The sequence below is a fragment of the Shewanella maritima genome (genome assembly GCF_004295345.1).
Taxonomy (GTDB): domain Bacteria; phylum Pseudomonadota; class Gammaproteobacteria; order Enterobacterales; family Shewanellaceae; genus Shewanella; species Shewanella maritima.
Genome location: NZ_CP036200.1, coordinates 4,267,914 through 4,383,256, shown reverse-complemented (window position 1 = coordinate 4,383,256; position 115,343 = coordinate 4,267,914). Strand labels below are relative to the sequence as shown.

At 44.7% G+C, this 115,343-nt stretch carries 93 protein-coding genes, 8 tRNA genes and 5 pseudogenes (1 of these 106 only partly in view); 38 read left to right on the top strand and 68 right to left on the bottom strand.

What is annotated here, in order from left to right; translation table 11 throughout:
* Positions 1-4 precede the first annotated feature (4 nt).
* Positions 5-2,131 carry a bifunctional 2',3'-cyclic-nucleotide 2'-phosphodiesterase/3'-nucleotidase gene (locus EXU30_RS18595; protein WP_130602569.1) on the top strand — a complete coding sequence of 709 codons (2,127 nt, stop codon included), beginning with the start codon at positions 5-7 and terminating at the stop codon, positions 2,129-2,131.
* Between the two features lie 148 nt (positions 2,132-2,279).
* On the opposite strand, the gene EXU30_RS18590 is transcribed toward EXU30_RS18595, so the two are convergent.
* Together EXU30_RS18590 and cobB are read right to left on the bottom strand one after the other, a co-directional pair.
* The gene (locus EXU30_RS18590; protein WP_242620267.1) at positions 2,280-2,756 is read right to left on the bottom strand and encodes an AAA family ATPase; all 477 of its coding nucleotides are present in this window, start codon (positions 2,754-2,756) and stop codon (positions 2,280-2,282) included.
* Positions 2,756-3,499, bottom strand: a complete 744-nt coding sequence (gene cobB, locus EXU30_RS18585) for a Sir2 family NAD+-dependent deacetylase (protein WP_130602567.1) — start codon at positions 3,497-3,499, stop codon at positions 2,756-2,758. Before cobB ends, EXU30_RS18590 begins: the two co-directional genes overlap by 1 nt.
* 391 nt (positions 3,500-3,890) lie before the next feature.
* Here cobB and fur point away from each other — a divergent pair, with 391 nt between their 5' ends.
* Positions 3,891-4,322: a ferric iron uptake transcriptional regulator gene (fur, locus tag EXU30_RS18580; protein WP_130602565.1), complete on the top strand. Its 432-nt coding sequence runs from the start codon at positions 3,891-3,893 to the stop codon at positions 4,320-4,322.
* A gap of 63 nt (positions 4,323-4,385) precedes the next feature.
* Here fur and EXU30_RS18575 read toward each other — a convergent pair whose 3' ends face one another.
* The 3 genes from EXU30_RS18575 to EXU30_RS18565 all read right to left on the bottom strand — a co-directional run bounded on the left by EXU30_RS18575 (position 4,386) and on the right by EXU30_RS18565 (position 8,828).
* Positions 4,386-4,901: a GNAT family N-acetyltransferase gene (locus tag EXU30_RS18575; protein ID WP_130602563.1), complete on the bottom strand. Its 516-nt coding sequence runs from the start codon at positions 4,899-4,901 to the stop codon at positions 4,386-4,388.
* A gap of 443 nt (positions 4,902-5,344) precedes the next feature.
* Entirely contained in the window at positions 5,345-6,307 is a 963-nt protein-coding gene (locus EXU30_RS18570; RefSeq protein WP_130602561.1) for a dihydroorotate oxidase, read from the bottom strand.
* 265 nt (positions 6,308-6,572) lie between these two features.
* A complete protein-coding gene (locus EXU30_RS18565; protein ID WP_242620266.1) occupies positions 6,573-8,828 on the bottom strand; it encodes a TonB-dependent hemoglobin/transferrin/lactoferrin family receptor in 2,256 nt (751 codons plus the stop codon).
* A 568-nt stretch (positions 8,829-9,396) separates the two neighbouring features.
* Here EXU30_RS18565 and EXU30_RS18560 point away from each other — a divergent pair.
* Both EXU30_RS18560 and EXU30_RS18555 read left to right on the top strand, forming a co-directional pair.
* Positions 9,397-10,188 (top strand): substrate-binding periplasmic protein, encoded by a 792-nt coding sequence (locus EXU30_RS18560; protein WP_165399050.1) that lies wholly within the window; start codon positions 9,397-9,399, stop codon positions 10,186-10,188.
* 157 nt (positions 10,189-10,345) lie between these two features.
* On the top strand, positions 10,346-10,957 hold the full coding sequence (locus EXU30_RS18555; protein ID WP_130602557.1) for a TetR/AcrR family transcriptional regulator: 612 nt from the start codon (positions 10,346-10,348) through the stop codon (positions 10,955-10,957).
* A gap of 75 nt (positions 10,958-11,032) precedes the next feature.
* Here the strand turns inward: EXU30_RS18555 and EXU30_RS18550 are convergent, their stop codons facing one another.
* From EXU30_RS18550 to EXU30_RS18520, 7 genes and pseudogenes are all read right to left on the bottom strand, one after another.
* The gene (locus EXU30_RS18550) at positions 11,033-12,055 is read right to left on the bottom strand and encodes an alpha/beta hydrolase (protein ID WP_130602555.1); all 1,023 of its coding nucleotides are present in this window, start codon (positions 12,053-12,055) and stop codon (positions 11,033-11,035) included.
* A 160-nt stretch (positions 12,056-12,215) separates the two neighbouring features.
* Positions 12,216-12,434, bottom strand: coding sequence for a DUF6500 family protein (locus tag EXU30_RS18545; RefSeq protein ID WP_130602553.1), 219 nt, complete (start codon positions 12,432-12,434; stop codon positions 12,216-12,218).
* A gap of 96 nt (positions 12,435-12,530) precedes the next feature.
* Positions 12,531-12,779 carry a hypothetical protein gene (locus EXU30_RS18540; RefSeq protein ID WP_207234082.1) on the bottom strand — a complete coding sequence of 83 codons (249 nt, stop codon included), beginning with the start codon at positions 12,777-12,779 and terminating at the stop codon, positions 12,531-12,533.
* Positions 12,780-12,972: 193 nt separating this feature from the next.
* Positions 12,973-13,179, bottom strand: a pseudogene (locus EXU30_RS20745) (transposase); the annotation flags it as partial.
* Between the two features lie 133 nt (positions 13,180-13,312).
* Entirely contained in the window at positions 13,313-14,092 is a 780-nt protein-coding gene (locus EXU30_RS18530) for a hypothetical protein (protein WP_130602551.1), read from the bottom strand.
* A gap of 768 nt (positions 14,093-14,860) precedes the next feature.
* Positions 14,861-15,319, bottom strand: a complete 459-nt coding sequence (locus tag EXU30_RS18525; protein WP_130602549.1) for a hypothetical protein — start codon at positions 15,317-15,319, stop codon at positions 14,861-14,863.
* Between the two features lie 487 nt (positions 15,320-15,806).
* Positions 15,807-16,025, bottom strand: coding sequence for a DUF6500 family protein (locus tag EXU30_RS18520; RefSeq protein ID WP_130602547.1), 219 nt, complete (start codon positions 16,023-16,025; stop codon positions 15,807-15,809).
* A gap of 259 nt (positions 16,026-16,284) precedes the next feature.
* Between EXU30_RS18520 and EXU30_RS18515 the strand changes: the two genes are divergently transcribed.
* The gene (locus tag EXU30_RS18515) at positions 16,285-17,367 is read left to right on the top strand and encodes an OmpP1/FadL family transporter (protein WP_165399049.1); all 1,083 of its coding nucleotides are present in this window, start codon (positions 16,285-16,287) and stop codon (positions 17,365-17,367) included.
* Between the two features lie 107 nt (positions 17,368-17,474).
* Here the strand turns inward: EXU30_RS18515 and EXU30_RS18510 are convergent, their stop codons facing one another.
* The 7 genes from EXU30_RS18510 to EXU30_RS18480 form a co-directional block, all read right to left on the bottom strand.
* Positions 17,475-18,083, bottom strand: coding sequence for a HEAT repeat domain-containing protein (locus EXU30_RS18510; protein ID WP_130602543.1), 609 nt, complete (start codon positions 18,081-18,083; stop codon positions 17,475-17,477).
* Between the two features lie 88 nt (positions 18,084-18,171).
* Positions 18,172-18,381, bottom strand: a complete 210-nt coding sequence (locus EXU30_RS18505; RefSeq protein WP_130602541.1) for a hypothetical protein — start codon at positions 18,379-18,381, stop codon at positions 18,172-18,174.
* Positions 18,382-18,588: 207 nt separating this feature from the next.
* A complete protein-coding gene (locus EXU30_RS18500; protein ID WP_130602539.1) occupies positions 18,589-19,566 on the bottom strand; it encodes a transposase in 978 nt (325 codons plus the stop codon).
* Between the two features lie 101 nt (positions 19,567-19,667).
* On the bottom strand, positions 19,668-20,450 hold the full coding sequence (locus tag EXU30_RS20935) for a TRADD-N-associated membrane domain-containing protein (protein ID WP_242620265.1): 783 nt from the start codon (positions 20,448-20,450) through the stop codon (positions 19,668-19,670).
* A gap of 286 nt (positions 20,451-20,736) precedes the next feature.
* Positions 20,737-21,048, bottom strand: a complete 312-nt coding sequence (locus tag EXU30_RS18490; protein ID WP_130602537.1) for a hypothetical protein — start codon at positions 21,046-21,048, stop codon at positions 20,737-20,739.
* A gap of 378 nt (positions 21,049-21,426) precedes the next feature.
* The gene (locus tag EXU30_RS18485; RefSeq protein ID WP_130602535.1) at positions 21,427-22,635 is read right to left on the bottom strand and encodes an FAD-binding oxidoreductase; all 1,209 of its coding nucleotides are present in this window, start codon (positions 22,633-22,635) and stop codon (positions 21,427-21,429) included.
* Positions 22,628-24,238: a phytoene desaturase family protein gene (locus EXU30_RS18480; protein ID WP_242620264.1), complete on the bottom strand. Its 1,611-nt coding sequence runs from the start codon at positions 24,236-24,238 to the stop codon at positions 22,628-22,630. The genes EXU30_RS18485 and EXU30_RS18480 overlap by 8 nt, the downstream gene beginning before the upstream one ends.
* Before the next feature lie 236 nt (positions 24,239-24,474).
* Between EXU30_RS18480 and EXU30_RS18475 the strand changes: the two genes are divergently transcribed.
* From EXU30_RS18475 to EXU30_RS18450, 6 genes are all read left to right on the top strand, one after another.
* A complete protein-coding gene (locus tag EXU30_RS18475; protein ID WP_130602533.1) occupies positions 24,475-24,657 on the top strand; it encodes a hypothetical protein in 183 nt (60 codons plus the stop codon).
* A 368-nt stretch (positions 24,658-25,025) separates the two neighbouring features.
* Positions 25,026-26,138, top strand: a complete 1,113-nt coding sequence (locus EXU30_RS18470) for an efflux RND transporter periplasmic adaptor subunit (protein ID WP_130602531.1) — start codon at positions 25,026-25,028, stop codon at positions 26,136-26,138.
* Between the two features lie 14 nt (positions 26,139-26,152).
* The gene (locus EXU30_RS18465; protein WP_130602529.1) at positions 26,153-29,566 is read left to right on the top strand and encodes an efflux RND transporter permease subunit; all 3,414 of its coding nucleotides are present in this window, start codon (positions 26,153-26,155) and stop codon (positions 29,564-29,566) included.
* Positions 29,563-32,673, top strand: a complete 3,111-nt coding sequence (locus tag EXU30_RS18460) for an efflux RND transporter permease subunit (protein ID WP_130602527.1) — start codon at positions 29,563-29,565, stop codon at positions 32,671-32,673. The genes EXU30_RS18465 and EXU30_RS18460 overlap by 4 nt, the downstream gene beginning before the upstream one ends.
* A 443-nt stretch (positions 32,674-33,116) precedes the next feature.
* A complete protein-coding gene (locus EXU30_RS18455; protein ID WP_130602525.1) occupies positions 33,117-34,091 on the top strand; it encodes an MBL fold metallo-hydrolase in 975 nt (324 codons plus the stop codon).
* Between the two features lie 58 nt (positions 34,092-34,149).
* The gene (locus tag EXU30_RS18450) at positions 34,150-34,842 is read left to right on the top strand and encodes an aspartate/glutamate racemase family protein (protein WP_130602523.1); all 693 of its coding nucleotides are present in this window, start codon (positions 34,150-34,152) and stop codon (positions 34,840-34,842) included.
* A 203-nt stretch (positions 34,843-35,045) separates the two neighbouring features.
* Here EXU30_RS18450 and EXU30_RS18445 read toward each other — a convergent pair whose 3' ends face one another.
* Positions 35,046-36,017, bottom strand: a complete 972-nt coding sequence (locus EXU30_RS18445; protein ID WP_130602521.1) for an NAD(P)H-dependent flavin oxidoreductase — start codon at positions 36,015-36,017, stop codon at positions 35,046-35,048.
* 154 nt (positions 36,018-36,171) lie between these two features.
* Between EXU30_RS18445 and EXU30_RS18440 the strand changes: the two genes are divergently transcribed.
* Positions 36,172-37,221: an AraC family transcriptional regulator gene (locus tag EXU30_RS18440; protein WP_130602519.1), complete on the top strand. Its 1,050-nt coding sequence runs from the start codon at positions 36,172-36,174 to the stop codon at positions 37,219-37,221.
* A 78-nt stretch (positions 37,222-37,299) separates the two neighbouring features.
* On the opposite strand, the pseudogene topA reads toward EXU30_RS18440, so the two are convergent.
* A pseudogene (gene topA, locus EXU30_RS18435) lies at positions 37,300-39,953 on the bottom strand (type I DNA topoisomerase).
* A 424-nt stretch (positions 39,954-40,377) separates the two neighbouring features.
* On the opposite strand from topA, the gene astB reads away from it, so the two are divergent.
* On the top strand, positions 40,378-41,712 hold the full coding sequence (gene astB, locus EXU30_RS18430; RefSeq protein WP_130602517.1) for an N-succinylarginine dihydrolase: 1,335 nt from the start codon (positions 40,378-40,380) through the stop codon (positions 41,710-41,712).
* A gap of 379 nt (positions 41,713-42,091) precedes the next feature.
* Here astB and bioD read toward each other — a convergent pair whose 3' ends face one another.
* The 4 genes from bioD to bioB all read right to left on the bottom strand — a co-directional run bounded on the left by bioD (position 42,092) and on the right by bioB (position 46,039).
* Positions 42,092-42,784 (bottom strand): dethiobiotin synthase, encoded by a 693-nt coding sequence (bioD, locus tag EXU30_RS18425; protein WP_130603611.1) that lies wholly within the window; start codon positions 42,782-42,784, stop codon positions 42,092-42,094.
* 61 nt (positions 42,785-42,845) lie between these two features.
* Entirely contained in the window at positions 42,846-43,682 is an 837-nt protein-coding gene (locus EXU30_RS18420; RefSeq protein WP_130602515.1) for a methyltransferase domain-containing protein, read from the bottom strand.
* Positions 43,683-43,772: 90 nt separating this feature from the next.
* Positions 43,773-44,933 carry an aminotransferase class I/II-fold pyridoxal phosphate-dependent enzyme gene (locus EXU30_RS18415; protein ID WP_242620263.1) on the bottom strand — a complete coding sequence of 387 codons (1,161 nt, stop codon included), beginning with the start codon at positions 44,931-44,933 and terminating at the stop codon, positions 43,773-43,775.
* A 41-nt stretch (positions 44,934-44,974) separates the two neighbouring features.
* Positions 44,975-46,039 (bottom strand): biotin synthase BioB, encoded by a 1,065-nt coding sequence (gene bioB / locus EXU30_RS18410; RefSeq protein WP_130602513.1) that lies wholly within the window; start codon positions 46,037-46,039, stop codon positions 44,975-44,977.
* A 99-nt stretch (positions 46,040-46,138) separates the two neighbouring features.
* Here bioB and bioA point away from each other — a divergent pair, with 99 nt between their 5' ends.
* The 4 genes from bioA to EXU30_RS18390 all read left to right on the top strand — a co-directional run bounded on the left by bioA (position 46,139) and on the right by EXU30_RS18390 (position 53,475).
* Positions 46,139-47,530: an adenosylmethionine--8-amino-7-oxononanoate transaminase gene (bioA, locus tag EXU30_RS18405; RefSeq protein WP_130602511.1), complete on the top strand. Its 1,392-nt coding sequence runs from the start codon at positions 46,139-46,141 to the stop codon at positions 47,528-47,530.
* Positions 47,531-48,055: 525 nt separating this feature from the next.
* Positions 48,056-50,998 carry a TonB-dependent receptor gene (locus tag EXU30_RS18400; RefSeq protein WP_130602509.1) on the top strand — a complete coding sequence of 981 codons (2,943 nt, stop codon included), beginning with the start codon at positions 48,056-48,058 and terminating at the stop codon, positions 50,996-50,998.
* 318 nt (positions 50,999-51,316) lie between these two features.
* Complete coding sequence (locus tag EXU30_RS18395) at positions 51,317-52,195, top strand: NAD(P)-dependent oxidoreductase (protein WP_130602507.1); 879 nt, start codon at positions 51,317-51,319, stop codon at positions 52,193-52,195.
* Between the two features lie 638 nt (positions 52,196-52,833).
* A complete protein-coding gene (locus EXU30_RS18390; protein ID WP_130602505.1) occupies positions 52,834-53,475 on the top strand; it encodes a glutathione S-transferase family protein in 642 nt (213 codons plus the stop codon).
* Positions 53,476-53,544: 69 nt separating this feature from the next.
* Here EXU30_RS18390 and EXU30_RS18385 read toward each other — a convergent pair whose 3' ends face one another.
* Positions 53,545-56,979, bottom strand: a complete 3,435-nt coding sequence (locus tag EXU30_RS18385; RefSeq protein ID WP_130602503.1) for a hybrid sensor histidine kinase/response regulator — start codon at positions 56,977-56,979, stop codon at positions 53,545-53,547.
* Between the two features lie 313 nt (positions 56,980-57,292).
* On the opposite strand from EXU30_RS18385, the gene acs reads away from it, so the two are divergent.
* The 3 genes from acs to EXU30_RS18370 all read left to right on the top strand — a co-directional run bounded on the left by acs (position 57,293) and on the right by EXU30_RS18370 (position 61,703).
* Complete coding sequence (gene acs / locus EXU30_RS18380; RefSeq protein ID WP_130602501.1) at positions 57,293-59,245, top strand: acetate--CoA ligase; 1,953 nt, start codon at positions 57,293-57,295, stop codon at positions 59,243-59,245.
* Between the two features lie 224 nt (positions 59,246-59,469).
* Complete coding sequence (gene radD / locus EXU30_RS18375; RefSeq protein WP_242620262.1) at positions 59,470-61,281, top strand: DNA repair helicase RadD; 1,812 nt, start codon at positions 59,470-59,472, stop codon at positions 61,279-61,281.
* 161 nt (positions 61,282-61,442) lie between these two features.
* On the top strand, positions 61,443-61,703 hold the full coding sequence (locus EXU30_RS18370; RefSeq protein WP_130602499.1) for a GrxA family glutaredoxin: 261 nt from the start codon (positions 61,443-61,445) through the stop codon (positions 61,701-61,703).
* An 86-nt stretch (positions 61,704-61,789) separates the two neighbouring features.
* Here EXU30_RS18370 and EXU30_RS18365 read toward each other — a convergent pair whose 3' ends face one another.
* The 8 genes from EXU30_RS18365 to EXU30_RS18330 all read right to left on the bottom strand — a co-directional run bounded on the left by EXU30_RS18365 (position 61,790) and on the right by EXU30_RS18330 (position 69,603).
* Positions 61,790-62,119, bottom strand: coding sequence for a YbaB/EbfC family nucleoid-associated protein (locus tag EXU30_RS18365; protein WP_130602497.1), 330 nt, complete (start codon positions 62,117-62,119; stop codon positions 61,790-61,792).
* Between the two features lie 162 nt (positions 62,120-62,281).
* Complete coding sequence (dnaX, locus tag EXU30_RS18360) at positions 62,282-65,455, bottom strand: DNA polymerase III subunit gamma/tau (protein ID WP_130602495.1); 3,174 nt, start codon at positions 65,453-65,455, stop codon at positions 62,282-62,284.
* Positions 65,456-65,700: 245 nt separating this feature from the next.
* Positions 65,701-66,252 (bottom strand): adenine phosphoribosyltransferase, encoded by a 552-nt coding sequence (gene apt / locus EXU30_RS18355; RefSeq protein ID WP_207234137.1) that lies wholly within the window; start codon positions 66,250-66,252, stop codon positions 65,701-65,703.
* Positions 66,253-66,382: 130 nt separating this feature from the next.
* On the bottom strand, positions 66,383-66,751 hold the full coding sequence (locus EXU30_RS18350) for a YbaN family protein (RefSeq protein WP_130602493.1): 369 nt from the start codon (positions 66,749-66,751) through the stop codon (positions 66,383-66,385).
* A 313-nt stretch (positions 66,752-67,064) separates the two neighbouring features.
* Positions 67,065-67,190: a hypothetical protein gene (locus EXU30_RS20835; RefSeq protein ID WP_278044722.1), complete on the bottom strand. Its 126-nt coding sequence runs from the start codon at positions 67,188-67,190 to the stop codon at positions 67,065-67,067.
* A 174-nt stretch (positions 67,191-67,364) separates the two neighbouring features.
* A complete protein-coding gene (locus tag EXU30_RS18340; protein WP_130602489.1) occupies positions 67,365-68,123 on the bottom strand; it encodes an HvfC family RiPP maturation protein in 759 nt (252 codons plus the stop codon).
* A gap of 108 nt (positions 68,124-68,231) precedes the next feature.
* Positions 68,232-69,068: an HvfB family MNIO-type RiPP peptide maturase gene (locus EXU30_RS18335; protein ID WP_242620428.1), complete on the bottom strand. Its 837-nt coding sequence runs from the start codon at positions 69,066-69,068 to the stop codon at positions 68,232-68,234.
* A gap of 106 nt (positions 69,069-69,174) precedes the next feature.
* A complete protein-coding gene (locus EXU30_RS18330; protein WP_130602487.1) occupies positions 69,175-69,603 on the bottom strand; it encodes an HvfA family oxazolone/thioamide-modified RiPP metallophore in 429 nt (142 codons plus the stop codon).
* 331 nt (positions 69,604-69,934) lie between these two features.
* Between EXU30_RS18330 and EXU30_RS18325 the strand changes: the two genes are divergently transcribed.
* Both EXU30_RS18325 and EXU30_RS18320 read left to right on the top strand, forming a co-directional pair.
* Positions 69,935-70,888 carry a tRNA-dihydrouridine synthase gene (locus EXU30_RS18325; protein WP_130602485.1) on the top strand — a complete coding sequence of 318 codons (954 nt, stop codon included), beginning with the start codon at positions 69,935-69,937 and terminating at the stop codon, positions 70,886-70,888.
* A gap of 221 nt (positions 70,889-71,109) precedes the next feature.
* Entirely contained in the window at positions 71,110-71,412 is a 303-nt protein-coding gene (locus tag EXU30_RS18320; protein WP_245335406.1) for a TraR/DksA family transcriptional regulator, read from the top strand.
* 112 nt (positions 71,413-71,524) lie between these two features.
* Here EXU30_RS18320 and fdx read toward each other — a convergent pair whose 3' ends face one another.
* The 9 genes from fdx to trmJ form a co-directional block, all read right to left on the bottom strand.
* Positions 71,525-71,866, bottom strand: coding sequence for an ISC system 2Fe-2S type ferredoxin (fdx, locus tag EXU30_RS18315; protein WP_130602483.1), 342 nt, complete (start codon positions 71,864-71,866; stop codon positions 71,525-71,527).
* Between the two features lie 8 nt (positions 71,867-71,874).
* Positions 71,875-73,734, bottom strand: a complete 1,860-nt coding sequence (hscA, locus tag EXU30_RS18310) for a Fe-S protein assembly chaperone HscA (protein ID WP_130602481.1) — start codon at positions 73,732-73,734, stop codon at positions 71,875-71,877.
* Positions 73,735-73,778: 44 nt separating this feature from the next.
* Complete coding sequence (gene hscB / locus EXU30_RS18305) at positions 73,779-74,303, bottom strand: co-chaperone HscB (protein ID WP_130602479.1); 525 nt, start codon at positions 74,301-74,303, stop codon at positions 73,779-73,781.
* Positions 74,304-74,346: 43 nt separating this feature from the next.
* Entirely contained in the window at positions 74,347-74,670 is a 324-nt protein-coding gene (iscA, locus tag EXU30_RS18300; protein ID WP_130602477.1) for an iron-sulfur cluster assembly protein IscA, read from the bottom strand.
* 15 nt (positions 74,671-74,685) lie between these two features.
* On the bottom strand, positions 74,686-75,069 hold the full coding sequence (gene iscU / locus EXU30_RS18295; protein ID WP_130602475.1) for a Fe-S cluster assembly scaffold IscU: 384 nt from the start codon (positions 75,067-75,069) through the stop codon (positions 74,686-74,688).
* Between the two features lie 59 nt (positions 75,070-75,128).
* The gene (locus tag EXU30_RS18290; RefSeq protein WP_130602473.1) at positions 75,129-76,343 is read right to left on the bottom strand and encodes an IscS subfamily cysteine desulfurase; all 1,215 of its coding nucleotides are present in this window, start codon (positions 76,341-76,343) and stop codon (positions 75,129-75,131) included.
* 79 nt (positions 76,344-76,422) lie between these two features.
* Positions 76,423-76,884: a Fe-S cluster assembly transcriptional regulator IscR gene (gene iscR, locus EXU30_RS18285; protein ID WP_130602471.1), complete on the bottom strand. Its 462-nt coding sequence runs from the start codon at positions 76,882-76,884 to the stop codon at positions 76,423-76,425.
* A 365-nt stretch (positions 76,885-77,249) separates the two neighbouring features.
* Entirely contained in the window at positions 77,250-78,071 is an 822-nt protein-coding gene (gene cysE / locus EXU30_RS18280) for a serine O-acetyltransferase (protein WP_130602469.1), read from the bottom strand.
* A 24-nt stretch (positions 78,072-78,095) separates the two neighbouring features.
* Positions 78,096-78,842: a tRNA (cytosine(32)/uridine(32)-2'-O)-methyltransferase TrmJ gene (trmJ, locus tag EXU30_RS18275; protein ID WP_130602467.1), complete on the bottom strand. Its 747-nt coding sequence runs from the start codon at positions 78,840-78,842 to the stop codon at positions 78,096-78,098.
* A gap of 154 nt (positions 78,843-78,996) precedes the next feature.
* Here trmJ and suhB point away from each other — a divergent pair, with 154 nt between their 5' ends.
* The 9 genes and pseudogenes from suhB to EXU30_RS18230 all read left to right on the top strand — a co-directional run bounded on the left by suhB (position 78,997) and on the right by EXU30_RS18230 (position 86,984).
* Positions 78,997-79,800 carry an inositol-1-monophosphatase gene (suhB, locus tag EXU30_RS18270; protein WP_130602465.1) on the top strand — a complete coding sequence of 268 codons (804 nt, stop codon included), beginning with the start codon at positions 78,997-78,999 and terminating at the stop codon, positions 79,798-79,800.
* Positions 79,801-79,966: 166 nt separating this feature from the next.
* Positions 79,967-80,376, top strand: a pseudogene (locus tag EXU30_RS18265) (phosphate-starvation-inducible protein PsiE).
* A gap of 156 nt (positions 80,377-80,532) precedes the next feature.
* Positions 80,533-80,835, top strand: coding sequence for a PilZ domain-containing protein (locus tag EXU30_RS18260; protein WP_130602463.1), 303 nt, complete (start codon positions 80,533-80,535; stop codon positions 80,833-80,835).
* A 153-nt stretch (positions 80,836-80,988) separates the two neighbouring features.
* Positions 80,989-81,657 carry an AAA family ATPase gene (locus tag EXU30_RS18255; protein ID WP_130602461.1) on the top strand — a complete coding sequence of 223 codons (669 nt, stop codon included), beginning with the start codon at positions 80,989-80,991 and terminating at the stop codon, positions 81,655-81,657.
* Positions 81,644-81,997, top strand: a complete 354-nt coding sequence (locus EXU30_RS18250; protein WP_130602459.1) for a replication protein RepA — start codon at positions 81,644-81,646, stop codon at positions 81,995-81,997. The genes EXU30_RS18255 and EXU30_RS18250 overlap by 14 nt, the downstream gene beginning before the upstream one ends.
* A 124-nt stretch (positions 81,998-82,121) precedes the next feature.
* Positions 82,122-83,787 (top strand): annotated as a pseudogene (locus EXU30_RS18245) (LytS/YhcK type 5TM receptor domain-containing protein).
* Between the two features lie 6 nt (positions 83,788-83,793).
* Complete coding sequence (gene btsR, locus EXU30_RS18240) at positions 83,794-84,504, top strand: two-component system response regulator BtsR (protein ID WP_130602457.1); 711 nt, start codon at positions 83,794-83,796, stop codon at positions 84,502-84,504.
* 407 nt (positions 84,505-84,911) lie between these two features.
* Positions 84,912-86,392, top strand: a pseudogene (locus EXU30_RS18235) (carbon starvation CstA family protein).
* 235 nt (positions 86,393-86,627) lie between these two features.
* The gene (locus EXU30_RS18230; RefSeq protein WP_130602455.1) at positions 86,628-86,984 is read left to right on the top strand and encodes a VF530 family protein; all 357 of its coding nucleotides are present in this window, start codon (positions 86,628-86,630) and stop codon (positions 86,982-86,984) included.
* A gap of 24 nt (positions 86,985-87,008) precedes the next feature.
* Here the strand turns inward: EXU30_RS18230 and EXU30_RS18225 are convergent, their stop codons facing one another.
* The 7 genes from EXU30_RS18225 to EXU30_RS18195 all read right to left on the bottom strand — a co-directional run bounded on the left by EXU30_RS18225 (position 87,009) and on the right by EXU30_RS18195 (position 93,522).
* Positions 87,009-87,551: a hypothetical protein gene (locus tag EXU30_RS18225; protein ID WP_130602453.1), complete on the bottom strand. Its 543-nt coding sequence runs from the start codon at positions 87,549-87,551 to the stop codon at positions 87,009-87,011.
* A complete protein-coding gene (locus tag EXU30_RS18220; protein ID WP_165399048.1) occupies positions 87,548-87,808 on the bottom strand; it encodes a hypothetical protein in 261 nt (86 codons plus the stop codon). Before EXU30_RS18220 ends, EXU30_RS18225 begins: the two co-directional genes overlap by 4 nt.
* Before the next feature lie 132 nt (positions 87,809-87,940).
* Positions 87,941-88,114, bottom strand: coding sequence for a Trm112 family protein (locus tag EXU30_RS18215; protein WP_130602449.1), 174 nt, complete (start codon positions 88,112-88,114; stop codon positions 87,941-87,943).
* Positions 88,114-89,133, bottom strand: a complete 1,020-nt coding sequence (gene lpxK / locus EXU30_RS18210) for a tetraacyldisaccharide 4'-kinase (protein WP_130602447.1) — start codon at positions 89,131-89,133, stop codon at positions 88,114-88,116. Before lpxK ends, EXU30_RS18215 begins: the two co-directional genes overlap by 1 nt.
* Positions 89,133-90,935, bottom strand: a complete 1,803-nt coding sequence (msbA, locus tag EXU30_RS18205) for a lipid A export permease/ATP-binding protein MsbA (RefSeq protein ID WP_130602445.1) — start codon at positions 90,933-90,935, stop codon at positions 89,133-89,135. The genes lpxK and msbA overlap by 1 nt, the downstream gene beginning before the upstream one ends.
* 38 nt (positions 90,936-90,973) lie before the next feature.
* The gene (locus tag EXU30_RS18200) at positions 90,974-91,420 is read right to left on the bottom strand and encodes a ComEC/Rec2 family competence protein (RefSeq protein ID WP_130602443.1); all 447 of its coding nucleotides are present in this window, start codon (positions 91,418-91,420) and stop codon (positions 90,974-90,976) included.
* A complete protein-coding gene (locus EXU30_RS18195) occupies positions 91,420-93,522 on the bottom strand; it encodes a ComEC/Rec2 family competence protein (protein WP_165399047.1) in 2,103 nt (700 codons plus the stop codon). The genes EXU30_RS18200 and EXU30_RS18195 overlap by 1 nt, the downstream gene beginning before the upstream one ends.
* A 136-nt stretch (positions 93,523-93,658) precedes the next feature.
* On the opposite strand from EXU30_RS18195, the gene EXU30_RS18190 reads away from it, so the two are divergent.
* Positions 93,659-94,171: a DUF2062 domain-containing protein gene (locus EXU30_RS18190; protein ID WP_130602439.1), complete on the top strand. Its 513-nt coding sequence runs from the start codon at positions 93,659-93,661 to the stop codon at positions 94,169-94,171.
* Positions 94,172-94,335: 164 nt separating this feature from the next.
* On the opposite strand, the gene lolE is transcribed toward EXU30_RS18190, so the two are convergent.
* The 3 genes from lolE to EXU30_RS18175 are packed head-to-tail and all read right to left on the bottom strand — an operon-like array spanning position 94,336 to position 97,613.
* Positions 94,336-95,577: a lipoprotein-releasing ABC transporter permease subunit LolE gene (gene lolE, locus EXU30_RS18185; protein WP_130602437.1), complete on the bottom strand. Its 1,242-nt coding sequence runs from the start codon at positions 95,575-95,577 to the stop codon at positions 94,336-94,338.
* On the bottom strand, positions 95,574-96,341 hold the full coding sequence (gene lolD, locus EXU30_RS18180; RefSeq protein WP_130602435.1) for a lipoprotein-releasing ABC transporter ATP-binding protein LolD: 768 nt from the start codon (positions 96,339-96,341) through the stop codon (positions 95,574-95,576). Before lolD ends, lolE begins: the two co-directional genes overlap by 4 nt.
* Positions 96,342-97,613 (bottom strand): lipoprotein-releasing ABC transporter permease subunit, encoded by a 1,272-nt coding sequence (locus EXU30_RS18175; protein WP_130602433.1) that lies wholly within the window; start codon positions 97,611-97,613, stop codon positions 96,342-96,344.
* Positions 97,614-97,759: 146 nt separating this feature from the next.
* Here EXU30_RS18175 and EXU30_RS18170 point away from each other — a divergent pair, with 146 nt between their 5' ends.
* The 3 genes from EXU30_RS18170 to EXU30_RS18160 all read left to right on the top strand — a co-directional run bounded on the left by EXU30_RS18170 (position 97,760) and on the right by EXU30_RS18160 (position 103,152).
* A complete protein-coding gene (locus EXU30_RS18170) occupies positions 97,760-98,332 on the top strand; it encodes a hypothetical protein (RefSeq protein WP_130602431.1) in 573 nt (190 codons plus the stop codon).
* Positions 98,333-98,455: 123 nt separating this feature from the next.
* Positions 98,456-102,019, top strand: coding sequence for a transcription-repair coupling factor (mfd, locus tag EXU30_RS18165; protein ID WP_130602429.1), 3,564 nt, complete (start codon positions 98,456-98,458; stop codon positions 102,017-102,019).
* Entirely contained in the window at positions 102,019-103,152 is a 1,134-nt protein-coding gene (locus tag EXU30_RS18160) for a peptidoglycan binding protein CsiV (protein ID WP_130602427.1), read from the top strand. The genes mfd and EXU30_RS18160 overlap by 1 nt, the downstream gene beginning before the upstream one ends.
* A 408-nt stretch (positions 103,153-103,560) precedes the next feature.
* On the opposite strand, the gene nagZ is transcribed toward EXU30_RS18160, so the two are convergent.
* Positions 103,561-104,571, bottom strand: a complete 1,011-nt coding sequence (gene nagZ, locus EXU30_RS18155) for a beta-N-acetylhexosaminidase (RefSeq protein ID WP_130602425.1) — start codon at positions 104,569-104,571, stop codon at positions 103,561-103,563.
* A gap of 224 nt (positions 104,572-104,795) precedes the next feature.
* Between nagZ and EXU30_RS18150 the strand changes: the two genes are divergently transcribed.
* Positions 104,796-106,169: an L-serine ammonia-lyase gene (locus EXU30_RS18150; protein ID WP_130602423.1), complete on the top strand. Its 1,374-nt coding sequence runs from the start codon at positions 104,796-104,798 to the stop codon at positions 106,167-106,169.
* A 261-nt stretch (positions 106,170-106,430) separates the two neighbouring features.
* Positions 106,431-106,850 carry a TetR/AcrR family transcriptional regulator gene (locus EXU30_RS18145; protein WP_130602421.1) on the top strand — a complete coding sequence of 140 codons (420 nt, stop codon included), beginning with the start codon at positions 106,431-106,433 and terminating at the stop codon, positions 106,848-106,850.
* A gap of 138 nt (positions 106,851-106,988) precedes the next feature.
* On the opposite strand, the gene EXU30_RS20830 is transcribed toward EXU30_RS18145, so the two are convergent.
* Complete coding sequence (locus tag EXU30_RS20830; protein ID WP_278044721.1) at positions 106,989-107,114, bottom strand: hypothetical protein; 126 nt, start codon at positions 107,112-107,114, stop codon at positions 106,989-106,991.
* A gap of 120 nt (positions 107,115-107,234) precedes the next feature.
* Here EXU30_RS20830 and EXU30_RS18140 point away from each other — a divergent pair, with 120 nt between their 5' ends.
* Entirely contained in the window at positions 107,235-108,911 is a 1,677-nt protein-coding gene (locus EXU30_RS18140; RefSeq protein ID WP_130602419.1) for a M28 family metallopeptidase, read from the top strand.
* 116 nt (positions 108,912-109,027) lie between these two features.
* Here the strand turns inward: EXU30_RS18140 and EXU30_RS18135 are convergent, their stop codons facing one another.
* From EXU30_RS18135 to tolA, 13 genes are all read right to left on the bottom strand, one after another.
* Complete coding sequence (locus EXU30_RS18135) at positions 109,028-110,167, bottom strand: DcaP family trimeric outer membrane transporter (RefSeq protein WP_130602417.1); 1,140 nt, start codon at positions 110,165-110,167, stop codon at positions 109,028-109,030.
* A gap of 173 nt (positions 110,168-110,340) precedes the next feature.
* Positions 110,341-110,416 (bottom strand) — tRNA-Lys (locus EXU30_RS18130).
* Positions 110,417-110,467: 51 nt separating this feature from the next.
* Positions 110,468-110,543: transfer RNA gene (locus tag EXU30_RS18125), tRNA-Lys, on the bottom strand.
* Positions 110,544-110,613: 70 nt separating this feature from the next.
* Positions 110,614-110,689, bottom strand: a tRNA-Lys gene (locus EXU30_RS18120).
* A gap of 133 nt (positions 110,690-110,822) precedes the next feature.
* Positions 110,823-110,898 (bottom strand) — tRNA-Lys (locus tag EXU30_RS18115).
* 151 nt (positions 110,899-111,049) lie between these two features.
* Positions 111,050-111,125, bottom strand: a tRNA-Lys gene (locus EXU30_RS18110).
* Positions 111,126-111,274: 149 nt separating this feature from the next.
* A tRNA-Lys gene (locus EXU30_RS18105) sits at positions 111,275-111,350 on the bottom strand.
* Between the two features lie 133 nt (positions 111,351-111,483).
* Positions 111,484-111,559: transfer RNA gene (locus tag EXU30_RS18100), tRNA-Lys, on the bottom strand.
* A 52-nt stretch (positions 111,560-111,611) separates the two neighbouring features.
* Positions 111,612-111,687, bottom strand: a tRNA-Lys gene (locus EXU30_RS18095).
* Between the two features lie 305 nt (positions 111,688-111,992).
* Positions 111,993-112,724, bottom strand: a complete 732-nt coding sequence (gene ybgF, locus EXU30_RS18090; protein ID WP_130602415.1) for a tol-pal system protein YbgF — start codon at positions 112,722-112,724, stop codon at positions 111,993-111,995.
* A gap of 45 nt (positions 112,725-112,769) precedes the next feature.
* Positions 112,770-113,321, bottom strand: coding sequence for a peptidoglycan-associated lipoprotein Pal (pal, locus tag EXU30_RS18085; RefSeq protein ID WP_130602413.1), 552 nt, complete (start codon positions 113,319-113,321; stop codon positions 112,770-112,772).
* 21 nt (positions 113,322-113,342) lie between these two features.
* Positions 113,343-114,671, bottom strand: a complete 1,329-nt coding sequence (gene tolB / locus EXU30_RS18080) for a Tol-Pal system beta propeller repeat protein TolB (RefSeq protein ID WP_130602411.1) — start codon at positions 114,669-114,671, stop codon at positions 113,343-113,345.
* A gap of 44 nt (positions 114,672-114,715) precedes the next feature.
* Positions 114,716-115,343 carry the 3' portion of a cell envelope integrity protein TolA gene (gene tolA / locus EXU30_RS18075; protein WP_130602409.1) on the bottom strand. Its footprint extends 326 nt past the window's final position, so 628 of the gene's 954 nt are visible here — the last part of the coding sequence; its start codon lies off the right edge, out of view; it ends in the stop codon at positions 114,716-114,718.

The following is a 115,343-nucleotide window of genomic DNA, read 5'->3' as shown; positions in this document are numbered from 1 at the left end:
CATAATGAAAACAAAACTATCTCAAGCGCTAAGCTCGCGCATACCTAAGATTTTGCTTGTTAGCTCTACAATAGCATTCACAGGGTGCGGCCAGAATGCTCAACACGAGCATACAAGCACAGATCTTCAAACACCGATTAAGAAACAAGCACAAGTTGCACAGCAGGCAGGCAAGATTAACCTGCGGATCCTCGAAACATCCGACTTGCACACCAATATCATGGACTATGACTACTACCAGTCTAGAGTCGACCCGCGTATAGGTTTAGCCCGTACCGCGAGTTTGATTAAACAGCATTCCAATGTAGACAATGTGGTACTGGTCGACAATGGCGATTTGCTGCAAGGCAGCCCAATGGGCGACTTTATTGCCCATGGCTTTAAACATTCCAACCGCCTAACCGACACACACCCTGCCTACAAGGCGATGAACACCTTAAATTACTCAGTTGGTAACATAGGTAATCATGAATTCAATTATGGTCTGGATTTTCTAAAGCAAGCATTAAGCGGCGCAGAGTTCCCATATATTAGTGCTAACGTACTGTGTAAGTCAGACTGCTGGGATAACCTTAAGCCTGGCGATAACCTGTTTAAGCCTTACTTAATTGAGCAAAAAACCGTTACTGATGAACATGGCAATCAACACCAACTGAACATAGGTTACATTGGCTTTGTTCCACCGCAAATATTGCTGTGGGATAAACAAAACCTAGACGGCAGAGTCGACGTGTTAGGTATTGTTGAATCCGCCGAAAAATTCATTCCACAAATGAAAGCTGAAGGTGCAGATATTATTGTGGCTATCCCCCACTCTGGTGTAGGCACGCCTGAAGCGCCAACCAATGTTAACGATGAAAATGCTACCTGGGCTCTGACACTGGTTGATGACATTGATGCGATTACTTTTGGTCACAGTCACTCGGTGTTCCCATCTGCAACATTTGAAGGATTAACAGGCGCAGATCTCGACAAAGGCACCATCAACGGAGTTGCAGCGGTAATGCCCGGTCGCTGGGGTGACAATTTGGGTTTAATTGACCTAACACTAGAGCAAGATGGTGATAGCTGGAAAGTCGTTGACTCACGCGCCAAAGCCCTGCCCATTTTTGACAGCAAAGCCGCCAGCCCTGAGCTTGTCGCGGCAGATGCTAGCATTCATAAAGCTATTGCCAAAGAGCATCAGCAAACCATTGACTATGTGAGCCAACCTATCGGCCATGCAACGAGTGATATGTATAGCTATTTGTCGCTAGTACAGGATGACCCAACAGTGCAAATTGTTGCCAATGCACAGATTTGGAAACTTAAGCAAAACCTGCCGCAACAGCTTAAACATCTACCAGTATTGTCAGCCGCATCACCTTTTAAAGCAGGCGGCCGTCATAGCACTAGCGCAGACAAAGACAGTTATGTGCAAGTCGCTAAAGGAAAACTAACCTACAAGAATGCTGCCGACTTATACCTCTACCCCAACACTTTGGTAGCGGTAAAAGTCACTGGCGCGCAGGTAAAAGACTGGCTGGAATGTAGTGCTAATCAATTCAACCAAATTGACCCTAGCTCGACTGCACCACAGAGTCTGATTAACTGGAATGATCACCGCACCTACAACTTTGACGTAATAGATGGTGAGCAAGGCAGTTTGACCTACCAAATTGATGTGACTCAGCCAAATCGTTTTGATGGTAACTGCAAACTCGTCGATGCAAACGCTAATCGCATTAAAAGCCTCAGCTATATGCAGAATGGCAAGCTACTTTCGGGCGATGCATTTGCCAAACAGGAGTTTATTGTTGCCTCAAATAACTACCGCGCCTTTGGGCAAAAGTTTGCAGGTACAGGTAGTAAACATGTGGTGCTTGAGCTGCCCGATACCAATCGCGAGGCCTTAGCACAATACATCAGTGCTGAGACTGAGAAAAACGGCAGTGTTGACCCAGGTGCAGACAATAACTGGGATTTCGCCAACATTAGCACCAACACTAAGTTAGACATTCGCTTTGAAACTCAATCTAGTGAACAGGCCGAGCAGTTCATTAAGCAATATCAGCAACGCAAGATGACCAAGCTTAACGACACTGACGAGTTAGGTTTTGCTGTTTACCAGATCGATTTAACTGAGCACTAAACTCATACCACCCGTGCCAACATAGCAGGCAGTAAATACTGTCGAAGGGTGAAAAAAGGAGCGTAGATAACATCTACGCTCCTTTTTAAATTCAAAGTTTGGATTAATTTGTATGCGCCCCAGTACGTAAGCACGCTCAGTTATATAGTCAATCTAACTCAAACATTTGTCCCATTTTACGAATGCTGGCGAACGGGACATTATGGCTATTTCGCTTAGCACATAATGCTTGATGTTTACTGCTTTTAGGGTCACCAACGAGCACCATACGTACTTGATAACCAAAACCCTCTGCCGCAGTTTTATATGCTAGGTACTCCCAATGACAAACATTGGTATTGTCGCAAATCACCACGGGTTCGCTAGTCGATAAGGCACTAATAAAACGCGCAAGATTACGTTGATGATACTCAGGCAATCGTTTAGCGTTAAAGCGATACTCGCCGTCTTGTACAAAGTAATCGTCAGTCGAGAAATATCCGTGTTGCTTTATACGCACTGCTTGCTCTATGCCTTGGGACTCAATAAAGCGTGCAGCCCAATAAGACTTGCCGCTGCCGGGCAAGCCACGCATGATGATTGCTACCTTTTCCGTACTAGCTATGCTGCGCATTTCCGTTGTCATTATATCCCTAACGGCTCTAACGCTTTGGCACCAACCACTTCACCAGCAAGAATGCTGTCGACCAATTGCGGCACTATCTCACCAGCCTTACCAGTAAAGTGATACTGGAACTGGCTATGGCTGTCAGCTGGCATTAAGTTAACTTCAACGGTTTGCGCGCAGCGATGGTTAGCAATATCAACAAACCCTGCAGCCGGATAAACCGTGCCAGATGTGCCTATGGCGATAAACAAATCACACTCATCTAATGCATGGTGAATGGTGTCCATACCAAATGGCATTTCACCAAACCACACAATATGCGGGCGCAGGCGCTCGGCTGGAATACAGCAAGTGCACACGTTATCTGGGCCAAACATTTCTTTTAAATTAAAGGTTTGCTGTGACTGAGGGCAACGCCCTTTCATTAATTCACCATGCATGTGCAGTAATCGTTTGCTACCAGCAAGCTCATGTAGATTATCGACATTTTGCGTTACCAGTAGCACTTCACCATCAAATTCACGCTCTAGTTTTGCTAACGCGACATGTGCTGCGTTGGGCGCAATGTCGTCACGGTGTAAGTCTTGCCAGCGCAAATTATAAAAACGCTCAACTAGCTCACGATCACGGGCATACCCTTCTGGCGTCGCAACATCTTCAATATGGTGCTGTTCCCATAAACCATCTTGATCTCGAAAGGTTTGAATGCCTGATTCAGCAGAAATCCCCGCGCCAGTTAATATGACTATTCTGCGATACATCTTGACTCCTTGTTGGCGTAATTATTATTTTTGTGTTTACGTTTGCGGTAAGTAATTCAGTAAAGCTCATTGAATGTTAACTTATTTTTGTGACAACTCCCGACAAACAAATCATCAAAAGTTTATTTGACGCTTGTGCGCAAAACTCTAACCTCAAACTCTATTTAAACCCATCATATATTGACCGCACTCAACCGCAATAATCCCTTAGTATATGTAGGTTTACTGTCACATTTTCAGCAATTAACTGAAAAATTCCATTAAGATGTTAAATTTTATGCGCTAAGCAATTGATTAACTCGGTTAAGAGGTTTAAGTTTCTAAGCCAAGCACATATAATAATTTATTATCCACGGATGAACCTCTGGGTTCGCTAATCAAGAGATCTGACATGACTGATGGCAATCAAGCGCTGAAAAAAGCCGGATTAAAAGTAACCCTACCTCGAGTAAAAATCTTAGAGCTTATGCAAGCTCCAGAAAACCAACACATCAGTGCTGAAGACCTATACAAGAAGTTGCTAGATATGGGCGAAGAAATTGGCCTGGCAACAGTGTACCGTGTTTTAAACCAATTTGATGACGCTGGTATTTTAAACCGTCATCACTTTGAAAGCGGCAAAGCAGTATTTGAAATGTCGACACAAAAGCATCACGATCACTTAGTTTGCTTAAACTGCGACAAGGTAATCGAGTTTTCAGACGACATTATCGAGCAGCGCCAAGAAGAAATTGCAATGCGTCACAACATCAAGCTCACTCACCACAGCTTGTATCTTTATGGCCACTGCACTAACGACACTTGCGACCACAACGACGATTAATTAAGTTGCTTATTGTCTAAACTAAAAACCAGCATTCAATGCTGGTTTTTTTGTTTGTGCTGCCTACAAATTTTTATGGTACACATGCACTTTATGCTCGAAATATTCAGCCTGCTTAAGAATACTCATACCGACTTTACGAGCCACTGCTTCTGAGCCCTCATTGCCATGTAAAATAAGCGCGATAATCTCATCTAGATTATGCAGCGGTTTACAGGTTGCTAAAACCGCATCTGCCGCTTCAAAGCCAATACCTTTACGCCAATACTCAGGAAAGTAGCGGTAACCTATCTCTACTTTATCGAACTCAGGAATATATTTAGGCCCACAAAAGCCAATCACCTTATTATCCGCTTTATGATGCACTGCCCAGCGACCAAAGCCATGTTTGCGATAGTCGGCACAAATTACATCATCAAATAGCGTTTGCGCCTGTTTTAGCTCAGTAAAAGGTTTGGTAGGAATATAGGTCAGCATCTCTTGATTACTGTTCATTAAAAACAGGCTTTCGATATCATGCTGATTAAAAGGGCGAATAAGCAATCGCTCGGTTTCGCAAATAACTTTTGGTACTGGCATGTAAATTCCTTTTTATGCGTTATCACAACGGTGAGGTGAGTTAACTCAAGTGTATCAGCAAATTAGCTTGAGCTTTCGATAAACCTAAAAATCATCGAAAATGCTGACTTGTGGTGATGACGAATACTCGACAAATACTAGTTAGTTGCATAGAACAATAGAAGCTTAGAACTGTTCGCAGAAGGTACGTTAGCGCGTTAAACCTAGCTCAACCAGATGAAGCTATAGCATATCGTTGCAATGACACTTAAAGCCGTTGAAAACATGGATGTTTTCGTCGAGCCCTCTTGTTAGACAAAGAGGGGAAGTGTTCATGGCGTGCTTTAAATGTCATTGCATCATTAGCTAATCCGCAAACCTACCTATTAATGCGAGAACCAGGGTTCACTTTCAAATCTCGCTCAAATAATAACCCCGAAGCCCGTACGCGCTTTCATTCGAGTTTATAGAGGCTTGAGCTTACCCTTGGCATCTTCAAGGCTGGTATAACCTTTTTTCGCCATAAACTGTGCAAGCTCAGTTTCAATGCGCTCAAAGCACGCCGCGCCTTGCTTTTCAAAGCAAGTTGCCACTTGCACTGCATCGGCGCCAGCTAGTAAATACTCAAACGCATCAACACCAGTATTAATGCCGCCCACACCCATAATTTGTACATCGTCGCCCAGTAGCTCTCTAAAGGCGCGAACATTAGCCAAGCCAACAGGTTTAATATACTCACCACATAAGCCACCAAAGCCGCCTTTTGGTTTAATAATTGGCTGCTCAGTTTCTGGGTCAATCACTAAGGAGTTACCTATCGAATTAATGCAAGTGATAAACTTCACTGGATACTGCTTAAGAATGTCAGCCATAGCGATAAAGTGCGACATATCGAAATATGGCGCAAGCTTGATACCAATCGGCTTGTCACCCAATGCGGTAATCGCTTTTAGCGCTTGCTCAGTTTGCTCAAAGTCGTAGGCCACCTGTGCTTTACCCGGAATATTTGGGCATGAGAAGTTCACTTCAATTAAGTCAACAGCACTTTGCTGAAATGCGCTAACCATCTCAATGTTATCTTCAATACTAAAGCCAGACACGCTGACAATCACCGGCTTGCCATGTTGCTTAAGCGTTGGGATCATCTCTAAGTAAGCTTTGTAACCTAGGTTTGGTAAACCCATAGATTGAATCGAGCCTAAATCAAGGTTTTGATAACGCGGCTCAGGGTTACCTTCACGCGGTAATATGGTACATGACTTGGTCATAATCGCCGCGGAGTGTGACTCACCAACAATTTTTAACTCCTCTGCACTGGTGCATCTTGGGCCAGAAGCATTGAGTACGTAGCTGGCAAGGGGCACGCCAGCAACTTCTGTTGATAAGTTAACACCATTGATAATTGTAGATTGGGTAGCAGAGGTCATTTTTATTCCTTCTCGGGCAAGGGGCTAGGAGAAAATTTGGCCTAGTTTAGAGCCAGCTGAACAATAATCTTTGATTAAAAACAACAAATACCTACCTCAATTTAGGTAATAACCAAACTCGTGATAGCTATCATGTTTTTATTCTCAAAGCCGAACAGTCAAATCTACAATCACAATAATTAGTCGAAAAAAATGCCGTCTCCCTGAAAGGGTGACGGCATTTTTATAATCGACATAAAAATAATGCAATAAAGCCTATTTAGCCTTAAAACGTATATTGCACCTTAACACTAAAGTAGCGGCCTGGTTGACTGTAGGTTTCTTCAGTAACACCCAAGTTAGACATTAAGAACTTAGATTGCCCTGCCACATCGGCATACTCAATGTATTCTTTGTCGAACAGGTTATAAATACCGCCACGTAGCGTCCAGTTATCGGTTAGGAATACGCTGCTTGTTAGGTCAACTACGGCGTAACCTGCTGTGTTGTATACTTCGTTAAAGCTCTCAAAACCCGGAATTGGGAAGATATCTAAATCAGTGGTTCTGTCCATCTTACCGGCAAAACGCACGTTTAAGCCAAAGTCAGTTTCAGTGTCACCAAAGTAAGTAAAGTAGTTCACACCTAGGTTGCCCTTAAGCGGGCTAACTGAGTTCAGGTAATCGCCGTTTTGGTCTTCGCCATGGGTGTAAGCCACGTTACCCCAGATTTCGATCTCATCAGTGATGGCCTGGCTAAATGAAGCTTCAGCACCGTAAAGGGTCACTTTCTCGCGGTTAGTGTATTGATACTCCAACGTTTGTGGAATAACGCAACCAAACGGGCCGCCACAACCTAAAAACTCCCAATCGATATAGTCATTGGCCTGAGTGTAAAAAGTGGTTAGCTCGTACTTGGTATCACCATGATTACCACGAACACCCACTTCGATTGTGTGGCTGGTTTCAGACTCTAAGTCGTAGTTCGCTTTAATCAATACAGGGAATGGCATCTTGCCATCTTTAACTTCAAGCTCACCCCATTTTTGGTCTGGCGTTGGCATCTTGTAGCCATACGCATACTGGGCAAACATGTTTACACTGTCAGAGAAGTGGTAAACCAAACCAAGCTTTGGCGACCAGAAGCTTTCGCTCATTTCAGCGAACTTTTCTGGGTCACGGCCAGCATCTTCTGCTTGTTTAGCATCTGGCGTATTGCGGTAGTAATCATAACGTAAGCCTAAAATCGCGTTTAAGTCACCATCTAAGAAAGTGATGTCATCTTGAAAGTAGGCACCTACACGCAGACTCTTAGTGTCAGCAAACGAGAAGGTATCGGTTTCAGACGGTACCCACTCACCCTGGCGGTTTTTAGTAAGGTACTCACGTGGGCGGCTCATTTCAGACTGCTCGACATCCAAACCATAAACAATTTGATGCTCATGACCCGTTAACGACAATGCCTTACCAAAGCTGCTGGCTAAACCGATACGATACTCGTCGAACTGATAGTCACGATATTCTACTTTTTCACGGTCAGAACCTCGTTCACCCTCAAAGTAATCGCGCTTTTCAGATTGATCGGTACGGCCGTAGTACACAACAAAATCCATACTGTCATGAATGCCACGGTCCTTTGTTGAACGTAGGCGCAGCGAAGTATTTAGTGCCTTGGTATAACGGTCATAATCAATTGAGGAAGGCTCATCAGGGTCGGCATTATTCTCCCAGCGGTATAACTGCTGGTTTAGGTAATCCATGGTGAACTGCAGATTAGTGTAATCGTTAAAATGGTACTTACTCTTTAGTAATAGGCTATCGGTTACTAGCTCGCTGTCAGGTAAGGTTTCGGTGTAGTTTTGCTGCTCTTCACCGCTGCGGCGCTGGTAACTCACTAGGTTTTCAAAATCACCAATTCGATTAGCACCGGTAAAACCACCGCTGAATTCATCATTCATACCTGTGTAACCACCGTTAACACTAAAGTAGCTATCATCACTGCCTAGGTAATCTGCGGCATCTTTAGTGGTCATCACCATGACACCACCAAGTGCATCAGAGCCATACATAGTCGATGCGGCTGACTTAAGCACTTCTACTTGTTTGAGGCTATCAACTTCAGTTAAACCACGGCCTGTACCTTCAGCACCAGGCCCAAGTGGCGATGCATACTGGTTGTTTACGCGCACACCGTCTTTCACCATCATCACACGGTTGCCACCAATACCGCGAATGGTTACCGAGCTAGGCTTACCTGCGCCGCCTTTGACATCGACTGAGGCTTCATTTCTAAATAAAGTACTAAAGTCAGTATTCATGTTGCGAGCAATCGCTTCTTCATCCAGCACCACTACTGAGCTCGCTACCTTGTCGACACTTTGCTCAATACGCGCGCCTGAAACCACAATTACTTCGTGAAAATGGTTAATTGATTCCTGAGTGCTTTGCTGGGCGGCTGACTGATTTTGCTGCTGTAACTCGTCTGCGGCATGAGCCTGGGTTGCAAGCATCACTGCTAGTGCAATACTGCTGTACTTCATCATATTTCTGCCTCTTAGCCTGTTGGCCTAAATGCTATTGCTAAACTTATGTATTTTGATGATTTATTCATTACTACTTGTCTTAATTAGCCCAAACTCAACGGCAGTTTGAAGCGATTAACAATTGAAACAAATAGGAATGAATCTCATTTATAATGGCTGCGAGTCTAGCATTTTCGATAAAGCACAATGGGATCATGGTCTCATTCTCAAAGTTCAACGAGCTAATCCACAAAAAAACAAAGCAAAAATGAATTTTGGTTAATTTGGCGTTAATTAGTTAACACTAATAATTGAGATGTACGTAAATTTGCTGTCACAATCAGTGATCTAATTTGTTAACAATGGGTGGGTATTTGTTCGAGTTGTACTAATTTAGTGCTAGTTTAAATTTTCGTGATCCACATTAAGAATTGCATATGCTAACCGATTAAAATACAGTTTAACCACAACCAATTAGCGCCTAACAAAAACCAATAATTGCTAGTTAATATGGATAATTAACGCCTAAGCATAATGTTGAACCACCAAGAAATAGGTATTAAACATTAAAACCTACATGGAGCATGTATTGTTATTGAATGCGAAAGCCGTTCGTGACCTCGTTTTAGCGAGTTTATTGACGCTAGTCAGCCTTAGCGCAGCGGCGCAGCAAGTCAATCTTACTAGTGGTGAGTGGCCGCCCTACACCTCCGAAAGCATCTATCAAAATGGTTTTGCCGCAGAGGTAGTCAGACAAGCCTATCAAGCGGTTGGCATCAAGGTACACATTGGCCACTTCCCGTGGAAACGCTCTTATCATTATGCCGAGACAGGTACAGGTCTAGGCGGTGACGTGTGGCATGGCAGTATTGCCTGGGTTAAAACGCCTGAGCGCGAAACTTTGTTCCATTATTCGACACCTTTGCTTAGTGATAACATGGTGTTGTACTCATTAAAAAAAGCACCAATTGAATGGACAACCTTGACAGATCTTGCAGGCCTCACCATTGGCGCCACCGAACACACTAATTATGAGATATTGGAGTCCGCGCAAAACAAGGGATTAATTAAGCTGCAGCGCGCCGGCAACTACGACATCTTATTTCAACGATTATTAGCAGAGCGAATCGATGCCGTGCCACAACTCAAAAGCGTGGGCGAATTCTATTTAAGTAATAACGTCAAGGGCGCAGATAAAGACAAGATTACCCGTAGCGATAGCATTTTATCGACACGCGAGTTTCATCTTATTCTCAACAAAGCCAACCCCAACAACAAGCAGTTCGCGGCTGATTTTGACCGGGGTTTGGCTATCATCAAACAAAATGGTGTGTATCAAGATTTAATCAATAAGTTAAACCGTGGGCGCTACAATAACTGACCACACATTCAATATAGAGCTGTTACAGTAATCCTTCGTCGGCAATATTGAACAGGTTACCTCCAATAAGTAATAACCACAAAGTAGTGGTTATCCCACTGATATCTTTATAGTATAAAGACTTATCTAAACCACCTCACAGGCAAGCAACATCAGCATGAACGACAAGCAATATCATCACGGCGACCTAAAAGCCTCATTAATTCGTATCGCCAACGAAATACTGCAACGTGATGGTGTTGAGGGTTTATCGCTAAGGGCAATTGCAGCAGAAGCTGGCGTATCACACATGGCGCCTTACGCTCACTTTAAAAATAAGCAAGCCTTACTCAGTAGTATTGTTGAGGTTGGTTTTATTGATATGGCCGCAGCCATGCAAGCAAGCACTGGCAACCTTGATAAAACCTTGCCAGAAAACACCAAAACACTGGTGCTTGAATATGGTGCAAGTTATTTGGAATTTGCCACTAAACACCCTCAGCTTTACCGATTAATGCTGGGGCAGGCTGAGCACATAGAAATGCAAAGCCAGAGTGAGGATGAGCAAGCTAGTTACCGTTACAACCTAAACAAACCATTTAATTTGTTACGCGATGCGTTCGCCTTGCAAAGTGACGATAAAGCACAAGTTAAAGCACAAGCGTTGGGCGCATGGTCGATGGTGCACGGCATGGCAGCACTATTGGCGCAGGGGCGAATCCAGCTGCCACAAGGGGTCGACTTAAAAGCCTTTCTTGCCACTGCAAGTACAATCACCTTCGCGCTTTGATGCTTTGTGCTATCGATGCTTTCACCTTCCCACTTTCTCACTTTCTAGAATTCGCCACACGGCTAGATTAAGCGGTTAATCTAGCTGCCAGATATCCTTGTAAAGCCACATTAAGCCTTTAGATAAACCGACGGGGAATGTCGAGAAATGATCAGTCCCTTCCACCACTTCAGATTTAATGCTTAACCCTTGATAGTTGCGTGATTGCAATCGCTCTACATATTTTTGTTGCCCGGTCACCATGTGCTTCATGCCGTTTTCGGGCGTTTCTAGCGAGCCAGTAGCGTAAAACACATTCACTCTTAATGTCTTATGCTGTTTAGCATAGGCGGCTTCATCAGCAAAAATTTGATCGTCTTTAAACCAATGGGACGGGCTGGTTAAAATGTAGCTAGAAAATAATTCTGGCTTGCTCAGCATTACCCAGGAGCCAAACGAGCCACCAAGTGAGTGCCCGCTCAAGATACGTTTGCTGCTATCAACACGATAACGCTGCTCAATAAACGGTATCACTTCTTGCGCTATCAGTTTAAGGTATTCGCTAGCGCCGCCAGTTTTATACTTAACCCAACTCGGATCATGATGCGGTGTTAAGTCTCGCACTCGGCTGTATTGGCCGTTCTCGCCATGGGCAAAGCCCATCGCCACGATAATGGCTTTATCCATGCTCGGGAAGTGCGTTACACCAGTGGCAACCTTAAAAGTATGCGGCGCATCATTTAGGTATAAAACAGGATAATTAACCTTGCTATTATCTTGAGCAAAGTAACCTTTAGGTAGCTTGACTAAAATATCGTACTTACGTCCAACCACATTAGAGCTAAGGGTAAACTTTTCGGTATTGCCCACTGTATACGCTTCATCTACCGGAGTAATGTATTTAGGTAAGGCACTTTCTGTTGGGTTAGCTGTGATTGCGTTAGGTAACTCTTTAGCATTCAAACTAAACGCCAATGCTGAGTAGCTAGTTGCTGCAATAACAAAACGTACTGCTTTGAACAGGTTAGTTTTGATAGCGGTAGTTTTTCTCGGTCTATATGTAAAAGTGGTCGATTTGATTGTATCGAGTGATAGGTGAAACGCTTTTAAAACTAGCATGCAATCCATGTCCTGTAGTGAGTATATGGCTTATCCGAAAACCTAAATTGTGCATCATTGATGCAGTACTATTATCAGCACCTTTCTATGCTTTTTAGCACTTGTTGTAAAAGGCAGAACTTCAACAATTCCTCAGTTGATGTCCATTCTAAGCTCCTTCTTACTCCATTGATTGCACCATTCGTTTGATTTTTAGTGCTTTTTCGAAATGATCTAACTGATGCGTTTGAATCCACCAGGTTGCCGCTTCCATCAACACCTCAGGATCATCATTCTTGTTTTTAAAAAATGCGTAAAACGATACCCCTACACCCTCGCCCTTAGCAGCAATTTTCTTATCACAAACTTCGACTATTTTGGCACGTAAAGATTCTCTCATTTTGTAGGTTTATCCGTTATGGGTTGATGGTTGGCTTGAATGCGCTAAATGGGCTGGGATTGGGTATTGGTGTCTTAGTTGCTTGTTATCAGTTACTTACTCTTCTATTAGGCCTTGTCTTTTAAGTTCTGAGTTAATCGAGCCACTTGTACGTCCGAATTCACTGGCAAGAACCGAGATTAATTTACCATTCTTGAATTGCGTTGCCACATCATTTTTTTGCTCTTCAGTCCAAGGTAAGCCTGCATTTTTAGGTAATCCGTTTTCAAGGTTTTCGGCTTGCTTTTGCTCAAGAGTCTTTTTAACTTTGGGTTGCTTTTTAGGCGTTTGTTTAATGAGATCCAATGTACTGAATAAGGCTCAAATAATTTCAGGGCTATTGTAAGGGGACTCTTCAGGTAAAACCTCACCTGTTAGTGGATTTATTCCATTCGCTAACGCTTCAATGATTTTTATGTTTGCTTCCATGCTATTTTAAAACTCCATGATTCGAAAAGTCGGTAGATATGATGACTCGCTACTAGGGTGATGCTCAACAATTAATCGCGACATAGGCATTTATATCAATAGCAAAGATGGTTGCCAACTCAAGAGTAGGAGATTCAATCCACTCTCTGCGATGTTCATAATCATCACCTGTGGATTTATTATACCCACACAAAAATGCCTGACGTACCACTCGTGATACACAGTGGTAGTAAGGCGTATCTTCTAAACTCACCAACGTCCTTCTCGGCCTTGCCACTTATGTCAATTAGCGGAAATCCTTTTCAGTTAAAAAGCGATTTCGATAAGCGTAGTTTAGCGCTTATTAATATTCCATTATTCATGGGTGGCCATGTTATTTGCATTTGTTCTACTGGCTGTGCTTGGTGACTTTAGAAGATACCAAAAAGCAACCCCGTAACTAAACTAATAGGCCCCAACCCAATAACTTCGTCTGTTACTGCTGATGAAATAGCTTCTGTTGCAGTATCAGTGGCATCAGCGTTAGATATTAACTGCTCAAAACCAGTGGAAACGTCTTGCTCGAGGACTGAATTAGAAAAGCCAGAGCTTTCAACTCCATCAATTTTTGATGCCACTTCTTCCGTGGCTAGCACTTCGATATTTGGATATTTTTCGAGGTGTTCGTTTACATAGCTGACACTATCTGTAGCTTTCAGTTGGATTTCATTATAGACCTCACCCTCACTGCTAAAGACTACATCAGAACCAGGTGTGTTTATCTCCGAATGAATAGACGCTTCTGTTTCCAGGCCTGCACCATTTACTGCGTCAACATATAGCATTTCGTGGTATACGCCTTTTGTGTTGTTTACTACTCCTTGCAATTGTTCGTGTGATAAGAGTGACAGATGTTCGCCAACTTGGCCCGGCGTCATGTTTGCTAGCTCCGGATTAGCACGTTGCATAGCCTCAACTACCGTTCCAAACCGCTCCTGATCTAGATAATGCTGCCCACTCATTAAACCTGCGGTGACTATTGATACAACTAGCGTCGTTGCAGCCACTCCATTTAGATTGTTCTCTGGTACGACGATAATGTGCTTGTCATGATCACGCTCATGACGAGATGATGCGCGTAAATTTCGCGACAAATTTTTCCCGAAATCAGATGCACCTTTAAAACTGTCAAATTCGAACTTTAGGCTCATGTCTTAGTTCTCATGATTGAAATACGTCCACCTAGTCATCGGTTATAAAACCTAACCCTAAGTATGAAGATTGTCCTCCCTGTCTACAGTTGGTGACATGCTGCCTGTCACCGAAATTAAGGCCTTGACCCACTGTTCCTATAAGCACAGCTAAACTCTTTAACTGGTTGTCAAACTTTATTTTTTATTAAATATCCACTGATAACAGCAGTGAATTTTGTACGTAACAGTTTTGAAAAAAGAAGCACACTGAAGGCTGATGCCAGTTGAGATATAGTGCTGTTCCCTCTATATGCAGTTTTGACAAGCTTTTTGCGTGTGTCAAGAAAAGAGGCTCTAGTCATATCAACCCCGTTGTTTTGGAACGTAAATTGTCTCCACAGCTACAAGCTACAAAGGCCAGACCAGCCAAAATTGAAGCCATAATAAAGATCAAGGCCGCTTATGACGAGGCTGTGAGCGAAGGAAAAGTAACTTCTTATCACGTGTCACCAGTCCGAAGCTAAGCATCTGTAGCTGGGCTAAAGCGCCATGCGATTCCAGCAATTCTCATCAACGCCCTTCTCCATCCGCCTAAACCTCTCCATTTACCTATTAAGTCTGTGAGTGTGCTGGATACCGTTTATTGAATACTGGTTATGCCGTCTGAAGTCACCACATGACAACGCACTACCAAAATAAAAGTTAGCGTTTTCCGAGATTGGGGGAGGCACGAAGCTAGTCAATGCTATCTCTCTTTTTTATGCAGCGGTTGGTATTGCATGTTGTTCAGCAGGAGGAAATGTGAAATTTAATTTCAGCAACAAATTTGTTGTTAACGTCTACGTACTTTTGGACTAAGCCTACTTGGGAGTAACCTTTAAATAAACGCTCTCGATCTGTTTTGAAGTGCTGACATATTTCCGGTGAGGCTTCTTGTTTTAGTAATTCTTCTAAATCCTGGTAAGGAACTGCGAATGTTTCACGTGCGATATTCATTTGCAGATCCTCAACAACAAAATAAATGCCATCTTCTTTAGTAAGCTTGCGGTTTCTTAAGCTAGTGATGCTGTCAACTTTCACTGGGTAAGTAACCTCTTGATTGTTGATGACAAATTCATTGAGAAAGCGTTCGATTGCTGGTTTTTTTACAGTGTTGTCTTTAGATACTACACTGCCAAAAAAGAACATGGCTTTAACAATAAAAATAATAACTATCATTTTAACGATAGACTTAAACGTGACCATAGTGCTTACCCTTTATAGCTAAGTGGAAAATGACTCATTAGCAAAACCAATAACTTTATATTGCGACTTTGCAGGTTCGCCTGCCTTAAACGGTAGGATGTGATAAATTATCGCCAAACAAACAAGTTTCAAAAATACAGAAATATTTCACAACCACAATGGAGGTTAAGCGCCTTGGCAGTTGATGATTCAGATGTTACACAACTTTATCCACTTGAAGACTGTTGTTCTGTCCTTTAAAGAACAAAAACCTCAGTTTTGCGCAATCTATAATGAACCTTGACCATGAAATTATGTCGAAAGATGCGTTACTAGTTAGCATTACCTATATTGATAGTCTCAAGGCATTCGTTGATATAACACCTTGGAGGAAACGAGCTAGCTATCGCGATATATCTTAAGTATCAAAGGAAAATCGGTGTATCGGGCGCTTTAGAGCTAATGTAAAAACATGGCCACCCACTTTAAAAACATTCTAAGCTCCTTCTTACTCCATTGATTGCACCATTCGTTTGATTTTTAGTGCTTTTTCGAAATGATCTAACTGATGAATTTGAATCCACCAGGTTGCCGCTTCCATCAACACCTCAGGCTCATCATTCTTGTTCTTAAAAAATGCGTAAAACGATACCCCAACACCCTCGCCTTTGGTGGCAATTTTCTTATCACAAACTTCGACTATTTTGGCTCGTAAAGATTCTCTCATTTTGTAGGTTTATCCGTTATGGGTTGATGGTTGGCTTGAATGCGTTCGATGGGTTGGGATTGGGTATCGGTGTCTAGATCTTATGTTAACTGTCAATAAATATGGATGGCCATGTTATTTCTCAAAAGCGAGTTCAACAAGCGTAGATTTGAGCTATCGAATATTCAATAACCAGAATAACCATGGGTGGCTATGTTATTGAGCTATGTTATTGAGACGAGTTATCGTTATAATCAGCTTTTTATACATCGAGAGATTTATGCGCTACTTACTGTTGCTTATTGCATTTGTTACACATCAAACTAGCGCAACAGGTTTAAACTTTTGGGAGTCGTCGACGTTAAACTCCGCCTTAGCGAGTGCTAATGGAGCAAATGCAGGAGATGCGAGCGTCTTAGCGTTAGCACCATCCTCGATAACTGCGATTGAAGAGCCTACATTGACGGCCAGTGTCACTTATTATGAAGTGACAACTGATTACAATATTTTTGGCAATCAAAGCCAATACAGCGTGGCGAACCCCATTCCCATGGGCTTTTTTGTAACTCCAATCAACGAGTCTTGGTTCTTCGGTTTATCTGTTTATAGCCGCACGGCTGCTGATATTACGGTGCCAAGTATCCCCCTTGTACATCCCCGTGAAACAAGAGTACAACCCATCTTGGTATCAGCAAGCCCCTCAATTGCTTACAAAATGGGTACATTAAGTATCGCTGGCACGCTCGAATATATTCATGCTCCATATACTCTTGAGCAAACAAGTTGTTCCTTCGGGAATTGCAATACCACCACATCACAAGATACGGCTCAAGGTTGGGGCGCTGGAATTAGTGCAACATGGGATATACACGCCCGTTTTTCGATGGCTTTTATGCATCGCTTTGAAAGCCAACTTGGCAATGAGGATATTGATATTCGGTTGCCAGCAATCACCTCGCTATATGCAAGCCTAAAACTGGGGCAACATGCGCAATGGCACAATTCCTACAGTCATAGTCAATGGGATGGTAAGGGGATAACTTACAATGATTATATTGACCCGATTGGTTTGCTAACTGGGTTCCAAGATAGTCATCGCTTAGCGACAAGCATTGAGTATGAATTGGCTGATTGGACATTACATGCCGGCTTTAGTGCAGACCAAGCAGTTGATCAGTTCGGCGGTATTGATAAACGTTACCGTCTAGGGGTTGGCCATAAATTAAATGATCAAATCACCTTGAACCTCGCCGCTGTATTTGAAAGTTACTCAAAGAAACAAGCAAATGTTGAGGGCACAACTTTAGTTGAAGTTCAAAACAGTGGAGCAGCTTATAGCTTAGGGGTAACCTATAATTTTTAGGTAATGGCAACCACAACAGCGCAGCATGCTTGGCAATTTTTGTGCAGTTTCACGCGCAAAAAGTGACAAGGCTTAGGAGTTTGATTAATGGTTCTTGTTGTGCATTTTTAAAGTGGATTCCATTTCTTATACTTTTGCTGGCGAGCCAGAGCAATAGCATTAGTTATTTCCTCTCGCGAGGACTTAGCACAGTAATCTAAGTATTTTTCTACTTTTATTTCAGGCCAACCCGGCGCTGCCGCTAACACCCAAAAATGTATACCTTCGTTGACTTCAATTTTGGAGACATAGTCGATAATTTTTTCAATTTGCCTATCACTCGGTACCATTCTTAGCATTGCCATTGCTCTAAGGGCACCGTCAACGAGCATTTCGTTCCCAGTATTGAGGAGTTTCAATATCGGTGCAGCGTCACTTTCACTTTCTATAGAAAGTCTGACTATTGCATCCCCAATAGCGACGTAAACCATAGTGGCTTCGAAATCTTGATTTGCAAGCTCAGTTAGAAATGGCAGTGCTGGCTTATAATCACATTCGCCAATAGCCATGATCATCTGGTACTGAGTTTCCCACGTCCGAACGTCTTTGAGCTCAGTCTCAAGCGCAGTCATTAGTAAGGGGCCAGCGTCAACATCTTTTAGCTTGCGCAACTTTTTTGCAGCAGAACGACGCTTAGGAGATTTCTTGTCCTCTAATTGAGCCACTATTTCATTCAATGCTCATTTCTCCGTAGTACAGAACGCTTGGTTCAGGTGCGCCGTAGGCGTCACCTGGATTTACTTCTTACATGTCTGAGCCTCGATGCTAGTTGAGTCTTGAACTTATTGCATTGAACCATTCAAGCACTTCTCCATTTGTATCCACTTCTTGAAGGTAGGCATAGGTCATTCTTGCTACAGCACGTGTATTTAGTTTTTTCTTTACATTGCTTTCGTTATAGGGCGTATGCTCAACAAGTAAATTAGGGATGTCTGTTTGATCATCAATTGCTAGTTCCTTATCGCTTGAAAACATGGCCACCCACTTTAAAAACTTAATATACCTCATTACATATCGAGACGTCACTTGTCTTCAGCTTCTTACTCCATCGAGCAAAAAATTTAGTTTATGAATAGGTTTGAGCAAAAAACAGCCTATTTTCTTACTTTTCAGACACACTGAAACTGCAAACAAAAAGTTCGCATAAGGAATAGCATTATTAGTGAGTATTTGGGGTTGATTCTAAGTTGCTAACCAACGTTGGCAATTGGCTACGCTTTGTCGTCGTTTTCGCTCTGTGTGCTCGCAGTACTGAGTGAGTGCGGATAAATTGCCGACAGCACCTTTGAATAAAGCTTCAAACTCTGTGGTAATTTTTAACCAGTTTTCAGCTGAAATATTTAGCCCATCTAGAATTGGTTGATGACTCGAACATATTGCGCCACGCTTATCTTGTCTGACAACACGTCCTGTATCCTCAACGAGGCTCAAGTAATCTTTGAGGCAGAGCATTAAACCATTGGGCATATTCATTCGCTCATTGCCAACAAACACCAGTAACTCTTGAGGTTGCTCACCTTTGATTGCTGATTTTATGCGTCTTTGGATGCTGGTGAAATCTGACTTTTCTGGCGTAGCTGCCATTTTTGCTCTTACAGGATTTAGGTCTACATAAGCCATGCAAGCAAGTAAAGCGGCTTCGTCGAGCAGTGCCTGAGACTTGAACCGTCCCTCCCAAAATCTCCCAGTACAGTTATCCTCTCTATTGGCTTTGCGGGCGATAGGTTCACATAAGGAGCGCATAAACCAGCTAATATCGGTGAGTCGTTCTCGGTACTGTGTGATGCACTCTTTTACTGTTGTTAGCTCAAAGCTTTCAAGCTTATCGCCTTTGACAAACTTGCGAGTTAGCAAGGTGCCTTTAAAACCTTTGTGCCACTGCTCAAGGACTTGTTTGTCGCTCCAGCTTTTGGCTTTATCTACATCAACTTTTAGCACAACATGCAGATGATTAGACATCACGGCATAAGCACAAATATCAATGGCAAAGATGCTCGCTAGCTCAAGCATGCGAGACTCTACCCATTCTCTGCGATGTTCATAATCTTCACCAGTGGATTTATCGAACCCACACAAAAACGCCTTACGTACCACACGTGATACACAGTGGTAGTAAGGCGTATCTTCTAAACTCACCAACGTTCTTCTCGGCCTTGCCATCTTGAAATCCTTTTCAGTAAAAAAGCGAGTTCAATAAGCGTAGTTTAGTGTTTGTGAATATTCCATTAATCATGGGTGGCCATGTTATTATAATGATTATGTTATTTTTCCATGTTATTGTTGTTTAGCGCTGCGATCATTGAGTTTGTCATTTCCAATTTGGTTTTCGAGTCCTCTGTATCCTCAATGATTTTAAATGACAATAATACATTTTGGATATTTACCAAACTGTCGTGATAACCTTTAAGTTGAAGTGTGGTTTTATTATACAAGTAGAAAAACACTCCAGAAATAAACTCTACTACGACACCAGAACCCGCAGACAAATATGCTATTGACTCTGAATTTTTAAAGTCTGTAAAGCCTATGATCAAGCCTGTGATTATCAATATAAAACCTATGCAACCAGCACTTATAGAAGCTAAAAAACTCTTATCTGTGTGTTCCTTAACCATGCGATAATAATCACTTAAGTTACTTACATTAATATCTACCAGCCTATCAAAATAAGTGGGTGCCACATCATTATTGATTGGCCTTATGATATTTTTTCGAGCTTCCAAGCTAACTAACTCTTCACGAAGACTTTGTTTTCTTTGACTGTTTTTAGCTAAGATTATTGCGTAAGTAAATCCAAAATAGAAAATAGCGGCAATCCCTAAAAGGGATGAATATTCATAAAACGCACTACTGTTCATTCCTACTAAGGACAAGAAGTCTTTACCCAAAAAGGTAAAAAGGAAACTAGAAATTAAAACTACAATAAAAATGAAGTCACCAGCCTTAGTGTGTTTATAATCAATTTTAGATTGAATAACACCGATTTTTTCTTCTATCTCAGCCAAGTAACGATCAGTTTTTTCTTTTTCATTTACATCGGACAATTTTGAAACTCCATTTAAATATATAAATAACCGACGGATGCCGGTCCTCCCTGTTTGCAGGTAAACTTAATTTCCTTGTTATATCACAGCCCGAAAAGTGGCAATAGCTTTCCGAGAGATAGCGAACAGTATGCGATTAAGACTCCATAGTCTCTAATCACACTGCACCACCAAATGATATTCCCTAATTTATTTAGATCTTCCTTCCACTCAGGAAGCAGTTTTTCTAGTGCTGCAGCCTTAATCCTAGATTTCTCAGGAGTAAGTATCTCACCATTTTCCGAGTTTATTGCTTCGCCCCCTGGATTGCATTCTTCTTATATGCAGCTAGGTGCTCAGAATAATCTAAATACTTACTGTTCTTTTCAAGAAACTTGTTATAACGTTCGATTTTCTTTAAACCAAAGACCACTGAAAGTGCTAAGCAGAGTAAGCTGATAACAACTAGGGAACCTTCATTGATCCCAAATGACTCGGGCGACACATAGTCTTTTGCAAAGTATGAGAAAGTAGCTGCGCCTATACCAACAATAAAGTAATCATATTTGCTCGTACCACTGATGCTTTGTTTCGCTAACTCAACAGATCGATCTGACATTTCCCACCTGTGATATAACAGCGTGTTAGCAAAAATTCCGACTCAATCAATTGACAGTCCACCAGAACCCAAACCAACACGTGCCTTTTAATTTATAATTCCAATAATTTACCAGTATTACTTAGCAACTCTCTCTGTAGAAGCCTAAAACCGAGTTCACGAGAATTATCTTCCCTGTGACGTAAGCTACTGTTAAATAGAAACTATCAATAACTGGCAAGACTAACAGCATCCCATCCTGTTAACCTAGAATTTTGTCACAAACACAACAAAAAAGCCTATTTAGTAAACCAACTATAACTGCACAAAAAAACAAAAAAAACCATCAGCCTGGCTGATGGTTTTTATCTCAATAAAGCTAACTACGCCAGCTCGCCGTTAAATCATGATCTCAATATCTGACAACGGGAACGCCACACACGAATGGCACCAACCATAGGCTTCATCGGTTGAGCGTAGTTTGGCTTCTTTGGGGTTGAATACCTCACCTTGTAGTACCTTGACCCTGCATAAACTGCATTCACCTGAGCGGCAAGCGTTCTCTGCACTAAAACCGTGTCGCTCCATGCTATTTAGCAGTGGCTCATCTACCCTCGCCTGAAACTCGCCTTGGCCTTTGATAGTAACGGTTATCACATCTTCGGCTTTCACATTTGCTGGCCAGCCAGGTAAATTCTGTGGATTCTTCGGTGGCCCGTTACACTCAATACGTACTCGACGCGCTTTGATTTTTAGATCTCGCAGTAGCATTTCACAATGGTCATGAAACGCCGTTGGGCCACACACATAGTACATTTTGTTCTGTAATGCCGCTGAATCATCACCTAGCAGATCAGTTAACGTTTCAACCGTTAATCGTCCGGTTCTGCCCTGATAGCCTGCTTGTGGGCGAGTAATAATCCAGGTGACGGTTAAAAAGTCATGCTGCTGTTCAAGCTGTTTCACTTCATCTGCAAAGATAACGTCATCTTGATAGCTACTGGTGTATATCAAGTGCATTTTTTGCTGCGCTTTACGCTCAACAAACTTGTTTTGTGCCATGTCTTCTATCATAGCTCTAGCGGGCGCGATACCTGAGCCACCGGCAATAAACACCAGATCATCACCATGAAACAATGGGTTGTGGTAAAACGTGCCCATTGGGCCAGAGCTTTCAAAGCTATCGCCTTGCTTTACATCATCAATTAAGTAGTTAGAGACAAAACCACCCTCTACACGCTTAATGGTTAAATCGTAATAATCACGCTGCTGCGGTGCGGATGAAATCGCATAAGGCCTTGCGGTGTCGGTACCATCAATATTGACGAACAAGTTAATGTATTGCCCCGCTTGAAATGGTGGTAGCGGTTTGCCTTTGCTTACCAAACGCAAAGTCACAGTTGATGGTGTTTCTTTAATCACCTCAGACACCTGCAGCTGAATGCGCTTTGGGTGCAACTTGGCAACAGTATTTTTAACCGCCCCATTTTGCTCGTTAAAGTCACTCCCTGACTGATACAAGGCTTTTTGCTGCATCAGGGCTTTATCGTATCCCGCCACTGCATGTAGAACATTTACTGGCGCTGATTGCTTAGCAGTATTAGACATGAGCGGTCTCCTTTTGCGCATCGACTTGCTGAGTTGCACTTGATTGAGCTTGTTGAGGCTGTTGAGAGGCTTGCTGAGTTGCTGCAGCAAAAGCCTTTAACACGCCTTTTGCTGTTGTGTGCCCAGCCATATAGGTTGGTTGGAATCCACCCATGCCCATCCAACTACCCGCCATGTGTAGACCTTTGACTTGGTCAATACGGCGCCGGAAGATATTGGCATCTTGAGTGTTTTGCTGGAAGCCATATATCGCGCCGCCCGGAGTATTAAGGTAACGCATCATAGTCAGCGGTGTTGCAGCCTCAATCTCTTCGATATGGGCGCGAATGTTAGGGAATACACGCTCAGCGTGATCAAGTAAATGCTCAGCAAACTGATATTTAGCTGCGGCATAGTCTTCTGCTGCAATGTTTTGCCATGGCTCGCCATATTGCAAACAAACCAGCGAGATCGCCGACTTGCCCTCAGGTGCAAAGCTTGGGTCGTCATAGTTATAACAGGTCAGCATAGTATGCTTTGGCGGCGCGATTGTGCTCATTAAGTCGTGAGCAATATCTTCTTCTAAGTCATCGACAATAAAGCTAGATGCGGCGGTGACACCGATATCTTGCGGCGCACAATCAAGGCCGATATAAAGCACAAATGCTGACGTACCTAAGCGGCGCGACTTCATGTCTTGCGCGGCTTGCTTAGGTGTAGGAATGTCTAACAGCTCGTTGAATGTATGCTGCGGGCTAATGTTTGAGATAATTTGATGGCAACTAAAGGTTTCACCGCTCTCTGTTACTACGGCTTTAACCTGACTATTCTTGGTTAAGATTTTCTCGGCGCCGCAGTTAAATTTGACCTCGCCGCCGGCTGCGAGAAATGACTCAAGCAAGGCGCTGGAAATCGCTTGCGAGCCGCCTTTTACATGGCAAGGTTTGAATGCTGCGTAGGAGTAAAACATGATAGCAAGATCTTTAAAGGCAAAATCTTTTGGCGGCATACCAAGGTAACACCAATATGCGGCAACTAACGCTTTTAACTCACGACTTTTAAAGAAGCCATCCAATACATCTTTTGCGCTCTGCAGACCATACTGGGTAAATAACGGGCAGGTCGCGGTAAATTCTTGCTCATCGGTTATGCGCTTGGCTTTTGGTAGCACCATAAAGCACTCCATCGACAAGCCCTCACACAAGGCGAGGAACTTACTTATCGCTGGTGCTTCATCTGGGAAGTGCTCAACTAAGGTTTTCTCCAGCCCTTTCCAACTTGCTGGCAAGGTAATGTCAATCGCATGCTCGCTACCGTCCTTGGCAGGCATAACATAGCGATAGAGGTCGCGCTCAACCACCACATCTAACTTGTCCATAATGCCAAGCTCAGCAAACACCTGACGCATAATGAAAGGTTGTTTTTCAGTACCCATACCGCTGAGTTGGTGCAGCGCCACTTCAAACTCAAAATTACCGCGAACAAATGAAGTCGCGCAGCCGCCGGGAATATTATGGCGCTCAAGCAGCAAGGTTCTTGCCCCGCCTCTTTGCAAGGTGGCAGCGGCTGTTAACCCGCCGTTACCTGCGCCAATTACGATTGCATCAAAGTCTGTAATGGTCATTCGCTCTCCTTTTTTGTCGACCTCGCTGCATACCACATAACATCCTTACAGCGTAAACTTTACACTATAAAGATACATTGAGTGGCATGAGAGTCAAGGGGTAAATTGATTAGCCAGCCGAGTAAAAGTGACATTGAACACCATAAATGTGCGGCGAGATTGATCTAGATCACTTTGAGCAGCGAATGACTGAGGTAGGTTTACACAGGTCGACTCACCGGAATTAGGAGACTACGATGGAATTAAAGAAATGCCCTAAGTGTTATACCGATGTATGTGTTAACGGAAAATGGTTTCACCATGATCATTTAACCACTAACGCCTACATGCTCAATGGTTCAGATCCGGTTAATGTCGAACTCGCCAAAGTGCCTACAACCGAGACCGAGCTGATTGAAATGCTCAATGAGCAGTTTTAGTTAGCAGCTGTTTTTACCTGCTCACATCTTTGGAGCTAAATTAAAAGCTGGCGTTAATGGCCAGCTTTTTTATGCGAGTTTCCCTACTCATCCCCAACCAAACATTCATTTCACAAGCTGTTGGCACACGGTTTCAGCCTTCCGAATGAAGCTTTGTTAATTTTCGCCAACTGTTCAACATTTTCACTACATTTTGATCATCTAATTAAATTAAAGTTCGGCTGTCACAAACCAGACTTCAGAGTAAGCATCTGAATTTAAACAGGTTTAAACCTTGGCACAGAAGCTGCTAAATCATTGCTATTCAAACGGTGGTGAGTTTCACCAGTAAAATTAATTAAATCGACAAGATGTGGGCAGGTATTCCTATGGAAAGGTTCAACAAACTGACTTTGGCACTTCCTTTTGCAGCGCTACTAACTTTAACGGCTTGTGAGCAAGCACCAGCTGATACCGCAAAAGAGGAAGAAGAAAAACAATATGCAATCCCGGTTGAAACCGCAAAAGTGCAACTGGCCGATGTATCTTCCTTCTACAGCACCACTGCAACCTTAGAAGCACCAGAAGAATCCCACGTTACTACACGTATAGCAGGCTTGATTAAAGCGATTAACGTAGAAGAAGGTGACCGCGTTAAGCAAGGTCAAGTATTAGCGGTGATCAACGCTGAGCGTCAGGAATACGATTACAACCGCGCAGTGGCTGAAGTAAAAATCATTGAGCAAGAGCTAGACCGCTTAAATAAGATGAACAACAAAGAGTTTATTAGCCAAGACACCATGGCGAAACTTGAGTTCAACCTACAAGCAGCTAAAGCGCAGCGCGACCTTGCCAAGCTGCATGTTAAAGAAAGCTTTATCACCTCGCCTATCGACGGCGTGATTGCCAAACGTCACGTCAAAGTTGGCAATATGGCCAAAGAGTTCCAAGAGCTATTTTATGTCGTGAACCAAGATGAGCTGCACGGCATTGTGCACTTGCCTGAGCAACAACTGCCTAGTTTGAAACTTGGTCAACAAGCAAGCGTAATTAGCCAGCACCGCAGCAACTCACCTGTAGCAGTAGATGCAAATGTGCTGCGCATTAGCCCAATTGTCGATGCCCAAAGCGGAACCTTTAAAGTGACATTAGCTGTGCCTAATGAGGATGCGCGTTTAAAAGCCGGTATGTTTACGCGTGTAGAGATTAAATACGATACCCATGAAGACGTACTAGCCGTACCTTACAACGCCCTGATTAACCAAGATAACGTGCATGCTGTGTATGTGATTAACGACACCAAGGCTGAGCGACGCGAAGTCACCCTTGGTTACCGTGAGAACAATCTGGTTGAGGTTATCTCTGGCGTCAATGCTGACGAGCGCATCGTTATTCGCGGTCAGCAAAACCTAAAAGATCAGTCACTGGTAGAAATTGTGACGCCTTTAGGACAGCTCGCCAACAACGCGACTGAGCAAACTAGCCAAGCCGCACCTCAATAAGCACGGAGTCTCACATGTCAATTATCAATACCTCGGTAAAGCGACCAGTTACCGTGTGGATGTTCATGTTCGCCATTATGCTGTTTGGTGTTGTTGGCTTCACACGTTTGGCAGTCAAACTGCTACCAGATTTAAGTTACCCAAGCGTGACTATTCGCACCGCCTATGATGGTGCTGCGCCAGTCGAAGTTGAACAGCTTGTATCTAAGCCGATTGAAGAAGCGGTAGGCGTGGTAAAGGGCCTGCGCAAAATCAGCTCCATTTCACGCTCAGGCATGTCAGATGTAGTGCTTGAGTTTGAATGGGGCACCAACATGGATATGGCAAGCCTTGAAGTGCGTGAAAAGCTTGACACCATTGAGCTGCCACTTGATATCAACAAGCCACTGTTGCTGCGCTTTAACCCTAATCTTGACCCGATTATGCGTCTTGCATTTTCATTGCCCAATGCCACGCCTGAGCAGCTTAAATCTCAGCGCACCTTTGCTGAAGAAGAGCTAAAGCGCCGCTTGGAAGCGCTAACCGGTGTGGCTGCAGTAAGGCTTTCTGGTGGCTTAGAGCAAGAAGTACACATTTTGCTTAACCAGCAAAAGCTGACCCAACTTAACTTGAACGCCGACGATATTAAACGCCGCATTAATCAAGAGAACATCAATTTGTCGGCGGGTAAAGTTATTCAGTCAGACAAAGAATACCTGGTTCGCACCCTAAACCAGTTCCACTCTTTAGAAGAGCTTGGTCAGGTGATTGTGTTTCGCGATGGCCAAAAGCTGGTACGTTTGAATGAAATCGCCACCATTGAAGATGCTTATAAAGAGCGTAGCGATATCACCCGTATTGGTGATTACGAATCAATTGAACTCGCCATTTATAAAGAAGGTGATGCCAACACAGTTGCGGTGGCGAAAAAGCTTAAAGCTGAGTTAGCTAAAATCAACGCCATGCAAGCTGAGCAAAACCAATTAAAGGTTGCTAAAGCATCTACAGAAACGGACAGTGGCGCGGCAAAAGATGATGAGCAATCTGATGGAACAATCGTTGCCAAAGCTCATGCTGATGACGCTACAAATAAAGTAACGGCGCAAGCTGACGAGCAAAACCTGTCGATTATTTACGACCAGTCTGAGTTTATTCAAAGTGCTGTAAACGAAGTCACCTCAGCAGCCTTTATCGGTAGCTTGCTGGCGATGTTAGTTATCTATCTATTTTTGAAAGATATTATCGCTACTTTGATTATCTCAATCTCGATTCCGTTTTCAGTTATCGCCACCTTTAATATGATGTACTTTGCTGAGATCAGCCTAAACATTATGTCGTTAGGCGGTATTGCTCTAGCCATTGGTTTGTTAGTTGACAACGCCATTGTGGTACTAGAAAACATCGACCGCTACAAGGCGCAAGGCTTATCGCGCTTAGATGCGGCCGTAAAAGGCACCAAAGAAGTATCGGGCGCGATTTTCGCATCAACACTGACCACACTGGCAGTATTTATCCCACTGGTGTTTGTCGATGGCATTGCCGGGGCACTGTTTTCAGACCAAGCAATGACGGTCACCTTCGCCCTGCTTGCTTCTTTGTTTGTGGCGTTAACCGCCATTCCTATGCTGGCGTCGCGTCAGGGCTTTAAATCTCTGCCGCAAGCACAAACTGAGCAAGCAAAACCTATGCTCACAACCAAGTGGCAGAAGGTTAAGCACTACAGTGTTGCCGTGCTGACCTTCCCGGTAAAACTGCTATTTAGCTATCTACCAGCTGGGCTGCTAACTCTTGCGATGATTATTGGCCGCTTTATGCGCTGGTTATTTGCGATGATCACCAAGCCGTTTTTGGCGGCGTTTAATCTGGTGTATCGCGCAGTCGAAACTGTGTACCACTCAGTGCTAAAACAAGCGTTAAAGCATCAAGTTATTACCCTTATCATTGCCATCAGTGCAACTATGGGCTGTGCCAGTTTATTCCCACGCCTTGGCATGGAGCTTATTCCGCCGATGAATCAGGGTGAGTTTTATGTGGAGATTTTGCTGCCGCCTGGCACTTCAGTTAGCCAAACTGACCGCGCGCTGCAGCAGCTAGCTTGGTCAATTAACGACATGGAACAGGTTAAGCATGCTTATAGCCAAGCAGGTAGCGGCGGCTTGATGACCTCAGATACCGCCAGAGGCGGTGAAAACTGGGGCCGCTTGCAAGTGGTGCTAAACTCGCCTCAAGCCTATGCTCAGGTAAAACAAGTGCTGCGCAATACCGCAATGAAAATGCCTGAGCTTGAAGCAAACATTGACCACCCTGAGCTATTTAGCTTTAAAACGCCCCTTGAAATTGAGCTTGCAGGTTACGACCTTGCTCAGCTAAAAACGACTGCAGACCGTTTAGTCAGTGCACTGTCGCAATCTGAGCGCTTTATTGATATCAACACCAGCTTGCGTGATGGTCAGCCTGAGATCAGCATTCGTTTTGACCATGACCGTTTAGCCGCGCTGGGTATGGATGCACCTACTGTTGCTAATCGTGTAGCCCAGCGTGTAGGCGGCACTATTGCTAGTCAATACACGGTGCGTGATCGCAAGGTTGATATTTTGGTGCGTAGTGAGCTTGAAGAGCGTAATCACATTAGTGATATCGCCTCGATGATCATTAACCCAAACAGCAGCCAGCCAATTCCACTGAGCGCCATTGCCGATGTTGAGCTACAAACTGGCCCATCAGCCATTAACCGCGTAAGCCAGCAACGTGTGGCCATTGTGTCGTCAAACCTAGCTTATGGCGATTTAACAGAAGCGGTCGCTGAAGCGAATCAAATCCTTAAAGCTCAAGCTATTCCTAGTTCAATTCAAGCACGATTTGGTGGCCAAAATGAAGAAATGGAACACTCATTCCAATCACTTAAAATCGCGTTGGTGCTGGCCGTTTGCTTGGTATATCTAGTCATGGCCAGTCAGTTTGAGTCGCTGCTGCATCCACTATTGATTTTGGTTGCAGTGCCAATGGCGGTCAGCGGCAGCGTATTGGGCTTGTTTATCACGAACACTCACTTGAGCGTGGTGGTATTCATCGGCTTGATTATGCTGGCAGGTATTGTGGTGAATAACGCCATTGTATTGGTTGACCGTATCAATCAGCTACGCCGTCAGGGTAAAGATAAAATTGACGCCATTAGTGAAGCGGCTAAATCGCGCCTGCGTCCAATTTTAATGACCACCATGACTACCACCTTAGGCCTGTTGCCAATGGCAATCGGTGTGGGTGATGGTAGTGAAGTACGTGCGCCAATGGCCATTACCGTGATTTTTGGTTTATGTATCGCCACCGCCCTTACCTTATTGGTTATTCCGGCGCTGTATGGGCTGTTTGACCGCAAACAGTTTAAAGTTGAAACCGATAAAGCGCCTGATGAGAATGCGGCTGCGCAGTTAGTGGAGGAGCGAGTATGAACCTCACCAAACTGGCGCTAAATCGCCCTGTTACCACCAGCATGTTTTTTGTCGCCATTATGCTATTTGGCATGGCGGCAAGCAGACTGCTACCGCTGGAGATGTTCCCTGGCATTGATATACCGCAAATCATGGTAGAAGTGCCTTATAAAGGCTCGACGCCTGCTGAGGTTGAGCGCGAAATCACTAAGGTGCTTGAAGAAGCCTTAGCAACTATGGGCGGCATTGAAGAAATGCGCAGCGACTCGACCCAAGAAGGCGCGTTTATTCGCCTAAATATGAAATGGGGCGAAGCGGTTGCGACTAAAAGCTTAGAGGCGCGAGAGAAAGTCGACTCTGTGCGGCATCTGTTACCACGCGATGTTGAGCGGGTATTTATCCGTCAGTTCTCGACCTCAGATATGCCGATTTTAACCATACGAATTTCAAGTGAGCGTGAGCTTTCCAACGCTTATGACTTACTTGAAAAGCAGCTGCGTAAGCCGTTAGAGCGGGTTGAAGGCGTATCAAAGGTGACCCTTTATGGCGTCGAGCAAAAGCAAGTTGAAATCCGTATAGACGCAGACCGCCTTGCAGCGGCTGGCGTTGGCAGCCAAGCGTTGCAGCAACGTTTAATGCGCGAAAACTTCGTCTTAAGTGCAGGCACGCTGCGCGCTAACAATCAGGTTTATCAGGTATCACCTAAGGGCGAGTTCACTAATCTCGATGACATTAAGCAATTAGTGATCAAACCGGGTGTGCGTTTAGAAGACTTTGCCGATGTCAGCTTTTCACTGCCAGAGAAACGCGAAGGCCGCCGCCTAGATGGTAAGTACGCGGTGGGTTTGGATGTGTTCAAAGAATCAGGCGCTAACCTGGTAGCAGTGTCTGAGCGCGTGCTCAAGGTGATTGAGCAAACCAAACAAGATAAGCAATTTAATGGCATCAAGCTGTTTGTAATGGAAGACCAAGCCTTTGGAGTAAAGTCATCACTTAAAGACTTACTTATCTCAGGCTTGATTGGTGCCCTACTGTCATTTGGCGTGCTGTACCTGTTCTTACGTAACCTCAAGATGACTCTAGTGGTGGTGTCTTCAGTGCCTATCTCACTATGTATGACCTTAGCTGGTATGTACTTTCTAGGCTACACCTTGAACATTCTGTCGATGATGGGACTACTGCTCGCGGTTGGTATGCTGATTGATAACGCAGTGGTAGTAACAGAAAGCGTGCTGCAGGAAAAACAAAAAGCGGCACAGACATCGACTGCATCACTAGATAATCAGGGGCTTCCACTGGGCAAACAGTCACAAGCAGAACAGCCACAAGAGAAAAAAGCGCTACTTCTAGGGGTTGATAAAGTCTCCCTTGCAGTACTTGCCGGTACTTTGACTACCGCAATTGTGTTCTTGCCCAATATTTTTGGCGTTAAGGTTGAGCTCACTATCTTTTTAGAGCATGTGGCGATTTCGATTTGCATTTCGCTTGCCGCATCACTACTTGTTGCTAAAACCTTAATCCCGTTAATGCTGAATGTGTTCGACTTTGAGGTAAAGCCTGAAAAAGAGCCGGGTATGCTAGCAAGGTTTTATCAGCGCAGCTTACACTGGATATTAACCCGCCCGAAACGCTCAGGCGTTGCCGCAATCGTAATTCTGGCATCAACTGCATTGCCGCTGTCGATGGTGCAGCAAGACCAAAGTGACGGTGAAGGTAACGACAGACTGTACATTAACTATCAGCTAAAAGGTCGCCACAGCCTCAATGTCACAGAGTCAGTTATTGACCGCATGGAAACCTATCTGTATGCCAACAAAGAGAAGTTTCATATCGACTCGGTTTACAGCTATTACTCTCCAGATAGCACGCAAACCACCATCCTGCTTGAGAAAGATCTAGATGTAGATATGGCGGCATTGAAGAAAGAGATCCGCGAAGGCTTCCCTAAATACTCGATTGCCACGCCGCAATTTGGTTGGGGCGGCGACAATAATGGTGTGCGCATTACCCTAACAGGTCGCTCTACCACCGAGCTTATCCGCATTAGTGAGCAAGTCGTGCCGCTACTAAGTACCATCGAAGGTTTGGTGGATGTGCGCTCTGAGGTGAACAGTGCCCAGCAAGAAGTCATTGTGATTATTAACCGCGAAATGGCGGCAAGACTTGATTTGCCATTGCAAGAGATTGCCTCGAATGTTGCCATTGCACTGCGTGGTACGCCACTACGTTCATATCGTCATGATCCAAGTGGCGAGCTGCGTATTGAAATGAGCTTTGATAAAAGCTGGCAACAGTCGTTAGAGAACCTAAAGCAGCTGCCTATTGTGCGCCAAGGTGACCGCGTTTATACCTTAGATAGCATTGCGCAAATCAATATTCAGCCAAGGTTTGACACCATTAGGCATTACAATCGCCAAACTGCACTGTCTATTGGTGCCAACCTTGAGGACATGACCACTGAGGAAGCACAAAAGCAAATCACTAAGGTGATGGAAACGGTTAACTTCCCCTATGGTTATGACTATTCGCTGCGCGGTGGATTCCAACGCCAGGATGAAGATCAGGCAATTATGGCAGTAAACATGGTGCTGGCATTGGCAATGATTTACATCGTAATGGCGGCCTTGTTTGAGTCGCTGGTATTGCCAACAGCAATTATCACCTCAATCTTGTTCTCAATTACCGGCGTATTTTGGGGATTATGGATAACCTTTACCCCAATGTCAGTGATGGCAATGATTGGTATTCTGATCTTAATGGGTATTGTGGTAAACAACGGCATTGTGCTGGTTGACCAAATCAATCAGATGACGCCAGAGTTAGGCGAGCTCAGCGATACCATTATCAAGGTGTGTCAGACCCGTTTGCGCCCAGTGTTAATGACAGTCTCCACAACCGTGTTGGGACTGGTGCCGCTTGCTATGGGCGATACCCAAATTGGTGGCGGCGGCCCGCCATATTCACCAATGGCAATAGCAATTATTGGCGGCCTGACCTTTTCGACGGTAACCAGTTTGTACCTAGTACCACTTTGCTACCAAGGCTTGTATGTGATGCGCCATAAGAGTGCGATTAGATTGGGTATTGCAGACCAAACTGCCAAGAGACTGCTGCCTTGGGCTCGTTAATGCCTGTTAGGACTATTAATTAGGGCGATGCGTTAGAACAAGGGTTTTATCCTTCTGATTTACGATAAGTTTACCCCTTAGCGAACCACCAAACACCTAAACGAGACGCTGTGCTGATCGTTTAGGTGTTTTTTTACGTATTTGCAGCTAAGTTGTATATGCGGCCAGCTTTTAGGTTTTACGAAAGCCTAGCCTATGCATCAACAGACTCAAGAGAAAATAATAATTAAACCTGAACTTGGGGTAAGGAAGCGCCAATAACTCTCTAGCTCAGAGTTATACCTGGCATTTAGTTTCTAGCGAGCTAGCTTTGTTTAGTTCAAGGCGAAGCTACGCGTCAATAGCTAGTCTATTGCAAGTAGCTTCAACGAAGAAATGGGCAAAAATAGCCGTTAGAAACCGATTTATTATCCCTAGCTCAGGTTAACTAATAAGGAAGCCCTATGAAGCCATCCCTAGCGCCATCTTCACGCGTTCAACCATTTTCTAGCAAATCAAGATTGCCAAACAAGCTCCAAGGTAACAATCGTACGCGCCCTATTCTGGTGAGCTTTGCATTGTTGCTCACTGCTTTATCAATTTTTTCAGCAAAGGCTGATGATGACAGATTTAAAGATGTTGAGATTAGTGCAACCAAGCTTACCGACAGTGTGTATCTGCTGACTGGCTCTGGCGGCAATATAGGGGTTTCAAGTGGTGAAGATGGACTGCTAATTATTGACGATCAATTTGCGCCGCTAGCAGGTAAAATTGAGCGGGCACTACGTCACTTACATCAACAAGGCGGTGGCAAAGCTGATGCAAGACCCAAATACGTGATTAATACCCACTATCACGGCGATCATACTGGCGGCAATAGCCATTTCGGCGAGCATGGCACCATACTCGCCCATCACAACGTACTGAAACGTTTAAGTGATAACCCAAAAACACCTAAAACTGCACTGCCTGTTATCACCTATGATCAGGGCATCCATATTCATTTTAACAATGACACTTTAGACGTCATTCATCTTGGTGCGGGTCATACCGATGGCGACAGTGTTGTGCACTGGCAGCAAAGTAATGTTATCCACATGGGCGATTTGTACTTTAAAGACCGCTTCCCTTACGTAGATTTAAAAGGCGGCGGCTCTGTAATGGGCTATCGTGATAACATCGCAAAGATCCTACTTAAGATCCCAGACGACATTCAAATCATTCCAGGCCATGGCGAAATGGCCAGTAAAGCTGAGCTTCGCGAGTTTAAGCATATGCTTGATGACAGCATTAACTGGATGCGAGGACAAATTCAGGCGGGTAAATCATTGGAGCAAATCCACGCAGCAGGCGTGCCAGAGAAATACAAAAGCTGGGGCTGGCGGTTTATCACCGAGAAAAGGTGGATTGATACCTTGTATAACGACCTAAGTAAGTAGCCAATTAACAATGGTCATTATTACAATGTGACGAAGTGTCTATTGAGGTAAAAATTTAATGAAAACCATTGGCCTTATTGGCGGCATGAGTTGGCAGTCAACCATGAGTTATTATCAGCTAATTAACACCGAAGTTGGTGAGCGCCTTGGCGGATTACACAGCGCCAAGATTCTTCTTAACAGTGTCGATTTTGCACCTATAGCGCAAATGCAATCTCAAGGTGAATGGCTGCAGGCAACGCAAAGCTTAGCAGAGGCTGCGCAAGCGCTGCAGCTTGCAGGTGCTGATGCAATTGTGATTTGTACCAACACCATGCATAAAGTTGCCGCAGGTGTAGCAAAAGCGGTTACCGTGCCGCTGCTGCACATCGTAGACCCAACAGCGCAGGCCTTGCACTCACAAGGCATCAACAAGGTGGGGTTGCTTGGCACAGGCTTTACCATGCGCGAAGCGTTTTATAAACAGCGCCTTGAAGACAGGTTTGCCATTGACGTTGTAACACCTGATGACAAAGATATGCAGCTAGTGCACGACATAATTTATCAAGAGCTTTGCCATGGCGTGATTAAGACTGAGTCGAAGCAAATTTATCTTGATGTTATCAGAAAGCTCGAAGAGCAAGGCGCGCAAGGGGTAATTTTAGGTTGCACAGAAATCGGCCTTTTGGTTCAACAAGCCGATTGCCAGCTGCCATTATTTGATACCACGTCACTGCATGCCAGCGCTGCGGTTAATTTCATCCTATCGTGATTGCTGAGGCTTAGGCTTAGGCTTAGGCTTAGCTGAATCGTTAATAGAAATAGCTGAAGTTCAAACAAAAATGCCTGGGATTGACTCATGTTATAGAGCCAGCCCAGGCATTTAATTACGTCATTTCTAAAGCTAAAGGCTAGCTTTAAAGATTGATGCTAAAAGCCAGCTCTGAACATTAGCGCTAAAATTAACTCTAGAATTTAGCCCTGAAGGTTAGCGAGGCGAGCAAATGCTGCGTCATATTGCTGCTTTAAATCCGCTACCAAATCACCTGCGCTTTGTACCTTTTTAATCGCGCCGATCCCTTGCCCGCAACCCCAGATATCTTTCCAGGCTTTCTTATCGGTATTACCACCTGAGCCAAAATCCATCTTGCTTGGGTCACTTTCAGGCAAATTGTCAGGGTCCATACCAGCGTTAACAATCGATGGCTTTAGGTAGTTACCATGAATACCAGTAAATAGGTTGCTGTACACTATGTCTTCAGCGCTACTATCGACAATACACTGTTTGTAATCTTCTAGTGCGCGCGCTTCCTTGGTCGAGATAAACGCAGAGCCAATATAACCTAGGTCTGCGCCCATCGCCTGTGCAGCCAAAATAGAATCGCCGTTGGCAATTGAGCCAGATAATAATAACGGGCCATCAAACCATTCACGAATTTCTGAAATAAGTGCCAGTGGCGATTGGGTGCCTGCATGGCCACCTGCGCCTGCAGCCACTGCAATTAAACCATCTGCACCCTTGGCAATGGCCTTCTTTGCAAAGGTATTATTGATGATATCATGCAATACAATTCCGCCATATGAATGCACAGCTTCATTCACTTCGACGCGCGCGCCCAAAGAGGTGATCACAATCGGCACCTTGTACTTAACACACAGGGCTAAATCTTCTTCTAAGCGATTGTTCGAGCGGTGCACAATCTGATTAACCGCAAAAGGCGCTGCTGGCTTGTCTGGGTTTGCCTTATTGTACGTTGCTAACTCTTCGGTAATTTGAATAAGCCATTTTTCAAACTCACCCTCGCCTCTCGCGTTTAGTGACGGGAATGAGCCTACAATGCCCGCCTTACATTGGGCAATGACCAGCTCAGGGCCAGAAATAATAAATAGCGGCGCAGCGACTGCTGGCACAGATAAACCTTGTTTTAAAATTGGAGGAACAGCCATTACCAGATTTCCTTGTTATTGAGTACACCTTTATTATTCATCGTTACAAGATAAAAAGAATGACACCACATCACATAAACTTGACACTTTATAACAACATTTGCCTAAATATAGATAAATACTCCTTATAAATTGACACCAATAAACAAAACCTATGGTAAGTCATTCAAGCAACAACGTCTCAATCAATAATATCTCGATCAGCGTGGCATTCGCGCAAACCGCACTAGCCAAAGTGCCAATTAGCGATGATGAGAAATCCAACATTCTGCAGCAATGTCGTATCCCGAGCCAATTACTCATGCAGCCAAGTGCACGTATCTCACTGCGCCAGTATGGCGAGTTGATCACTCAGTTAATGCTTGCGGGTAAAGATGAGTTACTCGGACATGGCGAGCAGATTTTGCCGATTGGCAATTTCGCGATAATGAGCCACTTTATGATCACCGCTAAAAACCTTGAGCACGTGCTAAAACGCCTCAAGCAATATAATCAGGTGATGGGCAATGACTTAAGTATTGAGATTGAAATCGTTGCAGATGAATGTCAGGTATCGCTGCCAAAACTAGATTTAGCTTTGCAATCACAGCTATTTGTGTATGAGTTTGGCTTGTTCTTTATTCACCGCATGCTCAGTTGGTACAGTCAGTCGATTATACCCATCACAGCGATTGAATTGCCCTTTGCTGCGCCTGTGCACGCGAGAGACTACGCATTGGTCTTTTACGGCGCACCCATTAAGTTTAACGCACCGAGAGCTAAGCTCAGTTTCGACAAACGCTTACTCGTAAAAGAAAATAAACGCGGCTTAGCAGCACTTGAGCAGCTGCTAACAAACCCTATTGCAAACTTGTTGATGCTGCAGTTTCACAGCCAAAGTTACTCTGCCCGAGTGGGAAAAATACTGCAAAGTACGCTACAAGCGCAAATACCCGAAATACCTGAGCTCCCAAGCTTAGATAAAGTCGCAGCCAAGCTTAACCTTGCACCTTATACCTTACAAAGAAGATTGAGCGATGAGGGCAATAGCTTTATCGCGTTAAAGAATCAACTCAAGCGCGACAAGGCCATTGAGCTACTCGCTCACAGTGAACTGTCGATAGAGCAAATCAGCCATTATTTAGGATTTGCAGAAACCAGCCCTTTCACCCGCACCTTTAAACAATGGACAGGCGTGCCACCTAGTGCCTATCGCAAACGCTAAAGCGCACACAAAAATGCCACTGAATGATGACTCAATCAGTGGCATTTAATAGCTAATCGACTAAACCAATAGACTCAGTTATGAAGCCTTTTTAGCTTTCGCTTTTGGTTTCTTCTTGGTGTTTTCAGCAACCCATTTACCTGCGATAAACTTAGCTGACCAACCTGTGGCTTTACCGTCTTTCTCACTGGCAACGTATTGCTCTTTGGTCTTACGGCTAAACTTCACCAGCGTTGGGTTACCGTCGTCATCTTTCACCGGTGCATCAGCTAAGAACTGGTACTTAGGCCATAGTAACTCACGGTATTTAACCAGCTCTTCAACCAAAGGCGCACGGGTTTCGCGCGATTTCGGGAAGGTGCTAGCCGCTAAGAAGATACCTGCTGCGCCATCACGTAGTACAAAGTGCGCATCTGACTTAGTACATTTTAGCTCTGGCAAGAAGATAGGATCTTCCTTTGGTGGCGCCGCTTCACCGCTTTTCAGCAGTTTACGGGTGTTCTTACAATCTGGGTTAGTACAACCAAAGTACTTACCAAAACGGCCATTCTTCAGCTCCATATCACTGCCGCACTTGTCGCACTCAATGATAGGACCATCGTAACCCTTGATCTTAAAGGTGCCTTCTTCGACGTCAAAGCCTTCACATGTTGGGTTATTACCACACACATGCAGTTTACGCTTCTCATCGATTAGGTAGCTGTCCATGGCGGTGCCGCAGATTTTACAACGCTTCTTAGCGCGCAGTGCATCAGTTTCACCTTCTTCGGTGTCACTTACCGCTTCTTCACCTGGCGTTAAGTTAAGTGTGGTTTTGCAGCGCTCTTTTGGTGGTAATGCATAACCAGAACAACCTAGGAATACACCCGTTGAACCAGTACGAATACCCATTGGACGACCACATGTCGGGCACTCAATGTCAGTGACGACCATCTCATTCGGGCGCATACCGCCTTCTTCAGGGGCTAACTCAGCTTTACCTAGTTGCTTGGTAAAATCACCATAGAAACCGTCGAGTACCTTCTTCCAATCAAGCTTACCTTGAGCCACATCATCAAGTGTTTGCTCCATGCCAGCGGTAAAGTCGTAGCTCATTAAATCATTAAAGCTATCTACCAGACGCTCGCTGACAATCTCACCCATCTTCTCAGCGAAGAAACGGCGATTTTCAACTTTCACGTAACCACGGTCTTGAATAGTCGAAATAATAGTAGCGTAAGTTGATGGACGGCCAATACCACGCTTTTCTAGCTCTTTTACTAGCGATGCTTCACTGTAACGTGCAGGCGGCTTGGTAAAGTGCTGCTTAGGCATTAGGTCTGCAAGGGTTAAACTATCGCCCTTTTCAACCACTGGCAAGGTGTTGTCTTCTTCGTTTTTCTTGCTCATTGGCGGCTGCACGCGCGTCCAACCATCAAAGCGCAAGGTACGTCCACTGGCTTTCAGCTCGTAATCGCCAGCGGTAACAGTTAAACGCGTTGCATCGTATTTTGCAGGTGTCATCTGACACGCAACAAACTGACGCCAAATTAGTTCATACAGGCGCTGCGCATCACGCTCCATGTCAGTCAATGAAGCAGACTTCACTTTAACATTCGATGGACGAATCGCTTCGTGCGCCTCTTGCGCGCCTTCTTTGCTACCGTAACGAATAGGATCTTTCGGTAGGTACTTATCACCATACTCGCCGCCGATCAGCTCACGCACATTATCCAGTGCTTCTTGGCTTAAGTTGGTCGAGTCGGTACGCATATAAGTGATGTGACCGGCCTCGTATAGGCGCTGCGCCATCATCATGGTTTTCTTCACGCCAAAGCCTAAACGGGTTGATGCCGCTTGCTGCAGTGTTGAAGTAATATAAGGTGCAGACGGTCTGCTTGACGTTGCTTTGTCTTCACGGCCAGTAACCGTAAAGCTTGCGTCTTTCAGCGCATCAACGGCAACTTGTGCTTGCGCTTCATTAATCGGGTTAAATGCCGCAGATTGATACTTGCTGACCTGCATTTTTAGCGCTTCAGCACTGCTGGTATTTAGCTTGGCATGAATGTCCCAAAACTCTTCAGGAACAAAGGCTTTAATCTCGCCTTCACGCTCTACCACTAAGCGTACAGCAACTGATTGCACACGCCCTGCTGATAAACCACGTGCTACTTTTTTCCATAATAATGGTGACACCATAAAGCCCACAACACGGTCGAGAAAACGACGTGCTTGTTGAGCATTAACCATATTGGTATCAAGTGCCGATGGTTTACTAAATGCATCTTGAATCGCAGATTTAGTGATCTCGTTGAACACTACGCGTTGATAGCGTGAGTCTTCACCGCCGATAATTTCTTGCAAGTGCCAGGCAATGGCTTCCCCTTCGCGGTCCAAATCGGTTGCGAGATAGATTTGGTCAGCTGACTCTGCAAGGGTTTTAAGTTCTTTTACGACTTTTTCTTTGCCGGGAAGAATTTGATACTTAGCCGCCCAAGACTTTTCAGGGTTAACCCCATGCGAGCAACCAAGGCTTTTTGATCACGTGCTTTCTTATATTTGGCTTTTTCTTCAGGTGACATTTTGCGCACTTCAGCAGCAGTTTTGCCGCCCTTGCTGCCATCTGATGTCGACGACGTTGGCAAATCACGGACGTGACCTACACTCGACTTAACGATGTATTCTTTACCAAGATATTTGTTGATTGTCTTGGCTTTGGCCGGTGATTCGACAATAACTAGCGATTTACCCATAAATTAATTTACGCCAAATAGTCTCAAAGGATAGAAAATTGGTTACATATATAGAGTGTTGCGCCGCGAGTTTCAAGTTAATCGCGTTTTTATGTGTCCAGTGTGCCATTTTTTAATCAAATTAAAAAAATGTAAAAAAATTTTTTGCGTTATTAAAAAGTAATATTTCATATTTACCTAACAAGCAATCACTATTGTGCATTTTTAGTCACTTTTATTATATTGGACAAAAATAGTACGACTTGTGAAGCCCTTGCGCATGAGTATACTGGCGGTAAATTAGCAACCACTGAGATGCAGTATTGTGCAAAACATTCGGTGGCGAAGTTCTATTTTTATGCAATAGACTTTTGTTGCAAAAACTCGCTAATCACGGCAGTTTGCCCCCATAATTACAATAATTCACTGACTTCAAGGAATACGAATGAAACACTTCGAAGCGAACTTTGATGGACTGGTTGGCCCAACCCACAACTATGCTGGCTTATCTTTTGGTAACGTAGCCTCTTATAGCAACGCTGCGCAAGCATCAAACCCAAAAGCCGCTGCCAAGCAAGGCTTAGCCAAAGCAAAAGCCTTGGCTGACTTAGGCATGGTTCAAGGTGTATTAGCGCCGCAAGAGCGTCCTGATCTTTATTCGCTTCGTCGTATGGGCTTTAGCGGCAGTGACGCGGAAGTGTTAACCCAAGCAGCTAAACAAGCACCTATGCTATTAAATGCCTGCTGCAGCGCGTCAAGTATGTGGACGGCAAACGCTGCAACCGTATCGCCATCAGCCGATACTCGTAATGGTAAAGTACACTTCACTCCAGCGAATCTGGTTGACAAGCTTCACCGCTCAATCGAGCCAACAACTACCGGCAACATCTTAAAAGCAACATTTAGCGATGAGAAACACTTCCAGCATCACCAACATTTACCTGAGCATGCAAGCTTTGGTGACGAAGGTGCTGCAAACCATACGCGCCTATGTAGCGATTATGGTCACGCTGGCGTTGAGCTATTTGTATACGGCCAACAGGCGATGAACCCAAATGCGCCTAAGCCAAAGAAATTCCCTGCCCGTCAAACCCTTGAAGCTTCTCAAGCTGTTGCGCGTTTGCATCAATTAGATGATGAAAGCTGCGTATTCATGCAGCAAAATCCTGATGTCATTGACCAGGGTGTATTCCATAACGACGTTATTTCTGTGGGCAACCAAAATGTGCTGTTCTACCACGAACAGGCATTTGTAGATACGGCAGCTAAGTTTGATGAAATCCGCCGAAAAATGAACGCTGACGTACACTTTGTGAAAGTGGCAACTGAGCAGGTTTCAATTCAAGATGCGGTTAAGAGCTACCTGTTCAACACGCAAATCATCACCCTACCAAACGGTGAAATGGCGATCATTGCGCCAACAGATTGTGAAGAAAACCCAGCGGTTCACGCTTATCTAAACGAGCTAGTGACACTTGGCACACCGATTAAGCAAGTGCGCTACTATGACGTGAAGCAAAGCATGCAGAATGGTGGCGGCCCAGCTTGTCTGCGTTTACGTGTAGCAATGAACGAGCAAGAAGTGGCTGCGGTTAACCAACACACCTTAATGAATGATGCACTATTTACTCGCTTAAATACCTGGGTAGATAAGCACTATCGCGATACGCTAACGGTTGCTGATTTAGCTGACCCACAGTTAATTATAGAGTCGCGCACCGCACTTGATGAATTAACCCAAGTCTTAAAACTTGGCAGCGTTTACCAGTTCCAAAAATAAACGCTAACGACTGCTAATCAGTTCAATAAAGAATGGACACTAAAAAACTGCATAGTGATATGCGGTTTTTTGTTTGTTCGTAGCTTTAATTGTCTTAACGCTACTATTTAACCTGAACTCGGGATAAGGAAGTGCCAATGGCTCTCTCATCCAGAGCTATACCCCGCATTAAGTTTATAGCGAGATAGTTTTGTTTAGTTCAAGGCGAAGCTACGCGTCAATAGCTAGTCTATTGCAAGTGGCTTCAACGCTCTCTCTACTAAGATACGGGCAAAAATAGCCGTTAGAAACCGTTTTATTATCCCGAGCTCAGGTTATTTATATATGGTGTTATATATCGTGATATCTATTGCTCAAATGCAAGCTAGTGGTTTTCGATTTATGTCGTGAGTTTTTCAATATCAATGAACTGACTTGCTTGCTCAGCATTTGCGTTATCGAGGTGAGGAATATAGCCAAGAAATGGGCTAGTCATTAGCGTTTTTAAACTCGCTAAGTTGGCTTCAATTTCACTCATTTCCCCGTCCACTTGATTGGCAAACCAACCCGCAATTTCCAGCCCATCAGCCTCAATCGCTTGCTGAGTTAACAGCGCATGGTTCAAACATCCAAGTTTCATGCCCACAACCAGTATCACACCGAGTATCTCACCATCGCGACTTAAACCTTGATTAAGCTGCTTAATCGCCCGAGACATAAGCTGATCGCCGCCTAATGGTAACAGCCAGCCACCAGCGCCTTCGATTAAGGCAAAGTCAACATCCTTTATTGGTGCCTGGTTTATTAGCTCAACGACCCGCTGCTCAGTTAGCGCTACCCCTTGATTGGCCGCGGCAATATGCGGCGCTATAGCAGGCTCAAACGCGATAGGGTTAACAGTGTGATAATCAAGCTCCACATTAGCCTGTTCCATCAAGGCTAAGGCATCGGCGTTACGGAGCCCTTCACTTGTCACTTCACAACCTGACGCTATAGGTTTTAAGCCAAATTTACTGCCTTTAGCTAAAGACAGCAGCGCCGATGACACCAAGGTTTTGCCGCTATCGGTATCGGTTCCTGTCACAAAGTAAATCAATGTCTTTATCCTTTTACTATCGCGCTTTGCTAGTAGTTACAAATAAGCCAGTTAAAAGCTAGGCCTTTGTCGCTAACTTTTCAGCGTGAATAATGGCGATATGGTAAGTCAAAGGTATGCCCTCGGTAGTTCTTAACCCCTCAGCCAACTTTTGTCTTTGTCGCCATTGAGACTTAGTTAACGCCTCACCCGCTTCACTGTCTGAGCTTACAGATGCGCCCACACCTTTTATGGAATATAACAGCGATTTAAGGCTATCAAAATGCACGGTCACCTTTTCAACTTTGGCGTGTTTGATCAACCAGTTTTGACTGACCAGCGACTGCTCGCTAGCGCACGGCTCACCAGTTACTGCTTGCAAATTGGCGCCACTGACGACGCCAAAAGCACTCATCACTTTGGGCATGCTTAAAAAGCGGTTTACTCTGAATCCAAGCGCCTTAAGTTCAGGCAAACTGCCATCGACCACAGTCGCAATAAAACAGTTGCCAGATGGCAATAGCACGCGATTAAGCTGTGATGTCGCTTTGGGTAAATTGTCACACCACTGCAGCGCGAGGTTTGAATACACATTGGCTGTACAGTCATCGCTAAGCGTTAGGTTTTGCACATCGCATTGTAAGGTCTGATACTCGGGAAAATTAGCACCTAGCTGAGCTAGCATTCCTGGCGCAATATCAACACCAGTTACTTGGTCTACTTGGCTAAATGCTGAAAAATCCGTACCTGGACCACAGCCAATATCAAGTAACGGGCCTTTCAAGGGCGCAGCGATATCTTGCTTGTGCATTAACTCATGTAAGCGCGATGCGGTTTGCCGTTGCACCACGTCATGCTGCTTATAACAAGTGGCAGCTTGAGAAAATGTGTTGGCGACGTTCGGCTTTGATGTCATAAAGTTAATACGGCTCTTAAAACTGTTTGTGTGATAAAAATGGTTTTTGCCTTTGTATCGTTCTACGGATGCACCGATGAGCCTACTCAGCTAACTTAAAGACAAAGATAACGCATCAACCAAATTGGTAATTTGCTCGCTTGTATGAGTGGCAGATAAGGTAATCCGCAATCTGGCAGCACCTTTGGGCACCGTTGGCGAGCGTATTGCGCCCACTACAAAGCCAAGCTTTGATAGCTTATTTGCCAGCGCAACAACTTCGCTATCTGCACCAATAATGATTGGCTGAATAGGTGTAGCAGAATCAGCTAATAGATACTGACTGCTCACATCAGATTGCTGATACAGCGACCGAAACAGGGCAATATTATTATTTAGCTTGTCGATTAGCGTTGGCGTGGCTTGGATATAGTTAATTGCCGCAAGCGCCACATGAGCATTGGCAGGCGATAAGGCTGTGGAGTAAATATAGTGGCGAGCATTAGCAACTAAATAATCAATTACCTGCTGTGAGCCTAATACCGCAGCGCCCTGACAACCGAGTGCTTTACCAAAAGTGACCACTTGAATATCAGCAATGTCAGCTGTAACTGCGCTTAGCCCGTTACTGTTAACCTGTTCACCAATGCCCGTTATCCCAAAACCGTGGGCGTCATCGACAATCAGCCAGCTGCCGTGTTGCTTGCAAAGCGCTGATAACTCGTTAAGTGGCGCTTTATCCCCGTCCATACTAAATGTACTTTCAGTCAACACCACTGTAGGTTCAAGTTTGGTCAGGATTCGCTGCGCGCTTTCTATATCGTTGTGTAAAAAGCGTTTTAGTTTCGCGCCACTATGCTTGATACCATCAATAACACTGGCGTGAATAAGCTTGTCAGCGACAACTGTGTTATCACTATCAAATAGGGTTTCTATTAAAGCTGAATTAGCACTAAACCCTGAGCAAAATAGCAAACAAGCTTGATGGCCAGTCGCCTGGCAAAGAGCCTGCTCTAGGGCTTGATGCGCCTGACTATATCCAGAAACAAGTGGTGAGGCTTTCGCGCCAACACCATAACGCTCAGCGCCCTCAGTGGCAGCTGCTTTCATTGGCTCACAGCTTGCCAAACCAAGATAGTCATTGTGGCTAAAATCAATTAACCCAGCGCCCACAACGCGGCGCTGACGCAATCTACCGGCATCTGCTAATTGCTTGGTTTTCTGCGCCATTTTAGCTTGGAGTGGATGCACCATGCTCTCTAACTTTATCATCAATGAGCCTAAAGATACTTTATCGAACTGCCAGTTAAGTGTTACAGCGCAGCTGCATCATAAAACTGCATGGTGTCACGATCTTTTTTGGCTTTTGCGCTAGCAATAAGTTGCTCATCTTTATCAAGATCGGCATCAGCAACGGCTTGAGGACCTTGCTCAGGGTGCAAGCCCAGTTTCTTAAACAACATCATGTCGTCGTTTTCTTCTGGGTTTGGTGTGGTAAGTAGTTTGCAGCCATAGAAAATTGAGTTGGCACCAGCAAAGAAACACATAGACTGTAGCTCTTCGGTCATATTCTCGCGCCCAGCTGATAAACGAACTCGCGACAGTGGCATAGTAATACGGGCAACAGCAATGGTGCGGACAAACTCAAGCGGGTCGAGATCATCTAGCTTCTCAAATGGCGTACCTGCAACTTTAACCAGCATATTAATTGGTACAGAATCTGGGTGCTTATCCATATTAGCGAGCTGCTGAATAAGACCTGCACGATCACTTGCTTGCTCACCCATGCCGACAATACCGCCAGAGCAAACTTTCATGCCTGATGCGCGCACATTGTCTAGGGTATCTAAACGATTTTGATAGGTACGCGTGGTAATAATGTCGCCATAGTACTCAGGTGAGGTATCTAGGTTGTGGTTGTAATAATCTAGGCCAGCGTCTGCTAACTGATCAGACTGCTCTTTTGACAACATGCCCAGTGTCATGCAGGTTTCCATACCCAGCGCTTTAACATCTTTTACCATTTGCGTTAGGTATGGCATGTCGCGCTCACGCGGGTTACGCCAGGCCGCGCCCATGCAAAAGCGTGATGCACCAGCGGCTTTGGCACTTTTTGCCTCGGTTAGCACTTTTTCAATTTCCATCAAGCGCTCTTTTTCAAGCCCCGTGTCATAACGAGCACTTTGCGGGCAATACTTACAATCTTCAGGACAAGCGCCAGTTTTAATCGAAAGTAAACGGCTTATCTGCACTTCGTTAGGGTCAAAGTTTTCACGATGGATACTATGCGCCTTAAACAAGAGATCATTCATTGGCAGCGCAAACAGAGCTTCAATTTCAGCTTTAGTCCAATCGTGACGAACAATAGCTAACGACATAACAACCTATCCTTTTTATGATTTTCTGTTGGCTAGGATACTTTGAGGCCGTAAACTGTCAATCTGACCAGTGGCGCAAACTATACTAACGGTTAAAAAATGAACACCACTAAGCATACTCCCTCTGCAATTGATTTTGAATTCGACAAAAAGCACATTTGGCACCCTTACACCTCAATGACCAACCCTGTTGAAGTGACCGGTGTAACGTCTGCCCAAGGCTGTGAACTAACATTAGCTGACGGCCAGGTAGTAATTGACGGCACTAGTTCTTGGTGGGCGTGTATACACGGTTATGGCAATGAACAAATCTTATCTGCCATGCAAAATCAGTTGCAGCAACTTAGCCATGTGATGTTTGGCGGCCTCACCCACGCGCCAGCGGTAAATCTTTCAAAGCGTTTAGTGGAGATGACCTGCCCTAACCTGACTAAAGTATTTTTAGCTGACTCAGGCTCAATTGCAGTAGAAGTCGCAATGAAAATGGCGATGCAGTTCTGGCAAGGTGAAGGGCAAGGAAAGCGGCAAGGGCAAGGAAAGGGGCAAGAAACTAGCAACCAGCAAGTCTCAGCCCAAAAGCAAAAAATGCTCACGGTAAAACGTGGCTACCATGGTGATACCTTTGCCGCGATGAGTGTTTGTGACCCTGATAGCGGTATGCATACCATGTTTAGTGAAGCTGTGACTGAACAAATCTTCGCACCTGCGCCAAGCTGTAAATTTGGCGGTGCGATGAATACTGCTGACGTTGATGCCCTAGAGGCGGTGTTAAAGCAACGCCACCATGAAATCGCTGCATTAATTATCGAGCCGATAATGCAAGCTGCTGGCGGCATGCATTTTTATAGCGCGCAGTACTTAAAAGCGGTAAGAGCATTATGTGATAAATACGACGTTCTGCTTATTCTCGATGAGATTGCAACAGGCTTTGGGCGTACAGGCAAACTATTTGCCTATGAGCACGCAGGCATTGAGCCCGACATTTTATGCTTGGGCAAGGCGCTGACTGGTGGTTATATCTCACTTGCGGCTACGCTATGCAGCGACAAAGTTGCTCAAGGGATCAGCGACTCACCAGCCGGTGTGTTTATGCACGGCCCAACCTTTATGGGCAACCCGCTAGCCTGCACTGCAGCCGATGCAAGCCTGGCGATATTACAGCAAGGTCATTGGCAGCAGCAGGTAAGCGCTATAGATGAGCAAATGACTCAAGAGCTTGAGGGTGCGATTAACCTACCACACGTAACCGATGTGCGCATTATTGGTGCGGTCGGCGTATTAGAAATGGATAGCCCCATCAATATCGGGTTACTGCAAAAAGCCTTTATTGATTTAGGCGTTTGGATAAGACCCTTTGGTAATGTCATTTACATTACCCCGCCTTATACCATTACTAAGGCGCAGTTAACTCAATTAACCAGTGCGATGAAAACCATCGCCGCTAATATTACCCCTGAGCAAAGCACAGCAACGAGTCCTTCAAACGGGTAAAATAAATTACTAGGTATAAAATACCGCCAATACAACTCGATATATAGTGACAACAATGACTTAAACAAGCCGTTTGAGTCATTGTTACTCAACGCCATAGTCGAGCTACTCTCCTCTCAATTTTCACAGCCTGTATACGATTAAGCTAGTTACTGAGTTCTACCACTTCTCCATCCGCGAGCAACCAAACCGCATGGTAATACATTTTTGTATTACCAATACAAACAAAATTTACAAAAAAGTTTCAATTTTGTATAGAAAGCATAAATTGCATACGATTTCAGTAATTTACAAGCCTATTGCATATCAATGAGCTTCTAATCACCAAATAGATAAAAACAACCCAAGCAACTGTTTTTTATACCAAAAATAAAGACCTACCTCCATACATACCAAAACAAACTATTGGTAATACAATGTTGCCTATATTGGTAAGCTGTTATATAAACGTTAACACTGTTTACTAACTACAGTGATTGGCCTTACCAAAATGGTGCAGCCAAACAATACATTCTTTGGGGGAATATGAAGTTAAATAAGATTAGTGAGCTGTTTAGCGGTGCTAAATATCGTGCCAGCAATATTGCTTTGTTCGGTGCGGCATTAACTAGCATGCTAGCACTTCCAGCTATTGCTGAAGAAACTGCGAATGATCAAGAAAATATAGAAGTTATTCAAGTTCGCGGCATCTTTGGCAGTTTGAAACAAGCAAACTTAATGAAGCGCACCGATGCACGGATTGTTGATGCAATTGTTGCTGAAGATATTGGTAAATTACCCGATGCCAACATCGCCGAAGCGCTGCAACGCATTCCTGGTGTGTCGATTGAGTCGGATTTTGGTGTTGGTCAAAACGTTACTATCCGTGGTGTAACCGAAAATTTAATCCTACTTAACGGACGCTCAACAGCGGGGCCTGGTCGCGGTGGTATTTCACTTGATGACTTCCCTTCAAGCTTTTTGAAAACTGTTGAAGTGATTAAATCACCAACACCGGAAATGATTGAAGGGGCACTTGGTGGCACCGTCAACATGCAAACTATTCGCCCTCTCGAGCTTTCTGAACCACTCATCGCAGTGTCTTTAGAGGGAGAGTATGCTGATAAAACCGAGAACACTGCGCCTAAGTTCTCTGCAGGCCTAGGCAATAACTGGGACTTTGGCGAGTCTGGTACATTTGGTGCCTCGGTTAACCTATCCTATATGGATCGTGAAATTCGTCGTGACGAGTATTTCAATAAGATAGATTTACAAGACAATATTGATATCGATGGTGATGGCATTGTTGATGACTCGGGTGGACCAAACGGTAAATACCAACGCAAAACGCAGTCTACCAACGAACAGAAAACTGAGGAGCGTGAACGTACCGCTTATGGCTTATCGCTGCAGTGGGCACCAGAAAGTGAAAATGGCAACATCTACCTCGATTTTAACGCAACGAAACTAGACGGCGGCCAAGCTGCATATTCTATTCTAGACGTTGGTGGTAGCGTAGAAGCGCGCAGCGACAGCTACTATGGTCATAACGGCCTGTTACATAACTATGATCTTGTTGGCGCGTTTGTTATTCCAAAAACTTGGAGTGACTTTACTACCTCAGATACCACTTCTCATGCCATTGGCACCGAGTGGAACCTAACCGACACTATTGAGTTTTCAGCAGAGTACTCAATTTCAAAAGCTGACGAGTTGCAAACCGCATCTGAGTTCAACCTTCGCCCAATTGAGCGAACTGACCCAACACTGGATCTGGTAACCCATACCACCACATCTAGTTTTTATACAGGTTCTGGCATTCCTGGTTATACCTACGCTGACAGCGAGGTACTCACCAATCCAGATAATCTCGTGTTCCGTGAGTTTTTCCACAAGACCATTCAGAAAGATAATGAAGAACAAGCACTTCGCTTCGACTTTAACTTTACTGATGTTGGCGTTGACTGGATTGCAGCAGTTAAAACCGGTATGCGTTTTACCGACCGTGATTTCAAGTCCACTCGCTTTGATCTAATGCCAAATGGCAGCACATTAAAAGATTCGTACAAAAAAGCGAAAAACGCCGATGGATTATTTGCTCCGGTATGGATTGATGATCCTATTCTAGCGGGAACTTTCAAAACCGTTAATTTAAACAATTCGTTTAACCAAACTGGTATCAATGGTCAAAATGACCTAATGACTTACCATGTATATGACGCTGAACGTTTAAAAGATGCCAATGCAACTTATGAATTAGTAAAACAAATCCTTGCTCACACTGACTATGCAATGACTGGTTCACTGGCTGACAACATGGTTGAAAGCAGCGGTGCTTATCAAGAGATCAACGAGAAAACCCAAGCGTTATACGCTCAGTTCCATCTTGATTTTGAAGACTTACAAGCAGTATTCGGTGGCCGTTATATCCGAACAGAGCTTGAATCAAGCGTTGTTGACTCTATCGATGCAGATGGCAACAAAGTCCTGACAACGGGTAAGAATGACTATAACGACTTTTTACCTAGCTTAAACGTGACCTATAACATTGATGAAAGCACCCTAGCTCGCTTCGCTGCAGCAAAAGTAATGCGCCGAGCAGACTTTGATCAACTTAGCCCTGCGCTAGATATTGATAACTCTCTGGTAACGGGTACACAAGGTTCTTACAAGTTAGACCCATACCGTGTAACTCAATATGACTTATCGCTAGAGCATTATTTTGAAGACGGTTTAATGTCTGCAGCAATCTTCTATAAAGATGTAAACTCGTTCACTGAAACTGGCCGTAGCTGTCTTGCGGACTCGAGCACCATTGAAGGTCAAAACACGACTGAGTGGGGTAACATCTGTTTGTTAGACACCGCCGGTCAAAGCCAAAGCGAGATTAACTTTGCAACAGAAGCGCAAGGTCAGGCATACGTTGATGCAGCTAAAGCGACAGGCAACACGGGTATTCTTATCGATACTGAAGTCAATGGTGGCAGCGGTACCGTTAAAGGTTTAGAGCTTGCTTACATGCAACAATTCACCTTCTTACCTGATTTCTGGTCTGGTTTTGGTGTCAATGCCAACTACACCTACGCCGACAGCGAACAACCTGACGGTAACCCACTGCTGAAAATCTCTAAGCACAGTGCTAATGCACAGTTCTACTGGGAAAACGAAGATCTACAATTCCGTATCGCATATAACTGGCGCGACCGTTATTTAGACGATCAAGTGGTTAAGCGTGTACAAACAGTAGGTGCATTAGGTTTAAATACTGCAGATACTGAAGCAGACCCAACAGTAGGTAATAGTTACCGTGAAGCTCGTGGTCAAGTTGACTTCTCAGCTAGCTGGGATATTAATGAGAGCTTCACTGTATTTGCCAACGCAGTAAACCTACTTGGTGAACCAATTGAAGAAACCACAGAATTAGGCTCGGTATGGAACTATAGTGAAGCGGATCGCCGTTACTCTGTAGGTGTTCGCGCCAAGTTCTAGTAAATAGCATTGCAGGGTTAAGGTGCCAATCCATGAGTGTGCACCATAAATGGTGACCTTAACTCTGCAAGCTTCATCAAACAATCAAACTACATTGCTAAGCTTTTGTACGACAAGGTGTCGCTAGGCTTGTCGAAAATTCACACATCCTAGATTTCAAATGGGCGAATTTACACCTCTTCAGCGCTGGTTTGTCCAAAAACATGAAATTGGTCAACAAAATGGTTGGCAAACTCAGCCCTATTTGTAATACAATTGAAGCATCGCAATGAAATAATCTACACCAGATTTATCTATATTCAATTTTAGGAGTTAGTTATGACAAAGCCTGTTATCGGTTTTATCGGCCTTGGTCTTATGGGCGGCAACATGGTTGAAAACCTACAAAACCGTGGTTACGAGCTAAATGTGATGGATCTAAACGCTGACGCAGTTGCTAAATGTGTTGAGCGTGGTGCTAAAGCTCCAGCATCTGCTAAAGAACTTGCAGAAAACTCTGACATCGTCATGTTATGTCTGACAACTTCTGCTGTTGTTGAAAAAGTTGTATACGGCGACGAAGGTATTCTAGCGGGAATTAAAGAAGGCGCTGTACTAGTTGACTTCGGTACGTCTATCCCTGCTTCTACTAAGAAGATTGGTGCTGACTTAGCTGCTAAAGGCGCTGGTATGATCGACGCGCCACTAGGTCGTACTCCTGCTCACGCTAAAGATGGTCTACTAAACATCATGGCTGCTGGTGACATCGACACCTTCAACAAGGTTAAGCCTGTACTAGAAGAGCAAGGTGAAAACGTATTCCACCTAGGCGCATTAGGTGCTGGTCACGTAACTAAGCTAGTTAACAACTTCATGGGTATGACCACTGTTGCGACTATGTCTCAAGCATTCGCTGTAGCTAAGCAAGCTGGCGTAGACGGTCAACAACTATTCGACATCATGTCAGCGGGTCCTTCTAACTCACCATTCATGCAGTTCTGTAAGTTCTACGCTGTAGACGGTGAAGAAAAACTAGGTTTCTCTATCAACAACGCAAACAAAGACTTAGGTTACTTCCTAGCGCTTTGTGAAGAGTTAGGTACTGAGTCGCTAATCGCACAAGGCACATCTACTAGCCTACAAGCAGCTGTAGATGCAGGTCTTGGTAACCACGATGTACCAGTGATCTTTGACTACTTCAAAGACCTAAAGAAGTAATGACTTAACTGATATTAACTAAATTGGCAGCGCCCTTCCCTTTGCGACGTCAAAACGTTAGTTACAGTCAAACATCAAAACGGCAGTGATTTCACTGCCGTTTTTTTATGCCTGTTAAGGGCCTGTTGATCTTCCAAGATTATTTTTGCAGCTTCTTGTTGGAAATTTATACAAGGCAACGACTTTGATGTGTGGTTATTCCACATGAGTAAGTCGTTAACACAGTAGAAATGACAACAAGCGCTGCCTGAAAGGTTCGTTTAAAAGCACTTTTCTCTGCGTTGCGAGCCACTTGTTTAGTCGACTAAACTACATAGCTCGCGTCTTGATTAAAGTGCTTTTAATTCGAACAAATTCTAATCAGCAAAGATCAACAGACCCTAGATAACTGATATTAACTAAATTGGCAGCGCCCTTTCCCTTTGCGACGTCAAAACATTAGTTACAGTCAACCATCAAAACGGCAGTGATTTCACTGCCGTTTTTTTATGCTCATTAAATTATACCTGATTATCAATAAGCTGTTATTTGCATAGTAAACCTCTCACATAAATTGCGCACAATTAAATTGCTTGCTACATTTATTTTTGATTGTTAAAGTGTCACGACACTCAAGACTGTATTTAAGGCGAAAGACCATGATCACTCTGCACCATTTAAATAAATCTCGTTCAAAGCGCATCATCTGGTTACTTGAAGAGCTGCGTGTACCCTATCAGGTAAAAGCTTATCAGCGCGTTGCAGAAACTAACCTAGCGCCAGCTGAGTTGAAAGCGATTCACCCATTAGGTAAATCACCAGTAATAGAAGAAAACGATATGGTACTGGCTGAATCAGGTGCGATAACTGAATACCTAGCTGATAAGTATGTTGCAGATAAGAGTGCTGCAAACTCGCTGGTACCAGCCAAAGACTCAGCGGAATACCCTGCCTATTTGCAGTGGCTGCATTTTGCAGAAAGCTCAGCCGCCTTACCTTTATTGCTGCACTACTTCTTAAAAATTGACGGCAGCGACACGCGCTTTTTAGATGGCTACAGCAAGCAAGAGTTGGCACTTATTCTTGGCTACTTAAATGACCACCTAACCAACAACAAATGGTTAGTTGGCGAGCAATTTACTGCTGCAGACATTCTATTGTCATTTATCATTGAAATGGCCGGCGCACTAGGATTACTAAATGATTACCCGAAACTGATGCAATACCTCGCAGCGTTGCAAGCAAGACCTGCAGCGCAAAAAGCGGCGCAGCTTGAAGCTGAGTATGACAAGACTAGCTAGTAGTTTGCGATAAAGTTAGGTTTGATTTAGCTTTAATCCCTCTATGATTAAAGCTAATCAACCCCGGCGTTATTTAGCTTTAACCAAGCTCGACATTAGCGCTCGCAACGCCGCAGGCTTAATCATCTTCGCCATATAGTGATAACCGCGCTGCTCGACATCTTCCACCAGCGCTTTGTTGGTGTTGGCAGTGATTAAGATGCCAGGCAAATGCTCACCATAGCGCGCACGAATACCATCCATAGCATCAACACCATTTTGGTCATCATCTAAATGATAATCGGCAAGTACAATGTCTGGGGCGACACCTTTAAGGCCGAGTTTAATCCGAGCATCACTGAGATCTTTGGCGCACACCACTTCGCAATGCCAGCGAGTAAGCAAAGATTCAAGCCCTGCTAGAATCGCCTCTTCATTATCGATACAAAGCACTTTTACGCCAGCAAGCGGTTGAGCAATCGAAGGTTTCGGCTTACTCACGACCTGGCTGGCAGCTTGCCCTAACGGCACCATAATCGAGAATACTGAGCCGCTCCCGAGCTCAGAGCTGACGTTAATTTCATGACCAAGCACTTTAGCAATGCGATCAGCGATAGCCAGCCCAAGCCCTAAACCACTCACATTACGGCTACTAGGGTGATTAAGGCGTTTAAACTCCTGAAAAATCTCTTTTATTTTATCACTTTCAATGCCACAGCCAGTATCAAGCACCTGGATTTCTAGCTGATTTTGACGATGACGACAACCTAGCAGCACCTTGCCACCTCTGGCATAACGGTAGGCATTGGTGAGAAAGTTCTGCAAAATTCGTCTAAGCAATGCTGGGTCGGAGTTAACCGTCGCCTGACTAATCTGGGTGTTAAAGCGGATATTGTTATCTTCAGCCATGGCGTCAAATTCTACTGCTAAACCTTGCAGTATTTCTGATACCGCAAAGTCGCGGCGATTCACTTCAACCGTGCCACTATCTAGCTTAGAAATATCAAGCAAATCAGTTAGTAACTCACCTGCAGTTTTTAATGAGCTATTGACGTGATTAATGGTGTTCTTGGCTTCAAGATCTAGGTTTGGATATTGAGATAATGATGCAGTAAATAATCTTGCAGCGTTTAGCGGCTGCATTAAGTCATGTCCAACCGCGGCCAAAAAACGGGTTTTTGATGCATTAGCCAGTTCTTCTTGAGCTTTTGACTCCATTAACTCACTGTTGAGTAATGCCAGTTCATAAGTACGCTCTTTTACCCGCTCTTCCAAGGTTTCATTCGCCAGCGTTAATGCCTTTTCTTGCTCACGGTATTGAGTAATGTCGGTAAAGGTCATCACAAAACCGCCACTTGGCATAGGGTTGCCTTGAATTTTAATCACCTTACCGTCTTTGCGTTGTCGCTCAGAGGTGTGAGCGGTGCCGTTAAGCATGTGCTGCACGCGCACACGAACTTGCTCTTCAATGTCACCCACGCCACAGTAGCCTCGGGTAGCATTAAAGCGAATAACTTCACTAATCGGCATGCCTTGTGTCAAAAAGCCCTCAGGGTACTGATAAAGCTCGGCATACTTATAATTCCAGGCTACAAGATTTAAATCTTTATCGACCACACTCATGCCCTCATAAGCATGTTCAATCGCGCCGCGCAGCATGTCTTGGCTAAGCACAATCTTAGAGGAGGCCTCATCAACCAGACTAAATACTTCATCTAGGGCTAAATCGCGCCCTCTAAGTACCGAGTCCATCACCAAAGCGGCGCTCGATGCACCCAATACCCCTGATAGCATATGCTCTGTATGGGCAATTAGCTCGTCAGATGCCGCTTTATGCCAGGCATCACTTTTTACCGCATCAGGCGAGAACCGACTAAAGGCTTCATACGCCCGCGTTGGACTCACAAAACGGCTAGCAAGGATTAATAAGTCTTGTTGAGAGATAGGGCCAGAGCGCTTGCTACTATCTTTTTCAGGTATTGCGGGGTGAACAAAACTGCTGGCTTGCATACGCTCAGCAACGCCGGCTCTAAACCATAGCGAGCCGAGTACATAGCAGACAATATTGGCAATCAGCGCAATTAATGCATCACTGACGTTGGGGTTGATAGCACTTAGCAAACCTGTGTCGCTACCAATAATACGGCTATCACCAATACCATCAGCGCCCTGCACTAAAATCAAACACCACAAGCTAAAGCCAACAATAAGGCCTAAATAAACGCCTGAGCGATTGCCATACTTCCAATACAAGCCACCAATTAATGCAGGTGCGAGCTGAGCAAAAGCACCAAACGACAGCATACCTAAATTAGATAGCGAGTCACTTTCGCCTAAGGTTAAATAGCTTAAATAACCGAAGCCGAGTATCACTACTATGGCTAAGCGGCGGGCATTAAGTAGGAAATGAGAAAACTGGCTAAAGTTCTTTTCACGAATACGCCCTGTTTTGAGCATTAACGGCACTAGCCATTCGTTACTGACCATCACGCTTATGGTCACCACTGCAACAATCACCATCCCCGTAGCCGCAGATAAGGTACCCAGTAAGGCGATAACCGCAATAAAGGGGTGCTCTAAAGCAAGCGGCAAGTTGATCACATAAGTGTCGCCTGACACGCCATCGCCAAGCAGCAGCTTGCCCGCCAGAGCCAGTGGCGCGACAAATATGGCAAATAACGCGATATAAACAGGGAAAATCCAGCGGCCTTTTTGCAGCACATTCTCACCGGCACACTCAACCACCATAACGTGGAATTGCCTTGGCATACATAAAAACGCCGCCATGCCGACAATAAGCTCAGGTAATAAAGCGCCCACACGTATCTCGCCAAACTCAACCAAATCTGCTGCGTTAGCTTGACGCCAAATATCACCAAAACCATCAAAATAACCAAAGCTAATCACTAAGCCCACCAGCAAAAACGCAGTGAGCTTTACCAATGACTCAAATGCAATCGCCACCATCATGCCAGGGTTGTGCTCGGTAGCATCCAGTTTGCGCGTGCCGAATAAAATTGCAAATACTGCCAAAATGACCGTAATAAGCATTGGCATCGCTAGCGAGCTGGTACTACTTGGCTCAGTTTGAAATAAGTTCAGGCTGAGCATCATGGCTTTAAGTTGCAGCGCGATATACGGCATGATGCCAAATACGGCAATTAAGGTAACCAGTGCGGCTAGGCTTTGAGATTTACCATACCGAGAGGCGATAAAGTCTGCAACTGAAGTGATATTTTGCGTTTTGGACACCGCCACCATTTTACGCAGCATGCCAAAACCTAAAGTAAATATAATAATAGGGCCGACAAATATGGGTAAGAACGACCATAAATCATTTGCAGCCTGCCCTACGGTGCCAAGGAAGGTCCATGACGAGCAATAAACCGCCAAACTTAAGCCATAAATCCACACCTGAACTTTTTTGGTGATCTTGGTAAACCAGCGCTCAGCTCCCCACGCCAGAATGAACAGTAAGGTGACATAGCAAATCGCAATGACGCCGACCACTAGGGTTAAGTTCATAATTTATTCCACTTTATTTACCAACGAGAAGCGATTGGCGCCAAGCCTGAAAGATAAATCGCGCTCATCAGAATTCATTATTGTCGTGATATTTACATCGAGATTATCAGTATTCGCCATAATAAAGAACAACGACATATATAGATGTAATTGAACAACTAATAATCTATAGGGTAACGTAAGTAGTTGAGGATATTAGCACGCGCAACGGGCTAAATATTAAGGATTTTTTAAAACTAGACCAAGGTCTAATGGAGCTCATCCCTAAAAGCGGATGATACTTTCGATAAGCCATTTTACAAAGGGAAACCCTATGAGTTCGCAGTCTCTATATCAAGTTCCTAGCGATATCGCTAACAATGCACTGGTCAACAACGACCAATATAAAAAGATGTACCAAGAGTCCATTGTTAACCCAGAGGGCTTTTGGCGCGAGCATGGCAAACGCGTAGACTGGATAAAACCTTACAGCAAGATTAAGCAAACCTCATTCGACGACCACAACCTGTCGATTGAATGGTTTTATGACGGCACACTTAACGCCTCAGCTAACTGTTTAGACCGCCACCTTGAAGATAACGGCGACAAAGTAGCAATTATTTGGGAAGGCGATGATGCCGCTGAGCAGCGCAAAATCACTTATAAAGAACTTCATGCAGATGTGTGTAAGTTTGCTAATGCCCTTCGCAGCCAAGGTGTTGCCCGTGGTGATGTAGTCACCATTTACATGCCAATGGTGCCAGAAGCGGCTGTTGCTATGCTTGCCTGTGCGCGTATTGGCGCAGTTCACTCTGTGGTATTTGGTGGTTTCTCACCAGACTCTATTGCATCACGTGTGATTGACGGTAAATCAAAAGTTGTAATCACCGCCGATGAAGGTATTCGCGGCGGTCGTAAAATTCCGCTAAAAGACAGTGTTGATCAGGCGTTATCTAACCCTGATGTGCAATGTGTTGAAAAAGTGATAGTACTCAATCGCACCGGCGGCGATATCAACTGGGTTGAGGGTCGCGATATCTGGTGGGAATCTATCATGGACGTTGCTTCTGAGCATTGCGCCTATGAAGAAATGAACGCTGAAGACCCGCTATTTTTACTTTATACCTCAGGTTCAACCGGTAACCCTAAGGGCGTGCTCCACACCACTGGTGGTTACATGGTGTATGCATCCATGACCCATGAGTATGTATTTGACTACAAAGATGGTGAGATCTACTGGTGTACTGCCGATGTAGGTTGGATCACGGGTCACTCTTACATGGTTTATGGCCCGCTTGCCAATGGCGCAACCATTCTTATTCATGAAGGCGTGCCAAACTATCCATCACCAGCGCGTCTTGGTGAAATGATTGATCGTCACAACGTCAACATTCTTTATACCGCACCAACGCTTATCCGCGCATTAATGGCCGAAGGTAAAGAGCAGTTTGACGGATTTGATGGTAAGTCGCTACGTATTATGGGTTCAGTGGGTGAGCCGATTAACCCAGAGGCTTGGCGCTGGTACCATGAGGTTATTGGCCGTGAACACTGCCCGATTGTTGATACCTGGTGGCAAACAGAAACAGGCGGTATTTTGATTAGCCCGCTGCCTGGTGCAACCGATACTAAGCCAGGTTCAGCGACGCGTCCATTCTTTGGCGTGCAACCAGCACTCGTTGATAACATGGGCAATATTATTGAAGGTGCGGCTGAAGGTAACCTAGTTATTCTAGACTCATGGCCTGGGCAAATGCGCACCGTTTATGGCGACCATGACCGCTTTGCACTGACCTACTTTAAAACCTTCCGCGGTATGTACTTCACCGGTGACGGTGCTCGCCGTGATGAAGACGGCTACTACTGGATCACAGGTCGTGTTGATGACGTCATTAACGTCTCTGGTCACCGCTTAGGTACCGCCGAGGTTGAAAGCGCACTGGTTGCACACGAGTTAGTCGCAGAGGCTGCAGTAGTTGGCTATCCGCACGATATTAAAGGCCAAGGCATTTACGCTTACGTGACGTTATCTCGCGGCATTGAAGCCACAGAAGAGCTGCGTTTAGAGCTACGTCAATGGGTACGAAAAGAAATTGGTGCCCTCGCCACACCGGATTTAATCCAGTTTGCTGGCGGTTTACCGAAAACTCGCTCAGGCAAAATTATGCGCCGCTTCTTACGTAAGATTGCTGCTAATGAAATTACTAACCTAGGTGATTCGTCAACACTGGCAGATCCAGCGGTTATCGATACCTTAATTGAAACCCGCTTGAACAAAGCTGAATAATGGTTAACTCATACAAGCTGGCTTAAGCAATTGCTTAGTGCGAGCTAACCCGTTTACTTGTTATACAACACTATCCTGAGGACTCACCCTCCTCAATCGCCCCTCATTTGAGGGGCATTTTTTTATTCATCCAGCCTTTCCATAACTCAGTTTGATGCCACTCTAGATAGCTGCTGTGTTAGCATGTTGGGCAAACTAATCAAACCCGTGTAAATCCAACGTCAGTGCCCTCTACCATTAAACTTCGTGATTACCAGCAGCAATCAGTTGATGCTGCCATTCGCCATTTCAAACAAAGCCAGCAATCCGCCGTAATCGTACTGCCAACTGGTGCAGGTAAAAGTATCGTGGTGGCGGAGTTAGCACGTATTGCCAATGGCAATGTGTTGGTATTGACCCATGTAAAGGAACTCGTTGAGCAGAACGCTGAAAAAGTCGGATTACTGACCGACAAAGCCAGCATTTATTCCGCAGGCCTAAAGCAAAAGAAGGCCAGCGGCAAAACTGTGGTCGCCAGCGTGCAATCCGCTGCCAGAGCGATTGAAAAATTTGATCAAGCTTTCTCGCTGGTAATTATTGATGAGTGCCATAGGGTGTCGAATGACGACACCAGTCAATACCAAACACTGCTTAGCGTGCTGAGAGACAAAAATCCCAACATCAAGCTACTCGGGCTGACCGCGACGCCCTATCGTTTAGGTATCGGCTGGATTTATCGTACTCACTATCACGGTAAAGTTGGCAATAGCGATAACCCAGTATTTGAAAAGTGCATATTTGAACTGCCTATGCGACCGCTGATCAAACAAGGCTTTTTAACTCAGCCAAAACTGCTTGATGGCTTAAGCGCTCAATATGACTTTAATGAGCTTACGCCAAGCGAAACCGGTGAATACCCCGCGCAGCAAGTAGACTCGCTACTGAATCACCAAGGCCGTGCAACCACAGCAATTACCAAGCAAATTATCGACCTTGCCCGCACAAGACAAGGCGTGATTGTATTCGCGGCAACCGTGAGACACGCACAAGAAATCATGGCGTTACTTGAAAAGTTTGCGCCAGAAAATACAAATGACTCTGCAGCGCTTATTACAGCTAACACCCCGCATAGTGAACGTGACGACATTATCATTCGCTTTAAAGCTAGGGAGATAAAATTCATCGTAAACGTAGCAGTATTAACCACAGGCTTTGATGCGCCTCATGTCGACTTTATCGCGATTCTCAGACCAACGGCGTCGGTGAGCTTGTTTCAACAAATGGTTGGTCGCGGCTTGCGCTTAAGCGACAACAAAGAGGACTGTTTGGTCATTGATTACGCCGCTAATGGTTACGACTTGTTCTTTCCTGAAGTAGGTCAAGTTAAACCCAACAGTAGGTCAGTTCCAGTGCAAGTCCACTGCCCTGTGTGCCAGTTTGCAAATACCTTTTGGGGCATAGTCGATGGTGACGGCGATTTAGTCGAACACTTTGGTAGGCGTTGTCAGGGGTTAGTTGAAGCAGAAACTTTCGATGGTAATCTTGATCGACTAAGTGACGAGGTCAATAGTGATAAACAAATGCAATGCGACTTTCGCTTTCGCTCCAAGTCTTGCCCTGATTGCGGCGCAGAAAACGATATTGCCGCCAGAGTGTGTCATTGCTGCGACTCGACCTTAATCGACCCAGACAAACGCCTAAAGCAGGTACTGCAATCTCAGCATCACCACCTTTTCAAATGCCAGCAAATGCTGTTTAGCGAGCAAGATGACAAGCTTATTATTCAATACCTAGACATAGAGGGTAACGACTTTAAACGTTACTACCGCTTTGACACCAGCGCTCAGCGCAAAGCGTTTTACGCCACCTTTGTGTTAGAGCACACAAAAACGCCGGGGATACTTCACCCTCAGTACAATTCGATTAGCGCGGTAATTAATGACAGCGAGCGTTTTCGCATGCCTGACATGCTACTACTTAAGAAAAACAAGCACCGCTGGGATCTCGTTGAAAGCTTCTTTGACTATCAAGGCCGACACAAAACTGACTTTAGCTAAGCGCTTCACCTAACCACTTGTCAGCAATGAATGATAGTAGCATCACACAAATAAACGCTTAACTGCTAACGCTATGTTGTTAGATGAATTTATCGCCATCTAGGTTATTCATTAACTGCAACTTATGTTATAAATTGCTCACACTAATAAGAGGAGTCATTATGTTTGTTGTTATTTTTGGTCGCCCAGGCTGCCCATATTGCGTACGTGCCGTTGAACTTTCAGAAAAGCTGACTGAACAACGTGATGATTTTAAATTTAAATATGTCGATATCCACGCTGAAGGGATCTCAAAAGCTGACCTGTCTAAAAGCGTAGGTAAGCCTGTAGAAACCGTGCCGCAAATCTTCATCGACGAAAAGCCAATCGGTGGCTGCACTGAGTTCGAACAATACGTGCGCGAGAACGGCCTACTAAGCTAATTAGTAGCCTCTAATCAGGTTAACCTAGCCTAAGTACAACAAAGCCAGCTCAATGAGCTGGCTTTGTTAATTTAAGCGGTAAAAGCTTAGAAAGGCATTTTCATACCTGGTGGTAATTGCATACCGCCAGTTACTTCAGCCATTTTCTCTTTTTGATTCTCTTCAATACGACGTGCAGCATCGTTACATGCAGCTGCAATCAGATCTTCTAGCATTTCTTTGTCGTCTTCCATAAGGCTTGGGTCAATCTCAACCTTACGAACATTGTGAGCACCTGTCATGGTTACTTTTACAAGACCCGCACCAGCTTCGCCTGTCATTTCTGCGCGAGCGATCTCTTCTTGCATCTTCGCCATTTTGTCTTGCATCATCTGGGCTTGCTTCATTAAGTTGCCCATACCGCCTTTTCCAAACATAATCTTTTCTCTTTACTCTAACGTTGACAGCAAGCTGCTTTCATATGCAGCCCATCTTACTGAAATAAACTTAATTGGCAATGCTAGTATTAGCTTTTTGAGATGAAGGATTGATCATCTAACGCCAAAAATGACTTTTTATTGTATCGCGTTAACTCACCGCTAATGTTGAGCTGGGATTAAGTTGCCAATTTGGCTTAACTGCTCGGTTGGGTATAACACGCTATCTTGGTTTAACTGTGCACCAAGGGTTTGTATCATCCATTGCACGCTATCATCATTTAACAGTGACTGTGTCGCGCCAGCAGTTAATTCTTGATGGAATCGTTTACGCAACTCTAGCGGTGTTTCATGCCCTTGCACCGCGCCAACTTCAATCTCGACACGGGTTTCTTGCTCAAGGTAATCCGTTAATGCCGCCTCAAGTTGTGAAATAGCCGCTGGTGCTGCTAAATGCTTTTGATCTGGTTTTAACGTCAGCTTCAGCGGCGATGTTAGCCCATGACAAATAGAGTTAACTCCAAGCTGACGCACACGCCCACCGGCTTTTACCTGACTCATTACCCGATACCACTGTAAATCACGTTCATCACCGGTTATCTGATGGCCATTAGCATTGGCATTTGAGTGACCAGTGTTAGCATCTTCTACTTGCTCTGGGCTTTGTGAGTGCGCTGCACTTGACTGCTGACCCGTTGCTTGTACTTGAGTCGCCTGAGCTTGAGTAGTAGAGGCTTGAGTAGTCAGGGCTTGTGGCTGCTGAGTCTGAGGTGAAGCAGACTCAGCTTGTTGACTAGCTTCAACTAATGGTTGCTCTACTAATGTTTGTTCAACTAGGGAAGCGACTTGATTTTCCGCCGCAAGTTCTTCTGGGCTTGGCTCTACCCAAGGTGGTCTATCTTCACTACTTGTGTAACTTGTTGGTGCTTCAGATGAATCTTCAGACTTAACCGCGTCTGGTGCATTAAATTGGCTTGCTTCTGCACTGCTAATTTCTGAGTTACCAATCTTTGAGTTGCCAGTCTCTGAGCGGTTAGCCTCATAGTTAGCGACATCAGAGCTTTCGACATCAGAACTAGTATCATTGTAAGTATCGGCATTAGCGCTTGCAGTGACAGAATCAGCCTGTTTCGGCTCGACTGGCTTCGCGGATTTTTCTTTAGCACTCTTTTTTGCGGCTGCAGCCTCATTAGCTTGATTATTCTTTTGCTCTATGGCTAACGCTTCTAAATCAGCTACCAGCTCAGCGCGGCTGTTTAATACAGCATCAAGCATGTCATCAAGATCATCATCTTCATTTGATGTCACAGCTTCAGAAATCACACTAGATTGAGATGCAACGGTTTGTTCAGGTGCTTGCTCTAGTGCTTGCTCTAGTGTTAGTTCAGAAACTTTAGCGTTATGACTTATCTCAGCGCCATTGCCCATTTGGGTTTCAGTTGCCAACTCGCTAGCATCTGACATCAAGCCATACTGATAATCGTCATCAGCCATTTGCTCTGACATTTCAGCCATTGCCATATGATACGCATCATCGGCGCTCACCTCATTGCTGGAACTTGCTTGGGTTGCCGAGCTTGCTTGAGTATCAGAGTTAGCAACCTGAGTATCTACTGCCGAAACAGCTTCCTCTTGTGCAGTATGCAGCTGCTCTGGCTCTGATTGAGCATCTTCTCGAGTTTCAAGCTGAGTTGCGCTTATACCCGAGTGACTTGTAGCTTCTTCAGCTTGTGAGTGAGAGACGTCAGCATGAATTTCAGCTTGTTTCGACGGCTCATCACTAGCGAGCGATTTATCTTCATTACCGAGCGTAGTCTCCTCAAACCCTAGCGACTGGGCCTGACTCAATAAGATTGCTTGCTCTGCATTTAATGCATGCTGATCATCTTCGGCTTCTGATGCATCATTTTCAGATGCCGCTTCGGTTAACTTGGGTTGCTCCGAAACTGTCGGTTTCTCGGGCGGCAAAGCTTGCTCATTAACATCTTGAGACGAGACTTGTTCTTGGTTTTGAGAACTGGCTGATACTGCGTCTTGAGAAACGACTGTTTCTTGGGAAACGACTGGTTCTTGAGACGCTACAGGCTCTTCCACCTCAGCTTTGTCGGCTAAATTGGACTCTAAGCTATCTGCTTCAGTTGCTTCAGAGCTTTGCTCGCTAGCTGGCTTTGGGCTGGTCTCGACGACCTCGCGAATAGGCTTTGCTTCAAGGTCGACCTGAGCTTGGTCCTGTACTATCCAACGCTGGGTCGATTTTTCAGGTACGAAAGCAACCGCGCGTAGCAGCGCCATTTCTAAGCCAGACTTAGGATCTGGTGCATGGGGCAGATCTTTGCGACCACTCAGTAATAACTGGTAGTACAGCTGAATTTGCTCGGCTGATATTTGCTGGGCAAAGTTGATAATTTGCTCGCTATATAGCGATTGCTGCGCTGCAGCTGGTGCAAATTGAGTTAAGGTAATTTGGTGCAGTAGTTCGAGTAAACTGCGCAACACTTCATCGGCATCAGCGCCGAAGGCCAGAATGCGATGCAAGCATTGCATTAGTGGCCCGATTTCAGCATCACACAGTGCTTTAAGTAGCGCAATGACATGTTGCTCATCAATACTGCCAAGCATTGAGCGAACCTGCTCAATCAATACCTGACCACTGCTAAAAGCAATCGCTTGATCAGTCAAACTCAATGCATCACGCATGCTGCCGTTAGCGGCTTTTGCGAGTAAATTCAGCGCTGCGTCATCAAAAGCTATTTGCTCTTGCCCTAAAACAAAGTTGAGTTGATTGGCGATTTCATCTTGCGACAAGCTCTTTAAATTAAACTGCAAACAGCGTGATAGTACGGTTACAGGTAATTTATGAGGGTCGGTTGTCGCCAGCAGAAACTTTACATGCTCTGGCGGCTCTTCTAGGGTTTTCAGCAGTGCATTAAAACTGCTTTTTGACAACATGTGTACTTCGTCAATCAGGTAGACTTTATAGCGGCCACGGGTTGGTCTGTACTGCACGTTATCGAGCAGCTCACGAGTGTCATCAACCTTGGTTCGTGAAGCGGCATCCACCTCAATAAGATCAACAAAACGACCTTCGGCAATTTCAACGCAGCTGGCGCATTGACCGCATGGCGTTGCACTCACGCCGAGCTCACAATTAAGGCCTTTGGCAAACAAACGTGCAAGACTGGTTTTACCCACACCGCGAGTACCAGTAAAGAGATAAGCATGATGCAATCGCTGCTGTGTCAGTGCGTTAGTCAGCGCCATTAGCACATGCGACTGCCCAACCATTTGCTCAAATGTGGCAGGTCGCCATTTACGCGCTAACACCTGATATGACATGAATATCCCCAAACTAATCAAACTAGAAAAAACTTGAACTTAGACAGCAATACAGCGGCGGTTTCAGTTAACTGACTAACGATAACAGATGCAGGCTAACTAACGCTGGATGTTGGCAAAGTATGATGCCAAACAATAACATGCAAACCTAAGTCACGCTATTGTTTGACAACCATTAGCTGGGAATATCGCCACTTGACACAGGGCAAGAATTACCCAGCTTTATGGCCTAAATAGAAAGGGGATTATTCGCCTTCGAACTCACACAGGCTCATCACTTCAAGACCAAGATCTTTCAAGCGCTTTTCACCGCCAATCTCAGGTAGTGAAATAACAAAGGCAGCGTGCTCAACATTACCACCTAGACGACGGATCAATTGGACTGTTGCATCGATTGTGCCGCCAGTAGCGAGCAAGTCATCTACTACAAGTACTTTGTCACCTGGCTCAATGGCATCGGTGTGAATTTCTAAGGTGTCGGTGCCGTATTCAAGTTCATAGCTTTGCGCTTCAGTTGCTCGTGGTAACTTACCTGGTTTACGCACAGGAACAAAACCAATACCTAACTCTAATGCTAATGGCGCGCCGAAAAGGAAACCACGCGCTTCTGTACCAACCACTTTGGTAAAACCTTTTGATTGATAATGTGCCACAAGCAGTGCCATCGTTGCTTTGTACGCTTGAGCGTCTTCTAACAAGCTGGTGACATCGCGGAACATGATGCCTGGCTTTGGGTAGTCAGGAATAGTTTTAATGCTGGCTTTAATTAGTGCGAGGCTGTCTTGATTCATCATAATACGATTACTCTAAGTTGCTTAATTTAATTCTGCGCAATAAAAAGTCCACAACAAATGTGGACTTGTGTAAAGATGATGTGATCTTATGCCTGTTCCGCTTGCGTTGCAACTTATCGACTTGATACATGCCTCATTCTTGTACATCTGGAATCGATTTTAAGTAAAACAACAATCCACAAAGCATACAGGCAAGCATAATCTTCACCCATACCAAAGGCACAATCGCAATACTCACTGCGAAACTCAGCGTGGTCATGATCATGGCCTTTTTCTTCAACGCTTTTGGCAATGCGCGTTGTTGCTGCCAACTATTTAATGCCTCAGCAAACCAAGGGTGAGTCATCAACCAATTATGTAATCGCTCGCTTGAGCGGGCAAAACAATAAGCCGACAGCAAGATAAAGGGCACCGTAGGCAGCAGAGGAACTGCAATACCGAGTATCCCGAGCCCTAAACTAGTCAGGCCAATAACAAGAAAAAAACCGCGCTTGATTACCATGAAAACCTTATCTGTACTTAACTCAAATACGCCATAAATTACTCGCCGATATTATCAGCTAATTGCCGTCGATACAGTAAATTTACTTAAACTTATAACGCTACAAACATGGCATTTAGCCTAACATCAAAGGCTAAAATCAAACTTAATAGACTATGGTTAATCCCCGTTACCAGTCATAGTGCCCTTGCGTTTGATTAGTTAGCGCTCAACTTACAGCACTGTTTTGCATGCAAGCTAACCGACGAGCCAAAACAAAAAGCCACCTCATTGAGGTGGCCTTATAGGGAACAATGGAGCTTCTAGTGCTTGATTAGAATTGAATCACACCAGCAAGACGCAGGAAAGATAAGCTTGCAGGCAGCGTTGGCAGCAACAAAACAAGAATAAAACCAACAAAATATAAAAAGTTAAACGGGTCTTTAAACGGCTGACTCATAATGGTTCCTATCTGATTATTGTTTTACGCAAATTCGCATGAGCCATTAGGCCATACACGACTAGAATTTGTGACTCACTTCACAAAGTCGCGCCATTCTAGCGATTTGTGTTCAGAATAAAAACCATAAATTTTGTGGGATATTTCTACCCTCAGAACAGTTACAATATCGAGCTATTCAATACTTTGCTTAGTGGTGACAACAATCCCCTGCTCGGCCATTTGTTTAAGCATATCTAAACAGCCTGCACTGATCGTCTCCTGAGCCATATTTGGGTAAGCCGTCATCAGCCAATCCGTTATTTGACTGAAACTCACTGGCTGTTGCGCGGCATCAATATATGCCAGCACCTGAGCGCTCAACGGGTTAAGCTGCAAAAATGCCACCTCTTGCACGTCATCTAAATAAACACAAAAAAACTGTGGCTGCTGCGGTGGCTCAATTGGTTGGTAATCAAGGCTAATGTGCTGCACGTCAAATGCATACTGAGCAATCCTTGCCAAGCTTGAGAAGCACAAAGGCTCATGGCTAACTTGTTCAGGCTCAAGTTTTTGCTGAGCGGGGTTTGGCTTTGATATAGCAACAACCAGTTCTAACCATTCATAATGTGCCAGTTCCAACATAAATACCGGATCATCGTCGGTTAACTGGTACTCGTTTTGTAAAAAGCTTAAAAACTCTTGTGCTATCTCAACAAATATTGGGGTTTGGCAGTCATGTTTCTCAAAAAACTGCTGCACTAAATCACCCCAGGCTTGCTGTGAATACAAGCTTTTTAATACAGGGAAAGCGCTAGATACAAAGCCATCGACATTATTAAAGAAAAGCTCGCGATAAATCGTCATTCGTCGCGGCTCTATCCCCTCAGGGATGGGATTTTGAGGATTTTTAATGTAATCCATAAATTGCTGTTGCTGAGCTTTAAAGTCCATCTGTTACACCTTTAGCAAAATCTAAACGTCTAGCAAAATCTAAACATCTAGCAAAATCTATACGTTTGGCACTAATCAATCTCATTAGGCGACTGCCTCATCGGGCTACTACTTACTCGCAATGCCTTGCTGTTGCAATGCATGAATCTGGTTAATCTCTTTCAATAGCTCACTTGTAGGCGGGATATTAAAATCACGCTCAAGTAAGGTGGGATACACACCATGAATTTGATAACACTGCTCAAGCAACTTCCAAACCGGGTCAATCACATCTGCGCCATGGGTATCGACTCTTAAATCAACATCTTCTTCGTAATGCCCAGCCACATGCAGATATTTAATACGCTCGCTTGGCATCGCTTTGAGAAACTTAAGCGCATCATATTGATGATTAATCGAATTTACATAGATGTTGTTTACATCTAACAATAATTGGCAATCAGCCTCGCTCAGCACAGCGTTGACAAAGTCTTGTTCACTCATCTGTGCACCAGGAGCGGCATAGAAAGAGACATTTTCGAGAATAAATGGTCGCTCTAAAATATCTTCGACTTGCTTAATGCGCTTAGCAACATAGCTAACCGCATCATCGGTAAATGGAATGGGCATCAAGTCATACATATGCCCTGTACCAGAGCAATAAGACAAATGCTCAGAGTAGACATCAATATTGTGCGCATCTAAAAAGGTTTTGATGTTTTTGACAAACTCAACGTCTAACGCCTCAGGGCTACCAATCGATAAAGACAAACCATGGCAAAAAAACGCGTACCGCTCGGTGAGTTGCTTAAATTGCTTGCCAAACTTGCCACCAAGCGTCATCCAGTTTTCAGGTGCGACCTCGAAAAACTCAATTTGGTTAGGCGTTTGCTGACAAAATTCATCTAACATTTCTCGGCGTAATCCTAGCCCGACCATAGGATTTGGGTGACGCGTACCACTCATTTCAGTCATGATTACTTCCTTTATCTGCGCAATATAAAAATCATACCAAACTCGTACAAAAAAGGCCTGATAGTCAGGCCTTTATATCATGTATTAGCCGACTTGCTTATTGCATGTCGCCGCCACACTTACCTTCACCACATTTACCTTCTTTAGCTTTCATGTCGCCACCACACTTGCCTTCGCCACATTTACCTTCTTTGGCTTTTTTCATGTCGCCGCCACATTTGCCTTCACCGCATTTACCTTCGCCACACTTGCCTTCTTTGGCTTTCTTCATGTCGCCGCCGCACTTGCCTTCACCGCATTTGCCTTCGCCACACTTACCTTCTTTTGCTTTGGCTTTTTTGTCGCCGCCACATTTACCTTCACCACACTTGCCTTCGCCGCATTTACCTTCACCACCATCTAACTGGTAGCCTGAAGACATTTGCTCAAAACCAAATGGATTTGCTTGTACTTCTGTTGCTAGGCCAGCACTCATTACAACTGCACCTAATGCTACTGCTACTGATGTTTGTTTGATTGAACTCATAATTTATCTTCCTTTTAAAATATTGTAATGGGTGGCCAACTCACCTTTGTTTGCTCTCAATGCGCTGACTTACCTGAATAGACCTTGGGTTAATTATTTTTATTTCAAAAAAGTTAAAAAAATTATTCTAGATCAATTCAACCACTGCAAATCCCTGCTAGCGAATAGAGTCTTCACCTTTGATAATAGCGGATTTTTTTACCGTAGCAATTCAATATAACGATAAATAACAATAAGCTACCGAGTAGCGGCCTAATTACCTAGATAAAACTACTGGCGTGGCGAACTTTACACGCTAAAATAAGCGCCCTTTTACTGACTTGGATTCAACGTGCGTATTATTCTGGCCCCGATGGAAGGTGTGGTTGACGACCACATGCGAGATCTTTTATCAGCAATCAACCCTTATGATCTGGTGGTCACTGAGTTTGTGCGCGTGGTAAATCAAGTATTGCCAGAAAAAGTGTATTACAAGCTTTGCCCTGAACTGCACAATAACGGCCTAACACCCTCTGGTACGCCAGTTAGGGTTCAGCTATTAGGCCAACATGCCGACTGGATGGCAGAAAACGCTTATAAAGCGGTGGAGCTTGGATCTCATGGCGTCGATGCTAACTTTGGTTGCCCTGCAAAAATGGTGAACAAGAGTAATGGCGGCGCTGTGCTTTTGCAGTACCCAGAGACCATATACGATATTGTCAAAGCCATGCGTGAGGCAGTACCAAGCGAGCAGCCAGTCACCGCCAAGATCCGTTTAGGCTTTGAAGATAAATCTAAGTTTATGGAAAACGCGCTGGCAATTTATGAAGCCGGTGCAACTGAGCTTGCAGTACATGCACGCAGTAAAGTTGACGGCTACAAGCCTCCAGCCTATTGGGAATACATTACTGAAATCCGCAAAGCTATTCCTATTCCAGTCATTGCTAATGGTGAAATATGGAACGTCGACGATGCCAAACGCTGTATGGATGTGACTCAGTGCAGTGACATTATGGTTGGCCGCGGCGCAATTTCACTGCCAAACCTTGCTGACACAATAAAAAATGGCGCGGAGCCATTTAGCTGGCAACAAACACTGCAACTCTTGCTGCAATACACCCAGCGTGAATTAAACGGTAAGAAAGCAACTTATTATCCAGCACGTATCAAGCAGTGGTTTAGGTATCTCAACCGTCAATACCCACAAGCAGAAGCGCTATTTAGGCAACTTAGGGTGCATAAAACCACAGATGCGATTGTCACTGAGCTAGAAAAAGCGAACCAAGACTTAGCTTCACGCCACTAAATCGGCGAAAAACACTTACGCTATGCTCATTCGTCCAATAAACGTATGAATTTTGCTTAATTATTCCATTAATTAGCTGTCGATTGATCTTCATCATAGCGAATAACATTTGACCGCTTAAAATCGTCTTCATTATCTGAAATAAGGCGAATAACGTGTCCAGCCAAGCTACCAAACAAATTCTGATCAACCGAGAGGTTGCGCTACGCTCTCAACTTAGCTTGGCGCTAAACACTCCTCTGATGGCTGAGCAGCGCCTAAGCGTTAATGAACAAGCCACTTTGCCTGAGTTAATCGAGCAAATCAGCCATACTCATTTACTGGACGACGAGCTATTCCATAAGCTAGTGCAGCTTGATGCAGCCTACTGCCAACTAGAACTTGGCTTATATGGCTTGTGCGCCGATTGTGAGATGGAAATTGAGCCTGAGCGCCTAGCAGCCGATCCTACTGAGCAGCGCTGTGCCGTATGCGGTGAAAAGCATTTACGTGAACATAGACAAGAGTTAAGGCTCAATCATTAATTGAACCTTTTCCCAGAGCATCAGCTTATAAGTAGTTAACAGCCAACAAAAAAGCAGCGCTAATGCGCTGCTTTTTGGTTTATCAACCTAAACATGATAGTAACAGGCGAAATTAATGGTCGCCTTCACTGACCATGTTGAGCGTGTATTTCGGGATCTCTACAACCAAGTCTGTTTCAACAACTTTAGCTTGGCAGGCTAAACGGCTCTCAGGCTCAAGTCCCCAGGCTTTGTCTAGCATATCGTCTTCTAGCTCATCGCTTTCTTCTAAGTCGTCAAAGCCTTCGCGAACAATACAGTGACACGTTGTACAAGCACATGACTTCTCACAAGCATGTTCAATATGAATACCGTTTTTTAAGGCGACATCAAGAATGGTTTCACCCACTTCAGCTTCGACAACTGCGCCATCTGGACACAACTCTTCATGGGGTAAAAATACTAACTGTGGCATTGCTTCACCTATATATTGTCAACTGACTGGCCAGTTAGCGCAGCCTTAATTGAATTATCCATACGCTTAGATGCAAAGTCCTGAGTTTGTGCATCTAAAGCTGAAATTGCTTTCTCAATGGCGTCAACGTCGTCGCCCTGGGCAACATTATTAAGCTCAATAATGCCATTATCAAGTTGCTCACGCTCTTCACTAGACAATAAATCACCGTCTTTCGCCAGCGCTGCTGTTAGCGATTCAATCACTCGTGCAGCTTCGACCTTTTGCTCGGTTAGCATACGGCGGGTAATGTCTTCTTTCGCATGCTTCATTGAATCTTTTAACATGGTGGCAATTTCAACATCTGAAAGCCCAAACGATGGCTTCACTTGAATTGACGTTTGCACACCCGTTGATTTCTCCATCGCGGTAACGCTAAGCAAACCATCGGCATCAACCTGGTAAGTGACTCGAATATGCGCAGCGCCTGCAGCTAATGGTGGAATTCCTTTTAAAGTAAAACGCGCCAGTGAGCGGCAGTCGTCAACTAGCTCACGCTCGCCCTGCACCACATGAAATGCCATTGCCGTTTGACCATCTTTAAAAGTGGTAAACTCTTGTGCGCGTGCGACAGGAATGGTGGTGTTACGCGTGACAACCTTCTCAACCAAACCACCCATGGTTTCAACACCGAGCGATAACGGCAGTACGTCAAGCAGTAGTAAATCAGAGTCAGGCTTGTTACCCGCAAGGATATCGGCTTGAATCGCCGCGCCAATGGCAACAACGCGATCAGGGTCGATAGAGGTTAATGGCGCTTTACCAAAGAAATCTGCAACCTTTTCACGTACTAGTGGCACGCGAGTTGAGCCGCCAACCATCACGGTTTCAAGCACTTCATCAGTGCTCACGCCAGCGTCACGTAACGTGCGGCGACAACTACTGATGGTCTTTTTCACTAGCTTTTCAATCAATTGGTCAAAGTCAGCTTTGCTAACTTGGCAAGTGTGGGTAGTCCCTGCGACTTCAATAGTTGCTTCAACAGCGTCAATGTCAGTTAACTGCTCTTTTACGCGGCGCGCTTCAATTAACAACTGACGGTTTAAATGAACATCAACTTCAGTTAAAGCAAATGCTTGTTGCAGATGAGCTTGCAATAAATGGTCAAAATCATCACCGCCTAATGCAGAGTCGCCGCCGGTCGCTAGCACTTCGAATACGCCGCGATTAAGGCGCAAAATTGAGATATCAAAGGTGCCGCCACCTAAATCGTAAATGGCGATAACCCCTTCTTGCTGGGTATCTAAACCATAAGCAATCGCCGCTGCAGTTGGCTCATTTAATAGTCTTAATACTTTAACGCCGAGTAACTCAGCAGCATCTTTGGTGCCTTGACGCTGGGCATCATCGAAATAAGCCGGAACAGTAATCACCGCGCCTTGAAGCTCACCACCTAAGGTGTTTTCAGCGCGTTCAATTAATGGACGTAAGATCTCAGCAGACACCTGAATTGGGTTAACCTTGCCTTGAGAGGTTTCAAACACAGGTAAACCGTGCTCACTGGCAGATAACTGGTAAGCGTGCTGCACGTCATTTGCTTGCACATCAGCAAGGCTACGTCCCATAAAACGCTTAACCGAAACAATCGTGTTAACCGGATCTGATGCTGATAATGCCTGTGCTTGATGGCCAACCACAATCTCATCTTTACCATAGTGAACCACTGAAGGTAGTGAATGCCGTTGTTGTTCATCAGCCAGCGTTGTGGCTTCGCCGCTGCGTACAGAGGCAACCAGCGAGTTGGTGGTTCCTAAATCGATACCCACAGCTAAGCGGTGTTGATGTGGCGCGGCGCTTTGGCCAGGTTCTGCAATTTGCAACAGTGCCATATTGTTCCAACTTGTAAATTTGTTATGTAAATGCGTGGCAAAAACTAGTCGTGCAGTTGGTCTTCAATGCGCGACAGCTCGTCTTGTAACTTTGCCATAAACTTGAGCTTACGAATTTGATCCGCGGCAGATAAATTGTCTTGCTCATTATTGTTTTCAAGCAGTGAGGATAACTGACTAAATAGCGACTTTTCAAACTGAGCGAATGAATCGTATAAATCGTCAATTAGATCTTGAGGATCATCACTGTGGTTGATGTCTTCTAGCGCTTCACGCCACTCCATCTGCTGCATTAAGAAACTGGTGTCTTTAACAGTGGTGGTTTCGTGACTTAAATCGATACCGCGCAAACTAAGCATGTGCTCAGCGCGGCGAAGAGGTGTTTTTAGCGTTTGATACCCGTCATTAATCTGCGCGGTACGTTGCACAGATAGCAATTTTTGTTGCTCAGATTCATGGGCGAATTTGTCGGGATGTACCGCGCGCTGCAGTTCGCGATAGCGTTCTGCAAGCGCTGTGGTATCTATATCAAAGGCTGGCGTAAAATGAAAAAGCTCAAAATAGTTCATGTATTGGACCGCACAGCGCTATTGGATTGTCAAAGAGAGTCGATTATACCGTGAAACTTTCGCCACAGCCGCACTCACCTTTGGCATTGGGGTTGTTAAATTGAAAACCTTCGTTTAGGCCTTCTTTTACAAAGTCGAGTTCAATGCCTTGTAAATAGATGAAACTCTTAGCGTCGATGATAATGTTCACGCCATCGATAGCGTAAACTTCATCATCGTCGTTAAGGTCATCGACAAACTCAAGCACGTAAGCCATGCCAGAACATCCGGATGTTCTTAACCCTAGGCGCAATCCAAGCCCCTTACCACGATTGGCTAGAAACGATTTTACTCGATCTACCGCTGCTGGGGTCATTGTAATAGCCATGTTTAACTCCAGATATTACTTGTCTTGTTTAGTCTTGTACTCGTCAATCGCGGCTTTGATTGCATCTTCAGCCAAAATTGAGCAGTGGATTTTAACCGGTGGAAGCGCTAGCTCTTCAGCGATGTCAGCGTTTTTAATTGCTGCAGCTTCTTCAACAGTTTTACCTTTAACCCACTCAGTAACTAGCGAGCTTGATGCAATCGCACTGCCGCAACCATAAGTTTTGAACTTAGCGTCTTCGATAATGCCTTCGTCATCAATCTTAAGCTGCAGTTTCATTACATCACCACAAGCTGGTGCGCCAACCATACCAGTCACTACTGATGGGTCGTCTTTTTCGAATGAACCCACGTTACGTGGATTTTCATAATGGTCGATTACTTTTTCACTATAAGCCATGGTATTACTCCAAAATCTGTTCGTTTAACAATGCAATATCGTCTGTTAGACGGTTGTTATTAGTGGTGAGTCCACTGCACTTTTTCTAAGTCGATACCGTCTTTAAACATTTCCCATAAAGGAGACATTGCGCGTAGTTTATCGATAGACTCGGTAATTGTTTTAATTGCGTGGTCAATCTCTTCATCTGTTGTGAAGCGACCGATAGAAAAACGAATTGAGCTATGGGCCATTTCATCGTTTAGACCTAAAGCACGTAGTACGTAACTAGGCTCTAAGCTTGCAGAAGTACAGGCAGAGCCTGAAGATACTGCTAAATCTTTAAGTGCCATCATCAAAGACTCACCTTCAACGAAGTTAAAGCTCACGTTAAAGATACCGCTGTAACGCTGCTCCATATCGCCATTGATGTAAGTTTCTTCGATGTGCTTGATGCCATTCCATAGTTTGTCGCGTAGCTGACGAATGCGCGCGTTATCGCTTTCCATATCTTGCTTAGCAACCGCTGCAGCCTCACCAAAACCAACGATTTGATGGGTAGCAAGTGTACCACTACGCATACCGCGCTCATGGCCACCACCGTGCATTTGCGACTCAAGGCGAATACGAGGTTTACGGCGAACATATAGTGCACCAATACCTTTAGGGCCGTACATTTTGTGACCTGAGATAGAGATAAGGTCAACTTTCATTTCTTGTACGTCGATTGGCAGCTTACCTGCGCTTTGTGCTGCATCCATGTGGAAGAAAATTTTCTTCGAGCGGCATAGCTCGCCGATTTCAGTCACATCATGTACAACGCCAATTTCGTTGTTCACATGCATGATGCTCACAAGGATTGTATCTTCACGCATTGCTTCTTCAATGCGAGATAGAGGAATGATGCCGTTTGCTTCTGGCTCAAGGTAGGTAACTTCAAAACCTTCGCGCTCTAATTGACGACAAGTATCTAGGGTCGCCTTATGCTCGGTTTTGCTAGTGATAATGTGCTTACCTTTCTTGTGGTAAAAGTGCGCAATACCTTTAATTGCAAGGTTGCTAGACTCAGTTGCACCTGAAGTGAACACGATTTCGCGGTGATCCGCATTGATAAGGTCAGCAATTTGGTTACGCGCAATATCAACGGCTTCTTCTGCTTGCCAGCCATAACGGTGTGAACGAGAGGCTGGGTTGCCAAAAACACCGTCCATAGTCATGTGTTTAACCATTTTATCTGCAACACGCGGGTCAACCGGGGTTGTTGCGGCGTAATCTAAATAGATAGGAAGCTTCATACTCACACTCCGTACAAGGGCAGCCTTTAGCCACCATACAACGTACAAATAATAATTATTTTCAAATCAACTCAAAGCCTTACGAAACGGCTCTTTGTTCCTGCTGCAATTCATCTTGCTTTACCGAGATATACTGCACATCTCGTTTTTCCATTAACCCGGCAAGGGTAATTCCGCCTAAAAAGTCAGAGATTTGCTTGCTTAAATCACCCCATAACGAATGAGTTAAACAACGACTGCCACTTTGGCAGTTACCTTGACCTTGACAGCGAGTTGCATCAACGGACTCATCAACGGCATGCACAACCATGCCAACCGAGATGTCATCTGCTTTTAGACCTAAGCGATAACCACCACCTGGGCCACGGACACTTGCAACAAGACCTTGTTTACGTAATTTGGCGAAGAGTTGTTCAAGATAAGACAGCGAAATACCCTGTCTTTCAGAAATATCGGCCAAGGGAACAGGCCCTAGCGATGAATGAATGGCAACATCTAGCATGGCGGTCACTGCGTAGCGACCTTTTGATGTAAGTTTCATAACTTTCTACTGCTCCCAAAAAGTATGGTGCAATTGCATCATACCCGAGTAATTTAGTCAAGTATTTATCCCAGTAATTTACTCAAGTATTGCGGTACTTCACAAAATGCAAAACACCCTACTCATTTGCTGGGTATTTAACCTTTTTGAAGTCAATTATTCAATGGCTAAGAAACATTTATTCAGGGCAAATAACAATTAATGAGTAATAGCTAACAGTTTTCGGGATAAAAGCTCAATTGCCTCTTGAATCACTAAAGACGTAGCCCCATTTAACGTAGCCCAACTTACCGACAGCCTAAGTACCGATAACTAAACCATCAACAGCTAAAGCAGGCAACTTAAACGAGGCTATTTGTCACGGTTTAAATATGCGGGTCAAACTCATCAATTTCCTGCTTGCGCTTTTCAGCCGCGGCGCGCTCAGCTTCGTTAAATTCATCAACGTTAAGCTCAGGTAGTTTTTCAGTGCATACTTCACCACCCATAGATTGCACCGCCTGACACACTTCTTGCACTTTTGAGTCCATTAGGTGCATATGATCAAGCATTTGCCCAATGGCATTTGCGACAGGGTCTGGGTTGTCCGGTGATACCGCATACGCGTCAAAGCCGTATTTCTTGGCCATCTGGCTGCGTCGCTCAGACGTTTCTTTAGACTGCTCGCTAGCGGCTGCAACGATTCGCCCTGGAATACCAACTACCGTTTTACCTGCAGGCACATCTTTTACTACCACAGAGTTGGAACCAACTCGGGCTCCTTCATGCATGGTGATCGGGCCTAGCACTTTGGCGCCGGCACCAATAACTACATTATTTTCAAGGGTTGGATGGCGTTTGCCGGACTGCCAAGTAGTACCGCCTAAGGTAACACTGTGGTACAAGGTACAATCATCGCCAATCTCGGCGGTTTCACCAATCACCACTCCCATACCATGGTCAATGAAAAAACGACGACCAATAGTCGCACCGGGGTGAATTTCAACGCCCGTTAACCAACGAGAAAAAGTCGACAAACATCGCGCCGTTAGGTTCCAGTTTTTAAGCCATAGCTTGTTGCTAATACGGTGCAACCAAATTGCCTGCATGCCTGGATAATTGAGTAGGATCTCAATATTACTGTTCGCGGCTGGGTCGCGATGATAGATGGATGCGATATCTTCTTTTATGGTGGAGATAATGCCCATATAACTCTCCCTAATGGACGGACGCTATTTGTCTGACTCTTCTTGCGAAGGCTCAACAATCTTTTTATCGATTGAGGTTAAAATACCGCGCAAAATGTTCATTTCTGCAGCCTCAATTCTTGCTTTAGTAAACAAGCGGCGCAGCTTAACCATCACCTGACCGGGATGGTTCTTAATAATAAACCCGGTTTTACTCAAAGTTGTTTCAAGGTGAGTGAAAAATCGCTCTAAATCTTCAGATAGCGGGTATTCTTCCTCGGTAACTTGTTTTCCTGACTCATCAAGCGCTAACTGAGCAACCCGAGTTTCATAACAAATCAACTGCACAGCTTGCGCTAAGTTAAGCGAGCTATATTCAGGATTGGCCGGAATGGTTAGGTGGTAATGACACTTTTGCAGCTCTTCGTTACTTAAACCATGATTTTCACGACCAAAGACAATGGCAACAGGGCCAGTTTCACTGCGCTGCGCAAGTTTCTCACCCGCTTCACGAGGCTCTAGCATTGGCCAATCAAGAGTACGGCTGCGAGCACTTGTGGCAATGACTAGGCTACAATCGGCAATCGCTTCTTCTAATGAATCAACTCTGGTTAAGTTTTCAAGAATATCTGCCGCGCCCGCTGCAAGTGCAATAGAATGACCATCAGGTTCAACGCGAGGCTCAGCTAAATATAAATTGGTAAGGCCCATGGTCTTCATTGCTCTGGCAGTAGAGCCAATATTACCAGGGTGTGACGTGCCGACGAGGACGACGCGGATATTACTTAGCATGTAACTTGATCTATTTTAAGGAAAATTCAATCTGCGCATACTAACACAAGGGAGATTACATGGTTATATGAAAATCTGCATTTGATATAACCAGCAAATTGAGTATAATACGCCGGCTATTTTATATACGTTCTTTAACATCCAGGGGATTGCAATGCATCCAATGCTCACTATTGCCACACGCGCAGCACGCGCGGCGGGCCAAACTATCATGCGCGCTTTTAACGAACTTGACCGTGTCGAGGTTAGTGCGAAAGGAATGAACGACTACGTTACGAGCGTTGACAAGGAAGCTGAATCAGCCATCGTTTATCAAATTCGTAAGTCTTACCCTGACCATACTATTGTGGGTGAAGAAGACGGCGAAAACCGTGGTGAGAATAAAGATTACGTATGGATTGTAGACCCACTGGATGGTACCACTAACTTCGTTCGTGGTATCCCTCATTTCGCGGTTTCTATCGCGGTTCAATACAAAGGCAAAGTTGAAGTTGCAGTCGTTTACGACCCGGTTCGTGACGAGCTATTCTCAGCCGTGCGCGGTAAAGGCGCAAAAGTGAACGATTTCCGTCTACGCGTTACTCAAGTTAACGATCTAGATGGCACTATCATCGCAACGGGTTTCCCATTCAAGGCTCGCCAGCACACCGAAACTTACATGAATATTCTAGGTGCGGTATTCCCACAATGTGCTGACATTCGCCGTGCAGGCTCTGCTGCGTTAGATCTAGCATACGTTGCTGCGGGTCGTATGGACGGTTACTTTGAAATCGGCCTAAAACCATGGGACATCGCTGCAGGTGACCTTATCTGTCGCGAAGCTGGCGGCACAGTTACAGACTTCACAGGTGCTCACAACTACCTTGCATCAGGTAACATTGTTGCTGGTAGCCCAAAAGTCACTGCTAAGCTAATCAAAACCATGCGTCCACTGCTTAACGAAGCATTACAACGCTAAGTTATTTTGCACTCATGACATCAGCCTTATCCTCATAAAGCTGAAAATTAAGGCCTATTATCACAGATAGTTGGCCTTTTTTGTTTCTTTGAACTAGATCACTGCAACGATTGACATTGTCGGGCATATACTTGAGCCATTATGTTGATTTTTATGGATACTTGTCATGCCTGATACCGCACTGCGTAAAATTGGTGTAAAAAGCCTGAAGATGATTGAACACGTAGTCTTGTTCATCATTTCTATTGCGACCGTTTACGCAATTGGTGAAGAAATTTTGCACATGTTTAATATTAAAACAGTGCAGCTCGCCGACCTGCTTTTACTCTTTATCTACCTCGAAGTACTCGCAATGGTAGTTAACTATCTTGAATCAGGTAAACTACCTATTCGAATGCCGCTATATATTGCCATAGTTGCGTTAGCGCGATACCTCATTCTCGACATGAAAGGCATGGACGACTGGCGCGTACTTGCCATCTCTATCTCCACCATTGTGTTAGCATGCACGGTAATTGTGATCCGTTGGGGCAATTAAAACTGCCTTACCCAAAGAACAAAGACATGGAAGACTAACCAAGGCGAGTTTTGATAACCCACATTTAGCGCCTGTAGCAGTAAATTAACAACGACTAGAGGCGCTTGGCTATTGCTTAACATCTTGTTTATGCTAAAACTAATACACTAGCCTGATAAATTCTAAGTACCAACCACGACAAAGGAGTGATGGTTATGGCGAACGAGCCAACTGGTTTTAAAGAAAAGCGCGCGTCACTTCGCGTAGATATGGAAGCCGAGCCAGTACGCCTGCACTGGATTGATGATCAAGGCCAAGCTATAGAAGATGATGCAACCTGTCTCGACCTCGCCCGAAAAGGTGTGCTATTTGAATACAAACAAGCCTTTAAAGTCGGTGCGCTCGTTGCCCTCACCTTTAATCAAGGCACACCACAACAAAATACCATTAAAGGTCAAGTTTGCCGCTGCTCTGCAGCCGACGAAAACAGCTTTCATATTGCGATGCAACTGGTGTAAAGCAAGACTGAACAGCTTATCGGCAAAGTAAAATGTCAGATGTGTCCTATAATCTTTATTATTGGCACGCAATTTTATTCGGCGAAATAAGTCAATCACTTGCATGCAGTAGCCTAAGTTCAACATTGCCTCGTGGCGCAAAGGGAGACGAATATGATATTGCTAGTTGGCGGCGAAAAAGGCGGTAGCGGCAAAAGCTGCTTAGCGCAAAACCTAGCGGTCAATATTACTCAAAAATTCAATGCCAATGTATTGATGGTGGACTGTGACCCGCAGCGTACTACTTCAGATTGGATCCAAGCGCGTAACAACGACCCAGAACTCCCTGCTATCAACTGTATTCAGCTCTACGGAAAAATTCGCAATGATTTACTGAGTCTTGATGAGCGTTTTGATTATGTTATTGTCGACTGTGGTGGTCAGGATAACTTAGCGATGCGTGCTGCTATGTCGGTAGCCACTTATGTGGTTATTCCGCTGAGACCAAAACGTCGCGATTTAAAAACCCTGCCACACATGGAAGACATGCTAAGCACCTGTAAGATGGTCAACCCTAAAATGGTCGCCACCATTGTAATGACCCAGTGCCCCGCCCTACCATCACAATATAAGCGGATCCTTGAGGCTAAAGAAGTGGTAGAGTCTTACGGATTGCGCGCACTAAATTCTGTCACTTTTAGTCGTAACATCTACGATGACAGTGAAGAGTCTGGTTCATCAGTACTTGAAATAGAGCCAGAAGGCAAAGCTGCCGATGAAATCCGCGCCATCACCGATGAACTTTTCGCTATACCACCAGAAAATAGCTATGAGTTTAACTGATCTCAAACGTAAGCTTCCGAAGAACCGCCGCAAAGCGGTTTCTGTTGACGACTTTATTGAAGACGCCAATAACTATGCTTTTGGTAAAAAGTCACTCATCGATGGCGAACAACCACCGCAGCAAACCACTGCCGAGTTTATTAAAGGCTTAGATAAAAACAGCGCAAAAGTTTATCGCCGTGCCACCTTCACACTTACCGAAAAAAGTATTTCACAGCTAGATGAAATAAATCAAAATAGTAATATTGCTAAGTCAAAGATCTTACGGATTTTAATCGACGATTTTTGCAGTAAGTCGAGTTCAGCACAGACTAAATTGTTAAACAAAAAACGTAAGTAACTAAACGATAAAACAAAGCAGCTCTGCCTGCATTGTATGACGCGACTTTACACTAGCACGTGAAAACCTAGAAATGTTAAACCTTAAAAACGCGAACACCTAAAAAGCAAACAAGAGCTACACCATGTCACTTATTCTGTTACTGACTCAGCAAATGTGCCTTTATTTGGTTATCGTTTACCTGTTGAGTAAAACCCCGCTATTCAAGCTGTTTACAGAAACATCAAAACGCTTGCCCACAAGGTGTATATCTATCTGATATTTTCTGGCTTTTGTATTATGGCAACCTACTTTGGTGAGCAAACCACGGGGCCATTGCCAATACTCGGGCAATGGGCGCAGTGCTCGGCGGCTTACTTGGTGGTCCTGTAACAGGTTTTTTTGTCGGCCTTACGGGTGGTTTACACAGGTATAGCCTCGGCGGTTTTACCGATGTTGCTTGTGCTATTTCAACCACGCTCGAAGGGCTTACAGCTGGTTTAGTACACCTGTATTTAAAGCGTAATGACAAGAGTGAGCTTATTTACCATCCAATGCAGGTATTTCTCGTGACCTTTTGCGCCGAGGTAATGCAAATGCTGATTATCTTGCTAGTTGCCAAGCCATTTGATCAATCTCTCGCACTCGTTAAAGAAATCGCCCCGCCGATGTTGTTAGTCAATGCCTTGGGCGCGGCTATGTTTATGAGCATGATCCGCGACCAGAAAACCATGTTCGACAAACTATCATCGAGCTTCTCCGCCAAAGCGCTAAAGATTGCCGAGCGCAGTGTCGGCCTATTATCCAAAGGGTTTGATCAACAAAGCAGTAGTCAAGTAGCTAAAATTGTTATTGAAGAAACTCAGGTTGGCGCGGTTGCCATTACTGACAATGAAAAGTTACTGGCATTTATTGGTATTGGGGATGATCACCATTTGCCAGGTACGCCTATATCTTCACAAATAACCCTAGACGCTATCAGCCAGAATAAAGTGATGTTTGCAGATGGTGTGGATATTCCTTATGCCTGCTCGTTATCGAACAAGTGCCCGCTGGGTTCAAGCCTTGTTATTCCCCTTAGAAGCAACAACGAGGTTATTGGCACCATTAAACTGTATGAGCCAAAAAATAAATTATTCTTGAATATCAATCGTACTCTTGGTGAGGGGATCGCAAGGTTACTCTCCAACCAAATCCTATACGGCCGCTTTGAACAGCAACAAAACCTACTGGTGCAAGCTGAATTAAAGCTACTTCAAGCACAAGTTAATCCACACTTTTTATTTAATGCACTCAATACCATCAGCGCCATTATTAAGCGCGAGCCAAAAATGGCAAAGATGCTACTGCAACAGCTTTCACAGTTTTTGCGTATCAACCTGAAACGCTCAAGTGAACTGGTAACCTTAAAAGACGAGCTTGAGCATATTGATGCTTACCTGACTATCGAAAAAGCGCGATTTATCGATAAGCTTACGGTTAACATCGATATAAGCGATGAGCTAGCCAACTATAAAATGCCTGCTTTTACCCTACAGCCTTTGATTGAAAATGCTGTAAAACATGGTACCTCACACCTAATTGAAGCAGGTGTGATTAATGTCAGTGCACAAATTGATGGTGATGACTTGCTGTTGATGGTAACCGACAATGCCGGCTTGTATCAGCCTAGTGAAACAACCGAAGGCCTTGGTATGAATATCGTCCATAAACGCATTCAAGCACAGTTTGGCCAACAGTATGGCGTGAGCGTCGAGTGTGAAGCTGATAAACTTACCCAGGTTCAAGTTCGCCTGCCCCTAGAGGAATAATCATCCATGATCCGCTGTATTATCATCGACGACGAGCCATTTGCTAGGCAGGAAATTATCGATTTGCTTGATGAGCATGACGACTTTGAGGTGATTGCTCAATGCGGCAATGCCATTGATGCGCTAGCACAGATAAACCAACATAAGCCTGAGTTGATTTTTGTTGATATTCAGATGCCGCGAATTAACGGCATGGAGCTTATCGCCATGCTAAACCCAGACTTCTTACCTCGAGTAGTGTTTATCACAGCTTACGACGAATATGCGGTTAAAGCTTTTGAAAACAATGCCTTTGATTACCTGTTAAAACCTATTGATGACACCCGTTTTCGTAAAACACTTGAGAAATTGCGCACAGAGTTAACGCCACAAGACTTATCCACTATCAGCCCAACTGAGCTTGAACAGCTGCCGTGCTTTTGCGGTAACCGTTTAATAGTGACCCAAACTCAAGATGTTGAATACATAATGAGTTACGTTGGCGGCATTAAAGTTTTTACGCCTTTCATGCCTTGCCATACGCAACTAACACTCAAGGTTTTAGAAGAAAAAACCCCGCTTATTCGCTGCCATAAACAGTATTTGGTCGCACCTAGCGCCATTACAGAAATTGAGCTGTTAGACACAGGCGCGGAAATCACCACTAAAAGCGGCGCTAAAGTGCCGGTGTCCCGCCGTTACCTGAAAGCGCTAAAGCAAACCCTTGGCTTCCAATAGAAAATAACTTTAAATGTTTGGCGTGCAACTAAAGCAACATCCTATTTCTATTCGTCTCGCACGTATGTTCGCTAACTGTCTAAGCCAAACTGCAAGCTACTGTTTTCTTCAATCAGCAATACAAAGCTCAGCGCCCAGTTATGATTCTCACCGAACGACCCGCTATACCTATGCAAGTAACCGCTCAGAGCTATCAATAACCGCTTAGCTCGTTATCGCGCCGCTTAAATCGATTTATAACCACTTAGCTTTCTATTTAATACCGCTTAGTTCTACCTGCAACCGCTTAGCGCTTTATAGCACCGCTTAAACAAGCAATCTTGCCTGTTAATCAATCCACCTCCACTAAATAACAGCAATTGCTTAAAGTAGCCTTGAACAAAATTGCTATTAAAGAGTGTATGGATATGATTTGGTTTCTAACATGTGTCGCCTTTCTAATTGGTGGCTACTTCATTTACGGACAGTTTGTCGAAAGAGTTTTCGGCATTAATGCCAAACGTCAAACACCTGCATATTCAAAGCAGGATGGCGTTGACTATGTCCCTATGTCAAACAAAAAAGTTTACTTGGTTCAGCTGCTTAACATTGCTGGTGTCGGCCCAATCTTTGGTCCAATTATGGGCGCACTATACGGCCCAGCGGCAATGCTATGGATCGTGATTGGTTGTGTATTTGCAGGTGCTGTTCACGATTATTTCTCAGGTATGCTATCGGTTCGTAACGGCGGTGCTTCAGTTCCAACCATTACCGGTCGCTATCTAGGTAATGGTGCCAAGCACTTTATGAACGTGTTTGCTATCGTACTGCTGCTGCTTGTTGGTGTGGTATTCGTTTCTGCTCCTGCAGGCATGTTAACCAAGCTAGTTAACGATCAAACCAGCTTCAACATTCCTGTTATTGCTATGGTAGTGGCAATTTTCTCTTACTACATCATTGCGACAATCGTTCCTGTAGATAAGATTATCGGTCGCTTCTACCCACTGTTTGGCGCGCTACTTATCTTTATGTCAGTTGGCCTTATCACCGCAATTGGTTTCTCAAGCGAGCACCAAATCATGGGTGGCTTCCAGGTGAGCGACATGTTCACTAACATGAACCCAAATGACCTACCGCTATGGCCAGCGCTATTTATTACCATTGCTTGTGGTGCAATTTCTGGCTTCCACGCAACACAGTCACCTCTAATGGCTCGCTGCATGGAAAATGAAGAAAACGGCCGCTTTGTATTCTACGGCGCAATGATTGGTGAAGGTGTTATCGCGCTAATCTGGTGTGCGCTTGCACTATCATTCTTTGGGTCAGTTGAATCGTTACAAGCTGCGGTATCTGACGGTGGCCCAGGTAACGTAGTGTACTCAGCTTCATTCGGCCTACTAGGCGTATTTGGCGGTATCTTAGCTTTCCTAGGTGTGGTGATTCTACCTATCACTTCTGGTGATACAGCTTTCCGCTCAAGCCGCCTTATCCTTGCTGAGTACTTCAACATGGAGCAAAAGACCTTACGTAATCGCTTAATGATGGCCATCCCTCTGTTTGTTATTGGTGGTATCTTAACTCAAGTTGACTTTGGGTTATCTGGCGCTATTTCGGTTTTGCTAACCAATCAACAGCAGTAATGATGCTGTGGACTGCGTCAGCTTACTTACTTCGTCACAATAAATTCCATTGGATTACTACCGTACCAGCGATGTTTATGACCACTGTATGTGCGAGCTTTATCTTAAGCAACGATAAACTAGGTTTCGGATTACCAATCGATGTATCAACGGTTGCTGGCTTTATCTTCGCTATCGTTGTAACTGGCGTTGTATTCAAGATCTCAAAAGGTAAAGGTGAAGACGAACTTCCGGGTGAAGAGGCTGAAGCAGACGCTAAAACAGCTTAATTAGCCGAGCGCTCACTCAGTGAGCCCTAACTTAAAAAGGGAAAGATTGCCTAAGCATCTTTCCCTTTTTTGTCACTCCTAGATATCCCTGTCATTCAAGCCTAATTGCCCTTGCCAGTTCCACACCATAGACCTAGGTTACTGAGCTTTGTGCCTAGAGCTTATTTCATGCAGCTCAGGCGTCACGTATAATAAGTCGCTAAGCATATTTCCACATTAAATTGGCTGAACAACGATGACGCAAAAAAACAATCCATTGCACGGTGTGAAACTCGAGCAAGTAGTAACAGATCTCGTCACGCATTATGGCTGGGAGCAAATGGCGGAGCAGATAAACATTAACTGTTTTAAAAGCGACCCAAGCGTGAAGTCGAGCCTCAAGTTTTTGCGTAAAACCCAGTGGGCAAGAGATAAGGTGGAAATGCTGTGGCTTAAAATGAACAACCACCAGCTGCCTGACCATTATTTTGTGAACAAAGCTGATACTGAAAAACCGTCAAGCCACACTCAAAAAGCTAGCGCGCCAGCAGCTAAGACTGATAAAACGGAAAGTAGCGACAGCGTTAACGCTCATATCTGGGGAAATCGCTAAATAACAGCTAATGGTGGTGAAATGTTAGATTGGTAACGAAAAGATCAAACGCCAGACGATAATACCGCCACCATTTTGATAACTCACGCCTAAACGGTCTAGCTTGAGGCCGTCCCAACCAAACACATCCCAGCCTATGGGTTTATCAAATTTGATTGTGGCACCGAGCTCGTAAGTGTAATTGCTAACAACATCATCCCCTTCAGGATTGGCAAAGGTGAGATCATCAAAAAACCAACGGCCGCTAACAAATAGCCTTGGCTCCATGTTGCGATTGAATGCGCGCCAGTTATATCCTAAGCCAAAATCTAACCCAGCTTGGTATACGGCAAACCTGTCAGAGTTATCATTGATACTGCTACGATAACTTGCCCAAAATAGTCTGTTGGTCCATATAGGCGTGTATTCAGGCATATCAATTTGATAAACCGCTGCAGTACCGAGCGATACGATGCCGACATTGCTTGAGTTAGTAAAATTATGGCCATAACCTAAGTCTAAATATGACTCAAACGTGAGCTTATCATTGAACAGCCAGTGATATTCTAGCCCTGGCGTCACCGTCATGGTGCCGACTCTTTCAGGTAGCTGCCCACCGGGAGATCATCAAATGAATAATCAAAAAAGCCCAATGAGATGGGTAGACGCAGTTTAACTAGATGGTCGTCTGCTTCATCTAAGGTAAATTTTAGTGGTACGTTCGCAACTGCAGCATTTTGACCGGAAGTGCGATACAAGCCACTCCCCAAGTAATTGGCAAAAGCATAATGCGATGCATCAGGATTATTCAGCACCTTGCTAGCAACAGCTTGAGGTGTAAACAAGCAAGCTGTGATAGTCAGAGCCGAAAGCTTAGCCAGAGCCTTTTTAAACCCCTTATAATAAAAATCCACCTTCGATGAAGGTGGCTTTTTGTTAAGCATTCGCATATTAAACAATCTACCTATATGGGTAAATTAGGCTTCTAGCGGCGTAGCACGGTTTTCCAATAGCACAGGAATACCTTCAGTAATTGGATAGGCTAATTTGCTTTCTTTGCAGATTAGTCGATCATTTTCTTTATCATACTCCAGCTTTGCTTTACTTACTGGACACGCGACAATTTCAAGTAATTTTCTATCAAACGCCATTATGCTTCCTTTATTTTATCAACCGCTTGCTGTAAGCGGCTCAGTAATGCTTGATCAAACTCTGCTGTTAGTTTGGCATTAACCGGTAAATACCACCAGTGTTGCTGAGCAAAAGCGCGACATTTAACCGCATCTTTCTCTGTCATCAGCAGCGCTGTATCCTGACTAAAACCCTGCAACTGCTCAGCACTGTACGCTTGATGATCATCAAATGCTTGTGTGCGAGTAAGATTAAAACCTTGATTGACTAAACTATCAAAAAATCTTTGTGGGTTGCCTATTCCTGCAATAGCGCAAATAGGTTGCTGTTTATCAAAACATTCAGCTTGTACATTTTTAGGCATATTTGCGGCCAAGGAGACAACTGCTGCAGGCTTGAGAGGTGCGAGTGTCATCAGGGCTTCACCATCTTGCGCCGGCCCGCCATTGTTAATAATAAAATCAACACTTTCTAGGCGACTGGTACCTTCACGTAGCGGACCAGCTGGAATTAACCACTCATTGCCGTAGCGTCTGTCGCCATCAACTAATGCAATTTCAATATCACGGGCGAGAGCATAATGCTGCATGCCATCATCGCTAATAATCACATCAACATCATGATTTGCTAGCAACAGCTTTGCTGCTTGAACACGCTTTGAGCCTACCGCCATCGGCGCCTTAGTGCGCATCGCAATCAGCGCCGGCTCATCACCAACTAAACTAGGCTCGCTGCTAGGCTCAACCAACATAACCCCAGAGGCACTGCCTCCGTAGCCGCGGCTTACTACACCAGGCTTGTAGCCATTAGCGCGCAATAATTCAATTAAATGAATAACAGTTGGGGTTTTGCCGCTGCCACCAGCGGTAATATTGCCCACCACAATCACAGGCACACTCACACGTGTTTGCTGTTTAAGCCCTAAGCGAAACAAACTACGTCTGATAATCGAGATAAACCAAAATATCAGAGACAAAGGCACTAGCAACCATTTTGCCCAATGCCCTTGATACCAGATTTTATTAACCCAGTTTTGCATTACTCACCAAACTGCATTTGGTAAAGATTCGCGTACATGCCATTTCTCTCGAGCAGCTCGCTATGGGTGCCGCGCTCCATAATCTCACCTTGCTCAACCACTAAGATTTCGTCAGCGCTTTCAATGGTTGATAAACGGTGAGCAATTACGATTGAGGTGCGGTTTTGTCTTAGGTTATCTAATCCTTGTTGAATGGCTTTTTCTGACTCAGTATCAAGTGCAGATGTCGCTTCATCTAAAATCAAGATAGGTGCGTTGCGTAACATGGCGCGAGCAATAGCGATACGCTGACGTTGACCGCCTGATAACAACACACCGTTTTCACCCACCTCGGTATCTAAGCCATCGGGCAGCTCGTCAATAAACTCCATCGCGTGGGCCAACATTGCCGCCTCAATAATTTGCTCGCGGGTCACCTCTCCCGGATAGGCATAGGCGATGTTATTCGCGATAGTGTCATTAAATAGCGTTACCTGCTGTGACACCAATGCCACCTGATTACGTAAAGATTTTAGCTGGTAGTCATAAATGCTGGTGCCATCAATGCTAATATCGCCCTCTGATAGACCGCCGTAAAAGCGGGTAATCAAGCTCGCAATGGTTGATTTACCCGAGCCTGAACGACCAACCAGTGCTACGGTTTTGCCTGGCTCAACATTAAAATCAATGCCCTTAAGCGCCGCAGTTTCTTGCTCGGGATAACTAAAGGTCACCTGGTTAAAGGTCAATTTACCCTCAACGCGCTCAGCATGAAAACTGCCTTTATCTTCTTCTGGCTGAGTATCCAGCAGCTCAAATACCGTAGTACATGCTGCGATACCGCGCTGAAACTCTGCGTTTACTCGTGTTAAGTTCTTAATTGGCTGCAACATGGCCAGCATAGCGCCCAAAATTGCCGCAAATGTACCAGCTGTTAGTTCTTGCGCCATGCTGTCCCAGCTTGCGGCATAAAGTACAAACGCTAGCGCAAACGAGCCAATGACCATGATTAGTGGCTGACTGATGGATTGGGCAACGGCAAGCTTCATATTTTGATAACGGTTACGATCGTTCACGTCAAAGAAACGCTTCATTTCGGTTTCTTGACCGCCAAAGGCCAACACATTTTTATGACCTTTAATCATCTGCTCTGTGGTGGCGGTTACCCCGCCCATCGCAGACTGAATTTGCTTAGACACCTTACGAAAACGCTTACTCACCACACTGATCACTACACCCATGATTGGGCCGATAACCAAAATACACAGGGATAATTTCCACGAGTAATAGAACATGATCGCCAGCATACCAACTACTGTGATGGTATCGCGAACAATCGAAATCAAAGCGCTGCCTGATGCTCGGGCAATTTGCTCAGTGTCAAAGGTAACGCGCGAGATCAAGTTACCGCTGTTCTCACGATCAATATAGCTCACAGGTAAACGCAGGTAGTGCTCAAATACTTCTTGACGCATATCCATAATCAGTTTGGCACTGATATATGACACACAGTAAGTAGAGACAAAGTTAGCAAAGCCGCGAATAGTGAACATCACTATCACCACAAAGGGTGCCATCATCATGATATCGTTGTTGGCGCTAAAGCCTGTATGAGTAGGAAGGTCAACACCTGCAACATTGGATGCTGACTGGCCAAAACCTTCGTCAATAAAAGGTTTTACAAAGGCAATGAACGCCGCATCGACCAAACCATAGGTAAGCAAGCCAAGCACCGCAAAGATGAACATGGATTTCATGGGGATCACGTACGTCATTAAACGTTTGAATACAACCCACATTTCATTATTTGCTTCTGATGACATTTATTTGATTACTTTCATGACAAACATAGAGACGCATTCTACTCTGCTTTAACTTTCTCACCAAATTTAAACAAACGGTTATACCAAAAAGGTGACATTTGCTGGCGATAACTGCTCACTTGATAACCGCCCTGATTAAAATTGAAGCTTATTTGACCAAGCTCTCCAGTGACGAGCGTCTTCGCACCGATAGATTGATACCTTTGCATGACGTCCTCTTTGGGAAATCCGTACTGATTGGCAAAGCCTGCATTAACAACCGCAAGCTTAGGATGGGTATGATTGATAAACTCACTCGTCGATGAGGTGCGACTGCCATGGTGAGGCACAAACATGATATCGACATTTTGAATTTGCTGATTGGCTAACAAACCTCGTTCGCGCTCTGTTTCGATATCGCCGGTTAACAGCAGTTTACTCGAGCCATCATCAAGCAATAATACACAAGAGCGATTATTGTCAGAGTCATTATCTCCCGCAGCCATCAAAGGGTCTGTAATGCGCTAAACGTTAGCTGAGCAAACTGCCAATTAAAGCCGCTACAGGGCGATACTCGCTTGCCGAAATCTGCCTTTATAGATTCATCATCAGCGATTATCTTCGCTTGCGGATACAGCATAGCTAATCGAGCTAGACCACCCGCGTGATCATTATCATTATGGCTAATGAAAATATGGCTGACATGACTTAAACCACGGGCATTTAAAAACGGCACTATCACTCTGTCCGCATAGGTAAAGCTGTCACCGTATTTTGCGCCTGTATCATAGATAACCGCTTGAGCGTCTATCTCAAACACCAGGGCGCTCCCTTGCCCGACATCTAAAACATGTAATTGCCAGTCAGAAAAAGGTTTAGATTCAGCGATAAATTCAGAGGGATGAAGTTTGGAATTTACCGATGGACTTAGCTTATATTCACCGCTTTCAAGCTTGTCGCTCAGGTTCGATTTTATTGCTGGTTCTGCAGCGACCAGAATGGGGAGCGTATTCGTCAAAATAAAAGCTAATAGCATACCCGCCGAGCCAACTAGCACTGCAGCAACCCCAAGCGTTTTACGCGAATATAAACGTCTGACTGCGGTGAATAATTGCTGCCTAGCTAGGCTTATCCAAGGAATAGCAAGTTGCGATAAAAGCAGCTGTTTGATCAAATAGCCACTTACCGCAATCACCAGAATTAACACGAGCAAGCCTGCTTGTCGCTCAGATACCGTCAGCAGCGCATAAGGTAAGTAATCGGAATAGTGAAGCAATGCGCTAAATGGCATCAACAGTGCGTCAGCAATTGCAAATAACTCTGCCGACTCATGCCAACTGACTAAATCATGACCAAATATACGTATCCCAAGTAAATTGATAAACCAGAACATCGCCCAAACACATAAGGTTAGAATCGCAACTGGAATAACCAGCAAGCTAAACCAAGGCACAAACAACATGTTCAGCCACATGCTATGAACCGACACAGTCGAAAATAACAAAGCTTGCACTGCCGCTAATACCAAAGCTAAGCGCCATTGAATTGCCCACAATGCCATCCCATAGTGTTTGACCTTGCGCCAAATAACATGTGCATTTTCGCTAGCAGCAAGGTTGGTGGGATTAGTAACAGATGCTTGATCTAGTTGTTTATCACTTTCAAGCGTTGATCTCATCTCTGCACCGCGACCTGTAGCTACCAACAAAATAATTGCCAATGCGCAAAACGATAAGTAAAAGCCACTACTTAATATGGCAAAAGGATCAATGACCAACACGGCGAACAAGGCATAAAGCAAACGATCCCATACACTGGCATGCTGATTAAACACACTTAGCACTACCACCATAAATAGCATGATAATTGCCCTCGTTGTTGCGACCGGAAACCCAGCTAAGTAGCCATAGATAAACGCCATAACAAGCGGCAGTAATAACGTAACGGCTCGGTAAGCAAAGTAGTTGTGCTGGGCAAACGGCTTACAGAGTTTGGAAAAGATTACCCAGAATAGTCCAAAAACCACAGATAAATGCAGCCCGGAAATGGCAATAAGATGACCACTCCCCGTTTGCCTTAAATGACGCCAGCGCTCGTCAGACAAGGCCGTCTTTTGACCTAAAAGCAGCGCTTGCAACACATCGCCATTGGCAAGCTTTGACAGTACTACAACCAAGTCTGATTTAAATTGATGCACTAACGCAGGGTTATCTTGGATTAACTCAGCACGCCTGACGCTGCCTCGGCCTATAATATGTCTACTGATGAAGTATTTTTGCTGATTAAAGCCACCTTGATTGGCGATAGCACTAATACTTTTCATCCGCGCGCTAAATTGCCATACCTGACCAGGTTTCACGTCAGGAGCACTGTTCCAGTTTAAGCGGTAATAACCCTGTAATTTGCTAGCGCTAGTTTGTTCAAGGTTTTTAACATCAACACTAATCCAGTCGCGGTTTTGGTTAACTAGTGATACTATCTCTGCCCTGAATATTTGTTGTGTTGGTTTTGCTGTTGTCTGATGTGAATAAAAACCATGAAATACAATGGATAACCAAGACAACGACATCATGATCCCGCTGATAAAAGGGGCTTTTTTAAAGCACATTCCCCCAATTAGCAGCCAGAGCACAATCCATTGCAATGGTAAGATCTGCGGCCACAGCAGCGCTGAAAAACAACACGTGCAATAACCGATAATAAATCGATTCATAACGATTGAGTAAAGACAGTAATCGCCGAAGATGCCAAAAAAATTTATCGAAAAATACATGCCTAACCCGGAAGAACTTAAAAATCATAAGTATCTAAAGGTGTTCGGCAATTTACTCCACAAACCTAATCTTTGGGCACTCAACCGTAAGTCAGCCCCTGGCGCATTTGCGATTGGCCTGTTTGCCGCCTGGATCCCTATTCCGTTTCAAATGATCCTCGCCGCCGCATTAGCCATCTTCTTTAACGTTAATTTACCAGTGTCTGTTGCGCTGGTTTGGTTAACTAACCCGGTTACCATGCCGTTTATGTTCTATGCCGCCTATTTATTGGGCGCAAAAATTATGGGTAGACCAGAGCAAGAATTTCATTTTGAGGCAAGCTGGGCGTGGGTTGAGTCTTCACTTTCAACCATAGGTTTACCCTTTCTTGTCGGCTGCGGCGTGCTAGCCGTTATCAGCGCCATAGTGGGTTACTTTGTGATGTCTAACCTGTGGAAATACAACGTGTTATTTAAGTGGAATAAGCGCGGCAAATACAAATAGAAAGTAATAGTCAAGTAAGTAACAGGCTTTAAAGCTTGATAGTGAATACAAAAAAGGTCGCCCAGTATCATTAAATACATTTGGCGACCTTTTTTGTGGATGTAATTGATGGCTAGCGACCACTCTACACGCTAGACTAACTCGGCAGTTTCCCTAAAATATCCTTATCGCCCTGCCAACGCTGCTGCAGGCGCTATTCTTGATGCTTTCCAAGCCGGATAAACCGTGGCAATTAAACTCATCACAAGCCCCATGAATATCACAAAGGCTACATCTCTTAGCTCAAGTTGAGTTGGCACAAAATCAATAAAGTAAATGCCACCAGCCAGCAGCTGAATACCAAAAGCGCTCTCAATTGCTTTAGCTATCGCACTTAAATTTTGCGCGATAACCACGCCAACAACGCCGCCGATAGCACAGCCAGATAATCCGTTAAGCGCGCCTTGCAACATAAATATCGCCATGATGCTAAAACGTTGCAGTCCCATGGTCATCAAAATTGCAACTTCTGAGGCTTTATCGCGCACCGCCATCACGAGTGTCGAGACGATATTAAAGCAAGCTACAGCAATCACTAGCGCCAGTACCAGATACATCACAACTCTTACTAGCTGAATATCTGAATATAAGTGGCCTTGAGTTCTCGTCCAGTCATTCATATACACATATTCGCTTTGAGCATAGCCAAGCTCACGAATAACGCTTTGTGCCTGCAGTACATTATCAACTTTAATGCGGATCCCAGATGCCAGCCCTTCATGACCAAGCAACCTTGCAAGATACACCATCGGTACATAGGCCTGAGTTTGCTCGACCTCACCACCTAATTTGTAACTCCCGGTCACCACAAATCGATGACTTTTCGCTTGAGTGAGTCTTGTGGCGTTTTTCTGCGGCGTGTACATAGCCACAGTATCACCAATGTTAAGCCCTAACTGCTGCATCAGCGCCTGACCGAGGACAATGTTGTTAGCATCTTCAGCTAACGTTTGCCAAGTTGACTCATCCATATAATCTGCAATGGTCGACACCTTTGGCTCATAAGCTAAATCGATACCCGTAACTTGAATGCCTTGAAATCCGCCGGGCTTTTGCACTAAACCTTGCAAGCGCACAAACGGCGCAACACCCTTAATCTCAGGAATTTGCTCAGCTGACTGCGCCATGGACTGCCAATCTTGCAATGGTGAGTTCACCCCAACCAACTCGCCATGAGGGGTAACACCTAGTAGTCTCTGCTGCAACTCACGTTCAAAACCATTCATTACCGACAACACAATAATCAACACGGCAACGCCGAGTGCAATACCTGAAGTCGATGCAAATGAAATAAAGTTGATAAAGCCATTCGCCTGACGTTGGCGATAGAAACGCCAACCTATTGTAAGAGGCAGTTTTAAACTCATTGGGCAGCTTCCTGCTGGTGTGAAACACCTTGTGTACCAGTCTCTTGGCTATCAACCTCTTCAGAGTGGAGCTTGCCATCTTTCATCGTCAGCTGGCGATCCATCTTGGCAGCGAGTTTATAATCATGGGTCACGACCACGAACGCTGTGCCAAATTGCTGTGACAGCTCACGGATCAACGCATACACTTCATCGCCGCGACTGGCATCAAGGTTACCAGTAGGCTCATCGGCAAGGACTAGCTTTGGTCTGTTAATTAGCGCTCTAGCAATCGCCACTCGTTGACGCTCACCACCTGAAAGTTGTGCTGGCGTGTGTTCAAGGCGGTGCGATAAGCCAACCCGCTCAAGTAACTCGGTAGCGCGCTGAAGTGTTTCAGCCTTGTTAGCACCTTGAATAAATGCCGGCATTGCCACATTTTCAAGGGCACTAAACTCTGGCAGCAAATGGTGAAATTGATAAATAAAACCAAGGTCTTGGTTACGGATCTGCGCCTGACGCTTAGCCGAAACACTGTGAATGTCCTCACCATCGAGCAATATTTTACCCGCGCTTGGGGTATCTAATGTGCCCATTAGGTGCAATAGCGTCGACTTACCCGAACCTGAGCTACCCACAATAGCGAGCTGCTCACCGGGCGCGACACTCAACTCAACGTCACTGAGCACTTGAGTGGCAATCTCGCCTTCTTGGTATTGTTTACTTACCGCGCTGACATGTAACAGCTTTGGTGCTTGCGAGGAGGCTGGAGTTTGATTAGTCATTTATTCGTATCTCAAAGCTGTTGCAGGTTGAACTTTAGCTGCAGTGTAAGCTGGGTATAAGGTGGCGGCTAGGGTGACGAATAAGGTTCCAACAACAATCACACCTATTTGGGTCACTGATATTGAGGCAGGTAACGTCTGCCCCGCACCTAAAACGGAGATGCCAATAGCATTTAAAATACTATTGATGTTTAAGGTAACAACGATACCTGCAAGGGTGCCACTTAGCAGCCCAAGTACCGCATTTAATCCACCTTGGACAATAAAAATTGCCATCACAGATTGCGTGGTCAACCCTTGCGTTTTTAATACTGCAACATCAGTGGTTTTATCGACCACCATCATCACTAACGCTGACACAATATTAAAGGCTGCGACTGCAATAATGAGACTTAGCATCAGTGACATCATGTTCTTTTCCATTTTTACTGCGGAAAACAAATGCCCAAACTGCTGACGCCAATCAACCACTGTGATGCTATCAGCACCTTGCTCCTTGCCACCATTTTGTTCAAGGTTAGCGTGCGTTTGAAACTGAGCCGTGATTTGCTGTGCTAGTACAGGCGCATCAAACGGATCACTAAGATATGCTCTAAGCTCGTTAACCTGATCAGGATTTTTACGCATTAAACGGCGCAGATCTTGATAGTGTACATAAGCAAGATTGGCATCAACTTGAGAGCCCATCTCGAAAATACCCGCAACGGTAAACTTGCGCTGACTAGGCACTGGCCCAAGCGGCGAGTACACCACTCCATCGCCACTCAACACGCGAATTCTCTCACCTACTGATACACCTAAGGTCATAGCAAGCTGCCTGCCAAGCACAATTTGGTAGCTACCAGGTGTTAACGCGGCAAACGCGCCGTCAAAGCTGTGACTCATCACCTGTGACAATCCCTGCTCATGCTCTGGGTAAATGCCTAACACTTGCACAGCGTGAATATTATTGACTGACTGCACCATAGCTTGGGTAGTTGCACTTGGCACCATGCCTTTAATGTCATGATGTTGCTTGAGTACGCGCTGCGTAGTGTCTTGCCAATCAGCAAAACCTTGCTCGCTCACTAGGGTCAATTGCGGCACCGCTCCCAGAATGCGGTCTTTAAGCTGCGCCTCTAACCCATTCATTACTGAGCTGACAATAATCAAAGCGGCAACACCAAGGAAAATGCCTGATACGGCAAAAAAGGTGATAAAGGACGCGAAAGCATTGGCTTTTCGCGCTCGCCAATAACGAAATCCAATATAAAACGAAAAGCCCAAATTCATATTTTATTGTTAATCCTAAACTTTCTTGGCGTGCAATAAGGTAAGATAGCAAGAATTAATACGAGCACGCTAAGTCTATGACTTGCTAAATCATTAAGTTGGGCACGATAATAGGGCTATTAGTGTGATAAATAAAGAGGCAAACCTTGTTACCTGACAGCAATTCTTACTTTAGCGTGCCTCATCAATTCAGCGCTTACCTCACTTTATGGGACAACAGCCAACCACTTCCTAGCGAAGAGCAACTGCGCGACTTACAATCTGTTGGTCTGCAATTATTAACTGAAGTGAAAGGCTTAGAGGCAAATTGCCTATTACAACTTAGGCAAATCGACAACGATGCCAAAGCGGTAGTCGATTACCTCAAGCTGCAATCTCGCAAAATTGATCTCGTGTTGCAATACATTCTTGAAAACGAGCAACAACAAGGTGAGCCTGTAAATGGTATCCAGTTTGGCGGCAGCGGCATCAGCATTTTAAGCAGCGAGCCCCTTAACGTTGGTGAGCACTACCAAACCCAATTATTTATTCGCTCAGAGCTTGTCGCCTTACTGTGTTTTTGTAAGGTAAAAGCCTGTAAAGAGCTTGAAGGACAATGGCATTGCCAACTCGATTTCAGCCAAATTCTTGAAGATGACGTCGAGCAACTGGTTAAAGCCAGCTTGAATGTGCAACAAAAAATGCTTAAACGCCGAAAGCAGCAACAATCATCAACTTAGGTTAGAGTCATCAACTTAGGTTGGTTAGAGTCATCAACTTAGGTTGGTTAGAGTCATCAGCCAAAGTTAAAGTCATAGCCAGTCGATACGCTTATTCAAATCTAAATAACTACTGCAGCATCAATGAAGCAATTTAATGTACTGACACCACCAAGTGTCAATAAAGGTCAGCAATTACAAACCCTCGCCACTCAAGGCGGCAGCGCCCAGGCTATCACCTTAGCCAAACTTATCGAGCAAAATACTGGCACTACCTTACTCGTGACACAAGACACGCCAACTGCCATCACACTCGAAGCCGAGCTTGGCTACTTACTAGCGAATAAGTCTGTGCAAGTGTGCTTGTTCCCGGACAGAGAAACCCTGCCCTATGATAGCTTCTCGCCGCATCAGGATTTGATTTCCCAGCGGCTAGAAACCTTGGCGCAAATTAGCCAAGGGCAGCAGCTAGTAGTGATAGTGCCAGTTAATACCCTCATGGTGCGCTTACCACCACTAGCGTTTTTAACCTCAAATGTGATGCTCCTAAAAAAAGGCGATATCTATGCACTGCAAAGCGTGCGTCAGCATTTAGTTGATACAGGCTATCATTTGGTTGAGCAGGTTTATGAGCATGGCGAGTTTGCCATTAGAGGCTCGATAGTCGATATCTTCCCTACAGGCTCAAAACAGCCACTGCGTATTGAATTATTTGATGATGAAATCGAATCGATTCGCTTCTTCGATGTTGAAACTCAGCGCTCAGGCATGGCGCTTGAGCAAATTAGAATGCTGCCAGCAAAAGAGTTTGCGACCGACAAAGATGCCATTGAAGGTTTCAGGCAGCGCTATCGCCGCCGCTTTGAAGTGATATCAAAAGAGCCTGAATCAGTGTACCAACAAGTTAGCCGTAATCTCATGCCTGCAGGTATTGAGAACTACTTGCCGCTGTTTTTTGATGACACCGCTAGCCTATTTGATTACTTGCCAGAGCAAACCGCGCTGATCACTGTGGGTGACATTGAGGCTTCTTGCCAACATTACCTTGCGGAAATTAACGAGCGTTTTGAAGATCGCCGCGTTGACCCATTACGCCCATTGCTTGCGCCACACGAGCTGTATTTGCCAACCGATGAGTTATTTGCCGCATTTAAACAATATCAGCGTAGTCAGCTGCTCGCTTTGAGCACAACACAAACTGACGAGCGCGATACGCAGAGTAGTGATACACAGAGTAGTGATACACAGCATAGCGAACAACAAAATGCGCAGCTGCCTAAGCATACCCAAATTGCGCAAACTCAAGCATTGCCGGACATTAACGCTAATCACAAGCTTAAGCAGCCACTTATTGCGCTAGCCGAATATAGCGAGCAACAGCAAAATTTACTGTTTTGTGCTGAATCTGAAGGCCGCCGTGAAGCCTTATTCGAGCTATTTGCCAAAATTGATATCAAGCCGGTGCTATTTAACCACCTTGATGACTATCTGGCATCAAAGGAGGCAGTCGGCTTAATTGTTGCGCCGCTAGCCAGAGGCTGCGTGCTGCAAGGTACAGCAAAAGGCGATGTTAGCCTGATCTGTGAAACCGAGCTTTTCGGCCAACGTATTTCACAGCAGCGCCGCCGTGAAAAGCAAAAACAAGTTAGCGCTGACGCTCTGGTTAAAAACTTAGCCGAGCTAAAAGTGGGCCAACCTATTGTGCATTTAGAGCATGGTGTCGCCTTGTATCAGGGCTTACAAACCTTAGACACAGGCGGTCTGGTCGCTGAGTATTTGCAGCTTGAATACGCAGGCGGCGACAAGCTATACGTACCAGTATCGTCGCTACACCTCATAAGCCGCTACAGTGTCGGCAATGAGGAAGAAACTCAGCTTAACAAGCTAGGCAACGAAACTTGGGCGAAAGCTAAGAAAAAAGCCATTGAGAAAATTCGCGACGTGGCGGCTGAATTGCTGGATGTCTATGCCAGACGTCAAGCGCGTCCAGGCGATGCGCTTAAAGTCGATGATGAAGAATACGCGCTATTCAGCCAGGGCTTCCCATTTGAGGAAACCGTCGATCAGGAAGTGGCCATTCAAAATGTGCTTGATGATATGCAAGCGCCAACCGCGATGGACAGACTGGTTTGTGGTGACGTAGGTTTTGGTAAAACAGAAGTTGCCATGCGCGCTGCCTTTATTGCGGTAAACGCCGGCAAACAAGTGGCGGTGTTAGTGCCAACTACCCTGCTAGCCCAGCAGCACTATGAAAACTTTAAAGACCGCTTCGCCGATTGGCCGGTGGTGATTGAAGTCATGTCGCGTTTTAGAACCACCAAAGAGCAAAATCAGGTGGTTGAGCAACTTAGCGAAGGCAAGGTCGATATTGTTATTGGCACCCACAAACTGCTGCAATCGCAAGCTAACTTTGAGCAGCTTGGGCTGTTGATCATCGATGAAGAGCACCGTTTTGGGGTTCGTCAAAAAGAGAAAATCAAGGCACTACGCGCCAATGTCGATATTCTTACCCTTACCGCAACGCCAATTCCACGTACGCTGAATATGGCAATGTCAGGTATGCGTGACTTGTCGATTATCGCCACCCCACCTGCTAAACGTCTGGCAGTAAAAACCTTTGTTCGCGAATTTGACAAAGCCACAGTGCGTGAAGCCATCTCCAGGGAGATTTTGCGTGGTGGTCAGGTGTACTTCTTACACAACAATGTTGAGAGTATTGAACGCGCGGCCAATGATATTCGTGAACTGTTACCAGAAGCACGAGTTGTTACCGCGCATGGGCAAATGCGTGAGCGTGACCTAGAAAAAGTCATGTCTGACTTTTACCACCAACGATTTAACGTGTTGGTGTGTACTACTATTATCGAAACTGGTATCGACGTGCCCAGTGCCAACACCATCATTATGGATCGAGCAGATAAGTTCGGTTTAGCCCAGTTGCATCAATTACGTGGCCGCGTTGGTCGCTCACATCACCAGGCTTACGCCTACTTGATGACACCGCATCCAAAACGCATGACATCAGATGCCCGCAAACGTCTTGAAGCCATTGGCGCATTAGAAGATTTAGGCGCTGGCTTTATGCTGGCAACCCAGGACTTAGAAATTCGCGGCGCGGGTGAGTTGCTGGGTGATGAGCAAAGCGGTCATATTTCAAAAATTGGCTTTAGCTTGTACATGGATATGCTTGAATCTGCCGTTAGCGCGCTCAAACAAGGTAAAGAGCCGTCACTGGCGCACATGATGAGCAGCCAGGCAGAAATCGACCTACGTATTCCGGCATTGTTGCCAGAAGATTATGTTGGTGACGTAAACATGCGTCTATCGCTATACAAGCGCATTGCTAACTGCGAAAACGAGAACATGATCGATGAGCTAAAAGTTGAGTTCATTGACAGGTTTGGCATGCTACCTGATGCCACTCGTAACTTAATGGATCTCACCCTATACAAACATCAGGCTACCAAGCTTGGTATCAGTAAAATCGAGCTTCATGCCAAAGGCGGCAGTGTTGAGTTTAGCGACGACAACAAAGTCGACCCTATGTTCATCATAGGTTTATTGCAAAACCAACCACAAATGTATCGAATGGACGGACCAAATAAGTTAAAGTTCAACATTCCCGCAGAGACGAGTAAAGAGCGTCTCGACCTGGTGCAAACCCTACTTGAGGAGTTTGCTAAACACCCGAATGGAGACAACAAATAGTGCAACCTAAACTGGCAATGTCACTAGCAGCAATGACTGGCCTCAGTCTGCTTTGCTCACCATTAACAGTTCAAGCTAAAACCTGGTTTGAAGTTGAAGTGTTTGTATTTGAAAGGCAAGGACAGCCAAATACCGAGCAGTGGGACGAAGATGCACCTGCTAAGCCAATTAACAGCAGAGCAGTTGATTTAATCTCACCTGTGATCACCACTGATATTACTGGTGTAGCACTAGGGCTTGCAGGGTGTGACTCAAACGACTGGCTCAACGACAACCCTGACTGTCAGCAACAATTTAACAGTCAAAGCCAAAAATCTCACCCAGGTGTAGTACCTGTCACTATCGCAGCAGAGACTGAGCAAACGGCATATTTAGGTGATGAACCGTTATTGCTAGCACAATCACAATCTCAATTTGCAGATGTGATCACCACAGTCTCAAAAGAGCCAGGAGTCAAACCACTGCTGCATCTTACTTGGCAGCAAGATATGCAGTCAAAACGCCGCTCAAAGCCTGTTCGTATTTTTGCCGGTAAAGATTTCTCAGAAGAATACAGCTACCATGGCGAGCAAGTCGTAAAGCAGCCTGAATCTCAGATTGAAGAGCCTGAAGTCTCTGAGGTAAATAACACATCACAGCCTGCTCAGTTTGGTGAGTTCGGCTCGTTTGGCTCAATTGAGCAAACTGAAACAACAGACTCATTAACTGCTAACAACCAATTTGGCAGCTTTGGTCAACTGTTCTCGCTTGAGGAGCAAACTAAGCCAGTTTGGGAACTTGATGGCACCATTAATATTTATCTTAGTCACTATTTGTACATCGAACACGACCTTGGACTACGCAAACCAACGCGCATTGAACAAAGCCTTAGCGATTTTGGTAGCCTAACTAGTTACGGTTATAGCCAAGAGCAACAAGCCGGTGATCAAACAAACGTCGAACTTGTACCGTTTTTGCAAACCATCCCGATGAAACAAAACCGCCGCGTTCGCAGTGGGGAAGTGCATTACTTTGACCATCCGCAAATGGGTATCGTTATGCAAATCCGTAAAATGGAGCAACCTACCACAGCGCGCCCAATTGATTTAAGCTCATCGGCAGATGACGAGGTACAAACACCACCCCAGCTATAACGTTTTAGCAGTTTAGATAACTAACAGCGCTGACCTGCACAGGGAAGCGCTGTTTTTGTTTATACGCACTCGTTTCGGACTTTATACAAACGGCAGATACTCTACCTACTGTCCATAATGGGTTTAATTTGGACAAAAAAAAGCGACTCAAAATGAGTCGCTGAAACTGCTAATCAGTTAAAATATGACATAGACATTATTCGAGTCGCATTTCGAACTTTGCCTGTGACACTTTGTATCACCACTTGTTACCAATTGCTACATTTAAGCGTACAGTTGCACATTAATTAACCTTTGCATAACAAGATATCTGATCGCGATCACACAAGTGTTGTTTCAAGCCTAGTAGATAAGCTTACGGCAATTTTTATTACTACTCACAACTGCCCCCACTTATCGCCTTCTCAGCTACTGAGCAAATTGCTTGGCAAGTGCCTGGGCATCCAACCAGCGCTGCTCTTGCTCTAATGCTTTTGCAACTTGTTTGCTATTAGCAAGCAATTGCTTTGCGTCTCGCTTAGGTGCGTGGCTTGGCCATTGAAACTCATTTAGCAATGTCTCAACACCCTGAGGGTCATTACATACCAAAATCATGTCACAACCTGCATCTAGTGCTGCTTTTGCCCGCCCTAGGTAATCACCAGCAAAACTTGCTCCTTTCATGCCAAGGTCATCTGAGAAAATCACCCCGGCGAACTTTAGCTGTTGCCTTAAAACCTCACCAAGCCAATAACTTGAAAAGCCCGCAGGGTTTGGGTCGACTTGGTCGTAAACCACGTGAGCTGGCATCACACCTTGTAATTTTTGCTGCTCGATTAAACTCGCAAATGGCGTCATGTCATTTTCAAAAATCTCAGCTTTACTTCTGCTATCGACTGGCATGGCAATATGTGAGTCGGCTTGCACGCTGCCATGACCCGGAAAATGTTTACCAACAGCGGCCATGCCCGCGTCATTCATGCCATCAATCCAGGCATCTGCTAGCTGAGCTACCTGCTTAGGGTCGTGACTAAAGCTGCGCTTGCCTATCACTTCACTAATGCCATCTAAATCCAGTACGGGCGCAAAGCTCAAGTCGATATCACAAGCTAGTAACTCCACTGCCATTAAAAAACCTAACTCTTTAGCCCATTTACATGCTTGGGTTAAGTCGCCTTTTGCCTGCGGTAGTAAGCTTCCCATAGCCGGAATTTTACTAAACTCGGAGACGAACCTCTGCACACGGCCGCCCTCATGATCAACGGCAATAATCAGGTCTTTGCGCACTTTTCTAATTTCTGCAGTCAATGCAACCAACTGAGATTTTGTCTCATAATTTCGGCTAAATAGAATTACGCCGCCTACCTGTGGGTGTGCGAGCTGCTGCGCTTCTTTTTCACTGACGGTTAACCCCGCCAAGTCCATCATTAGGTAACTCAATTGCGAACCTCTATGTAGAAAAAGCTATTAGTTTAGCTATGTTAGGAATATAACTGCATACAAATAAATCTCACTAATGCGAAATGCAGATATAAAAAAATCTAATGAATCATTTAGTAAAAAGTGTGTGATACTTTGCCACAAATAAACAGGCTTAATCTCTCTAGCAGCGATTATACTCTGTAATAACTAAAACAAAATACGACCCAGACCAAGGTTATTCTATGATCAGTGTTTTCGACATGTTCAAGATCGGCATCGGCCCGTCAAGCTCACATACAGTTGGGCCAATGAAAGCCGGTAAAATCTTCATGCAAAATGTCGCCGACCAAGGCTTGCTTGATAAGGTAGATGAACTGCAAGCAGAACTGTTTGGCTCGCTTGGGCAAACAGGTAAAGGCCACGGCACAGGCAAAGCCGTTATTTTAGGACTGATGGGTGAAGACCCAGAAACCGTCGATACCGATAAAGTTGATGACATCCTAGCCCAGGTTTCAAACGACCAGCTGCTCACACTTGCTAGCGGCGACAAAGTTAAATTCACCAAAGAAAACGGCATCACTTACCATAGACGTAAGTCACTTCCTGCTCATGCTAACGCTATGACGTTATATGCATTTAACCAGGGTGAATGTATTTATCAACGTACTTACTACTCTGTTGGCGGCGGGTTTATTCTCGATGAAGATGAAATCACCGCACAAGATGCATCACCTGCAACGCCAATTAACGTGCCTTATGACTTTGAAACGGCAACGGCGCTATTGCAAATTTGCTGTGACAATGGTCTCAGCATCTCTTCATTGATGATGGCTAACGAGTTAAGCATTGCGAGTGAGTCAGAGGTAAAGCAAGGGCTTTGGCATATCTGGCAAACTATGAAGCAGTGTGTTGAGCGTGGTTATCAAAAAGAAGGCATGTTGCCTGGTGGATTAAAACTTCGCCGCCGCGCCCCAGCGCTTTATCGCCGCTTAAAAGCAGAAGGCAGAAACAGCGTCGATCCCCTAACAGCAATGGATTGGGTAGATTTATTCGCACTGTCAGTTAATGAGCAAAATGCCGCAGGCGATCGCGTGGTAACAGCGCCAACTAACGGCGCTGCTGGCATCATTCCCGCAGTGCTTTGCTATTACGATACGTTTGTACAAGAAGTTGATATCGACATCTGTGCGCGTTACCTGCTTACCGCTGCAGCTATTGGTATTCTTTACAAAAAGAATGCATCAATTTCAGGTGCAGAGGTCGGTTGTCAGGGTGAAGTCGGCGTAGCGTGTTCTATGGCTGCAGCAGGCCTAACTGAAATTATGGGCGGCACAGTTGTTCACGTTGAAAACGCTGCAGAAATCGGTATGGAGCATAACCTTGGCTTAACTTGTGACCCAGTAGGCGGTCTAGTACAGGTTCCATGTATTGAGCGAAACGCCATGGGTGCAGTTAAAGCAATTAACGCATCGCGTATGGCGCTTCGCGGTGATGGTCACCATAAAGTTTCACTCGACAAAGTCATTAAAACCATGATGGATACGGGTAAAGATATGCGTAGTAAATATAAAGAAACAGCTAAAGGTGGCTTAGCTGTTAACATCGTCGAATGTTAATGATTTAAGCAATGAACTGAGCAATGCCATTTGGCTATTTTTGCCAATCGCGAGAGAAACCATAAAGGGGCACTTTGTTGCCCTTTTTTGTTGTTTGCAAAATCTGTTTGCGTAAAACACGGGCTGTCAATTTACTTTGGTACAGAGTTGACGATTTTTAGCGCACACATGTTCATTATTGTGAGCTATATACGGTAAACGGGTAACACTTTCGACCTAAACAAGTGTATATTGTGTTGCTTAAGTTTATCGGGGGATAAAATGACAACTGAAGAGAAATTACTTCACGCAGCAGATGAGCTGATTAAGCAACACGGGATCATCAACTTCTCGATGTCTGATATACCAAGAGCATGTGGCTTATCACGTGCGTCGTGCTACCAGCATTTTAGAGACAAAAATGAAATTCTCGCCGCACTATGTACGCGAGAGTTAATGCGTAACTTTAGAGCGATTAACGAACAACGCTGGGATGATATTTCCGGTATATTTACCATGGTACTCAGGCCGTTAGTGTTTAATCATTTGAAAGAGCGTGACCAACTCGCCATTGATAACGCATTTGAACAACTTCTGGGTTCACTCGAATTGCTACCAAGCAACGACAAATTCAACTTTATGAAGCAAGGCTTCAAAATCTTAAAGAGTGAACGTGAGTTAGGCTTACTAAAAATAGTTTAGCATCGCTCTGTATTTGAAAAGGCGTTGCTCTATAGAGCAACGCCTTTTTTGTACCTTACAGTAACTAAGCACCTACCACACAGAGCGCACATATGACTGGCTCGTTACCGTCGATATGCCTGCAATAAAAAGACATTATTAGAACTCAACAATCAAACATCCCGCAAAAACAATCTTTGGCTTATTCAACGGCTCACAGCCGGCAAATTCAGCGCCTAAAACAATAGCTGAATCAAAACCGCTATCAAACATAAAATCATTCATTAGCACATACTGCTATACACTTATATTTGGTAACAACTTCAAATAGTTTTTGGCTTTTTATTGCAATGCAGATAGGCGACTATATCGCTGACAACAACAAAAACAACACTAAGGGTGACCATGACATATCGGGCTCCAATTTTCGCACTCACATTGTGTGCATTAGCCACTGGTTGCAACGATGAGCAACCTTCTTTATCAATCGAAGCTAAACCTGCACCGAGTATTCAAGTCTCATTTAATGAATCTCGTTTTCGCCAAGATATAAAAACCCTTGCCTCTGATGAGTTTGAGGGTCGAGCGCCGACAACAAAAGGCGAAAAGCTCACTCTTGACTACCTGAGTGCCGCTTTTAAAGAAATGGGATTACAAGGTGCAAATAACGGCAGCTACCTACAAGCTTTGCCTATGGTGAGTTACACCGCTAGCGAGCAACAAACCATTAGCTTTGATGATGTCATAGCTAACTACCGTGACGATATCGTTTTAAACACTCGCCACGACACTAAGGCAATAGACATCAAGCAAGCACCATTAGTGTTTGTTGGTTATGGTATCAACGCACCCGAGTATCAATGGAACGATTATCAAGATATTGATATGAGAGGAAAAATAGCGGTTATTTTAATCAATGACCCAGGATTTGCTCACCCAGAGTCGCAAAAATTCAATGGCAAAGCCATGACTTACTATGGCCGCTGGAGTTACAAATTTGAAGAAGCGAGCCGTCAAGGCGCGCTTGGTGCCATTATTATTCATGATACTAATCCTGCGTCTTACCCTTGGAGCGTGGTGGAAAATAGCTGGACTGGACCGCAACAAGATTTGGCGTCTGCCAAAAATAGCGAAAACAACCGAGTAATGGTTGAAGGTTGGATGACAAAAGATCTAGCAAATGAGCTATTTACCGCTAGCGGTCATAACCTGACTAATGTTGCCGACAGAGCTGCAAGTGGCCCGTTAAACTTACTACTAAAGCAAAGAGCAAATATCGCTTTTGGCAATAAAACAAGCTACTCAGACAGCTACAACGTAGTAGCTACCCTACCCGGTTCAAGCAAAGCTAATGAGCATATTATGTTTACCGCCCACTGGGATCACCTAGGTAAAGATACCAACAAGCAAGGCGATAATATATACAACGGCGCCCTCGACAACGCTTCAGGCACAGCGGGAATAATGGAGATTGCACGCATGTTTGCTGAGCAAGCTGACAAAGGAGGTGCCAATCAACGCTCTGTGACCTTTATCGCCACCACGGGTGAAGAGCAAGGCTTGCTTGGATCACGCTATTATGCCGATAACCCTATCTACCCAATTGACGATACTATCGCGGTATTTAACGTTGATAGCACAAACATCTATGGGAAAACCAAAGATTACACCATTATTGGTAAAGGCCAGTCAGAGCTTGAGCAGTTACTGATCACTGAAGTTGAAGCTCAGGGGCGAAAAGCAGTCAGAGAGTCTCGACCCGAGTCAGGTGGTTTTTTCCGTTCAGACCACTTTAGTTTCGCCAAAAAAGGCGTTCCAGCAGTATTTGCGGGCAGCGGTAGTACACCACTTGATGAAGCATCCGCTCAATATAAAGCGCGTATGTTAGAGATAATGAAAGGCTGCTATCACAATGTATGTGACGAATATCGTGACGACTGGGATTTATCTGGCGCGATTCAAGATCTCAATATCTACTTTAATGCAGCTTATAAGCTGGCAAATAGTAAGCAGCGTCCAGGCTACTACCCGCAAAGTGAATTCCATCGTCTGCGCCCTTCAAGCAACAAAGTATCAGAATAATTTTTATAAGCTCTTAGTATCTCAATACAAACAAAAACCACCTTACATGAGGTGGTTTTTGCTTTTCCTTTCCCTTAGCCTTTTTAGCTCAGGGAATCACAAGTACTGCTTTGTATTTACAGTACGTATTTGGCTGAGAACATAATACGATTTAAATCGCCGTCACTGCCATCTTCACGCTCGTTAAGCGCATGCATATACTCGACACCAAATGTCAGAGGTTTAGATGGTGAATATAGTAGATTAATGTAGCCAGAATATGCCGTTTTATTAACGCTACCGCCAGTAAACGCGACTTCGTTATCCGCTTTAAAGCCAGATAAAGTGAAGCTTGAGCGCCATTTATCGGTCCACCAGTGACGATAAGAAGCATAACCTGCTAATGAGGTAATAGCTTCGATTTCACCTTTATCGTTAATAACACCGCCGTTGGCATAATTCAGTGCCACATAACGACCTAGCCCAGTGCCGTAAGTTGCTGAGAACTTGATGTCATCACCGCCCACAGGGATCATACCAGCAACACTTGCGCCGTAAGCCATTTCTGTTGAATCAATAGTGGCATTGTCAACATTAAGCTGACGAACAATACCTGAGAACGATACTTTTGCACCGCTATCAGTTTTCAAGTTATAACGAGCGACGACATCAGGCACAATGCCACTGCCACTTGTTATACGTGTGCCGCCACCATTGGGTGTTACAGTGGTCTCAGGGTTTTCAACCGCAAATTGCCAGTTACCATTGGTATAACGGATCATGCTTTGACGAACGAATACCGCACCATCAGCTGCCCCCACAAAATCTAAATTTTCAGGCAAGGCTCCTGGATTTTGGAAGGTCGACCAGGTTTGACCGATAGTCCAGTTGTCGTAACTGACAAACGCATGACGAATACGGGGTGAGTAACTATTAGAAACCCGCTCATTACCGTCAGAATGAGTCATAAAATCAAGCTCAATAAAGCCTGTTAATGTGTGTCCATCTACGTCAGTCACAGTTTTAAAGTTAAATCGAGATTCTCGGGCCTGAAAATCGACAACTTGCTTACCATTTCCTTCGCTGCCGTATATGGTGCCAGGCACGTAAAACTGTCTTGAAAGCTGCCCGGAATCAGGCGCACCGTTACCATAGCTGCTAAACATGACATCAGCTTTAACATAGCCACCAAAAGTCATTTCAGTATCGGCTACACTCGCTCCCGAACAAAGAAGTAATGCAGAGCCAATTGCTACACTCAGTGTTGAATATTTCATCCTTGTGTCCCCAGTTATTGTTAGTGTAAAGCACACAACAATATGGAACATTTAACGAACTGTTTACATTAGCAATAGGTCTATTAGACAAAAGTGTATAACAACTAGTTGTTTAGTCATTTATTAGATAGATATTAAAAGGGGATTTACAGCAGGTAAATGTGCTAGAAGAGTGGTGGGTCGTGAAGGATTCGAACCTTCGACCAATTGGTTAAAAGCCAACTGCTCTACCAACTGAGCTAACGACCCATCTAGGTTTGTTTCTGAATTCTCGCCAAACGGGCGACACTCTCAGAAAAGTGGTGGGTCGTGAAGGATTCGAACCTTCGACCAATTGGTTAAAAGCCAACTGCTCTACCAACTGAGCTAACGACCCATCTAGGATTTTATTCAAGCTAACTTGAGTTTTCTGTATTTTCGCCAAACGGGCGACACTCTCAGAAAAGTGGTGGGTCGTGAAGGATTCGAACCTTCGACCAATTGGTTAAAAGCCAACTGCTCTACCAACTGAGCTAACGACCCATCTAGTTTTGAATCAAGTAAACTTGAACTCTGGAGCAAAAGCCAACTGTCAATCTCAAAGACCAACTGAGCTAACGACCCAACAATGTTGCGTTTCTGAATTTTCGCCAAACTGGCAACACTCTCAGAAAAGTGGTGGGTCGTGAAGGATTCGAACCTTCGACCAATTGGTTAAAAGCCAACTGCTCTACCAACTGAGCTAACGACCCATCTAGGTTTTGAATCAAGCAGACTTGAATTCTGGAGCAAAAGCCAACTGTCTATCTCAAAAGACCAACTGAGCTAACGACCCATCTATTTATGTATAAAGCCACATATGGCTTCTGAATTCTTGCCAAACTGGCAACACTCTCAGAAAAGTGGTGGGTCGTGAAGGATTCGAACCTTCGACCAATTGGTTAAAAGCCAACTGCTCTACCAACTGAGCTAACGACCCATCTAGTTTTGAATCAAGTAAACTTGAACTCTGGAGCAAAAGCCAACTGTCAATCTCAAAGACCAACTGAGCTAACGACCCATCTATTTATGTATAAAGCCACATATAGCTTCTGAATTCTTGCCAAACTGGCAACACTCTCAGAAAAGTGGTGGGTCGTGAAGGATTCGAACCTTCGACCAATTGGTTAAAAGCCAACTGCTCTACCAACTGAGCTAACGACCCATCTAGTTTTGAATCAAGTAAACTTGAATTCTGGAACAATAGCCAACTGTCAATCTCAAAGACCAACTGAGCTAACGACCCATCTAGGTTTGTTTCTGAACTCTCGCCAAACTGGCAACACTCACAGATAAAGTGGTGGGTCGTGAAGGATTCGAACCTTCGACCAATTGGTTAAAAGCCAACTGCTCTACCAACTGAGCTAACGACCCATCTAGGTTTGTTTCTGAATTCTCGCCAAACTGGCAACACTCACAGATAAAGTGGTGGGTCGTGAAGGATTCGAACCTTCGACCAATTGGTTAAAAGCCAACTGCTCTACCAACTGAGCTAACGACCCATCTAGGTTTTGAATCAAGTAAACTTGAATTCTGAAGCAAAAGCCAACTGTCAATCTCAAAGACCAACTGAGCTAACGCCCATCTAGTTTTGAATCAGACTAAGTTTGATTCTGGAGTAACTATGACAACTTAAGAAGTGTGAAACAGTGACACCTATTGAAGCAACATTTGCTGCCCTCAACACCGCTGTGTGCTGAGGGCGCTTATAATACCGTTTTCATTTCCTCATGCAAGTGCAAATTCCCAATTTTTTGCCGTTTGCATGAAAAACGATCTAAGCGGCTGTTTCTTGATATAAAACTGATTAAAGACTAGATAATTGCTGCTTTGCAAGTCTAGCCGAAGCGCTATTAGGGTACTCTTTTAAAACTGAGTTATATAAAGCACTGGCACCAGCTTTGTCATTTTGCTTCTCAGCAATCATTCCTAGCTTAACTAAGCTATCGCCACGCTTGCTTGACTGGGGATATTTATCAACCACAATCACAAATGCCGCTTTAGCCTCGTCCAACGAACCTTTGTTATATAATAGCTGCCCTAACCAATAATTTGCGTTTGGTGCATAACTTGATTGCGGGTATTGCGCAATAAACTGACTGAAGGCTGGGATCGCCTCCTCATACTTGCGCTCTTTCAATACGAGGTTTACAGCAGCTTCATAGCTTGCGGTCTCACCTAAGCTCGAAGTCGGTGTATCTACAGGCGTTGTTGGAGACGGTATAGAAGCGGCAGGTTGAGTACTTAACTTAGCAATATCATCATATAGCTGACGCTGACGCTGCAGCATTTGATCCATCTGATACTGTTGTTGCTCAGCTAGACCACGAAGTTCTAACACTTCGTTTTGCAATTGGTCCAAACGTCGCTGCATATCAAATTCATTTTGTTGCTTCGCCTTCAAAATACGCTCAAGCTTAGCAATACGATCCTGGCTTGAGCCTGTAGCACCGCCACCAATTTCTTCTACTGGTGCTGGTGCTGCCATTGCCCCTGACATTACTGATAGCAATGCAGCCGTTAAAATCGTACGTTTCATCCCGACACTCCTAACCCACATTCAGTGGTTGCTGGTAATAATTGACTAGTAAACTAAAACACCACGACGGTTTTTAGCAAAACCACTTTCGGTACGAGAAAAATCCAGTGGTTTTTCTTCACCGTAGCTTACAAAGCTCATTTGGCTAGGTTGTACACCCATAGATTGTAGGTACTTCGCAATCGCTTTCGCACGGCGCTCACCAAGTGCAATATTGTACTCTGGCGTACCGCGCTCATCTGCGTGGCCTTCAATCAATACGCGAACATTTGGGTTTTCTACTAGATAGTTACCGTGCGCTTGTAAAATCTCAGCGTTCTTGGTCTGTACTTCACTGCGGTCGAAGTCAAAGTAGATAATGTTCTCGCGGCGCAGTTCTTGCTCTTTTAAACGTTGCTGCTCAACTGGTGAAAGTACGGGGGCCACGCCACCTGTTTCAACACCACCGTTAGCATACTCACCAGATTGACCTGATGTTTGTGAAGAAGAAGTAGAGCTACTTGACTCAGTTTCAGAGTCAGAAGTCGAGCTACATGCACCTAATGCGAATAAAGGTACAGCAATTACCATTGCTTTAAATAGTTTATTCAGATCCATCATAAATCCTTGTCGATAAAATTATAAAAATGGAGACCAAGCCGGTGATTTAACCGCGCCTTGTCCGACAGGCAACCTAGCCTTAAATCTACCATCCATAGAAACTGCTGCCAGCACTTGCTGACCATTGTGCGTCGTGCCATAAATCACCATAGTGCCATTTGGCGCAACACTTGGAGATTCATCTAATTGGGTTGACGATAAAACTTGCATGAAGCGGGTAGCCAAATCCATACGCGCAATATGGAACTTACCATTAGTGCGATTCACAAATATCATGCTGCGGCCATCAGGGGTAATTGAGCCACCTAAGTTCCATTCGCCTTCAAAGGTCATGCGTCTGACTTTATTGGTCTGCAAGTCCACCTTATAAATTTGCGGGCGACCACCACGCTCAGAGGTAAATAGCAGTGACTTGCCATCAGGGAACCACGATGGTTCAGTATCAATAGCATAATGGTTGGTCACACGCTTGATCGCCTTGGTAGCGATGTCGATAACATAAATCTCAGGCTGACCGTCTTTTGATAACGTGACTGCTAGTTTCTTACCATCAGGAGAGAAACTTGGCGCACCATTAATACCATCAAAACTACTTACCTTTATACGCTGCTGAGTATAAATATCTTGCACAAAAATCTCAGCTTTTCGGTTTTCAAAGCTTACATAAGCTAAGCGGCGACCATCTGGTGACCAGGTAGGTGACATTAACGGCTCTGGCGAGCGTAATAACATTTGCTCGTTGTAACCATCATAGTCAGCGATCATAAGATGGTACGGCGATTTTTGCTCTGGCTTAACTACAACATAAGCAATACGGGTTAAAAACGCGCCGCGAATACCGGTAAGCTTTTCATACACGATATCGCTTATACGGTGGCTGTACTGACGAAATTGATTCGCACTAATCACCGTCTCACGATTTTCTAAAAGATAAGCATCTTTATTAGCTGGACCTTTCATTGCATCAAATTGCGCTTTAACTAAATCGATCAACTCAAATTTAACTAGGAATTGATCTGCGCCGTAAGGTTTAACCGAGCCGACAACTAGCGCTTCTGCTTCAATGCCCTGCCATTGAGCAACATCAAACTGGGTTACAGTAGCGATGTTTGCTTGTGGCAATGCGCGTACATCTAGTGATTTGAACGTGCCGCTGCGAGCTAAGTCTGACATCACAACATCAGAAATAGATTCAGGAGCAGGCCCTTGCCCTTCCCACACGAAAGGCACAACAGCAATTGGCCTAGCGGCATCAATCCCTTCGGTAATGACAATATCTAACGCCGCGCGAGCTGGCAGCGTAATAATGGCAAATGCGAACACTAGCCATTTAGCCAAGTTTTTCATAAGACTCCTTTACTAATCACAATCTGCTGTTGTGTAAATAACAATTATTCTGGTGAAACTGTTAGGTTGATTTCTTTAAGCTTTTCATAAACATCAGCTTCAGATGACACTGGCAGCTTACCGGCTTTATTAATCGCGGCTTTCGCGGCGCGGCATACAACCTGATCGCCATCGAGTGTTTGACTCGCAATCACAAAGCCATCTTTGGCTAGGCGAATAAACACTCGGCAACTCTTACCTTGCATTGACGGGTCAACAACAAGATTACGTTGAATAGTTGCCCGGATCATTGCCTGATACTTTTGTACTTCAGAGACTACCTGACGTTGACGCGCTTTTGACAGCGCAGCTTGCTCTGCAGCTAACGCATCAGCCATTTCTTGCTCACGCTGTGCCTTGGCAGCGGCTTCTTTACGCTTACGCTCTTCTTCAGCTTTTCGTTTACGCTCAGCCTCTTCTTTACGTTTGCGCTCTTCTTCAGCCTTTTTCGCTGCAGCTTCTTCAGCTTTACGTTTTTCTGCGGCTTTTTTAGCAGCCTCTTCAGCCGCTTTTTTCTCCTGTTCTTTTTGCTTACGGAGCGCTTCAGCCTTTTCGGCTTTTTCTTTCTCTTGCTGCTGTTTTAGCTTGGCGGCTTTAGCTGCGTCATTAGCTTTTTTAGTTTCTTGCTCTTTT

Coding starts and splice junctions, on each gene's coding strand:
- EXU30_RS18595 (WP_130602569.1), top strand. CDS start 5: ATGAAAACAAAACTATCTCAAGCGCTAAGCTCGCGCATACCTAAGATT.
- EXU30_RS18590 (WP_242620267.1), bottom strand. CDS start 2,756: ATGACAACGGAAATGCGCAGCATAGCTAGTACGGAAAAGGTAGCAATC.
- cobB (WP_130602567.1), bottom strand. CDS start 3,499: ATGTATCGCAGAATAGTCATATTAACTGGCGCGGGGATTTCTGCTGAA.
- fur (WP_130602565.1), top strand. CDS start 3,891: ATGACTGATGGCAATCAAGCGCTGAAAAAAGCCGGATTAAAAGTAACC.
- EXU30_RS18575 (WP_130602563.1), bottom strand. CDS start 4,901: ATGCCAGTACCAAAAGTTATTTGCGAAACCGAGCGATTGCTTATTCGC.
- EXU30_RS18570 (WP_130602561.1), bottom strand. CDS start 6,307: ATGACCTCTGCTACCCAATCTACAATTATCAATGGTGTTAACTTATCA.
- EXU30_RS18565 (WP_242620266.1), bottom strand. CDS start 8,828: ATGATGAAGTACAGCAGTATTGCACTAGCAGTGATGCTTGCAACCCAG.
- EXU30_RS18555 (WP_130602557.1), top strand. CDS start 10,346: ATGAACGACAAGCAATATCATCACGGCGACCTAAAAGCCTCATTAATT.
- EXU30_RS18550 (WP_130602555.1), bottom strand. CDS start 12,055: ATGCTAGTTTTAAAAGCGTTTCACCTATCACTCGATACAATCAAATCG.
- EXU30_RS18545 (WP_130602553.1), bottom strand. CDS start 12,434: ATGAGAGAATCTTTACGTGCCAAAATAGTCGAAGTTTGTGATAAGAAA.
- EXU30_RS18530 (WP_130602551.1), bottom strand. CDS start 14,092: ATGAGCCTAAAGTTCGAATTTGACAGTTTTAAAGGTGCATCTGATTTC.
- EXU30_RS18525 (WP_130602549.1), bottom strand. CDS start 15,319: ATGGTCACGTTTAAGTCTATCGTTAAAATGATAGTTATTATTTTTATT.
- EXU30_RS18520 (WP_130602547.1), bottom strand. CDS start 16,025: ATGAGAGAATCTTTACGAGCCAAAATAGTCGAAGTTTGTGATAAGAAA.
- EXU30_RS18515 (WP_165399049.1), top strand. CDS start 16,285: ATGCGCTACTTACTGTTGCTTATTGCATTTGTTACACATCAAACTAGC.
- EXU30_RS18505 (WP_130602541.1), bottom strand. CDS start 18,381: ATGTTTTCAAGCGATAAGGAACTAGCAATTGATGATCAAACAGACATC.
- EXU30_RS18500 (WP_130602539.1), bottom strand. CDS start 19,566: ATGGCAAGGCCGAGAAGAACGTTGGTGAGTTTAGAAGATACGCCTTAC.
- EXU30_RS18490 (WP_130602537.1), bottom strand. CDS start 21,048: ATGTCAGATCGATCTGTTGAGTTAGCGAAACAAAGCATCAGTGGTACG.
- EXU30_RS18485 (WP_130602535.1), bottom strand. CDS start 22,635: ATGTCTAATACTGCTAAGCAATCAGCGCCAGTAAATGTTCTACATGCA.
- EXU30_RS18480 (WP_242620264.1), bottom strand. CDS start 24,238: ATGACCATTACAGACTTTGATGCAATCGTAATTGGCGCAGGTAACGGC.
- EXU30_RS18475 (WP_130602533.1), top strand. CDS start 24,475: ATGGAATTAAAGAAATGCCCTAAGTGTTATACCGATGTATGTGTTAAC.
- EXU30_RS18470 (WP_130602531.1), top strand. CDS start 25,026: ATGGAAAGGTTCAACAAACTGACTTTGGCACTTCCTTTTGCAGCGCTA.
- EXU30_RS18465 (WP_130602529.1), top strand. CDS start 26,153: ATGTCAATTATCAATACCTCGGTAAAGCGACCAGTTACCGTGTGGATG.
- EXU30_RS18460 (WP_130602527.1), top strand. CDS start 29,563: ATGAACCTCACCAAACTGGCGCTAAATCGCCCTGTTACCACCAGCATG.
- EXU30_RS18455 (WP_130602525.1), top strand. CDS start 33,117: ATGAAGCCATCCCTAGCGCCATCTTCACGCGTTCAACCATTTTCTAGC.
- EXU30_RS18450 (WP_130602523.1), top strand. CDS start 34,150: ATGAAAACCATTGGCCTTATTGGCGGCATGAGTTGGCAGTCAACCATG.
- EXU30_RS18445 (WP_130602521.1), bottom strand. CDS start 36,017: ATGGCTGTTCCTCCAATTTTAAAACAAGGTTTATCTGTGCCAGCAGTC.
- EXU30_RS18440 (WP_130602519.1), top strand. CDS start 36,172: ATGGTAAGTCATTCAAGCAACAACGTCTCAATCAATAATATCTCGATC.
- astB (WP_130602517.1), top strand. CDS start 40,378: ATGAAACACTTCGAAGCGAACTTTGATGGACTGGTTGGCCCAACCCAC.
- EXU30_RS18420 (WP_130602515.1), bottom strand. CDS start 43,682: ATGACATCAAAGCCGAACGTCGCCAACACATTTTCTCAAGCTGCCACT.
- EXU30_RS18415 (WP_242620263.1), bottom strand. CDS start 44,933: ATGATAAAGTTAGAGAGCATGGTGCATCCACTCCAAGCTAAAATGGCG.
- bioB (WP_130602513.1), bottom strand. CDS start 46,039: ATGTCGTTAGCTATTGTTCGTCACGATTGGACTAAAGCTGAAATTGAA.
- bioA (WP_130602511.1), top strand. CDS start 46,139: ATGAACACCACTAAGCATACTCCCTCTGCAATTGATTTTGAATTCGAC.
- EXU30_RS18400 (WP_130602509.1), top strand. CDS start 48,056: ATGAAGTTAAATAAGATTAGTGAGCTGTTTAGCGGTGCTAAATATCGT.
- EXU30_RS18395 (WP_130602507.1), top strand. CDS start 51,317: ATGACAAAGCCTGTTATCGGTTTTATCGGCCTTGGTCTTATGGGCGGC.
- EXU30_RS18390 (WP_130602505.1), top strand. CDS start 52,834: ATGATCACTCTGCACCATTTAAATAAATCTCGTTCAAAGCGCATCATC.
- EXU30_RS18385 (WP_130602503.1), bottom strand. CDS start 56,979: ATGAACTTAACCCTAGTGGTCGGCGTCATTGCGATTTGCTATGTCACC.
- acs (WP_130602501.1), top strand. CDS start 57,293: ATGAGTTCGCAGTCTCTATATCAAGTTCCTAGCGATATCGCTAACAAT.
- EXU30_RS18370 (WP_130602499.1), top strand. CDS start 61,443: ATGTTTGTTGTTATTTTTGGTCGCCCAGGCTGCCCATATTGCGTACGT.
- EXU30_RS18365 (WP_130602497.1), bottom strand. CDS start 62,119: ATGTTTGGAAAAGGCGGTATGGGCAACTTAATGAAGCAAGCCCAGATG.
- dnaX (WP_130602495.1), bottom strand. CDS start 65,455: ATGTCATATCAGGTGTTAGCGCGTAAATGGCGACCTGCCACATTTGAG.
- EXU30_RS18350 (WP_130602493.1), bottom strand. CDS start 66,751: ATGGTAATCAAGCGCGGTTTTTTTCTTGTTATTGGCCTGACTAGTTTA.
- EXU30_RS20835 (WP_278044722.1), bottom strand. CDS start 67,190: ATGAGTCAGCCGTTTAAAGACCCGTTTAACTTTTTATATTTTGTTGGT.
- EXU30_RS18340 (WP_130602489.1), bottom strand. CDS start 68,123: ATGGACTTTAAAGCTCAGCAACAGCAATTTATGGATTACATTAAAAAT.
- EXU30_RS18335 (WP_242620428.1), bottom strand. CDS start 69,068: ATGAGTGGTACGCGTCACCCAAATCCTATGGTCGGGCTAGGATTACGC.
- EXU30_RS18330 (WP_130602487.1), bottom strand. CDS start 69,603: ATGAGTTCAATCAAACAAACATCAGTAGCAGTAGCATTAGGTGCAGTT.
- fdx (WP_130602483.1), bottom strand. CDS start 71,866: ATGCCACAGTTAGTATTTTTACCCCATGAAGAGTTGTGTCCAGATGGC.
- hscA (WP_130602481.1), bottom strand. CDS start 73,734: ATGGCACTGTTGCAAATTGCAGAACCTGGCCAAAGCGCCGCGCCACAT.
- hscB (WP_130602479.1), bottom strand. CDS start 74,303: ATGAACTATTTTGAGCTTTTTCATTTTACGCCAGCCTTTGATATAGAT.
- iscA (WP_130602477.1), bottom strand. CDS start 74,670: ATGGCTATTACAATGACCCCAGCAGCGGTAGATCGAGTAAAATCGTTT.
- iscU (WP_130602475.1), bottom strand. CDS start 75,069: ATGGCTTATAGTGAAAAAGTAATCGACCATTATGAAAATCCACGTAAC.
- EXU30_RS18290 (WP_130602473.1), bottom strand. CDS start 76,343: ATGAAGCTTCCTATCTATTTAGATTACGCCGCAACAACCCCGGTTGAC.
- iscR (WP_130602471.1), bottom strand. CDS start 76,884: ATGAAACTTACATCAAAAGGTCGCTACGCAGTGACCGCCATGCTAGAT.
- cysE (WP_130602469.1), bottom strand. CDS start 78,071: ATGGGCATTATCTCCACCATAAAAGAAGATATCGCATCCATCTATCAT.
- trmJ (WP_130602467.1), bottom strand. CDS start 78,842: ATGCTAAGTAATATCCGCGTCGTCCTCGTCGGCACGTCACACCCTGGT.
- suhB (WP_130602465.1), top strand. CDS start 78,997: ATGCATCCAATGCTCACTATTGCCACACGCGCAGCACGCGCGGCGGGC.
- EXU30_RS18260 (WP_130602463.1), top strand. CDS start 80,533: ATGGCGAACGAGCCAACTGGTTTTAAAGAAAAGCGCGCGTCACTTCGC.
- EXU30_RS18255 (WP_130602461.1), top strand. CDS start 80,989: ATGATATTGCTAGTTGGCGGCGAAAAAGGCGGTAGCGGCAAAAGCTGC.
- EXU30_RS18250 (WP_130602459.1), top strand. CDS start 81,644: ATGAGTTTAACTGATCTCAAACGTAAGCTTCCGAAGAACCGCCGCAAA.
- btsR (WP_130602457.1), top strand. CDS start 83,794: ATGATCCGCTGTATTATCATCGACGACGAGCCATTTGCTAGGCAGGAA.
- EXU30_RS18230 (WP_130602455.1), top strand. CDS start 86,628: ATGACGCAAAAAAACAATCCATTGCACGGTGTGAAACTCGAGCAAGTA.
- EXU30_RS18225 (WP_130602453.1), bottom strand. CDS start 87,551: ATGACGGTGACGCCAGGGCTAGAATATCACTGGCTGTTCAATGATAAG.
- EXU30_RS18215 (WP_130602449.1), bottom strand. CDS start 88,114: ATGGCGTTTGATAGAAAATTACTTGAAATTGTCGCGTGTCCAGTAAGT.
- lpxK (WP_130602447.1), bottom strand. CDS start 89,133: ATGCAAAACTGGGTTAATAAAATCTGGTATCAAGGGCATTGGGCAAAA.
- msbA (WP_130602445.1), bottom strand. CDS start 90,935: ATGTCATCAGAAGCAAATAATGAAATGTGGGTTGTATTCAAACGTTTA.
- EXU30_RS18200 (WP_130602443.1), bottom strand. CDS start 91,420: ATGGCTGCGGGAGATAATGACTCTGACAATAATCGCTCTTGTGTATTA.
- EXU30_RS18195 (WP_165399047.1), bottom strand. CDS start 93,522: ATGTGCTTTAAAAAAGCCCCTTTTATCAGCGGGATCATGATGTCGTTG.
- EXU30_RS18190 (WP_130602439.1), top strand. CDS start 93,659: ATGCCAAAAAAATTTATCGAAAAATACATGCCTAACCCGGAAGAACTT.
- lolE (WP_130602437.1), bottom strand. CDS start 95,577: ATGAGTTTAAAACTGCCTCTTACAATAGGTTGGCGTTTCTATCGCCAA.
- lolD (WP_130602435.1), bottom strand. CDS start 96,341: ATGACTAATCAAACTCCAGCCTCCTCGCAAGCACCAAAGCTGTTACAT.
- EXU30_RS18175 (WP_130602433.1), bottom strand. CDS start 97,613: ATGAATTTGGGCTTTTCGTTTTATATTGGATTTCGTTATTGGCGAGCG.
- mfd (WP_130602429.1), top strand. CDS start 98,456: ATGAAGCAATTTAATGTACTGACACCACCAAGTGTCAATAAAGGTCAG.
- EXU30_RS18150 (WP_130602423.1), top strand. CDS start 104,796: ATGATCAGTGTTTTCGACATGTTCAAGATCGGCATCGGCCCGTCAAGC.
- EXU30_RS18145 (WP_130602421.1), top strand. CDS start 106,431: ATGACAACTGAAGAGAAATTACTTCACGCAGCAGATGAGCTGATTAAG.
- EXU30_RS20830 (WP_278044721.1), bottom strand. CDS start 107,114: ATGAATGATTTTATGTTTGATAGCGGTTTTGATTCAGCTATTGTTTTA.
- EXU30_RS18140 (WP_130602419.1), top strand. CDS start 107,235: ATGACATATCGGGCTCCAATTTTCGCACTCACATTGTGTGCATTAGCC.
- EXU30_RS18135 (WP_130602417.1), bottom strand. CDS start 110,167: ATGAAATATTCAACACTGAGTGTAGCAATTGGCTCTGCATTACTTCTT.
- ybgF (WP_130602415.1), bottom strand. CDS start 112,724: ATGAAACGTACGATTTTAACGGCTGCATTGCTATCAGTAATGTCAGGG.
- pal (WP_130602413.1), bottom strand. CDS start 113,321: ATGGATCTGAATAAACTATTTAAAGCAATGGTAATTGCTGTACCTTTA.
- tolB (WP_130602411.1), bottom strand. CDS start 114,671: ATGAAAAACTTGGCTAAATGGCTAGTGTTCGCATTTGCCATTATTACG.